Here is a 115017-nt window from a genome sequence, read left to right on the forward strand (position 1 = left end):
GCCCGCGCATCCTCGACCACAGGACGAGCGGCAGTATGAGGGCAACCACGGACAGGACGATGGTCGTGTAGAGGAACGGAGTCCCGGTGAGGCTCATGTCCCCATAGAGGGGAATTACCGGCTCCGGGTTACGGACGTGTCCGGACACTTACCTAGAAATTGCCGGAACCTCACCCGGCCGAGTGGATCCCTTACCCGCCGATCACACCGCGCCGACCCGCATCCGGCCGGAAAAGCTACCGCTTAGTAATTTCCTGTTGTACTGTTCACGCATGCCAGAAGCAGCTTCCACGCGAGCCGTGATCGGCGACAGCGAGTTCGACCGAGACACCGCCGTCACCCGGCGCGCGCCCGGGGTCTACGACATCGACCTCTCGGCCGGCTGGACCATCATCAACGCCGTCAACGGCGGCTATCTGCTGGCCGTCCTCGGCCGGGCCCTCGCGGACACACTGCCCCATCCGGACCCGTTCACCATCTCGGCGCACTACCTGACCGCGTCCCAGCCGGGCCCGGCCGTGATCCGCACGGACACCGTCCGCACCGGCCGCACCCTCTCCACCGGCCAGGCCTCGCTCTTCCAGTACGACGACGAAGGCAACGAGGTCGAGCGCATCCGCGTCCTCGCCTCCTACGGTGACCTCGCCACCCTGCCCGACGACGTCCGTACCACGGCGACCCCGCCCGCCATCCCGCCCATGGACCAGTGCTTCGGCCCCGAGGACGGCCCTGCCCCGGTCGACGGCAGCTCCGCCATCACCGACCGCCTGATGCTCAAGCTGGACCCGGCGACCCTGGGCTGGGCCCTCGGCGCCCCCTCCGGCAAGGGCGAGATGCGCTCCTGGTTCGGCCTCGCGGACGGCCGTGACGCCGACCCCCTCGCCCTGCTCCTCGCGGTCGACGCGCTGCCGCCCACCGCCTTCGAGATCGGCCTCAAGGGCTGGGTCCCCACTGTCGAACTCACCGTCCACGTCCGCCACCGCCCCGCCCCGGGCCCGCTGCGTGTCTCCATCACCACCCGCAACCTGGCCGGCGGTTTCCTGGAGGAGGACGCCGAGGTCTGGGACGGCGCGGACCGACTGGTCGCCCAGTCACGGCAGTTGGCCAGGGTTCGCCTGGGCTGACGTACCTGCCCGTGACCCCGTTCTGTCACGGACGTGTACCAGCGAGTAAAGCGCGGACGGCCAGGAAGACGCAGGTCAGGGCGGCGACTTGAGCCGCCCTTTACCCGAATCACAGGCCGGGGACAGTGCGGGCTCAAGTACGCCCTAAGCGCCGTTGGTTGAGTGCCACGCCTCAGGACTCCCTCATCCTTTATGGAGCTGTCTCTCATGAAGCGTGTACGTCTCGTCCCCGCGGTCGCCCTGCTCGCCGTGTCTCCGCTGCTGCTGACCGCGTGCGGCTCGGGCGACTCGTCGTCGTCCTCCGGCAGCGCCAACTCCGGCCAGTCGCAGTCCTGTCAGGCGCCGTCGAGCATGCCGACCGGCAACGCCACCGGGGCCCCTTCCGGCGCCCCGTCCGGCGCCCCTACGGGCAACGCCACCGCCCAGCCGACCGGCACCCCCACCGGCATGCCGAGCGGCGGCCCCGGCGCCGGCACCGGCGGTCAGGGCGGCCCCGGGGGCGGCCAGGGCGGCGGCGGTTGCGGCGGCGGCCAGGGCGGTCCCGGCGCGGGCGGTGCGGCCCCCAGCGGCGCTCCGACCCAGCAGGCCACGAAGAGCTGACGCCGGACGCCGTACGACAGGGGCGGTACGTCCGACGACCGGACGACCGCCCCTTCGTGTTGCCCGCGGACCCGAAACGCACGCCCGGTCCAGGAGACTCGCTGGTCGGGGTCGTGGACGGGACGCCACACGGGGGCGGAGGGGCCGTGCTGGCGCAGGTCGGCCAGCGGGCCGCGAGGACGGGCACGTCGTAGGGGAAGCGGGACGGGGCGGGCAGGCCGATGCGGACTAATCCAGCCAGTGCTGGCGTCCGAGGCTGATCAGCCGCATCTGGCGGGCGGCGACCCGGGTGACGCGCTGCTGCTCCGTCTCCGAGGGCTCCGGCGACTCCAGGGTCTCCAGGAACAGGGACGCCGTCATGAGCATCTGGTCCACATAGAGGTGGGCGAGCATCAGCAGGTCGTCGTCGTTCCAGCCCGCCGCCTCGGGGTCCTTGGCCAGCTCGGTCCTGACCTCCTCGGCGAACCGGGCCAGTTGGTCCCGGATGGCCTCGCGCACCGGCTGCACCCCGCCGTGCCGTTCCCGGGCGATGAACCGCACATGCGCCGGGTGCGCGGCCACATGGTCGGCGATCAGCCGCACGGCACGGTCGATGCGTTCCGGGCCGGGTGTGGAGACCGTCGTGCGGACCATGGGGTGCAGGCTGCCCAGCGCCTCGTCGACGAGGGCGACGCCCAGATCGGCGGTGGAGCGGAAGTGCCGGTAGAAGGCGGTCGGGGCGACGCCGACGGCCCGGGTGACCTCGCGCAGCCCAAGGCTGCTCAGGCTCTGCTCCTCCAGTAGCCCCAGTGCCGCGTCCAGGAAGGCCTGGCGGGTCTTCTGCTTCTGGGCCTGCCGGATGCCGAGAGTGTGACTCATGTCATCCAGTTAACAACTGTTCTCCGGAATTGAAAAGCCGTGCGGGTTGCTAGACTCGAAGTCAGTGAACAACTGTTACTACAACCGTTCACCCAAACTTAACGGAGGGGGGATCGAATCCCATGCTGTTCCTCGTCGCCGCACTCATGCTGCTCGGCGTGGTGCTGGGCACCGTGGCCCACGCGCCGCTCGACGTCACCGCAGGACTCGCCGCCGTGATCGTCGTCTGGCTGGCCGTCTTCGCGCTCCGCGAGCGCCTCGCCCGCCGTCGCCGCACCTCGGCCAACTGACCGTCCACCACGACTTCCAGGAGCTGAGCATGCTGCACCTCACCGCCCCGGCCACCACCACCCGCCCCCAGCCCCGCACCCGCGACGCCGACGGCATGGCCGTCGCGTCCTTCATCCTGGGCCTCCTCGGCCTCCTTGTCCTGAACCTGTTCCTGGGCCCGATCGCGATCGTCCTGGCGCTGGTGTCCCTGTGGCGCGGCACAAGCCGCAAGGGCCGCGCATACCTGGGCCTGGCCCTGGGCGTGGCGGACCTGGCGGTCCTCGGCATCGCGATGGAGGTCTCGAACACGGTGTCCTGGAGTCTGTGAGCAGGGCTCGGGACAGGCGTGTCCCAAGGGGGCGCGGGACTGTTCTGGGTATGCGGCTACCGCCGCGTGGTCGCGACCGACCCGCACGGCCCGCAGCGACCCACCGGCCCGAGCCGAGCGCGGCGCCCCTCGGTCCTACGGCGGAGCCACCCCCGTAGAATCGACTCACCATGGCCTACCTCGACCACGCAGCCACGACCCCGATGCTCCCGGAGGCGGTAGAAACTCTCACCGCCACCCTCGGTATCACCGGCAACGCGTCCTCCCTGCACGCCTCCGGCCGCAAGGCCCGTCGCACGGTCGAGGAATCCAGGGAGACCCTCGCGGAAGCGCTCGGCGCCCGCCCCAGCGAGGTCGTCTTCACCTCCGGCGGCACCGAGGCCGACAACCTCGCGGTCAAGGGCCTCTACTGGTCCCGCCGCGACGCCGACCCCACCCGCACCCGCGTCCTGTCCAGCCCCGTCGAACACCACGCGGTCCTCGACGCGGTCCACTGGCTCGGCGAACACGAGGGCGCGACGGTGGAGTACCTCCCCGTCGACGCCTATGGCCGGGTCCACCCCGAGGCGCTGCGCGAGGCCATCGCCCGCAACCCCGACGACGTGGCCCTCGCCACGGTCATGTGGGCCAACAACGAGATCGGCACGGTCCTGCCGGTCCGTGAACTCGCCGACGTGGCAAGCGAGTTCGGCATCCCCCTGCACGCCGACGCGGTCCAGGCCGTCGGCCAGACCCCGGTGGACTTCGCCGCCTCCGGCCTCGCCGCCATGACCGTCTCCGGCCACAAGGTCGGCGGCCCGTACGGCATCGGCGCGCTGCTCCTCGGCCGTGAGTACACCCCCGTACCGGTCCTGCACGGCGGCGGCCAGGAGCGGCACGTCCGCTCCGGCACCCTCGACGTCCCGGCGATCGCCTCCTTCGCGGTCGCGGCGAACCTCGCCGTCGAGCGCCGCGAGTGGTTCGCCCGCGAGATCGGCGCCCTGCGCGACCAGTTGATCGACGCCGTGCGTACGGCCGTACCGGACGCGATCCTCGGCGGCGACCCGGTGGACCGCCTCCCGGCCAACGCGCACTTCACCTTCCCCGGCTGCGAGGGCGACTCGCTGCTCCTGCTGCTCGACGCCCAGGGCGTCGAGTGCTCGACGGGCTCCGCGTGTACGGCCGGGGTGGCCCAGCCGAGTCACGTCCTGCTGGCCACCGGGACCGACCCGGACCTGGCCCGCGGCACCCTCCGTTTCTCGCTCGGCCACACCTCCACCCAGGCCGACGTCGAGGCGGTCGCGAAGGTGATCGGCCCGGCGGTGGAGCGCGCCCGGGCCGCCGGACTGAGCTGATCCCGGCCACGGCGGCGGTGGTCCGCGACACGCGGAATCAACCCCAAGTCGCTTCCAGAGGACGCAAGTTCCCTGCCTCGGCGCAGAGCCCCGAACCCGTTCCCTCCGATTCCCGTTCCGCTTCCGGCGGACTGCCGGCCGCGGGCCTCACCTCCGCGGACACCGCGACCGCCCCGGAGTCAGGCCTGTCCGACGCGCCGAACAAGCCCCATGTAACGGTCCCAGTCCCAGTGCTTCCCCGGGTCGGTGTGATCCGTCCCCGGCACCTCCACATGACCGATCACATGCTCCCGGTCCATGGGCATGCCGTACCGCCGGCATATCGCGGCCGTCAGCCGCGCCGACGCCGCGTACATCGCGTCGGTGAAGTCCTCCGGGCGGTCCACGAAGCCCTCGTGCTCGATGCCGACACTGCGCTCGTTGTACGACCGGTTGCCCGCGTGGAACGCCACGTCCAGCTCGCGGATCAGCTGCGTGATCCGCGCGTCCCTGCGCACGATGTAGTGCGCCGCCGCCCCGTGCGCCGGATCCTGGAAGGCCTTCACCACGCTCGCGTAACCGCCCTGGGTGACATGGACGACCACCCGGTCGATCGGGTAGTCGTCCGGCCGGTCCGCCGTGCGGTAGTTCGCCGGGGACGCCGCCGCCCAGCGCGCGCCCCTGAAATCCACCGCACCCGCCACCCGGGACCTGCGCACACCGGGCAGCCGCCAGTACAGCCGCGCCAGCTCGTCCCTGGTCAGCACCGCCGTGCCCACGGCCGCCGCCGCCCCGCCGACCAGCAGCGCCCGCCGCCCGATCCGCCGGTCCCGATCACCAGTCGTCGCCCCCATGTGATCCCCAACGGATACTCGCGGGCCCCGGTTCCCGCGTCCCTTTACTCTGGAGGGGTTATGACTGACACCTCGCAGCGCACCCGCCCCCTCCGCGTCCTCGCCGCCATGTCGGGCGGCGTGGACTCCGCCGTCGCCGCCGCCCGCGCCGCCGAAGCGGGCCACGACGTCACCGGCGTCCATCTCGCGCTCTCCGCGAATCCCCAATCCTTCCGTACCGGCGCGCGGGGCTGTTGCACCATCGAGGACTCGCGCGACGCCCGCCGCGCCGCCGACGTCATCGGCATCCCGTTCTACGTCTGGGACCTCGCCGACCGCTTCCGCGAGGACGTCGTCGAGGACTTCGTCGCCGAGTACGAGGCGGGGCGCACCCCCAACCCGTGCCTGCGCTGCAACGAGAAGATCAAGTTCGCGGCCCTGCTGGACAAGGCGCTCGCCCTGGGCTTCGACGCGGTCTGCACCGGCCACTACGCGAAGATCGTGACGCTCCCCGACGGCTCCCGCGAACTGCACCGCGCCTCCGACATGGCGAAGGACCAGTCGTACGTCCTCGGCGTCCTGGACGAGCAGCAGCTCGCGCACGCGCTCTTCCCGCTCGGCGACACGCTCACGACCAAGGGCGAGATCCGCGCCGAGGCCGAGCGCCGGGGCCTCGCGGTCGCGAAGAAGCCCGACTCGCACGACATCTGCTTCATCGCCGACGGCGACACCCAGGGCTTCCTGGCCCAGCGGCTCGGCAGGGCCGAGGGCGACATCGTCGACGAGTCCGGCGCGAAGCTCGGCACCCACGAGGGGGCGTACGGCTTCACCATCGGCCAGCGCAAGGGGCTGCGGATCGGCACCCCCGCCGCCGACGGCAAGCCGCGCTACGTCCTCGACATCTCACCCGTGGACAACACGGTCACGGTCGGCCCGGCCGCCGCCCTCGATGTCACCGGCCTCACCGCGATCAAGCCCCGCTGGTGCGGCACCGCCCCCACCGGCCCGGGCGTCTACACCGCCCAGCTCCGCGCCCACGGCGGCGAGACCGAGGTGAGCGCGGAACTGGTCGACGGCACCCTGCGCGTCACGTTCACCGAGCCGGTCCGGGGCGTCGCCCCCGGCCAGGCGATCGTCCTGTACGACGGCACACGCGTCGTCGGCTCGGCGACCATCGCTACCACGGCTCGCCGGGAAGCTGCCACAGCCTGATCATCGAGAACTCGCAGGAGCTGGCACGGCCCGACCACCCGGCATAGGCTGGCCCCGCGGAAGGCCCGCACAGTGTGAGCCGGCGGCGGGACCTCCCCGCCCCTTCGGGAGGTGGACGGTGCTCCTGCGCTTTCGAGTGGCGAATCACCGCTCGATCCGGGACGAGGCCGAGCTGACACTTGTCGCTGCAGCAAGCAGCGCTGACAGTTCCGACGGCATCGCGCGGGACAGCGGGATCGCTCAGGACGGTGGCGGGCACGTGCCGGTGCTGCCCGTGGCCGGGATCTTCGGTGCGAACGCTTCCGGCAAGAGCAACCTGCTCAGCGCGTTCCACGCCATGCGGGAGGCGGTACGCACCTCCTTCGCGGACTGGGCCAAGTATCCCGGGGTGCCTCACCGGCAGCCCTTCAAGCTGGATGCCGCCAGCGCCGAGGAGACCACCCTCTTCGAGGTCGACCTGGTCCTTGGCGCCCGCACCCCCGTCCGTTACACGTACGGCTTCGAACTCTCCGACGACCGGGTCGAGGCCGAATGGCTGCACGCCTACCCGGGCGGCATCCGGCAGGTCTGGTTCGACAGGGAGGCGGACCGCCCGGCGGAGGACGGCGACGAGTACCTCTTCGAGAGCCCGGCCTTCACCGGCCGCCGCGACGACCTGGTTGCGCTCACCCGGCCGAACGCCCTCTTCCTCTCCACGGCGGCCACCCTCAACGACCCTCAACTGTCCGCCCTGCACCGCTGGTTCCTGAACAACCTGTGGCTGATGACCCCGGGCGCGGACATCAGCCACCGTGCCGACTGGACCAAGCGCCGCCTCACCGAACTCCACGACGACACCAGCTACCGCGAACGACTCGTCCAGCTCCTGGCCGCCGCCGACCTGGGCGTCACCGGCTTCGACCTCGACGCGGACACCGGCGCGGTCTCCCTTCGGCACCGGACGGAGGGGGCGCAAGCGGTGGCCCTCGACTTCTTCACCGAGGAAAGCTTCGGTACGCACGCGTGGTTCGCTTTCCTCGGCCCGATGCTCGCCGTCCTCGACAACGGGACGACGCTGCTGGTGGACGAGCTCGACTCCAGTCTCCACCCCACGCTGGCCGCCGAGGTCGTGCGTCTCTTCCAGGACCGCAAGGCCAACACCAAGGGCGCCCAGCTGGTCTTCACCACCCATGACGCCACGCTGCTCGGCAACGCCGTACTCGACCGTCCGCTCCGGCGCGACCAGGTATGGCTGACCGCCAAGACGAAGTCCGGCGCGAGTGAGCTGTATCCGCTGGTCGCCGCCCATCCGGAGGAGGGCGAGGACCTGGAGCGGGGCTATTTGCGTGGCCGGTACGGAGGGGTGCCCCGGGTGACCCCGGGCGAGATCGCCCGCGAGGTGTCCTGGCTGGAGGAGAAGGCGGCAGCGACGGCGTGAGCGAACGGGGTGGGCGCGGAGCATGAGCAGCAGGCGCAGATCGAAGAAGGACGCGGCGAGCACGGTGATGCCGCCGCAGGCGCCTCCGTCGCAGTACTCACGTCGCGAGCGGGTGCTTTACGTGGGGTGTGAGGGCGAGGTGACCGAGTACGACTACCTGCGGTACCTCAACAAGGAGTTCGGGAGTGGGGACAGCGAGACCGGCCGACCGCCCTTCACCATCAAGCCGGTCCGCAAGGCCGACGGCCTGATCCCGTCCCGTACCGTAAAGGCGGTGGTCGAGGCCGCTCAGGGGGAGGACGAGACCTGGGTGCTCTTCGACCGAGACAGCCACCATGACATCCCCGAGGCGTTCGAGGCCGCTGCGGACTCGGACACCGAGGTCTGCTTCTCCCACCCCTCGTTCGAGCTGTGGTTGTTGCTGCACTTCCAGCAGTTCGGCGGTGCCCAGGGCGCGGCGAAGAACACGCACGTCCTGGAGAAGCTGCGCAAGGCCGACCCCGCATACAAGCGGTTCGACAAGCCCGACAAGGGGCTGAGCGATGCCCGCACCAAGGCGCTGAAAGGCAAGGAGAAGACGGCGGTGCAGCACGCGCGAGCCCTGGTCGGTCAGTGTGAGCACGGTTCGTGCAAGCCCGCCAACGCCACGTTCGAGGAGCCGAAGTACGGTCGCTCGGCGAAGGAGCGGGCCGCCCGCTCCGGACATGCCAAGAACTGCGACGTCCTGAACCGGGACCCCTCCACCGACGTGTGGCGGCTCCTGGTCAGTCTGGGCATCGTGAAGGTCTGAGCGGCGGCCCTGATCCCTGGTCGTACCGCTCCGAATGTCCGGTTCCGGACGGGTTACCTCCTTCACCCGCGGGCCGTCTAATCTTCCGTAGCACCTCCATTTCCGTACGAAGGATCCGCGCGTGGCCAGAATCACCCTGCCCGAGCTCGAACGCCATCTCTTCTCGGCCGCCGATATCCTGCGCGGCCGGATGGATGCTTCCGAGTACCGCGACTTCATCTTCGGGATGCTCTTCCTGAAGCGGGCCTCGGACGAGTTCGAGCCGGAGTGGAAGCGGGTGTATGAGGAACGGCTCGCGCAGACCGTTGGTGACGAGGCGAAGGCGTTGGCCAAGGCGAACAATCCGGGCGCCTATCCGCGCGTCTTCTATGTGCCGCCGCGAGCGCGCTGGTGGCGTGGACCGCACCACGACCCGGAGACGCCGCAGAGCCCGGCGCCCGGCATCATGGCCTTGACCGAGAAGGTCGGCCAGGGCCTGGACGAGGCTTTGGTGGCGCTGCAGGAGGGCAATGACCTGCTCGCGGGCATCGCCTCGCACATCAGCTTCAACGAGGTGGTCGGCACCAAGCCGCGCTTCACCGATCCCGAACTCCGTTCACTGGTCCGGCACTTCAGCCTCTACCGGCTGCGCAACGAGGACTTCGAGTTCCCCGACATGCTGGGTGCGGCCTACGAGTACCTTCTCGGCCGGTTCGCGGACTCGGCCGGCCAGCGCGGCGGCGAGTTCTACACGCCGCGTTCGGTGGTGCGGATGATGGTGCGCCTGGTCGACCCGCAGCCCGGGGAGTCGGTGTACGACCCGTGCGCGGGCTCCGGCGGCATGCTGATCGCGGCCCGCGAGCACGTCGAGGAACACGGCGGTGACCCGGAGGAACTGTCGGTCAACGGACAGGACAAGAACGGCCCGTCCTGGTCCATGGCCAGCATGAACATGGTCCTGCACGGCATCCACACCTTCGACCTCCAGCACGGCGACACGCTCGCCGAGCCACTCCACCTCGACGAGAACGGGCGGCTGCGCAAGTTCTCGGCGATCTTGTCCAACCCTCCGTTCTCGCTCCCGTACGACGAGGACGCCGTCGCAAAGGCCGACGAGGACCACGGCAAGCGGATGCACTGGGGCTGGACGCCTGGGAGCGGCAAGAAGGCCGACCTGATGTTCGTCCAGCACATGGTGTCGGTCCTCGAGGAGGACGGCGGACGAGCGGCCGTCGTCATGCCGTACGGGGTGCTCTTCCGGGGCGGCAAGGAACGCGACATCCGCATCGGGATGCTCCGCGCGGACTGCGTCGAGGCCGTCATCGGCCTCGGCCCGAACCTGTTCTACGGCGCGGGCGTCCCGGCCTGCATCCTGATCCTGCGGCCCCCGCACGGAAAGCGTGATCCGAAGCGGCTGAACAAGGTCCTCTTCATCAACGCCGACCGGGACTTCACGCCCGGCCGCAACCAGAACGAACTCGGCCCCGAACACATCGAGAAGATCGTGACGGTCTTCCGCGAATGGCGTCTCATCGACGGCTACTCGCGCGAGGTACACCGCGACGAACTCCTCGCCCCCGACGCGAAGGGCGTTCCCGAGGCGAACTTCAACATCCGCCGCTGGGTCGACAATTCACCGCCCGCGGAGCCGCAGGATGTACGGGCGCATCTGTACGGGGGCGTGCCGGTCGCCGAAGTCGCCGCCAAGGAGAAGCTGTTCAAGGCGTACGGAGTCGACGCCGGTTCGCTGTTCGCACGCCGGGACGGAGACACGGATACGGATACAGGCTCAGGTGCCTACTACGACTTCCTACCGGAGGGCACGGAGGCGACGGCCGCCCGTATTCCGCGACTGACGTACGCGCGGGAGGCGGAGCTGCGCGAGACGTACGACGAGTGGTGGTCGAAGAGCTCCGGTCTCTTCGCGCAGCTCGCGGCGGACCGGAAGCTCATGGATCTGCGCGGCGGGCTTCTTGACGGGTTCACGGCCGCGGTCGGCGGGGCCGGGGTCCTCGACGAGTTCACGACCGTCGGCATCATCGCCGCGTGGTGGACGGAGAACCGCTACGACATGAAGGCCCTCGCGGCCGGCGGCTTCGAGCGGGTCCTGGAGGGCTGGGTCGACTCCGTCGAGGCGATCGTCGACCCGGCGGTCCCGGGTGGTGGCGCGGACGACGCGAAGCGCTCGTCGGTCTCTCCGGCGGAGCGGCGCCGGGCCCTTGACCAACCGGTGGTACGGGAGTTGATCCCGGAGTTTCTGGAGGCGGTCAAGGCGGCGGACGTGGCGGTCGCGGAGGCGGAGGCTGCCGCGAAGACGGCGGCTGAGGCGAGGTCGGCGGTGGTGGATGCGGGTACGGACACGGACGACGAGTCCGACTCCGGTGAACCGGCGGAGCCCGTCTCCCCGGAGCAACTCGCCGCCCTCGAAAAGGCGTTGGCGGCAGCCAAGAAGGCCCTGACGGCGGCGCGCAAGAAGCGCAAGGCGCTCGACGACCGTTTCCTGCCAGACCTGAAGGCGGCCGCGGACCTGAAGAAGGCCGAGGAGGGCGGCCCGGAGAGCGTCGTCCTAGCGGTCCTCCGCCGCGACCTGTCCGACCGCCTGAACGTGGCGTTGGCGGCGGGCCGCCGCGAGATCGTCGCTTCTTTCCGACGCTGGGTCGAGAAGTACGAGGTGTCGCTGACGGACCTGGAGAAGCGGGCGGAGTCCACGTCTCGCAGGATGACTATCGAGTTGGGAGGGCTCGAATATGTCTGAGCGGGACTTGCTGCCACCGAGGCTGAGCGGCGTTGCTGTGCCTCTTTCGAGAGTTGCGGCGATTGCATCCGGGATCACCTTGGGACCGAGCCGAGTCCCAGCCAGGCGGCCGACAGGCTATCTCAGAGTTGCCAATGTGCGACAGGGAAGCATCGATGTTGGCGATCTCGCCAAGCTGGAAGAACAGCCTCAGGACCGCCCAAGGTATGAAGTGCGCCCCAGAGACGTGCTCCTCGTCGAAGGGCATGCGAATCCGCACCAGATTGGGCGATGTGCGATTGTTCCTCCGGAGCACGCGGGGTTGCTCTACCAGAACCACCTGTTTCGCCTTCGTTTTGATGGGGCAGTACCAGAATTTGCCCAGATGTGGCTCAACTCGCAGTACGTACGGAAATATTGGCTAAGTAGGTGCGCAACGAGCTCCGGGTTGTACACCATCAATTCGCGGCTGCTCGGGGATGTTCCATTCCCTATGCTGTCGATTCAGGAACAGGAAGGGGTTGTCGGCATCAACTCGGCAGTGGGGCAACGAATCGCCGCGTTGGAGCGTGTGCTGGACAAGGTGCAGATCGCTGAATCTGCCCTTGCGGCCGATGCGTTGCGCCAAGTCGGTGCAGCTGGTCTGTGTCTCGACTCGGTCGCCACCGTTGCGGCCGGTGTCACGCTCGGCTCGGAACCAGTGGGCGACGGAACCGTCGAGTTGCCCTACCTTCGCGTTGCGAACGTGCTCGATGGGCGAATCGACACCACTGACGTCAAGACGGTCCGTATCGTGAAGACGCAGTATGAGCGCTACGCCCTCAGGAAGGGTGACCTGCTACTTACCGAGGGTGGCGATCTCGACAAGCTGGGCCGAGGCGCCGTCTGGGACGGCCGTATTGACGAGTGTCTGCACCAGAACCACGTGTTCCGGGTTCGTTGTGGCGAGCAGATGTTGCCGGACTTCCTCGCGCTGTATACCGCGTCGCCCGAGGGCCGCGCCTACTTCCAGCGTGTGGGTAAGCAGACGACCAACCTTGCGTCGATCAATTCGACCCAGGTGAAGCAGATGCCGGTTCCGGTACCGCCGGTGGAGGAGCAACGGCGTCTACTCGGCCCGGTACATGCGGCTCGGGAGCGGGCCGCCGTGCTGCAACAGCAGATCGCCAAGCTCCGCACGATCCAGCAGGGCGTGATCGAAGACCTGCTCAGCGGTCGGTCCCGAGTGAACCGGACCTGAGGCTTTCTATCAGCGCACCGAATGACGCCCGGCCCGTGACGAACACGCTCGCCGGGCGCTTGCTGTCCCGCACAGCAACTCCTGCCCGCACCGGGGCGACCTCGACGCAGTTGTTGCCACCGGAGTCGGAGTATGAAGACTTCAACCACTGCGGGCCGGGCAACGTGCGACACCCCTTACAGCTCTCTTGCGATCTTGCGGACGAAGTCCCTGGACTTGGTGGGAGTCAACGCCACCTTCTCCGCTATGTCCAGTCGCGTTCGGAAGTTCGCCAGTTGGGTTGGTGAGTCGATGAACACAGGCTCTGCGGGGGAGTCCATATGGACCGTGTCCAGATGGGGATTGGGCGCTTCGGCGTACAGCACGGAGGAGTCCCCGAGCAGGGGGAAGCCGCCTGCTTCGAAAGGAACCACGCGCAGCGTGACATTGGGGCGTTCGCTGGACTCCAGCAGGTGCTGGAGCTGGGCCCTGGCCACATCGCGACCGCCGAGCTGCATGCGCACGGCCGCTTCGTGAATGACACCCGAGTAGGAGATGGGCGAGTCACCGGTCACCACGGTTTGGCGCGCCAGGCGGTGTGCCACGCGCAGCTCGATCTCCAGGCGGGCGAGTGGAGGGAAGAACAACTCGAAGATGGCGCGGGCGTGTTCCTCGGTATGGAATAGGCCGGGCAGGTGCGCGATCTGCACTGTTCGCAAGCCGACGGCGTAATCCTCCAGCGCGGAGACGTCCAGGAAACCAGGCGGGATCTTGCCCCGGTACTCCTCCCACCAGCCGGTCTTGCGACTGCCGGTCAGGTCTGCCAAGGCGTCGACGAGGTCGGCGTCGTCGCATTCGTAGATGCTGGCGAGGCGGTGCAGGCGTTCCTCGCTGATGCCGAAGCGGCCGGCCTCGACGTTCGAGATGACCGTGCGGTCAGTGCCGAGCAGTCCGGCGGCTGTTGGCGCGGACATACCTGCCGCCTCGCGGAGCCGTCGCAGCTCGGTGCCGAACCTGCGTTGAAGGATGGTCGGGGTCTGTCGAGGTGACATGAAGCCTCTCCTTGTGCTCGCGCACAGTGTGCCGAGTCGATGACTCACGGTCTATCAGAATCCAAAGGTTAACTCTTCTGTGTAGCTGAGTAGCAACGTTATGTGATCTCGCGGTACCTTGTTAATCGCGCCTCCCTAGTCCCCGCCGCCCGGCGGAAGCGCACCGGCCTCCCCGCCCTCCGGAAGGCAGGGTCCCGGCAATGCCAACGCCATCCGGTAGTTCGCGACAGGCGCCGTAAAGAACCCGTACCGCACCACGGAGGTAAACTCTCGTGAGCAGCAACGAACAGAGCACTGATCCGAGCAACGAATCGACCCACCCCGTCAGTTACAACGTCAGCTACGGCGACCACCCCGCCCCGATCCCGTTCGCCGCGCCCTGGACGTACGAGATCCACTTCCCCTGCGATCCGCGCGGTCCCCGGGTCGTCCGGGGCGCCGTCCGCGCCGTACTTCACGCCCACGGGGTCGGTGAACTCGTCGACCGGGCCGAGCTGTTGACCTGCGAGCTCGCCACCAACTCGGTGCGGCACACCAAGGGTCCGGTCATCGTCCGGATGCACTGGCTCTGCCCCGTGCTGCGCGTGAGCGTCTGGGACGCGAGTCCGGATCTGCCTCCGTTCGCGCCGGGCCTGGCGATGCCCGATCCCGCCGCTCCCTGCGGCCGGGGGCTGCCGATCATCGAGAGTCTCGCCGACCGGTGGGGTGGCTGCGGCTCCGTCGACGGGCCTAACGGCGGACCGGGCGGCAAGACCATCTGGTTCGAGGTCGCCCTTGGGGGTGATTTCCGGCCACCTTCCCCGGTGCTCGCCGCCTGATCCGCGCGCACCCCGCGCCACGCTCTCCGGCCGCCGATAGAGTTTCGATCACCTGTCCTGCCTACCGGGGGGCGGGGATCGAGGCCGGTGGCCGGGGAGGGCAGGCGCGTGGCGGAGCAGCCGGAGTACGTAAGGACCGAGCGGCCGCTGATCGAGCAGCTGACGGCGATGGGCTGGGCCCATCTCCGGGGCGGCCCCACCGCCGGGCCGGCCACCGCGCCGCAGGCCTCGGACCGTGCGAGCTTCGAGACCGTCGTGTACGCGGACCGGTTCAAGGCCGCCGTGGCCAGGATCAACCCGAGGCCGTCGGACGGGGAACCTTGGCTGAGCGACGCGCAGCTCGACCACCTGCTTGCCCTGGTCCAGGGCACCGCGCCGGGGCAGGGCCCGAAGGAACGCGGCGTCGCGGGGAACCTGGAGGTGACCGATCTCCTGCGCAAGGGCCGCAATGCCCGCACCCTGCCGGGCTGGACGAAGGGCGACCCCGAACACGTACGACTCGTCGACTGGGACGGCGAGTTCGGGGAGCAGCCTGACACTCCCGGCGGCGGCAATGACCTGCTCGTCGTCTCCCAGTTCCGGGTTGAGCGGAAGGACGCCGCTCCCGTCACGCCCGACCTCGTGCTGTTCGTGAACGGGCTGCCCTGGGTGGTGATCGAGTGCAAGGCGCCCGTGGTGTCCGGCCCTCAGGGAGACGTGCGGGCCGCCCTGGACGACGCCGTCGACCAGGTTCTCCGGTACGCCAGCGTCAACTCCCCGTCCGCCGTACCCGAGTTCGTCCGCTTCGCGCAGGTCCTGGTCGGCACCGACCGCGACCACGCCGAGACCGGCACGGTCACCGCAGAACCCCGGCACTTCGCCCCGTGGCGCACGGTCGCGCCCGTGAGTGAGGACCGCGTACGTGAGGAGGTACACAAGCCCGCGTCGGCAGCCCTAACCGACCAGGAGATCCTCGTCGCCGGGATGCTGCGCCCTGCCCATCTCCTCGACCTGGTAAGGGACTTCACCACCCGGCTCGGCAGCGGTCACCGTACGGTCAAACTGGTCGGCCGCCACCAGCAGTTCAAGGCGGTGAAGGCGCTCACGCGAAAGCTGGAGGAGCGGGACCGGAAGGCGGCGGCCGGCGTGGCCGTCAGCCACCGGGGCGGTGTCGTCTGGCACACCCAGGGCTCCGGTAAGAGCCTGACCATGGCGTTCCTCGTCCGGCACCTGCGCAGCCGTCCCGCTCTGAAGTCGCACAAGGTGGTCGTGGTCACCGACCGCATCGACCTGGAGAAGCAGATCCGTGCCAGCCTCGCCGCCACCGAGGAGAAGGTACATCGCGCGCCGGGTGTCAAGCGGGCCAGAAAGTACCTGGAGGTGGACGTCGGGGACGTCGTCCTCGTCACTCTGCAGAAGGCGCAGCGCGACGACACCGCGTACGACGGCCGGGAGGAGTCACTGCCCGACGCCGCCCCCGCCGACGATGACGAGGACGGTGCCGAGGACGAGGGACACGTACAGAACCGGGTGGCCAATCCGCACCACCACGTCGTCGTCCTGATCGACGAGGCCCACCGGGGCCAGGACAAGTGGCAGCACGCCCGCTGGCGAGCCATGCTCCCGCGCGCCGCGTTCGTCGGCTTCACCGGCACGCCGGTGATCGACCGCAACCGCAAACGCAGCGAGGAGATCTTCGGCCCGTACACCGACACGTACACCCTGCGCGACGCCGAACTCGACCGGTCCGTCGTGCCCGTTCGCTACGAGGCGTACGCCGTACCGCTCGAAGTCATCGAACAGGCCGCCCTCGACGCCCGGTTCGACGAGAAGGTGCCGTCCGATCCGAAGCTGCGGGCCGAGGTGCTGCGCAAGTTCGGCCGCCGCAAGGAGATTCTGGAAGCCCCGTCGGTGATCGAGGTCAAGGCCGAGCACATGCTCGACCACTGGGCCCGCACCGCGTTGCCCGACCGCTTCGGGGCACAGATCGCCACCGTCTCCCGGCTCGCCGCCGTCCGCTACCACACAGCGCTGCTCGCCGCCCGCGACCGCCTCGTCGCCCGCCTCGACGCGCTCGACCCGGCCCTGATCGCCGACCCCATGGCCGCGCTCGAAGCCGACGACGAGGAGCGGGCGCTCCTCATGCTCCTGCCGGACCGCGAGGTACTGAGAACGCTCGACGCGGCCGTCGTCGTCTCCCCGGCCAGGCAGGGCGGCAGCGATCCGGAGTCGTGGCGGCCGTGGATCACCAAGAGCCACCAGGACGCGCACATCGAGCGCTTCAAGAAGGGGCTGCCTCCCCGCGACATCACGGCCGACCCGGCATGGAACGTCAGGACGCACGGGCTGCAGCCGTCCGGCGTCGGCACCCCGGCGAGCGGCGGCCAGGTGTGGAACGTCGATCTCGACCTGCCCGCGGACAGCGGACCGCCCGCGCCGCCGGATACTGAGGGCAGTGCACCGCCCGAGACCATGGCCTTCCTGGTGGTCCAGTCGATGCTGCTCACCGGCTTCGACGCACCCGTCGAGCAGGTCCTCTACCTGGACTGCAAGCTGTCCGGCGCGGGACTGCTGCAGGCCGTGGCCCGCACCAACCGGCCCTACCCGGCCAAGAAGTGGGGCCAGGTCGTCGACTACGTCGGCATCGGCCCCGAACTGGCGCGCTCGCTCGCCTCCTACGACCAGGAGCATCTGCGGCATGTGCTGGGCTACCCGAACGTCTCCGTGGACCACCTCCAGCCGGACTACCAGGGGCCGCAGCCCGACGGCCGGAGCCCGGACCGGGACGGACTGCTGCTGAGGTCCGACGCCGCCGCCAAGGCCCTCCTGGAAGACCTCGGGGCGAAGGTCACCCGCTTCCTGGCCGGGCAGAACGTCACCGACCCCGGCGACGAGTCGCAGTGGGAGGACTTCCTCGGCGAACGCCTCGACGACCCGCTGCGGCGCGGCGAGTTCGACGAACGAGTCCGCGACTTCCTGACCGCGCTCAACGCGGTCCTGCCAGACCCTGAGGCACTGAAGTACCGGGGTCTCGCAGGCCAGTTGGGCACGCTGCAGTACATGGCCAGACGCCGCTACCTCGACGGCCGTGAACAGTTCAGCCCGCGCCGCTACGGGGCCAAGGTGCGCCGGCTCATCTCGCAGCACATCGAGACCACCGGGATCCGGCAGCGGATCCCACCCGTCGAACTCACCGACCCGGAGTTCATGGAACGGGTCGACGCGAATGCCGACCCCCGGGCGCGGTGCTCGTACATGACGGGCTCGCTGAAGCTGCGCATCACCGCGAAGATCGGCGGCGACCGGGCAGGTTACCAGCGGTTCAGCGTCCGTCTCGAAGAGATCATCGCGCGGATGCGGGACGACTTCGAGCAGGCCGCCGCCGACCTGAAGCGTCTGGTCGGGGACGTGGCCGCGGCGGAGCGGGAGCCGGAGAACGACGACGCTCTCGACTCCCGGACCGAACGACTAGTCCTCGGACTGCTCCAGCAGCACGCCGAAGAAGCCGGGCGGGAACCCTGGCCGCCGGGCACCGATCTGATCCGGGCGGCCCGCGGTCTTACCAGAGAGATGTCGGTGCTCGTCCGGCGTCCGCAGATACACACACAGGTCGCTGCCCGTAACCGCATGCGCAGCGAACTCTGCGAGCACCTGGAGATCTGGCTCGACATGGACTGGGACGACATCGGCGACCTCGCGAGCCATCTGACAGAGCTGGCCGTGGAGAGGTATGAGTACTTCCTCGCATACCAGCCGCGCGACGAGGCGGACGGCGGGGACACCTGAATCGGTGACCGCTGATGACTGCCAGGCAGGGTGATGTCGATGCCGGATGGTAGGAAGTGCGGGTGAGCACCGTCGTCGAACAGGCCATCGCTGATCTCCCCGTGCCCAGTGGGTGGCGGTGGGATGTAGTCGTGCGGCCACGGCGCCGTACTCTCGGCATCGAGATCGCCGAGGACGGCCGGGTGCTCTTCGCGATTCCCGCGGGCGCGGATCCGAAAGAGATCGCCGACGCGGTGCGCGGCCGGATGCCGCGTCTTGCCGCCGAGGTCCGCCGCCGTCAGGACCTGCGGGCGGCCGAACCGGTCAGGGACCTGATCGGCGGCGAGGGCTTCGCCTACCTGGGCCGCCGGTACCGGCTCAGGCTCACTCCCGACGACGGCAGCAGTCACGTACGACTGCGACAGGGATGGCTGGAGCTGCCCCGATCGCGGTCGGCCGCCGCTGATGCGGGGCCCCTTGTGGAGTGGTACAGCAGCCGCGGGGAGCGCTGGCTCGGTGCCCGGCTGCAGCCGCTGGCGTCACTGGCCGGAGTGCGTGATCTGGCAGGCATCGAGGTGCGGGACCTCGGCCGTCGCTGGGGTGCCTGTTCCCCTGAGGGCGCGATCACGGTGCACTGGGCGGTGATACAGCTGCCGGTCGCCCTGGTGGACCTCGTCCTGATCCATGAGCTCTGCCACCTCAAGTACCCCGGCCACGGAGCGGCTTTCCGCCGGGCCGTCCGGCTCGCGCTACCCGACGCAGACGTGCGCGAACGGCAGTTCGCCCAGGAGGAGCCGCGACTGTGGCGCGGAGCTGTCTCCTCGACAAGGCACTAGGAAGGTGCCCATTGCCCGAACCGGCTGCTGCCCCAGGCCGTCGCGTAGGGGACGGTCTCGATGAGGCGGTAGCCGGTCGAGTCTACGAGCGCGTCGCGGACGGTCGTGCTTTCACCCGTCGGGTTGTCCGGTCGAGCACGATCAGCGTGAAGTGGCGGTCGGCCACGGCCGCCTTGAAGCCCGCCGCGGCCCGCGCGAGGCCGCGCAGAGGCGCGCTAAGAGAAAAACTCCGCCAGCGCCGGCCCGAGCGCCTCCGGGTCCACCATGTGCGACTGGCCCTCCAGCGTCCGGTACGTCCCCCGGGGCGCCGCTTCGGCCACCGCCCGGGCCGCCTCGCGCATCCAGGCGGGACTCGCGCCGCCCCCGAGGGACAGCACGGGCACCGTGATCGAGGCCAGCCGGTCCTGGGGCACCAGGCCGTCGCCCATCACGGCGTTGTCGTACGCGAGGCTGGGCGCGAGCGCCTCCATGCCGGGCCACATGGGGGACTGGCGGGCACCCTGGATCATCTCCTCGGCCAGGCCTGTCAGCCGCAGGAACAGCTCGACCGCGTCCCCGCGCCGGCCGTGCTCCAGCGCCTCGGTGAGGTGGTCGGTGTACTCGGCCCGCTCCTTCGCGCCGCCCTCGTAGACGGCGTACGGCACCTCGTACACGGCCACCTGACGCAGCGGCAGCCCGCTCGCCGCCGCCTCAAGGACCAGCGCGCCGCCCGACGAGTGGCCGTACAGCGCCGCCTCGCCGCCCACCGCCTCGATCAGTGCGGCCAGGTCCTCGACCTCGCGGGCGACCTCGTACGGCTTGGTGTCACCGCTTGCGCCCCGGCTCCTGCGGTCGTAGGGGACGACGGTGAAGCGGTCGGCGAGGGGCACGGCGAACGGCGCCACCGTGGCCCCCGCCGACATCGCCCCGCTCACCAGGATCACCGCGGGGCCGTCACCGGTGCGTTCGTACGCGACGGGGGTCCCGTCGCGCGAAATGGTCTTCTTGTCCATGCCTCAGCAGACTGCCCCAAGGCGCGGAACTAACGGCTCACGACACCTCGACGTCGTAGAAGCAGAGGTGGTCCTTGATCCGGGCGACGTCGGCCTTGGGCTCGGGATACGCCCAGACCAGGTCCGGAGCGTCCGGCAGGGACCAGTAGGAGGCGGTCCCCTTGAAGGGGCAGACGCTGTGCGACTCGGAGGGCGTGAGCAGATCGAGCCGCACGTCGTCGGCGGGGATGTAGTAGCGCGGGGGACAGCCGGTCTCGTGCAGCACGAGGGCCCGGTCGCTCTCGGCGAGAACCAGATCGCCGTGCGTCACGCGCACGTGCCGGTCACTGTCTTCGATGGTGATGGTGTGTCCTGAGGCCATGTAGAGGTGACGCGCATCGGCGCCCACTTGTTCCCGACGCCGGCACCCGCACCCGCCGCCATGCCTACCCTGACCCCATGCGAATCTGCGTCTTCCTCTCCGCCGCCGACCTCGACGACCGCTACACCCGCCCCGCCCGCGACTTCGGCAAACTCATCGGCGAGGGCGGCCACGCCCTGGTGTGGGGAGGGTCCGACACCGGTCTCATGAAGGTCGTCGCGGACGGAGTCGAGGAAGGCGGCGGCAGGCTGATCGGCGTCACCGTCGAGTTCCTCGCGAACAAGGCCCGCCCCGGCGCCGACGAGATGGTGATCGCGTCCGACCTCGCGGAGCGCAAGCGGCTCCTGCTGGAGAAGGCCGACGCCGTGGTGATCATGGTCGGCGGCACCGGCACCCTGGACGAGGCCACCGAGATCCTGGAGCTGAAGAAGCACGGCCGCACCGACAAGCCGGTCGTCCTGCTGAACACCGCCGGTTTCTACGACGGCCTCAAGCAGCAGTTCCGCCGCATGGAGGAGGAGGGCTTCCTGCCCCGGCCCCTGTCCGAGCTGATGTTCTTCGCCGAGGAACCGGCCGCGGCGCTCGCCCACCTGGAGGCGGCCCGGAGCGCCGGCTGATGCGAGCATGGCCCCCATGGCAACTCATGTGATCACCGGTGCCGGTTCCGGCATCGGCGCCGCCGTGGCCCGCCGTCTCCACGCGCGCGGGGACGACCTCGTCCTGCACGCGCGCGACGCCGGCCGCGCGAAGGAACTGGCCGCCGGGTTCCCCGGCGCCCGCACCCTGGTGGGCGACCTGGCGGACCCGGACAAGCTCTCCTGGGCCTTCTCGCACCAGACGCTCCCGGACCGGGTCGACTCGCTGCTGCACATCGCGGGCGTGGTCGACCTGGGCGAGATCGGCGAACTGACCCCGAAGTCCTGGCGCCACCAACTGAACGTCAACCTGGTCGCACCGGCCGAGCTGACCCGCCACTTCCTGCCCCAACTGCGCACCGCCCGCGGCCATGTGCTGTTCGTGAACTCGGGCGCCGGCCTCACCGCCCACGCGGGCTGGTCGGCGTACGCGGCCTCCAAGCACGGCCTGAAGGCCCTCGCCGACTCCCTCCGCCACGAGGAACACGGCAACGGTGTCCGGGTCACCTCGGTCTACCCCGGCCGCACGGCGAGCCCGATGCAGGCAAAGGTCCACCAGCAGGAGGGCAAGGAGTACGACGAGGCGAGGTGGATCGACCCGGAGTCGGTCGCGACCACGATCCTGACGGCCCTGGACCTCCCGAGGGACGCGGAGATCAACGACCTGACGATCCGCCCCGGTATGTGATTCAGCGACTCCGAGAACCCCCGTCGGCCCACCCCGCTTAGGCTCCTCACGTGAACGCAACCCCCTCCTTCGGCCCCGCCACCGGCATCGGCTCCCTCCCCGGCACCGACGCCCGAGAGGCCGCCAAGACCGCGACCGGCAGCTTCGAGGACTTCCCCTTCCTCCCCGAACTGCCCGCGCGCGGCCCCGGCGCCGACATGATCGGCCGTACCGCGGGCCTGCTCGTCGAGCTGTACGCGCGCGTGGAGCCCAGCGGCTGGCGGCTCGGCGACCGGCCGGGCCGGGACACCCGCCGGGCCGTCTCCTGGCTGGGGGAGGACCTGGACGCGCTCGAGGAGTTCACCCAGGGATACGAGGGTCCGCTCAAGGTCCAGGTGGTGGGCCCCTGGACCCTCGCCGCCGCCCTGGAGCTGAGGAACGGCGAGGCTGCCCTCTCCGACCCCGGCGCCTGCCGTGACCTGGCCGCCTCCCTCGGCGAGGGCCTGCGGCTGCATCTGGCGGAGGTCCGGCGCCGTATCCCCGGCGCCCGCACCGTGCTCCAGCTCGACGAGCCGTCGCTCACCGCCGTGCTGCGCGGTCAGGTGAGGTCGGCCAGTGGCTACCGCACCCACCGGGCCGTGGACCGCCAGGTCGTCGAGTCGACGCTGCGGGACGTCATGGGAGTCCACGCCGGCGGCCCGGTGGCCGTCCACTCCTGCGCCCCCGACGTCCCCTTCGCACTGCTGCGCCGTGCCGGGGCCGCCGCCGTCTCCTTCGACTTCTCGCTCCTCACCGAACGTGACGAAGACGCGATCGGCGAGGCCGTGGAGGGCGGTACCCGGCTGTTCGCCGGTGTCGTGCCGGGCACGGACACGGCATTGTCAGACCCTGCCGGTAGCGTCATGGGTGTCAGGACGCTGTGGCGCAGGCTGGGGCTGCAACCAGGGCTTCTCGCGGAGGCCGTGACGGTCACCCCGTCGTGCGGGCTGGCGGGAGCTTCCCCTGCCTACGCCCGGCAGGCGCTCGCCCACTGCGTCCTGGCGGCGAGATCACTCGCGGACAACCCAGAGTAACGGGAGGAACACGGTGGCCGGCGACAAGCAGCAGGCGGAGACGGCGGTGCCCGCCGAGGCACGGGAGCAGCACGCGCGGCTCGCCGAGCAGATCGAGGAGCACCGCTTCCGGTACTACGTGAAGGACGCTCCGGTCATCAGCGACGCGGAGTTCGACAAGCTCCTGAAGTCCCTGGAGGCGCTGGAGGACGAGCACCCCGAGCTGCGCACCCCGGACTCGCCGACCCAGAAGGTCGCGGGCGCGTACGCGACGGAGTTCACGGCGGTCGAGCACCGCGAGCGCATGCTGTCGCTGGACAACACCTTCAACGACGAGGACCTCGCGGCCTGGGCCGAGCGGATCCACCGGGAACTGGGCGACCAGGAGTACCACTTCCTGTGCGAACTGAAGGTCGACGGCCTCGCCGTCAACCTCACCTACGAGCGCGGCCGGCTCACCCGCGCGGCGACCCGCGGCGACGGCCGCACCGGCGAGGACATCACCCCCAACGTCCGTACGATCGCCGAGATCCCGGACCGGCTGCACGGCGACAAGGTGCCTGACCTGGTCGAGATCCGCGGCGAGGTCTACTTCCCGATGGAGAAGTTCGCCGAGCTCAACGAGCGCCTGGTCGCGGCCGGTGACAAGCCGTTCGCCAACCCGCGCAACGCGGCGGCCGGTTCGCTGCGCCAGAAGGACCCGCGGGTCACCGCCTCCCGCCCGCTGCACATGGTCGTCCACGGCATCGGCGCCCTGACGGGCTTCGAGGGCATGACCCGGCTCTCCCAGGCGTACGACCTGCTGAAGACCTGGGGGCTGCCCACCTCCCCGCACAACCGGGTGGTCGACGACCTCGACGGCGTACGGGAGTTCATCGCCTACTACGGCGAGAACCGGCACTCCGTGGAGCACGAGATCGACGGGGTCGTCGTCAAGCTCGACGAGATCCGCCTCCAGGGGCGGCTCGGCTCCACCGCGCGGGCGCCGCGCTGGGCGATCGCCTACAAGTACGCGCCGGAAGAGGTCAACACCAAGCTCATCGACATCAAGGTCGGTGTCGGCCGCACCGGGCGGGTCACGCCGTACGCGCAGGTCGAGCCGGTCACGGTGGCGGGCAGCGAGGTGGAGTTCGCGACCCTGCACAACCAGGAGGTCGTCAAGGCCAAGGGCGTGCTGATCGGCGACACCGTGGTGCTGCGCAAGGCCGGTGACGTCATCCCGGAGATCCTCGGCCCGGTCGTCGACCTGCGGGACGGCAGCGAGCGGGAGTTCGTGATGCCGGCCGAGTGCCCCGAGTGCGGGACGCCGCTGCGGGCCATGAAGGAGGGCGACATCGACCTCCGCTGCCCCAACGCCCGTACCTGCCCGGCCCAGTTGAGAGAGCGGGTCTCCTATCTCGCGGGGCGTGAGTGCCTGGACATCGAGCACTTCGGCGCGGTGGCCGCGGCGGCGCTCACCCGGCCGCTGGAGCCGGCCGACCCGCCGCTGATCGACGAGGGCGACCTCTTCGACCTCACGGTGGAGAAGCTGCTGCCCATCAAGGCGTACGTGCTGGACGCGGACAGCGGGCTGCCCAAGCGCGACCCCAGGACGGGCGAGGAGAAGGTCGTCACGGTCTTCGCCAACCAGAAGGGCGAGCCCAAGAAGAACACCCTCGCCCTGCTCCAGAACATCGAGGAGGCGAAGACCCGCCCGCTCGCCCGCTTCCTCAACGGCCTGTCCATCCGGCACGTCGGACCCGTCGCCGCGCAGGCGCTGGCCCGCGAGTTCCGCTCCGTCGAACGCATCGAGCAGGCCACCGAGGAGGAGCTGGCGCACATCGACGGCGTCGGCGGCATCATCGCGACGGCGCTCAAGGAGTGGTTCGCCGAGGAGTGGCACCGCGAGATCATCCGAAAGTGGAAGGCCGCTGGAGTTCCGCTGGAGGACGAGTCCACCGGCGAGAACGAGGGCCCGCGTCCGCTGGAAGGCCTCACCGTGGTCGTGACCGGAACCCTGGAGCACTACACCCGGGACGGCGCCAAGGACGCACTGCAGAGCCGCGGAGCCAAGGTGACCGGCTCGGTGTCGAAGAAAACGTCGTTCGTGGTCGTGGGTGACAACCCCGGATCGAAGTATGACAAGGCGATGCAGTTGAAGGTTCCGGTTCTGAACGAGGACGGATTTGTCGTCCTTTTGGAGCAAGGACCGGACGCGGCGGCCGAAGTCGCCCTTCCAACCGGGGAGTAGCGGTTGAAGGCCACCCGTTCGGCGCATATCAGATGCATACGGGTGGCCGGGGCGCAATCGGGCGACCGTCGACGACCGCTGCCCGTGGAAGCCTTCTGCGGCCTACTGTTGAGATGTGCACCTGCCGTGCCCAGCTGCGGTCGGGGCATTCCCGTGCTCTCGCAGGGCACGGACCGCATGGCGTGGGCACCGCCGGCTGTGAGAGGGACGGGAATGGAACCGACCGAGAGCGCCGCCCCGGACGCGCGGCTGCCGCTGCGCCGCCGGGCGGGCGCGTGGCGGGGGACTCGGCGGACGGTGCGGGGCGACCGGCGCGTCGGTATGCCGGTGGTGAGCGCCGCGGTGGACGCGCGCGACCCGCTGCCGCTGGCCGCCGTCGAGCCGCGGCCCGACCTGCCCGGCCACGAGCACGAACGGCACCTGACCTGGCCCGCGCTGCCCGCCGGAGTCGTCGCGGCCGCCGCGTTCGCCCTGGGCGCCGGCTTCTACCGCGCCTTCACCGAAAGCCACGCCCTCTTCCCGTCCGGCACCGTCGGCTGGTCGCTGGCCGTGCTGACCGGAATCATCGTCGGCCACCTGGTGCTGCTCGGCCGCGCCCGCTGGTGGGGCGGCACCGGCTCCGGCGCCGCCCTCACCCTCGCCGTCCTCCTGCTGTACGGCTGGGTGCCCGCCGGCATGGTCAGCCTCACCGTCGTCGTCCTGGTCGGCATAGCCAGGCGCCACCGCTGGCGGCAGGGCGTCCTGCACGGCGCGGTGGACATCCTCGGCATCGGCGCCGGCGCGCTGGTGCTCGGCCTGTGCGGGCGGGTCCCGACCGTCGAGTCGCCCTGGACCCCGGGCAGTTGGAGCGTCGCCACCGCCCCCGAGGTCGTCCTCGTCGCGGTGGCCTATCTCGCGGTCACCCGCGCCCTGCTCTGGTACCTGCACGCACCGCGCGGCGGCGGAGTGCCCACCGTCGCCCGCACCGCCCTGATGCGCCAGGGACTGGTCGCGGTCGCACTGCTCGGCATCGCCCCGCTGGTCTGCGTGGTCGCCGTCGCCCAGCCGCTGCTGCTCCCGCTGTTCTCCATCCCGCTGGTCGCCCTGGACTCCACCCTGTGGATAGCCCGGGCCCGCGCGGAGGAGCAACTGCGCGACCCGCTGACCGGACTGCCCAACCGGCAGTGGCTGCTGGAGCGGATCTGGACCGCCCTCGATGACGCCGAACGCATCGGCGCCCGCTCCGCCCTGATGCTGATCGACCTCGACCGATTCCGTTCGGTCAATGACACGCTCGGTCATCTCGCCGGTGACCGGCTGCTGGTGCAGATAGCCGACCGGCTGCGGGCCGCGCTGCCGCGCGGTGCGGAGGCGGCCCGGCTCGGCGGTGACGAGTTCGCGGTGTTACTCCCGGTCGCCGACTCCACGACGTCCGCGACCCGCGTCGCCCGGGGCCTGGTCTCGGCCCTCTCCTCCCCGCTCGACCTCGACGGACTCACCCTCGTCCTGGAGGCCAGCGCGGGCGTCGCCGTCTTCCCCGACCACGCGCTGGACGCGGAGGGGCTGCTGCGCCGGGCGGACGTGGCGATGTACCAGGCGAAGCGGGACCGTACGGGCGTCGAGGTGTACGAGTCCAAGCGGGACTCCAACACCCCGGACCGGCTGGGGCTGCTGGGCGATCTGCGCCGCGCCCTGGACGCCCACGAGGTGCAGTTGCACTACCAGCCGAAGGTGCGCTTCGACGGGCAGGTGGCCGGTCTTGAGGCGTTGGTGCGGTGGGTGCACCCCGAGCGCGGCAAGGTGCCGCCGGACGAGTTCATAGCGATCGCCGAGTCGTCCGGCCTGATGCCCCATCTGACGGAGTACGTCCTGGACACCGCGCTCGGTCAGGTGGCCAAGTGGCGGGCGCAGGGGCTGCGGGTGCCGGTGGCGGTGAACGTCTCGCCGCGTGACGTCCACACGCCGGGCTTCGCGGGCTCGGTGGCCGCGCGGCTGGCGCGGCACGGCGTCCCGGCGGGAGCGCTCCAACTGGAGATAACCGAGCATGTGCTCCTTGAGGACCCGCAGCGGGCCGCCGACACCCTCGCGGGTCTGACCGGCCACGGCGTGAAGATGTCGCTGGACGACTTCGGTACGGGCTACTCGTCCCTGGTGCATCTTCGGCGGCTGCCGGTGAGCGAGCTGAAGATCGACCGGTCCTTCGTGGCCCGGCTGGCCATCGACAACGAGGACGCGGAGATCGTGCGCTGCACGGTCGACCTCGCGCATTCGCTGGGGCTGCTGGTCGTCGCGGAGGGCGTGGAGGACGACGAGACGTGGGAGCGGCTTCGGGACCTCGGGTGTGACGCCGTGCAGGGGTGGCTGGTCGCCGCAGCGATGCCGCCGGAGGAGGCGACGGCGTGGCTGTTGGCGCGGGGGTCGCGGGGGTGGCAGCGGCCGCGAGCGGCGTTGCCGGCCGCCGAGTAGCCACCTGCCGTGGGAGTGCGGTGGTGTCGGGACTGCGGGTGCGTTGTGGCTGGTCGCGCAGTTCCCCGCGCCCCTTGGGGGGCGCTGGGGTCACGGCCTCATGAAGTGGGCCACCAGTAGTGCCAGTCGTTCCTGGTGTGCGTGCTCCGGCAAGCGGCCGCTGCGCATCAGCGTGACCAAGCCGTGCAGGACCGCCCAGAACGTCTCCGTCAGGAGGCCGGGGTCGTCGCCGGCCAGGCCGATCGGCTCCACCGCAAGCAGTAGCTCCGCGAACGCGGCCTGCAGGGCCTCCGGGGCCTCGGGGGTCGCGAACGGGAGGTTCACGGTGTGCGTGAACATCACGTCGTACAGCGCGGGGCGTCGGCGGGCGAACGACGTGTACGTCTCGGCCACCGCCGCCAGTGCCCCCCTCACGTCCTTCGCGGCCTCGCGCGCCGCCCGTAGCTCCGTCGCCAGCTCCGCGCAGCCCTGGATCGCCACCGCCGCCATGATCGCGTCCTTGCCCTTGAAGTGGCTGTAGAGCACCGGCTGGCTGTACTCGATCTCGGCGGCCAGGCGCCGGGTCGTCACCGCGTCCCAGCCCTCCGCCTCCGCGAGTTCCCGCGCGGCCGTGACGATCAGCTGCTCCCGCTCTGCCCGCTCGCGCTCCCGGCGCGTCCGAATCGACATGTCCTGATTCTAGCATCGCTAGCCAATCTGCCGATGCTCTGCTAGCGTCGCTTTCAGTCCTAGCGTTGCTAGAAACCACTCAGGGGGCCGTCATGACCATCACCGCCTACACGCTCGCCGTCGTACTCGACCTGTTCATCCTCTTCATCGGGGCCCGGTTCCTGCTCCAGCCCAAGCCGTCCGCCGTCGGCTACGGCGTCCCCGCCGACCCGAACGGCGACGCCTCCGCCTACCTCGCGATCAAGGGCCTCAGGGACGGCACCTTCGGCGTCATCGGCTTCGCCCTGCTCGCGTTCGCCGGCGCCCGTGCCGAGGCCTGGTTCATGCTCTGTGTGGCACTCGTGCCGCTGTTCGACACGGTGATAGTGCTGCGCCACGGCGGGACGAAGGCGGTCGCGTACGGGATCCACTTCGCCACCGCGATCGTTGTGCTGATCAGCGCGGTGCTGCTGTTCCTCGTCTGAACGGCACGCCTATCAACAGGGGGCTTGGAAATGTCGTTGTTCGCACCGAAGTTCGATGAGTCCGTGATCGTGAGGGAGACCGACGCCGAGGTGGCCGGCGCTGACCCGACCCGGATCGAGCTGCTCGCCGACAGCAGCGCCACCGGCGGCGCGCTGTCCACCGTGCGGGTCACCCTCGGTGAGGGCGGCGACGGAGCCCGGCCGCATCTGCACCGCAACTCCGCCGAGATGTTCTATCTGCTCGCCGGCGCCGCCGAACTGCTCTCCGGCGACGACGTCGTCACCGCCGAGCGCGGCGACCTGGTCGTCATCCCGGCCGGCCGGCCGCACGCCTTCGCCGCCGTCCCCGGCAGCACCGCGGACATCCTGATCGTCATCACACCGGGCGTGGAGCGCTTCGAGTACTTCCGCCACCTCCAGCGCATCCGTATCGGCGAGGCCACGCCGGAGAGCATCCTCGAAGTGCAGGAGCGGTACGACACCCACTTCCTGCAGAGCACCGCCTGGGAGAAGCGACGCCGAGGATCCGGGCCCGGGGGAAACCGTTTCACGGTCACCGGGCCCGGCCCCATAGGATTGCTCCAAACCACACGCACTCACCCCAGAGGATCGCTGCATGCCTGGCATCACGCGCGAGGAGGTCGCCCACCTCGCCCGGCTGGCGCGTCTGGAGCTGAAGCCCGAAGAACTCGACCACTTCGCGGGACAGCTGGACGACATCATCGGCGCGGTCGCCCGCGTCAGTGAGGTCGCCGACCAAGACGTACCGCCGACCTCGCACCCGCTGCCGCTGACGAACGTCATGCGCGCGGACGAGGTCCGTCCCTCGCTCACCCCCGCCCAGGCGCTCTCCGGCGCCCCGGCCCAGGAGCAGCAGCGTTTCAAGGTGCCGCAGATCCTGGGGGAGGACTGATCCCGATGACCGACATCATCAAGCTCACCGCCGCCGAGACCGCCGCGAGGATCGCCTCCGGCGAGCTCACGGCCGTCGAGGTCACCGAGGCCCACCTCGCCCGGATCGAGGCCGTCGACGAGAAGGTGCACGCCTTCCTGCACGTCGACCGCGAGGGGGCCCTCGCCCAGGCGCGTGCTGTCGACGAGAAGAAGGCCAGGGGCGAGAAGCTCGGGCCGCTCGCCGGTGTACCGCTCGCGCTCAAGGACATCTTCACCACCGAGGGCGTTCCGACGACCGTCGGCTCGAAGATCCTGGAAGGCTGGATCCCGCCGTACGACGCCACCCTCACCAAGCGGCTGAAGGCCGCTGACGTGGTCATTCTCGGCAAGACCAACATGGACGAGTTCGCCATGGGGTCGAGCACGGAGAACAGCGCCTACGGGCCCACCGGCAACCCCTGGGACCTCACCAAGATCCCCGGCGGCTCCGGCGGCGGCTCCTCCGCCGCCCTCGCCTCCTTCCAGGCACCGCTCGCCATCGGCACCGACACCGGCGGGTCCATCCGCCAGCCGGCCTCCGTCACCGGCACGGTCGGTGTGAAGCCGACGTACGGGGCGGTCTCGCGGTACGGCATGGTCGCGTTCTCCAGCTCGCTGGACCAGGGCGGCCCCTGCGCCCGTACGGTCCTGGACGCCGCCCTCCTCCACGAGGTGATCGCCGGGCACGACCCGATGGACTCCACCTCCATCGACGCGCCCGTCCCGCCGGTCGTCGAGGCCGCCCGCAACGGCAGCGTGCAGGGCATGCGCGTCGGCGTCGTCAAGCAGTTCCGCGGCGAGGGCTACCAGCCCGGTGTCATCCAGCGCTTCGACGAGTCCGTCGAACTGCTGAAGGAACTGGGCGCCGAGATCGTCGAGCTGGACTGCCCGTCCTTCGACCTGGCGCTCTCCGCGTACTACCTGATCGCGCCGAGCGAGTGTTCGAGCAACCTCGCCCGCTTCGACGGCCTGCGCTACGGCCTGCGGACCGGCGACGACGGGACGCACTCCGCGGAGGAGGTCACCTCCCTCACCCGTGAGGCGGGCTTCGGCCCGGAGGTGAAGCGCCGCATCATGCTCGGCACCTACGCCCTGTCGAGCGGGTACTACGACGCCTACTACGGCTCCGCGCAGAAGGTCCGCACGCTCATCACGCGTGACTTCGAGAAGGCCTTCGAGCAGGTGGACGTGATCGTGTCGCCCACGACTCCCACCACCGCCTTCGCGATCGGCGAGCGCGCCGACGACCCGATGGCGATGTACCTCGCCGACCTGTGCACCATCCCGACCAACCTGGCGGGCAACGCGGCCATGTCGCTGCCCTGCGGTCTCGCCCCGGAGGACAACCTCCCGGTGGGCCTGCAGATCATCGCGCCGGCGCTCAAGGACGACCGCCTTTACAAGGTCGGAGCCGCTGTCGAGGCCGCCTTCGTGGAAAAGTGGGGGCACCCGCTGCTTGAGGAGGCACCGTCGCTGTGAGCAACGCACTGTCGAAGGCCAAGGGCTTCAAGAAGTCGAAGTCCGGTACGTACCTGTCCATGGCCACCACCGTGTTCGGCGCGGTCGGTGTCGCCAAGCAGATCAAGAAGGCCCGCGCCGAGCACGACACGCTCCGGCTGATCGACGCCGGGGTGTCCGCCGTCGCCATCGTCACCGGCCTCGCCATCCTCTACCGCGAGCTGAAGCGGCTGGGCGACGACGACGTCCTGCTGGGCTGAGAGGGAAGTTTCACCGTGACCACCACGACCGAACTGGTGTCGTACGAGGACGCGCTGGCGTCCTACGACCCCGTCATGGGCCTTGAGGTCCATGTCGAACTCGGCACCAGGACCAAGATGTTCTGCGGCTGTTCGACCGAGCTGGGCGCCGAGCCCAACTCGCAGACCTGCCCGACCTGCCTCGGCATGCCCGGCGCCCTCCCCGTCGTCAACGCGACCGGCGTCGAGTCCGCGATCAAGATCGGTCTCGCGCTGAACTGCGAGATCGCCGAGTGGTGCCGTTTCGCCCGGAAGAACTACTTCTATCCGGACATGCCGAAGAACTTCCAGACCTCCCAGTACGACGAGCCGATCGCCTTCAACGGCTACCTCGACGTACAGCTGGAGGACGGCGAGTCCTTCCGCGTGGAGATCGAACGCGCCCACATGGAGGAGGACACCGGCAAGTCCACCCACGTGGGCGGCGCGACCGGCCGTATCCACGGCGCCTCGCACTCGCTGCTCGACTACAACCGGGCCGGCATCCCCCTCATCGAGATCGTCACCAAGCCGATCGAGGGCGCCGGCGAGCGCGCTCCCGAGGTCGCACGGGCGTACGTCCGTGAGCTGCGCGAGGTCATCCGGGCGCTCGGCGTCTCGGAAGCCCGCATGGAGATGGGGCAGATGCGCTGCGACGTGAACCTGTCGCTGCGCCCGCACGGCCGCGCCAAGTTCGGCACCCGCTCCGAGACGAAGAACGTCAACTCGCTGCGGTCCGTGGAGCGTGCGGCCCGCTTCGAGATCATGCGGCACGCGGCCGTGCTGAGCGGCGGCGGCACCATCATCCAGGAGACCCGGCACTTCCACGAGGACACCGGCTCCACGACCTCCGGCCGGGTGAAGGAGGAGGCCGAGGACTACCGGTACTTCCCGGAGCCGGACCTCGTCCCGGTCGCCCCGTCCCGCGAGTGGGTCGAGGAGATCCGCACCGCGCTGCCGGAGATGCCGCTGGCCCGCCGCAACCGGCTGCTCGCCGAGTGGGGTATCTCGGCGGTGGAGATGCAGGCGATCACCAACGCCGCCGCGCTGGACCCGATCGTCGCCACCATCGACGCCGGTGCCGACGCGGCCTCCGCCCGCAAGTGGTGGATGGGCGAACTGGCGCGCAGCGCCAACGAGTCGGGCAAGGCGCTGGACGAGCTGGCGATCACCCCGGCGCAGGTCGCCCGGGTCACCGAACTGGTCAACTCCGGTGACCTGAACGACAAGCTGGCCCGCCAGGTCATCGAGGGCGTCCTCGCGGGCGAGGGCACCCCGGACGAGGTCGTCGAGAAGCGGGGTCTGAAGGTCGTCTCCGACGACTCGGCGCTCGGTACGGCGGTCGACGAGGCCATCGCCGGCAACCAGGGCATCGCCGACAAGATCCGCGGCGGCAAGGTGGCCGCGGCCGGCGCCCTGGTCGGCGCGGTCATGAAGGCGACCCGCGGCCAGGCCGACGCGGCCCGCGTCAAGGAGCTGATCCTGGAGAAGCTGGGCGTCAGCGAGGGCTGAGCAGCAGCACGCGGTACGGCCCCGGAGGCAGCGCCTCCGGGGCCGTACGCCTGTCCGCGGCGCGCGACCAGCCGCACGAATCCCAGGGCGCGGCCCTCGTCGGCGCACAGCGTCTCGGCGACCACCTCGCCCCACAGCAGCCAGTCCCACCAGCCGTCCGGCTACCGGTCGGCGGCCGCGACCTCGACCGCGCCGCTGCGCGTCCAGTGGCGGCGCCACCAGCTCGCCGAGCGGAAGCACCAGGGCTCGAGGTGCTCGGGCGGCTCGACCCCCTCGGGTTCCTCCCGCAGCGCCGGTACGACGACGGCGTCCCGCTCGGTGGTGTAGCCGATCAAGGCACCGGAATTCGCAGGCCGGGGGCGGTGACTCCGCCGAACCAGGCGTTCAACTCCCCTCAGCAGGGTGCCTCGTGGAAGGCCGTCTCCGGGAGAGCGCCAGGGGCCTCGTACCGGAACACTTAACGCTTGATCCCCTACACCAGGACGCGGGACACGGCCGGTACGACCACACCGATCCGGCCGCCGGGCCGACATGCACGGCCCGCACCCGGTCGGCGAACCCGGCCTCGGATGAACGGGCTCCCTGTGATCTTCGTAGTGGAAGGCGATGAACTGGAGCTCATTCGAACCGTCGAACAATGCCGGCCAACGGAAGCCGGCAGTTGTGGACGTCCTTCGCGGCAGGTTTCCTCAGGTGCGGGTACTACGCTCGCCCGCCATGACCGGACACGCGGAATCCGATATCGAACCCGAGACGACCGAGGTGGAGTCCGCGGACGACGAGGATCCCTACGAGGACGCCCGTCGGGCCCGCTGGACCGCCACCGTGACCGGGGCCCTGCTGACCCTGATGGGCCTGACCGCCTCCCTGATGAGACTGGGCGGCGGCGTACCCGCGCTGGTGCCGACCGCTTATGCCGTCGGCTCCGCCGTGTGTGTGGCCGCGGGGGCGCTCGGCGCCCGGGGCCGTACCCGCAGAGCCCTTTGGCTGATGATCCTGGGGGTCATGGTCATGGCGCTGGGAGACCAGTTCGACTGACCGGCACCGACTCGCCCGGGTGCCGTGCCGTCCATGAGAGGCTCGACGCGCCGGCCGAAGACGTGGTGGAACTGGAGAAGCACGATGTACGCGATATCCCTGGGTGACGACGGCGCCGAACTGCGTCCGCTGGAGCCCTGGCACGCCGAGGAGTTCCTGGCCCACCTGGAGCGCGGGCGGGGGTTCATCGGACGGTTCATCCCCTTCGGCTCCAGGGAGACGGACGTGCCCTCCGCGCGGGCGCTGCTCCAGCGGTACGCCGACATGCGCGCCGCCGACACCGGCTCCCTGCACGGCCTGTGGCTCAAGGGCACGCTCGTCGGCGGTGTGCTCTTCCTGAACTTCGACGCGGAACAGGGCAACTGCGAGGTCGGCTGCTGGCTGGAGCCGGCCGGAACCGGGCGCGGACTCGTCACGCGCGCGATGCGGGTACTGATCGACTTCGCGGTCGAGCGGCGCGGTATCCACCGCGTCGAGTGGGTCGCCGCCTCGGGCAACGAACCCAGCCTGAACGTGGCCCGGCGGCTGGGGATGACCCGCGATGGCGTACGCCGTGAGGCGCACCCCTATGGTGGCCTGAGGCACGACCTGGAGGTGTGGTCGATCCTCGCCCCGGAATGGCGTGAAGCACGCGCGCGTGCCGTACAGAACGATCATTAAGAGACCTCTCAGACAGGATCCGTACGGTGCCGGACATGGGAACCAAGACAGCTGACGAGACCGGTGCCGAGACGGGTACCGAGGCCACGACCGACGAGGAGAAGGTGAGCGTCACCAAGACCGCCGACGACGCGACGGAGTCCAAGCCCGAGCCGGAGGCCGAGGCCGCCGGGACCGAGGCCAGGGACGGCACGGACACCGACGTCGACGCGGAGAACGCTGAGGAGCTGGAGGACGACGCCGTCCTTGCCGAGGCCGAGGCCGAGGCCGAGAGCCCCTCGGGCGTCGGCCAGGGCGCCGCGGCCCTCGTCTCCGTCGTGCTCGGCCTGGTCTCCCTCACCGGTGGCTGGATCGGTACGGTGGCCGCCGCCCGCGAGACCCTCATCGGCCAGCTCCGGACCTCGTCGTCCGCGAGCGTCGCCACGCAGGTCAAGGAGGTCTACGGCGACGCCTGGCAGACCACCGCGCTGTGGGCCGGCGCGTTCGCGCTGGCGGCCCTGATCACCGGCGTCGTGGTGCTCGCCCGGCCCGCCTTCGGTGCCCCCGGCAAGCCGCAGGCGCCGTGGATCAAGTCGGTCGCCTGGGCGGGTGTCGCGCTCGCTGTCATCGGCCTGCTGCTCGCCGTCCTCAAGTACTCCGACGCGCTCCTCGGGCTGCCCTCGACCAGCTGAGACGGCCCAGGTCAGAAGGGGCCTTAGGCCGTCCGTAAGCACCTTATGGACGACCTGAGGCCCCTTACGCGTGTCCGGGGTCCGGCGGGCGTCCGAAGATGCGGAACTCTCCCGATGTGGCGCACCCCCCTGGGAGACGAAGGTGGAGGCATCGCAAGAAGCGAGGCCCAACCACCGTCTCTCACAAGGGAAACCGCCATGTTCGCCTTCGAACTGCACGAGATCCGTTCCGCCGAACTGCGCCGGCAGGCCGAGGACGCCCGTCTCGTCCGCGAGGCCGTCCGCTCCCGCCGGGCCGCCCGCCGCGAGGCGGCGGCCCGCCGTGCCGCGGTGCCGGAGGAAGTCCATACCGGTCGCCGCAGCCGACGTCGGCTCCCGGGCACCGCGTGACCAGGTGGCCGGGCGGCGGCGACCGCCCGGCGACCGAGGGCCCGGCGACCGAGGACGCCGAGGACGCGCAGGCCGGTGGCCGTAGGGGGGTCGGCCACCGGTCTGCAGGACTGCCGTCGGCTCGTACGCCGTCAGGTCATATGAGTCGTACGACAAGCGCATCGGTGCTGTGGAAAACCGCTGCCGTCCGATCGGAGCCGCGTGCGATGCTCTGGCCTGTGGAAACCAGGTCCGTGAGTCCCGTGTTCGTAGGCCGCAGCGACGAGCTGGGGTCACTGAACGAGGCGCTGGCCCGTGCCGAGGCCGCCGAGCCGCAGGCGCTGCTGCTCGGCGGTGAGGCCGGCGTCGGCAAGACCCGGCTGGTCGAGGAGTTCGCCACGGCCGCCTGCCGCCGGGGCGCGGTCGTCGCGCTCGGCGGCTGCGTGGAGATCGGCGCCGACGGGCTGCCGTTCGCCCCCTTCTCCACCGCGCTGCGGGCGCTGCGGGCCGCGTTGCCGGAGGAACTGGCCGCGGCCGCCGCCGGGCAGGAGGACGAGCTGGCCCGGCTGCTTCCGGAGCTCGGCGAGGCCTCCTTCAGCCGGCACGACGAGCAGGGCATGGCCCGCCTCTTCGAGCTCACGGCGCGGCTCCTTGAGCGGGTCACCGCCGAGCGCACGGTGGTGGTCGCCCTGGAGGACCTGCACTGGGCCGACGCCTCCACCCGCCACCTCCTCTCCTATCTGCTGCGCACCCTGCGCACCGGCCGGCTCGTCGTCCTCGCCACCTACCGTTCCGATGACATCCACCGCCGCCACCCGCTGCGCCCGCTCCTTGCCGAACTCGACCGGCTGCGCACCGTCCGCCGTATCGAACTCGCCCGTTTCAACCGGGAGGAGGTCGGCCGCCAGATCGCCGGCATCCTCGCCGCCGAACCCGACCCCGCCCAGGTCGACGAGATCTTCGAGCGCTCCGACGGCAACGCCTTCTTCGTCGAGGAACTCGCGGTCGCCACCACCGAAGGCTGCCGCACCGGGCTGACCGACTCGCTGCGCGATCTGCTCCTCGTGCGGGTCGAGGCGTTGCCCGAGAGCGCCCAGCGGGTCGCCCGGATCGTCGCCGAGGGCGGCTCCACCGTCGAGTACCAGCTGTTGGCCGCCGTCGCCCAGCTCGCCGAGGACGACCTCATCGAGGCGCTGCGGGCCGCCGTCGGCGCCAACATCCTCACCGCCACGCCCGGCGGCGACGGCTACCGGTTCCGGCACTCCCTGGTCCGCGAGGCCGTCGCCGACGACCTGCTCCCCGGCGAACGCTCCCGGCTCAACCGGCGCTACGCCGAGGCCCTGGAGTCCGACCCGGGGCTGGTGCCGGCCGACGCGCGCGTGACCCGCCTGGCCAGCTACTGGTACCAGGCCCACGACCCGGCCAAGGCCCTGCCCGCCGTCCTCGACGCCTCCGTGGTGGCCCGCCGCAGGCACGCCTACAGCGAGCAACTGCGGCTCCTGGAGCGGGCGATGGAGCTGTGGGACCCCGCCCCCGAGGAGATCCGCGCCGCCCTGCGCCCCGTCGACTACACCGACGTCTACCCTCCCTGCGGCTGCGACCCGGCCACCACACCCCTGCGCTATCTCGACCTGATGGCGGAGGCGGCGGTCGCGGGCCGCTTCTGCGGGGAACGCGAACGCGCCCTGAAGATCACCAAGAAGGCGCTGCGGATGGTCGAGGACGAGGGGGATCCCCTGCGTGCGGCCTGGTTCTGGGTGCAGCGCTCCCGGCTGGTCCAGGACCTGGCCCGGGGCGACGGCTGGCAGGAGCTCGGCACGGCCCAGGACCTGGTGCGCGGCCTGCCGCCCTCGGAGGTGCATGCCGACGTGCTGGCCAACGTCGCCAACTGGTCCATGCTCCACGAACCCGGCCCCGAGGCCTTCGCCGCCGCCGAACGGGCCGTGGAGTACGCGCGGATGGTGGGCGCCCGGGAGATCGAGCTCAACGCGCGCATCACCCTGGGCTGCCTCATGGTCGACGCGGGTGATGTGGACAACGGGATGGAGGAGCTGCACCGGGTCAAGGACACCGCCCTGCGGGAGGGCGTGGCACTTGTCGCGGGGCGGGCCTACGTGAACCTGCCCGCCGGGCTGGACTCGGTCGGCCGCTCCGGGGAGGCGGTGCCCCTCCTGCGGGAGGGCCTCGCCTTCGCCCGCCGGTACGGCATGCTGGACTCCGAGGTGTGGATCTGGGGCAACCTCTCCGACTCGCTGTACGCGCTCGGCCAGTGGGACGAGGCCGCGGCAGCCGCGGCGGGCGCCCTCGGCTCCGCGGCCAGCGCCAAACCCCGGGGCGCCGGCGCCCTGCGCCTCGCCCATATCGCCCTCGCCCGGGGAGACGCCGCCGAGGCCGCCCGCCAACTGGCCATAGCCCGCGAGCACTTCGGCACCCACGATCCGATGCCCCAGGCGCTGCTCCCCGTCGCCCGGATCGCCATCGGCGTCGCCGCCGTGGAGGGCCGGCTCCTCGACGCCCGCGCCGAGCTGGACCGCGCCCTGGAATTCGGCTTCCCGCCCGGCACCCAGCGCTACGGCTGGCCCCTGCTGCTGGCCGCCGCCACTGCCGAGGCCGACGCCCGCGCCCTGCCCGCGGCGGCCGAGGGCCGAGCCGAGGTCCTCGACCGGCTCACCGAGGCCGTCCGCAAGCTCACCACCGGTGCGCCCCTCTGGCTGGCGTACGAACGCTGGACCCGCGCCGAACTGCACCGTGCCCGGGGCACCGACACCGCCGCGATCTGGTCGGACGTGGTCACCGACTTCGAGTGCCTGGACCGCCCCTACGATCTCGCCCGGGTCCGCCGCCGCCTCGCCCAGGTCCTGCTCGCAGAGGCGTCCGGCGACGACGACCGCGACCGTGCGACCGAACTGCTCCGGCTGGCCGGGGCCGTCGCCGACCACCTGGGCGCCCGCCCGCTCGCCGAGGCCGTCGCCCTGCTCGCCCAGCGTGCCCGCCTCAGCCTCACCACCGGTACCCCTCGCCGGGCCCTGGACGCCGCCGAGAGCCTCGGTCTCACCAGCCGCGAGCGGGACGTCCTGCGCCTGGTCTCGGCGGGCCGGACCAACCGCCAGATAGCCGAGGAGCTCTTCATCTCCCCGAAGACCGCGAGCGTCCACGTCTCCAACATCCTGGGCAAGCTCGGCGTCTCCGGGAGGGGCGAGGCGGCGGCGGTGGCCCACCGCCTGGAGATGTTCCCGCCCGACCGCACCGACCGCACCGACCGAAGTGCCACCGCCGGTCAGCGCACCTGAAGCTCCAGGATCCGGTCGTCGCCCGGCTTCGGCTTCCCACGCCCGTCCGTGTTGCTGGTCACCAGCCACAGCTTGTCGCCGCCCGCCGCCACGACCGTGCGCAGCCGGCCGTACTCGCCCTTGAGGAAGGCCTGGGGCTCGGCGGCCGCGACGGTGCCCTTGAGCGGGATGCGCCACAGGCGCCGGCCCTTGAGGCCGGCCATCCAGATCACGCCGTTCACATAGGCGATGCCGCTGGGAGAGGCGTCGTCGGTGTGCCACTGGGCGATCGGGTTCACGTACTTGGCGTCGGAGGACCTGCCCTCCGCGTTCGGCCAGCCGTAGTCGCCGCCGGGCTTGATGGCGTTCAGCTCGTCCCAGGTGTCCTGGCCGAACTCCGAGGCGAACAGTCGCTGGTCGTCGTCCCAGGCCAGGCCCTGCACATTGCGGTGGCCGTAGGTGTAGACGGGGGAGTCGGGGAAGGGGTTGCCGGGGGCCGGTTCGCCCTCCGGGGTGAGCCGAAGGATCTTGCCGCCGAGGGAGGCCTTGTCCTGGGCGAGGCCCCGCTGCCCGCTCTCGCCGGTGCCGGCGTAGAGCATGCCGTCGGGTCCGAAGGCGATCCGGCCGCCGTTGTGGATGAGCCCCTTGGGGATGCCCTTGAAGATCGTGTCGGGGGCGCCCAACTGCTCCCCGGCCGGCTTGCCCTGGTCCCAGAGCATGCGCACGATGCGGTTGTCGGAGGCCGACGTGAAGTACGCGTAGATCATGTGGTCCGAGGCGAAGTCGGGGGAGAGGGCGATCCCCAGCAGACCGCCCTCTCCGGCCGCGGACACCCCGGACACCGTGCCCAGCTCGGTCTTCTTCCCGGTCTTCTCGTCGACCTTGCTGATCGTCCCGTCGTCGCGGTCGGAGACGAGCAGCCCGGACCCGTCCGGCAGCGGCGCGAGCCCCCACGGGGACTTCAGGCCCTCGGCGACCGTGCGCAGCACCTTCACCGAGCCCTTCGCGGGCGCGGCCGACTCGCTCGCCCCGGCGGACGCGGAGGAACCGGCCGACGTACTCCCGGCCCAGGGTGGCGTGGGCACATCCCCACCACCGCCTCCGCCGGAGGAACACCCCGCCGCCAGCAGGAGTCCGGCCGCGGCCAACACGGCGGGCACAGCTCGACGTTGCACGATCATGGTCCCTTCGACAGGGGCAAGCGGCTCCTTCGACCGTAGCCCGGCGGTCGGGTGCCTGTCCGGCGGATCATGGTGCGGGATCTGCACGGGACCTGCGCGACCAGCCACAGCGCCGCCGCACCGAACCGACGACCGATCGTCAGGCCCTAGTCCCAAGACCCCTGCGCAGCAGGCAGCCGCCCCAACTCCGCCAGATCCTCCGCGCTCAGCCGTACGTCCACCGCGCCCGCGTTCTCCGCCGCCCACCGCCCCCGCTTCGTCCCGGGCACCGGAACCACATGCCGCCCCCGCGAGAGCACCCACGCCAGCGCCACCTGGGCGGCGGTGACCTCCTCGCCGTGCCGCCGGGCAATGCGCCGAAGCCCCGCCACGATCGGCTGGTTGGCCGCCATCATCTCCGCCGTGAAGCGAGGGTGCCGCGCCCGCACATCGTCGGGTTCGAAACCCTCTCCCGGTGTGAGCGTGCCGGTGAGGAAGCCGTTGCCCAGCGGCATCGCCGCGAGGAAACCCACGCCCCGCGCCTCGCACCACGGCAGCAGCGCCTCCAGCGCCTCCGGCGACCACACCGACAGCTCCGCCTGTACCGCGCTCACCGGGAAAACCTGCTGCACCCGCTGCAGCTGGCGCAGGGTCGCGTCGTGCAGCCGCGCGCCGGACCTGCGCCCCCCGCGCGCCCCCAGGGCGCACAGCCCCAGGGCGCGCACCTTCCCCGCCTGCACCAGCTCTGCCATCGCGCCCCAGGTCTCCTCGACGGGGACCTCGGGGTCCGCACGGTGCAGTTGGTAGAGGTCGATGACGTCGGTCTGGAGCCGGCGCAGCGACGCGTCGCAGGCACGCTTCACATAGCCGGGCCGGCCGTTCGCCACGATGTGCTTGTCGCCGACCAGCAGGCCCACCTTGGTCGACACGAAGGCCTCCGCGCGCCGCTCCTTGAGCACCCGCCCCAGTAGCAGCTCATTGGTGAACGGGCCGTACATGTCCGCGGTGTCCAGCAGCGTCACGCCCAGGTCCAGCGCCCGGTGCACCGCCCTCACCGATTCGTCACCGCGCTGCCGCGACGCGCTGTAGGCCCAGCTCATCGGCATGCACCCGAGTCCGACGGCCCCCACCGCGAGCGCCCCCGCGCCGATCGTCCTGCGCTCCACCAGCCCGTGAACCTCCTTCTAGAGCCCCCAACCTAACCTCTGCGCCCACACGTCCCTGACATAGCCTCCTGACCATGACCTCTGACGTGTGGCTCCCCATCCCGCCGGCCGAGTTCACGGGACTTCCCGACGGGCTCGACTACCTCTTCTGGGACGGGGACCAGGACTTCCCCGGTGACCCCGCCGACTGTGCCGTGTATGTCGTCCCCTACATGAAGCGGCAGAACGTGAAGGTGCGGCCGCTGGAGCGGATGCGGAACGTCCGGCTCATCCAGACCCTCACCGCCGGCGTCGACGACATGATCGCGGCCCTGGACCTCATCGCCCCCGGGGTGGCGCTGTGCAACGCGCGCGGGGTGCACGAGGCGAGCACCGCCGAACTCGCGCTCACCCTGACCCTGGCGTCCCTGCGCGGTGTCCCGGGGTTCGTGCGCGCCCAGCAGCAGGAGCACTGGGAGAGCGGCTTCCACCCCGCCCTCGCCGACAAGTCCGTCCTCATCGTCGGTTACGGCGCCATCGGCTCGGCCATCGAGGACCGGCTCGTGCCGTTCGAGGTTGCGCGGGTGGCGCGCGTCGCGCGCTCCGGGCGCGCCTCGGCGCGCGGTCCCGTGCATCCGCTCACCGAACTGCCGCAACTGCTTCCGGAAGCCGATGTCGTCATCCTCTCTACGCCCCTCACGGACACCACGCGTGGCCTGGTCAACGCGGAGTTCCTCGCGCGGATGAAGGACGGCGCACTGCTCGTGAACGTCGCGCGCGGGCCCGTCGTGGACACCAAGGCGCTCCTCGCCGAGCTGGAGAGCGGTCGCCTCACCGCCGCCCTGGACGTCACCGATCCCGAGCCGCTGCCGGCCGGACATCCCTTGTGGCAGGCGCCCGGAGTGCTGATCAGCCCCCACGTCGGCGGCCCCACCTCGGCCTTCCGGCCGCGCGCCAAGCGCGTCGTCACCGAGCAGCTGAACCGCTTCGTGAACCGGGAGCCGCTGCGGAACGTGATCCTTACGACGGGATCCACCGACAACTGACAGTCCCGGCAACACGCGTGTAACCCGCTTCCGGTACGGTCCGCGACCTTCCGGGCGCGGTGCGTACGCGCATCGCTCCTGCTCGTCACGGAGCGTAGAGAAGCTATGTCCCTGAGTGACGAGACTGGTGTATCGTCCCGACAGGGGCTGCGCCGTGCACCGTTCGGCGCCGGGGATGGACATTTCAGATTTGTGAGGGGGGCGACGGGCGATGCACGGCCTATGGACGAACGATCCGACGCGGCGGAGCCGCCGGCGGCGACCCTGGCGCACAGCTGCGCGCAGACGCGGCCATCACACCAGCCATCACCACCACCGCAGGCACAGCGGACGCAGGAGGCACGCTCACCCAGCGCACCGGGACCCGAGGGACCCGGGAGCGGTGCGGACCGGGAGGGTCCGGTGACAGCGCCGACGCCTGTGACGACCACCCGCCCCGGAGCGCTGCGGGCACAGCCTCCGGCGGGACTGCCGCACTACCGGCCGCCGATCACCGGCGGCGGGACCGGCGTGGTCCGCCAACTCGTCCTGGCCCTGATCTGCGCGGGATACGCCGTCGGTTCCGCGTTCGACTGGGGCTCGAACCAAGTCGCCCTGTTCATGGGTGACTTCGGTCTGACCGCGGCCGCCGGCACGGCCGCCGTGTCCTGCTTCTGCTACGCCCGCTCCCCGCGGGTCCGCTTTCGACCCGCCTGGCTGCTGTTCGCCCTCTCCTCGGCGATGGCGGCCCTGGGCAACGCGGTCTGGGGGTGGTACGAGGTCGTGCTGCACAGGCCCGTGCCCAGCCCCAGCTACGCCGACCTGTTCTTCCTGTGCTTCGCGCCGCCCGCCATCGTCGGTCTGCTGGTGCTGGCCAAGCGGCCGATGACCAAGGCCGGCTGGATCTGCCTGGCGCTGGACGCCTGGCTGATCGGCGGCTCGCTGCTCACCCTGTCGTGGAGCCTCGCGCTCGCCCAGGCCGCCCGGCTCGACGGGCCCAGCGTCGCGCACACCGCGCTCTCGCTGGCGTACCCGCTGCTGGACATCGCCCTGGTCAGCATGGTGCTCGCGCTGCACTTCCGGCGCTCGCCGGGCAACCGCACCGCGGTGAACACCGCGATCGGCGCGCTCGCCCTGACCGTGATGTGCGACGCCCTGTTCACCTCGCCGCTGCTGCACAGCAGTTACCACTCCGGTCAGCTGCTGGACGCGGGCTGGTTCGCCGGCTCGCTGCTGCTCGCATACGCGCCCTGGGCCGCGCCCCGGCAGCAGGGCGCCCCGGAGCCCGAGGGGCACACGCGAGTGGTCCACGAGCACGTGCCCGGCGGCCGGGCCCCGGCGCCGAAGAAGGCGCCCGTGCCCACCCCGGGGGGCGACCACCTCCGGTACCCGGCGGGCCGCCCCCTGTCCGGCTCCTTGGCCGCGCTCACCCCGTATCTGGCCGCCGCCGTGTGCACCCTGGGCATCCTGTACAACGTGCTCAACGGCCGCAGCCCGGACCACGTCGTCCTGATCACCGCCGGCTGTGTGGTCCTCGCGCTCGTCGTACGCCAGGGCATCATGCTGCTCGACAACATCACCCTCACCCAGGAACTGGCGCATCAGGAGAACCACTTCCGCTCCCTGGTGCAGGGCTCCAGCGACGTCATCATGATCGCCGCGCCCAACGGCATCCTCCGGTACGTCTCCCCGGCCGCCGCCGGGGTCTACGGACGGCCCGCCGAGGACCTGGTGGGCTCGGAACTGGCCAACCTCATCCACCCGGAGGACCTCGGCTGTGTGGTGCACGAGGTGCGCCGCTTCCTCGCCGCCAGCCCCCTGGAGGAAGCCACCACCCGTATCGAGTGCCGTTTCCGGTCCGGTGACGGCGGCTGGCTCAATGTCGAGTCCACCGTCAACCGGCACCACGGCGGCCTCATCTTCAACAGCCGGGACGTGACCGAAAGAGTGCGCCTGCAGGCGCAGCTCCAGCACAACGCCGAGCACGACCCGCTCACCGACCTGCCCAACCGCGCCCTGTTCACCCGGCGGGTGCAGCAGGCCCTGTCCGGCCGCCGTTCCTCCGACCGGGGCCCCGCCCTGCGGAACACGGCCGTGCTCTTCATCGACCTGGACGGCTTCAAGGCCGTCAACGACACGATCGGGCACCAGGCCGGGGACGATCTGCTCGTCCATGCCGCACGCAGACTCCAGGACGCGGTCCGCCAGGGCGACACCGCCTCCCGCCTTGGCGGCGACGAGTTCGCGGCGCTGATCGTCGGTGACGGCACCCGTGACCGCAGTGCCAGAGAGCGGCACATCCTGGAGCTCGCCGACCGCCTCAGGGTGACCCTCTCGCAGCCGTACGCCATTGACGGCAACGATGTCCGTGTCAACGCGTCCATCGGTGTCGCCTTCGCCGAACCGGGCCTGGGCGCCGGGGAGTTGCTGCGCAATGCCGACCTGGCGATGTACCGCGCCAAGTCGGCGGGAAAGGGCCGCGTCGAGCTGTACAAGCCACAGATGCAGCAGGACGTCGTACGCAAGGCGGAACTGGCCACCCGGCTGCGGGCCGCCCTGCACGACGGCGAGTTCGCGCTGCTGCACCAGCCGGTGGTGTGCCTGGAGAGCGGCCGGATCGACTCGGTCTCCGCACAGGCGCGCTGGCGCTCCTCGCAGGGGGTGCTGTTCACTCCGGCCGAGTTCCTTCGGGTCGCGGAGGACAGCGACAAGACATCCGAGCTGGACCGCTGGATCCTCCAGGAGGCGGTCGAACAGGCCGCCGAGCGGGCGGCCAACGGGCTCGTGGTGCCGGTCGCGGTCCGGACGTGTGCCCGGCGGCTGCTCGACCGGTCATCGCCGCTCGGCTCCGTGGAGGCCCTGCTCACCCGGCACGGCCTGCCGTCGGGGGCGCTGGTCCTGGAGCTGTCCGACACCGACCCCAGGGTTCCGCTGGACGAGCTGGAGCGGCGCCTGACCGCGCTCAGCCGGCACGGGGTCCGGATCGCACTGGACGGCTTCGGCAGCGGCTACGCGGCGATCACCGCCCTCCGGAAGCTCCCCGTGGACATGCTCAAGCTCGACCGCAGTCTGGTCGAGGGGGTCGTCGAGTCACCCCGGCTGCACAAGATCACCAGCGGGCTGCTGCGGATCGCCGGCGATCTCGGACTCCAGTCGGTGGCCGAGGGCGTGGACCTGCCCGAACAGGTCACGGCGCTGCGCGCGATGGGGTGCACCCATGGGATGGGCATGGCCTTCTCCGGCCCGGTGGACGAGTACCGGCTGCGCCGGGCCCTCGGTTCCGGCCACTATCCGGTTCCGCACGCACCGGCCGAGCCGGCCTTCGCGGGCGGTGGCGGTGGGGTGTACACCAGTGGTGTGCCCGCGGTGCTCGGAGGCGGCAGTGCCCTACGCTCACATAATGAGACTCCCGTCCCACCCACTTGACACGTGGTGCGCGTCAGAGGGAGGGTCAGTTCCATGCGCACCCGAATTCTCGTACTTGGACAGCGCGTCGGCTGAGCTGGGACCCACCGGAGAAGGATCCGGAACCCCCAGCGACCACACCGGCGCGCTCCCCTCGCTTGCCTTTTGGCACGAGGGGTTTTTTGTTGCACCAGCACCAGACGTACGGCGGCAGAAACCCGTACGAACCTCGCAAAAACCCTCAGCATCGAGAAGAGAATGCCGATGACCGAGCAGGCCACCGGGGCCCACCATCCGCAGCCGCGGCCCCGTTCCGGAGGACAGCAGCCCCCGACCGTCGAGCACGTCACGGGTGCGAAGTCCCTCATCCGCTCCCTCGAGGAGGTCGGCGCTGACACGGTATTCGGCATCCCCGGCGGCGCGATCCTGCCGGCCTACGACCCGCTGATGGACTCCACCCGGGTGCGCCACGTCCTGTGCCGGCACGAGCAGGGCGCCGGTCACGCGGCCACCGGCTACGCGCAGGCCACCGGCAAGGTCGGTGTCTGCATGGCCACCTCGGGCCCCGGCGCCACCAACCTGGTGACGCCGATCGCGGACGCGCACATGGACTCGGTGCCGCTCGTGGCGATCACCGGGCAGGTCGCGTCCTCCTCGATCGGCACGGACGCCTTCCAGGAGGCGGACATCGTCGGCATCACCATGCCGATCACCAAGCACAACTTCCTGGTCACCAAGGCCGAGGACATCCCGCGGATCATCGCCCAGGCATTCCACATCGCCTCCACCGGCCGCCCCGGACCGGTCCTGGTCGACATCGCCAAGGACGCCCTCCAGGCGAAGACCACCTTCTCCTGGCCGCCGGTCATGGACCTGCCCGGCTACCGTCCGGTGACCAAGCCGCACGCCAAGCAGATCCGCGAGGGTGCCAAGCTGATCACCCAGGCGAAGCGGCCCGTCCTCTACGTCGGCGGCGGTGTCATCAAGGCCGGCGCCACCGCCGAGCTGAAGGTCCTCGCCGAACTCACCGGAGCGCCCGTCACCACCACCCTGATGGCGCTCGGCGCATTCCCCGACAGCCACCCGCTGCACGTGGGGATGCCGGGCATGCACGGTGCGGTCACCGCCGTCACCGCGCTGCAGAAGGCCGACCTGATCGTCGCCCTCGGCACCCGCTTCGACGACCGTGTCACCGGCAAGCTGGACAGCTTCGCCCCGCACGCCAAGATCGTCCACGCCGACATCGACCCCGCGGAGATCGGCAAGAACCGCGCCGCCGACGTGCCGATCGTCGGCGACGCCCGCGAGGTCATCGCCGACCTGATCCAGGCGGTGCAGAAGGAGCACAGCGAGGGCCACCAGGGCGACTACACCGCCTGGTGGAAGGACCTCAACCGGTGGCGCGAGACCTACCCGCTGGGCTACGACCAGCCGGAGAACGGTTCGCTCTCCCCGCAGCAGGTCATCGAGCGCATCGGACAGCTCGCCCCGGAGGGCACGATCTTCGCGGCGGGCGTCGGCCAGCACCAGATGTGGGCCGCGCACTACGTGCAGTACGAGAAGCCCGCCACCTGGCTGAACTCCGGCGGCGCCGGAACCATGGGCTACGCGGTCCCGGCCGCCATGGGCGCCAAGGCCGGCGCGCCCGGCAGCACCGTCTGGGCGATCGACGGCGACGGCTGCTTCCAGATGACCAATCAGGAACTGACCACCTGCGCCCTGAACAACATCCCGATCAAGGTCGGCATCATCAACAACGGCGCCCTCGGGATGGTCCGCCAGTGGCAGACCCTCTTCTACAACCAGCGGTACTCCAACACCGTGCTGCACTCCGGGCCCGACGACGTCAACCCGGACGCCCGCGGCACCCGCGTCCCCGACTTCGTGAAGCTGTCGGAGGCCATGGGCTGCTACGCGATCCGCTGCGAGTCCCCGGACGACCTCGACAAGGTCATCGAAGAGGCGAACTCCATCAACGACCGCCCGGTCGTCGTGGACTTCATCGTCCACGAGGACGCGATGGTGTGGCCGATGGTCGCCGCCGGCACCTCCAACGACGAGATCATGGCCGCCCGGGACGTTCGCCCCGACTTCGGCGACAACGAAGACGACTGAGCGAGAGAGACGTAAAAGACCATGTCCAAGCACACGCTCTCCGTTCTGGTGGAGAACAAGCCGGGCATCCTCGCCCGGATCGCCGCGCTGTTCTCCCGCCGGGGCTTCAACATCGACTCGCTCGCCGTCGGTGTCACCGAGCACCCCGACATCTCCCGCATCACGATCGTGGTGAGTGTCGACGCCCTGCCCCTGGAGCAGGTCACCAAGCAGCTCAACAAGCTCGTCGAGGTGCTGAAGATCGTCGAACTGGAGCCGGGTGCGGCCGTTCAGCGTGAACTCGTTCTGGTGAAGGTGCGCGCGGACAACGAGACGCGTTCCCAGATCGTCGAGATCGTCCAGCTGTTCCGCGCCAAGACCGTCGACGTCTCCCCGGAGGCCGTCACCATCGAGGCCACCGGCAGCAGCGAGAAGCTGACCGCCATGCTCAAGATGCTGGAGCCGTTCGGCATCAAGGAGCTGGTGCAGTCCGGCACGATCGCGATCGGCCGTGGCGCCCGTTCGATCACCGACCGTTCGCTGCGCGCACTCGACCGTTCTGCGTAAGGCTGGAACCGGGCGGCCGACGGCCGTCGGCCGCCCGGATACCGAGACCCCGAGACTTCCCTTCCGCCCTCCGTCATACGGTGGGACGCACCAACCGCACCCCAAGGAGAGAACCCAAAGTGGCCGAGCTGTTCTACGACGCCGACGCCGACCTGTCCATCATCCAGGGCCGCAAGGTCGCGGTCATCGGCTACGGCAGTCAGGGCCACGCCCACGCCCTGTCGCTGCGTGACTCCGGTGTCGACGTGCGGGTCGGTCTGCACGAGGGCTCCAAGTCCAAGGCGAAGGCCGAGGAGCAGGGCCTGCGTGTGGTGACCCCGGCCGAGGCCGCCGCCGAGGCCGACGTCATCATGATCCTCGTCCCGGACCCGATCCAGGCCCAGGTCTACGAGGAGCACATCGCCCCGAACCTGAACGACGGCGACGCCCTGTTCTTCGGCCACGGCCTGAACATCCGCTACGGCTTCATCAAGCCCCCGGCCGGCGTCGACGTCTGCATGGTCGCCCCGAAGGGCCCGGGCCACCTGGTGCGCCGTCAGTACGAGGAGGGCCGCGGCGTTCCCTGCATCGTGGCCGTCGAGCAGGACGCCACCGGAGGCGGCTTCGCGCTGGCCCTGTCGTACGCGAAGGGCATCGGCGGCACCCGCGCCGGCGTCATCAAGACGACCTTCACCGAGGAGACCGAGACCGACCTGTTCGGTGAGCAGGCCGTCCTCTGCGGTGGCACCTCCGCCCTGGTCAAGGCCGGTTTCGAGACCCTGGTCGAGGCCGGCTACCAGCCGGAGATCGCCTACTTCGAGTGCCTGCACGAGCTGAAGCTGATCGTGGACCTCATGTACGAGGGCGGCCTGGAGAAGATGCGCTGGTCCGTCTCCGAGACCGCCGAGTGGGGCGACTACGTCACCGGCCCGCGGATCATCACCGACGCCACCAAGGCCGAGATGAAGCAGGTCCTCGCCGAGATCCAGGACGGCACCTTCGCCCGTAACTGGATGGACGAGTACCACGGCGGTCTGAAGAAGTACAACGAGTACAAGAAGCAGGACTCCGAGCACCTGCTGGAGACCACCGGCAAGCAGCTGCGCAAGCTGATGTCGTGGGTGAACGAAGAGGCGTGAGCCCCGGGTGACGGGGCCGGAGCGGAATGGTCCGGCCCCTTGTCCGCCCCGTCGAATCTCGGACGGGTGATCCTTCCGCAGAGGCGCAGGACGACCACCATCACGCCACTAGACTGCCGTACTACATACGCGTCAGGCCCACAGCGTCGTGCGTCTCCACGCGCCAGTACCCTCCACCGCCAGCGGCCGTCGGGACGGCCGTCCGCATTGGACATGTGAGGACTCACGTGAGCTCGAAACCTGTCGTACTCATCGCTGAAGAGCTGTCGCCCGCCACCGTCGACGCGCTGGGCCCGGACTTCGAGATCCGGCACACCAACGGAGCAGACCGAGCCGAGCTGCTCCCGGCCATCGCCGACGTGGACGCGATCCTGATCCGCTCGGCCACCAAGGTCGACGCCGAGGCCATCGCCGCGGCGAAGAAGCTGAAGGTCGTCGCACGAGCCGGCGTCGGCCTGGACAACGTCGACGTCTCCGCCGCCACCAAGGCCGGCGTGATGGTCGTCAACGCGCCGACCTCCAACATCGTGACCGCCGCCGAACTCGCCTGCGGCCTGCTGATCTCCACCGCCCGCCACATTCCGCAGGCGAACTCCGCGCTCAAGAACGGCGAGTGGAAGCGCAGCAAGTACACGGGTGTCGAGCTCGCCGAGAAGACCCTCGGTGTCGTCGGCCTGGGCCGTATCGGTGCCCTGGTCGCACAGCGCATGTCCGCCTTCGGCATGAAGGTCGTCGCCTACGACCCCTACATCCAGCCCGCTCGCGCCGCGCAGATGGGCGTGAAGGTCCTGTCGCTGGACGAACTCCTCGAGGTCGCCGACTTCATCACCGTGCACCTGCCGAAGACCCCGGAGACGGTCGGCCTGATCGGCGACGAGGCGCTGCGCAAGGTCAAGCCGTCCGTGCGCATCGTCAACGCGGCCCGCGGTGGCATCGTCGACGAGGAGGCGCTGTACGCGGCGCTCAAGGAGGGCCGGGTGGCCGGCGCCGGCCTCGACGTGTACTCGAAGGAGCCGTGCACCGACTCGCCGCTCTTCGAGCTCGACCAGGTCGTCTGCACCCCGCACCTCGGTGCCTCCACCGACGAGGCCCAGGAGAAGGCGGGCATCGCCGTCGCCAAGTCCGTCCGCCTCGCCCTCGCCGGTGAGCTGGTCCCGGACGCGGTGAACGTCCAGGGCGGGGTCATCGCCGAGGACGTCAAGCCGGGCCTGCCGCTCGCCGAGCGCCTCGGCCGTATCTTCACCGCGCTCGCCGGTGAGGTCGCGGTCCGCCTCGACGTCGAGGTCTACGGCGAGATCACCCAGCACGACGTGAAGGTGCTGGAGCTGTCCGCGCTCAAGGGTGTCTTCGAGGACGTCGTCGCCGAGACCGTCTCCTATGTGAACGCCCCGCTGTTCGCGCAGGAGCGCGGTGTCGAGGTCCGCCTCACCACCAGCTCGGAGTCGGCCGACCACCGCAACGTGGTGACCGTGCGCGGCACCCTCGGCAGCGGCGAGGAGGTCTCGGTCTCCGGCACGCTGGCCGGCCCGAAGAACATCCAGAAGATCGTCGCGGTCGGCGACTTCGACGTCGACCTCGCGATCGCCGACCACCTGCTGGTGCTGCGCTACGAGGACCGGCCGGGCGTCGTCGGCACCGTCGGCCGCATCCTCGGCGAGGCGGGCATCAACATCGCCGGTATGCAGGTCTCCCGGTCGATCGCGGGCGGCGAGGCGCTGGCCGTCCTGACCGTCGACGACACGGTGACCTCCGGTGTGCTGGCCGAGGTCGAGGCGGAGATCGGGGCGACGTCGGCCCGGTCGGTGAACCTCGTCTGACGACAACTGCCGCAAACGCCGGGTGGGCTGACGCAGGTCAGCCCACCCGGCGTTCGTGCGTCCGCCTACCTGCCGATCCTCCGCAGCGTCACCCCCGCCCCCACCGCCGCCACCACCAGCAGCACCGCCCCCGCGATCGCCGCCCCCTGCATCCCGCTGGTGAACGCCTCCCGTGCGGTCCGCAGCAGGGCCTCTCCCGTGGCCCCCGGCAGTCGGCTCGCCGTGGCCAGCGCGCCGCCCAGCGTCTCGCGGGCCTCCGCCGGAGCCGTGGCCGGCATCTCGTGGCGGTAGACCGCCGTACCGATCGACCCCAGGACGGCCATACCGAGCGCCCCGCCGAACTCCGCGCCGGTCTCCAGCAGCGAGGAGGCCGTGCCCGCCCGTTCCACCGGCGCACTGGTCATCGCGAGGTCGGTCAGCTGGGACATGATCGCGACCATCCCGCAGGCCAGCACACCGGCCCCGGCCAGCACCAGCCACAGTGAGTCGGTGCCGACGAGGGCGAGCAGCGCGAACCCGGCCGCCATGGCCGTGAAGCCGCCGGCGACGACAAGGCCCCGGTCGACGCCCCGCTGGACCAGCTGCGCCGTGACCGGACCGGCGACCCCGATGAAGACGGAGGGCAGCAGACTCCACAGCGCCGCCTCCAGTGGGCTCTTGCCGAGCACCGCCTGCAGATACTGCGTGGTGAAGATCGCCGAACCCATCATGGCGAGCGACGCGACGAGGTTCAGGACCAGCGCCGGGGTGAAGCCGTGGCCGGTCAGCAGGGCCGGCGGGATCAGCGGGGAGGCGCTGGTGCGCTGGCGGTGGACGAACAGCGCCGCGAAGAGCAGGCCGACGGTGATCGAGACGACGTACAGCGGGTGCCAGCCCTCGGAGGGGATCTCCTTCACGCCGTAGATCACGGGGAGCACGGCGGCCATCGAGAGCGGAACGCTCAGCCAGTCGAAGCGGCCGGGGGAGGGGTTCCTGGACTCCGGGAGCAGGAACGGGCCGAGCACCAGCAGCAGCGCCATCGCGGGCAGGTTGACCAGGAAGACCGAACCCCACCAGAAGTGCTCCACGAGGATCCCGCTCATCACCGAGCCCAGCGCGATCCCGCCCGTCATCACGCCGGACCACAGGCCGATCGCCTTCGCGCGCTGGCCGGGGTCGGTGAACATCGTGCGCAGCAGGGCCATCGTCGACGGCATCAGGGTCGCGCCGCCGATGCCGAGGACCGCGCGGGCGGCGATCAGGGTCCCGGCGCTGTCCGCGTACGCGGCGAGCAGCGAGGCGCCGCCGAAGGCCGCGGCGCCGATCAGCAGCAGGCGCCGGCGACCGACGCGGTCGCCCAGCGCGCCCATCGTCATCAGCAGACCGGCCAGGACGAAGCCGTAGATGTCCAGGATCCACAGCTGCTGGGTGCCGCTCGGCCGGAGGTCGGCGCCGATCGCCGGGAGGGCGAAGTAGAGGACCGAGACGTCCATCGAGACAAGGAGCAGCGGAAGCATCAGCACGCCGAGCGCGGTCCATTCGCGGCGCCCTGCAAGGGAGTTGGTCTCACGTGTGGTCGTGGTCGTGCCCGTCGTGTTTGTCACGCCAAGGAATGTACGGGCGTCTTACACGCTTGTCTAGAACGCTTGTGTAATTCGTGTGTCTAGGACGGTTGTATGGATTCCGGGTAGGGTGGTCCGCATGGGACACCGTGAGGATCTGCTGGAAGGCGCCAAGCGCTGCCTGCTGGAGAAGGGGTTCGCGCGGACGACGGCGCGCGACATCGTCAGGGAGTCGGGGACCAACCTCGCCTCGATCGGCTACCACTACGGCTCCAAGGACGCGCTGCTCGCGCAGGCCTACATCGCCCTGGTGGAGGAGATGTCCTTCGAGGGCGGCGACGGCGGGCTCACCGGGGCGCCCGGCTCGCTGGAGCGGTTCCGTGAGGTGTGGTCGAACATCGTCGACAGCATGCGCGGGCCCGGCTCGATGTGGCGGCTCAGCGTGGAGATCGTGACGATGGGCGATCAGATGCCGGAAGTACGCGACCAGTTGGCGCGCGCCCAGCGGGAGGGCGGGCGGGGGCTGACCTCCCTGCTGATGGGCGTCCCCGAGGAGGAGGTCTCCGACGAGACCGCCGACACCCTCGGCCGCTTCTACATGACCCTGATGTCGGGCCTGATCTCGCAGTGGACCTTCGACCCGAAGACGGCCCCCGACGGCGACGCGCTCACCGAGGGCCTGCGCCAGATCGTCGAGGCCGCCACTCGGACCTGACTTGCGGTCAGCCGAGGAGGTGGGTGATCACCGCGCGAGCCGGGAATCGGAGATGGTCACCGAACAGTGGCGAGCGCTCCACGGTGACGCTGACGCCGCGCGTGTCGGGGAAGATCCAGACGGGGTTCTCCGGTGTGGGCCCGCACAGCCCGTCCGGGAGCCCGAACGTGTCGTCGGCGACGCCGCCCGCTGCCGTACCGCTCGTCGAACAGCTCCCTGCCCTCCGGGACGATGCCCGTCCTGTGCAGGTGGTCCGAGAGCCGGCCGCTCCTGAAGGACAGTTCGGCACGGCCGTTCCGGGTGCAGCAGCGGACGTCGGAGGCGTCGGTGGGGATCGGCGTACCACCGGCGGTGATCGCTTCCGGCAGTCGCTGGTCACTTCCGGAGCACGCCCGGTCGTCGCCGAAGGGGTGGAACAGCTCGTCCCGCAGTAGCCAGACGGTCCCGCCGACCAGGACCGCGGGGACGATCAGTGCGGCTGCCAGGCAGCTCAGCCGACGGCGTGGTTCCGGGGCGAACGGTCACGTTCTCCGCGTCCGCCGCGTTCTCCGGGGGCGCGAACTCCCCGGCGTCCGGACCGGTTCTCGCTGCATCGGCCATTCCTGTTCCCCCATGACGAAGGCGCCGGGGAAGGGCAAGGGCCGCAAGCAGGCGGCTACAGCCGCGCGCCCTTCAACGCCATGTGCAGCAGCAGCCGGGCCTCCCCGTCGTCCAGGTCGAGGCCGGTGAGCTGTTCGACACGGGACAGGCGGTAGTACAGGGTCTGCCGGTGGATGCCGAGGGCGGCGGCCGTGCGGCCCGCCTGGCCCGCGCAGTCCAGATACGCCTCGGCGGTAAGGGCCAGTTCCCGGTGGGCCGGGGTGAGCAGGACGGCCACCGCCGGATCGTGCGCGGCCTCCGGCGGCAGCGCGGTCAGCAGGCGGTACGGGCCGATGTGCGCCCACTCGGCGACCGGTCCGAACCGGGGCTCGGCCAGTGCGGCGCGGGTGGCCGCGGCGGCCTCCTGCCAGACCGTGGCCAGCTCGGCAAGGCCGGCCCGGGCCTCGCCCACCCCCGCGGCGCAGCCCGGTGCCGCCGCACCCGTGAACCCCGCTGCGACGGCGGCGGCCGTGCGCGCCCCGGCCCCGCGCGCCGACGCCGACCGGGCCGGCCGTGCCTCCTCCGCCTCCTTGAGCAGCCGGGTGGCGGCAGTCAGGGCGGGGGTGGCCGCGTCCGTGCTGCGCAGCCGGACCAGGACGGCGAGGCTGTGGCCCGTCGCCCCCCACGGCAGCGTGCACAGGGCGGTCGCGTGCGGGACCGTGCGCGGGGACGGGGCGTCGTCCGGGTCGGCGGACGGCCAGGGGGCGACACAGACCATGGTGTGCGGACCGTCCGCGCGGGCGCCGAGGGCGGTACGGAGTTCGGCCACCGCCATGTCCCGCTGCCAGCCGCGCTCCGCGACCAGCACCGCCCGCAGCTCCCGGCTCAGCCCCGCCCCCGCCTGCGCCTCGTCCGCGAGCAGCGCGCCGATCCGCCCCGCCACCCCCATGGCGGCGGCCAGCTGGGCGTCCGTCGGACCCGGATCGTCGTCCAGCAGCCAGACATAGCCGAGGACGACACCCCGATGGCGTACCGGCAGACAGATCCTTCCCCGGTACACGCCCGCCTCCGGCGTCGGCGGGATACGGACCGGTCCGGTGGCCCGGGTGATGCCGAATCCCTCGAACCAGGAGCGGACCGCCGCCGTGGAGCGCCGGGTCAGGATCGAGCGGGTCCTGACCGGGTCCAGCGCCGACGGATCGAGGTCGCCCTCACTGTCGTACGCCCCGAAGACGATCAGCTCGAAGTCGCGGTTCTCCAGGGTCGCCGGGACGCCCAGCAGCTCGGAGATCTCGTCGATCAGCTCCTGGTAGTCACCCTTGAATTCCGACGTCACCCGGGCATTCTCCCGCAATTCACGGAGGCCTTCATACATCTGTCTGAGATCTGTGGCACGGATGCGTGACAGCTGTCGATGGCCCACGATCGGAGAGATCCCTAACTTTCACGGTGGTTCTCCGTGCCGTATCCACATCGTCGGATCGCGGCCGTTCTGGCATGTGTTGTGGAGGTGCCCCGTGCTGGGTCCCGTGATTCTCGCCGCGTCGCGCAGCGACCGGATGCGACGCCTCGTCTCGGCTGCGCCGGTGACGAAGCAGGTCGTCGACCGCTTCATCCCCGGTGAGTCGGTCGACGACATCGTCCCGATCATCGAGGAGCTCACCGGCCGCGGCCTGGAGCTGACCATGGACGTCGTCGGCGAGGACATCACCACCCCGGAGCAGGCAACCGCCGCCCGGGACGCCTACCTGGCACTCGTCGAGCGTCTGAAGGACCTCGGTCTCGGCGAGCGCGTCGAGATGTCGGTGAAGCTGTCCATGTTCGGACAGGCGTTGGACGGCGGTCACGAGCTCGCGCTCGCGAACGTCCGCCCTGTCGTCGAGGCCGCCGCCGCCATCGGTACGACCGTCACCCTCGACGCCGAGGACCACACCACCCTCGACTCGATGTTCGCCATCCACGAGGAGCTGCGTAGGGAGTTCCCGCAGACCGGCTGCGTCATCCAGGCCTACCTCTTCCGCACCGAGGCCGACGCCCGCCGCCTCGCCGAGGCCGGCAGCCGCGTCCGCCTGGTCAAGGGCGCCTACAAGGAGCCTGCCGAGGTCGCCTACCAGCAGAAGCACGAGATCGACAAGGCGTACGTGCGGATCCTCAGGACTCTCATGGAGGGCGAGGGGTACCCGATGGTCGGCTCCCACGACCCGCGCCTCATCTCCATAGCCCAGGAACTCGCCCGCCGCGCCGGGCGCAAGCTCGACGAGTACGAGTTCCAGATGCTCTACGGCATCCGCAGCGACGAGCACCTGCGGCTGGCCGCGGAGGGCCACCGGATGCGCGTCTACACCGCCTACGGCACCGACTGGTACGGCTACTTCATGCGCCGTCTCGCCGAGAAGCCCGCGAACCTGCGGTTTTTCGCGCGCTCGATGGTCAGCAAGGGGTGATGCGCTGGATGAGCCACGGCTATCGGTCGCCGAGGAGTTTCGGAGGCCAACAGCCGCAGCCCTGCGGCCGGCTGAGCCGGACCCAGACCCGTGGAAAGGAGTGACGGATCTCGTGACTCCGCCCCCGAAGGGGCTTCTCACGGCTCGCCACAACGAGTCCGTGACGGTCAAGCCCTGACCGCTGCTCACCATACGCAACCGCTTCAGCCCCCTTGAGCCGAAGCCAGGGAATCACCCGGAAGAGGTAACCCATGGACGCTGTGACCCAGGTCCCCACCCCCGTCAACGAGCCGGTGCACGGCTACGCCCCCGGCTCGCCCGAGCGCGCCCGTCTGGAGGCCAAGCTCAAGGAGCTGGCCGAGAACCCGATCGAGCTGCCGATGACCATCGGCGGCGAGAAGCGGCTCGGCGGCGGCGAGCCCTTCCAGGTGGTCCAGCCGCACAACCACAAGGCCGTCATCGGCACCGGCCGGCACGCCACCCAGCAGGACGCCCGGGACGCCGTCGACGCCGCCCTCGCCGCCGCGCCCGCCTGGCGCGCGATGTCCTTCGACGACCGCGCGGCGATCATCCTGCGCGCCGCCGAGCTGCTCTCCGGCCCCTGGCGCGAGACCATCGCCGCCTCCACCATGCTCGGCCAGTCCAAGACCGCCCAGCAGGCCGAGATCGACTCGCCCTGCGAGCTGATCGACTTCTGGCGGTTCAACGTCCACTACGCCCGCCAGATCCTCGCCGAGCAGCCCCCGGCCAACTCCCCGGGCGTCTGGAACCGTATGGACCACCGCCCGCTGGAGGGCTTCGTCTACGCGATCACGCCGTTCAACTTCAGCGCGATCGCGGGCAACCTGCCCACCGCTCCCGCGCTGATGGGCAACGTGGTGGTCTGGAAGCCGTCCCCGACGCAGACCCACGCGGCCGTCCTGCTGATGCAGCTGCTGGAGGAGGCCGGGCTGCCCAAGGGCGTCATCAACCTCGTCACCGGTGACGGCATCGAGGTGTCGAAGGTCGCCCTGGAGCACCGCGACCTCGCCGGCATCCACTTCACCGGCTCCACCAAGACCTTCCAGCACCTGTGGAAGACCGTCGGCAACAACATCGAGAAGTACCGCACCTACCCGCGCCTGGTCGGCGAGACCGGCGGCAAGGACTTCCTCGTCGCCCACCCGTCGGCCGACCGCGCGGTGCTGAAGACCGCCCTGACCCGGGGTGCCTTCGAGTACCAGGGCCAGAAGTGCTCCGCGACCTCCCGCGCCTACATCCCCGCGTCCATCTGGAACTCCGGCTTCCGCGAGGAGTTCGCCGCCGAGGTCGACTACCTGACCATGGGTGACGTCACCGACCTGACGAACTTCATCGGCGCCGTGATCGACGAGCGTGCCTTCGCCAAGAACAAGGCCGCGATCGACCGCGCGAAGACCGACCCGGCCTGCGAGATCGTCGCGGGCGGCTCCTACGACGACTCGGTCGGCTACTTCGTCCGCCCGACGGTCGTCGTGTGCAGTGACCCGGAGAACGAGGTCTTCCGCACGGAGTACTTCGGCCCGTTCCTCGCCGTGCACGTCTACGAGGACGACCAGTACGACGAGATGCTGACCCAGATGGAGTCGGTGTCCGACTACGCGCTCACCGGCTCGGTCATCGCCAACGACCGTGGGGCGGCGGCGTACACGATGGAGAAGCTGCGCTACGCGGCCGGCAACTTCTACATCAACGACAAGTCGACCGGTGCCGTCGTCGGCCAGCAGCCCTTCGGCGGCGGCCGCGCCTCCGGCACCAACGACAAGGCCGGCGCCCCGCAGAACCTGCTGCGCTGGACGCTGACCCGCGCGATCAAGGAGACCCTGGTCGCGCCGACCGACTACACCTACCCGCACATGGGCTGACCCACAGCCCGCCCGTGCTCGGGCCGGGAAGCCTGACCCCCACGAGCAGGCTTCCCGGCCCGTTCCCAGTCAACGTCAGCAGCGGAATGGGCTCGTTCGCCGCCACCCATGACCCGGAGCGCGTCGAGTCTCTGTCGTCTCCCCCCTCTACACCGCCTCGAAGGCGGCCCTCACCATGCTCACCACCCAGTGGCCAAGGCCTTCAAGGACATCCGCGTCAACGCGGCCGACCCCGGCTACGCGGCGAGCGACCTCAACGCCCACAGCGGCCCGCAGACCGTCACCGGGGGCACCGACGCGATCGCCCGCCTTGCGACCGAGCCCTCCGACGCCGGAACGGGTCGCTTGATCGACCGTCACGGCTCCCTCGACCGGTAGTCCGTACGACACTTGGGCCATGTCTCTTCGCGTCGCCCACACCGCCGACCTCGCCCGCGCCGACCTGCGCGCCGCCCGCGCTCTCCTCTACGAGGCGTTCGGCGGGGACGTCGCCGACTCCGACTGGGAGCACGGCCTGGGCGGGATGCACGCCCTCGTCCACGACGAGGGCGGGCTCGCTGCCCATGGCTCGGTCGTCATGCGCCGAGCCCGGTACCAGGGCCGCTGGCTGCGGGTCGGCTACGTCGAGGCCGTCGCCGTACGCCCCGACGCCCGCCGCAGAGGCCTGGGCGGGCAGGTGATGGCGGCCCTGGAGCGGATCATCGACCGGGCATACGACCTCGGGGCGCTCGGAGCGAGCGACGACGGCGCCCGGCTGTACACCGCCCGGGGCTGGCAGCGCTGGTCCGGCAGGGTCTGCGCGCTGTCCCCGGACAAGGGGATCGTGCGCCTGGCGGAGGAGGAGGGATGTGTGTTCGTGCGGCCCGGCCTCGCCGGAGATGTCCTCGACCCCGCCCACGAACTGCTCTTCGACTGGCGCGACGGCGACGTCATGTAACCCGTTCGCCCCTCCGGGACCACCCGCCCCGACCGTCGAACCTCCAGCTCACAGCCGTGTGAGCCGCTACGCCGTCTCAGATAGTAGGAAGTCCGAGTAATTGTGCAGACAGGAGCGGGCCGCTCGCTTACTTTTGTAGGAGCCGAACGTCTCGCTCGATCAAGCGAATGGCGGTCGTGAGCGTGCCCCCTGCAGGCAACCCCTGCGGCACCGCTCCCCGCCCCTTCCGGCGTCTCGTAACCCCCATTTCGTTACTCCATGTACGTCGAAGGAGTCGATTCCCATGGCCGAGACGACCGTCCGCCGCCGTGTCCGCCACGTGTCCCGGACCAGCGAGTCCGAGCGCAAGAACGCCGCCGCCGCCCTCCAGCGCGCCCTCGACCGCCGCGACAACGGCGGCGAGACCGGCCACTGAGCCCACCCGGGAACGCCGGTAGCACGTGTAACACCCTAGAAGCGGGAGCCGCACCCGCACGGGGTACGGCGCGGCCGGGACAGCCGCGCCGTACCCCAGGACCGGGCCCCGGCGCGCCGGTGTCAGCCGCCGCGCCGTATCTCGAAGTGGTCGACCCGCGCACCGCTCCGGGCCGGCGCGGACACCCTCAGCCGCGGGGTGGTACCCGCCTCCGCCTCGACCCTGAGGAAGGAGAAGCCGGTGTACCGCACCCGCGACCACTCCACCGTCTCCGCCACGTTGCGCTGCCCCTTGGCCCACACGATCCCGTCCCGCGTCGGGTCGGCCGAGCCGCCGACCGGGACCGCGCGGCCGACCGCACCGCCCTTCACCGAACGGCTTCCGGACCGCGAACGGCACCTGCCAGGAGATCCGCATCCGCGTCCTCGGGTCGGCGCCGAAGGCGAGATGGCGGCCGAACGGCACCACGGCCGCACCGCGGATCGCCGAGGTGGCCGGTGCCGCGCTCGCCGGCCCACTCGCGCAGCCGATCACCAGGCTGCCGGCCGCCGTCGTGCCCGCCACCCCGCCCGCCGTCACCAGCGTGCGGCGGCTCACCAGCCGGGTGGGCAGGTACTCGTACTGCTCGGCCATGCTCATCCTGGCGGCGAGCCGCGGCGGAACGCCGAAGTCGGGGATGGCCATCTCCATGCCGGGACCATGCCCAGCGCAGGTCAACACCGGGCCCACGTACGGGTGAACGCCGGGCGACGGGACGACCCGCGATGTCCGGATGGCGGACACCGCGTGTCATCCCATGGGACGAGGAGTAGGGTGCCGACATGTCTCGCAGCATCGATCTCGCAGTGATCCCCGGTGACGGCATCGGGCAGGAAGTCGTGGCCGAAGGCCTCAAGGTCCTCTCCGCCGTCCTCCCGGAGGACGTGAAGCTGGAGACCAAGGAGTACGACTTCGGCGCCCAGCGTTACCACGCCACCGGTGAGACCCTCACCGACGCCGACCTCGACGCGCTGAAGACGCACGACGTCATCCTGCTGGGCGCGATCGGCGACCCGAGCGTCCCCTCCGGGGTCCTGGAGCGCGGCTTCCTGCTCAAGCTCCGCTTCGCCTTCGACCACCACGTCAACCTGCGTCCGTCGAAGCTCCTCCCGGGTGTCGCCACCCCGCTGGCCGGCGAGCCGCAGATCGACTTCGTCGTGGTCCGCGAGGGCACCGAGGGCCCGTACACCGGCAACGGCGGCACCATCCGCAAGGGCACCGAGCACGAGGTCGCCACCGAGGTGTCCGTCAACACGGCCTTCGGTGTGGAGCGTGTCGTCCGGGACGCCTTCGCCCGCGCCCAGGCCCGTCCGCGCAAGAAGCTCACGCTGGTCCACAAGAACAACGTGCTGACCTTCGCCGGACACCTGTGGACGAACATCTTCAACAAGGTCGCCCAGGAGTTCCCCGAGGTCACCACGGACTACATCCACGTGGACGCGGCCACCATCTACCTGGTGACCGATCCGGGCCGGTTCGACGTCATCGTCACCGACAACCTGTTCGGCGACATCATCACCGACCTCGCCGCGGCCGTCTCCGGCGGCATCGGCGTCGCGGCGAGCGGCAACATCAACCCCTCCCGCGAGTTCCCCTCGATGTTCGAGCCGGTCCACGGTTCCGCGCCCGACATCGCCGGCCAGGGCAAGGCCGACCCCACCGCCACGGTCCTGTCCGTCGCCCTGCTGCTGCGCCACCTCGGCTACGACGCCGAGGCCGCCCGGATCGAGGAGGCCGTCACCGCGGACCTCACCGAGCGCCAGGGCAAGCCCGCCCGCTCCACCTCGGAGATCGGCGACGCGCTCGCCGTACGAGTAGCCGGCTGACCCGCCGCGCTGCCGATTGACTTCGAAGCCGCCGGGTCGCACACGCGCCCGGCGGCTTCCCCATGCCTGCCGCCGGGTGCCACCATCAACCCCGGGTCCGCATTCACCCCGATTCCTTCCCGCCCGACCCCCCGCGAGATAATCGAACGCGGAGCCGCGGTACGAGGGAATGCTCGGACGTCCTACCACTGGACACCGGCGTACGGGCGTGAGCGCGGCCCATCACTACAACCGGTGCTGCATCTCCCGGGGGACAACCCCCGGACCCCCGGCCGAAAGACCGGAGCCGCCGGCCACAGCCTGGAAGCGAAGGACACCTACTCATGACGACGCCCACGATCGAGCTCAAGCCGTCCGCGCACCCGCTCGCCGCCGCCGAGCGCGAGGCGATCCTGGCCAGCCCCGGATTCGGCCGCCACTTCACCGACCACATGGTGACGATCAAGTGGACCGAGGGCCGTGGCTGGCACGACGGCCAGCTCGTTCCGTACGCGCCGATCCCCCTCGACCCGGCCACCAACGTCCTGCACTACGCCCAGGAGATCTTCGAGGGCCTGAAGGCCTACCGCCGCCCCGACGGCTCGGTCGCCACCTTCCGCCCCGACCAGAACGCCAAGCGCTTCCAGCGGTCCGCCCGTCGGCTCGCCATGCCCGAGCTGCCGGTGGAGACCTTCATCGAGGCCTGTGACGTCCTGGTCCAGCAGGACAAGGACTGGGTCCCGGCCCACGGTGGCGAGGAATCCCTCTACCTGCGCCCCTTCATGATCGCCACCGAGGTCGGCCTGGGCGTCAAGCCGGCCAACGAGTACCTCTTCCTGGTCATCGCCTCCCCGGCCGGCGCCTACTTCCCCGGCGGGGTCAAGCCGGTCTCCATCTGGGCCTCCGAGGACCGGGTCCGCGCCGTCCCCGGCGGCATGGGCGACGCCAAGACCGGCGGCAACTACGCGGCCTCCCTGCTCGCCCAGGCCGAGGCCGCCGCCCAGGGCTGCGACCAGGTCTGCTACCTCGACGCGGTCGAGCACAAGTGGGTCGAGGAACTCGGCGGCATGAACCTGTACTTCGTGTACGGGGACAAGATCATCACGCCGACCCTCACCGGCTCGATCCTCGAAGGCGTCACCCGCGACTCCCTCCTCACCGTCGCCCGTGACCTCGGCTACGAGTCCGAGGAGGCCCGCGTCTCCATCGAGCAGTGGCAGCGCGACTCGGAGAACGGCACCCTCACCGAGGTCTTCGCCTGCGGCACGGCCGCCGTGATCACCCCGGTCGGCACGGTCAAGCGCACCGGCGCCGAGTGGCGGCAGTCGGACGGCGAGCCCGGCGAGGTGACCATGAAGCTCCGCGAGGCCCTTCTCGACATCCAGCGCGGCAAGGTGGCGGACAAGCACGGCTGGATGCACCAGCTCGGCTGACCGGTCTTCGGCCGTCCGTTCGACGCGTATCGCCTCCCCCGTACGGGTATCTCCTCAGTCCACACGGGGGAGGGGGCACGCGTGAGCGGACGGTCGCCGATGCCACGGCTGCGCTGGCTGATGCGGACCTTACGGACACCGCGCCGGCCGCAGAGCCTCACCGTGCTCGGGCTGCTCACCGCCGTCGCCGCCCTGCTGCTGTGGCGGGCCTCGACGATGGACAACTACGGGCAGAACCTCGCGCTCAACCTCGGCACCGACATCGTCGGCGTGGTCGTCACCGTGTTCGTCATCGGCCCGCTGATATCCCGGGCCCAGGAGGGCCGCGTCCGCGAGCACACCCGGCTCGACTACGAGTGGTTCGCCTCCCAGGTGTACGGCTCGACGTCCAACGTGAAGGTCCTCGACACCTTCTCCAACCTGTTCGGCCCGCAGTTCTCCGAGCGCCTCTTCCGGGGTGTCAGAGCCGCCACCGCGAGCGGCGCCCGCGTCCAGATCCTGCTCCTGGACCCCGACTCCCTCGCCGCCATCCTGCGCGGGCGCGAACTGGGCGAGCAGAGCGCCGACATCCGCCGCGACATCATGCGCAACCTGCGCACCCTGGACGCGTTCGTCCGGCGCCTGGACGACACCTCCCGGCATCTGCTGGAGGTACGGCTGTGCTCGACCTCCCCCGGAGTCACCCTCTACCGCTGGGACGAGCGCTGTCTGGTCTCCTTCCTCACCGTCGGCCGGCTCTCCGGCGAGGGCGTCCAGCTGGAGGTCGCGGTCCGCTCCCCACTGGGCACCTTCGTGGAGCAGCGCTTCGACGAGCTGTGGCAGCAGGGCAAGCCGATGGAACGGTTCACCCGCCTCCCCGTCACCCTCGTCGACGCCACCGACGGGCGGCGGGAGTTCGTCTGCCGCTTCGTCTTCCTCGACGACCGCCTGTATGTCGCCGCGCCCGACCTCGTCACGTATCTGGCCCGCCGCCGGCTGGACCAACTCAGCGCGTACAGCGAGTCACTGACCGGGGCCGGGGCACACGAGGTGATCGTGGTGGACGACGAGAGCGAGCTGCATCGACGGCTCATCCACCACTTCGGGGAGAAGTACGATGCGCACGCGGCCGCCTTCGTGGAGTTGCGGCCGTCCACGGTCCTGGTCACGGAATAGAGGGCCCCGCCACACATGTGTTCAGCGCACCACCCCCGTTTCCGCGCCTTCACGCCCCGCGACCTGGACGGTCTGCTGCGGCGCGTCTCCCTGACGGACGATCAGCGGCTGGCGCTGCGGGCGGTCTCCTCGGTCCTGCCGTTCCGTACGAACGCCTATGTCGTCGACGAGTTGATCGACTGGTCGGCGGTGCCCGAGGACCCGGTCTTCCGGCTGACCTTCCCGCAGTCCGGGATGCTGCCCGGGCCCGACGTCCGCCGGATGGCCGGCCTGCTGGCCCGTGAGGCGCCCAGGGCCGAGGTCCAGCGTGCCGCCCACGAGATCCGGATGCGGCTCAACCCGCACCCCTCGGGCCAGCTCGACGCCAACGTCCCCGTGCACGAGGGGCGGCGGCTGACCGGCCTCCAGCACAAGTACCCGGAGACCGTGCTGGTCTTCCCGCGCCAGGGCCAGACCTGCCACGCCTACTGCACCTACTGCTTCCGCTGGGCCCAGTTCGTCGGCGAGGCCGATCTGCGCATCGCCACCGACGACATCGCGGCCACGTCCGCCTATCTGCGCGCCCACCCCGAGGTGAGCAGCGCCCTGATCACGGGCGGTGACCCGCTGGTCATGAGCACGGAGGTCCTGCGCCGCTACGTCGAACCCCTTCTGGAGATCGACACGATCCGCTCGATCCGCATCGGCACCAAGTCGCTCGCCTTCTGGCCGTACCGCTTCACCACCGACCGCGACGCCGACGACCTGCTCCGCCTCTTCGAACAGGTGGTGGCGAGCGGCCGGCACCTCGCGCTGATGGCCCACTTCACACATCCGCAGGAGCTCCGCCCGCCCGTCGTACGGGAGGCGATGCGCCGGGTCCGTGACACCGGTGCCGTGATCCGCTGTCAGGGGCCGCTGGTGGCCGGGATCAACGACAGCGCGGACGCCTGGGCCGAGCTGTGGGAGGAGACGACCACGCTGGGCGCGGTGCCGTACTACCAGTTCGTGGAGCGGGACACCGGACCCCAGGGCTACTTCGGCGTCCCGCTGGCGCACGGCCACGCCGTCTTCCGGGACGCCTACGCCCGTGTCTCCGGCCTCGCCCGCACCGTCCGCGGCCCGGTGATGTCGGCGATGCCCGGCAAGGTCTGCGTGGACGGCGTCGCCGAGGTGGCCGGCGAGAAGGTCTTCGTCCTGCACCTGATCCAGGCACGCGACCCCGACCTGGTGGACCGGCCGTTCTTCGCCGCGTACGACGAGGGTGCGACCTGGTTCACGGACCTCAAACCGGCGTTCGGGGCGAGCCGGTTCCTGCCGGGGCTCGAGCCGGGCTGACCGGTGCGGGTCGACCGGGGTGACCGCCCTACCGGGGGCTGTGCCCCCAGACCCCCGCTTCGGCCTGAACGGCCTCGTCCTCGATCGCCGGACCGGCTGCACGGGCAGGGCTCTGGCCGAATGGGGCCCGGGGTTGCAGCAGCAGGTACACCACGCCGCCCACCAACCCCGAGAGCAGGAAGCTGCAGTCCACCCCGCCCGTCAGCGACAGCAGCGGCCCCTCGTACGACGGCAGGGACACCGCCAGCAGGCCGACTCCCGCCCCCAGGGTCCAGGAGACCGTGGCCCGGATGTTCCAGCCGGCCCGGTACCAGTAGATCCCGCCGTGCGAGCGGCGGTTGAAGACCTGGAGGGCGTCCGCGTCGTAGACCCCGCGGCAGCGGCGGAAGCCGATGAGGGTGATGACCGCCCACGGGGTGCCGATGGCGGTGAGCAGGAGGACGAAGGACGTCATCGCGGACTGTGCGTTCCAGGCGTAGTGGCCGACGAAGACGCAGGCCGTGGCGACGATCGCGACCGTGTAGGTGGCGCGGGCGCGGGACGCGCGGGGCAGGATCGCGTCCAGGTCCAGGCCCATCGAGTACAGCATCAGTCCCGCGTTGCCGACCGAGCCCGCCGAGGCGGAGAGCAGGAGGGGGACCAGGTACCAGGCGGGGGAGGCCGACACCAGCGGGCCCGCGTACTCCGTCGCCGCCCGCGCCGCGTACGCGGTGAACGTGCCGAACAGCTGCGGCACCAGCAGGCCCAGGACCAGGCCCAGCCAGGTCGCGTGCAGGACCCGGCGGGAGGTGTGGCGGGCGGGGGAGATGTAGCGGGTGTAGTCGCCGAGGAGGGTGATGAAGGCGACCGGACCCGACAGGCCGGCCGCGACCGCCGCCAGACACCACGTCGGCCAGAAGCCGCCCAGCAGATAGCCGCCCGCCTCCGGCAGGGGGGAGGTGGTGAAGTGCGGGGCGTACGCGAAGATCCCGAGGACCAGCAGGGCGGTCATGCCGACGGCGAGCACCCGGGACATGGCGAGCAGCACGCGATAGCCGTAGACCGCGCCCGCCACCGTCGCCGCCGCGAGCACCGCGTAGACCAGGGCGTACGACACCCCGTCCGCCGGCAGCCCGAACAGCCGCCCCAGCACGCTCACCATCACATCGCCGCCGATCCACACGGTCAGCGCGGTGTAGCCGAGGGCCAGCAGCAGGCCCACCACCGAGCCGACCAGCCGCCCGCGCACCCCGAACTGGGCGCCGGAGGAGGTGGAGAGGTTGGTGCCGGTGCGCAGCGAGACCAGGGCCAGCGGGGCCGTGAACACCGTGCCGGCCACGGTGCCCGCCACCACCGCGCTCACCGACGCCCACCAGCCGAGCCCGAAGGACGGCGGCAGCCAGCCGAAGATGATCACGCCGAGGCAGAGATTGGAGCCCAGCAGGATCGAGACCAGGTCCTTGGGTCCGCTGGTGCGTTCCTCGTCAGGGATGGTGTCGACTCCGCGCTGTTCTATCGGCATGGCTGGTCTCCTTCGACGGCCGCCGGGGGGTACTGAGGCGAGTTAGAGCGACGTTCAATGTCTGTGACCTGGCGGCCGATGTCAATGGTTCCCTTCTCGCAATCCGCCGTTTAGAGTGATGCTCTAAATCCAGGAAGGCAAGGAGGTGCCGGGACGTGAGACTGACCCCCACGGAACGTGACCGGCTGCTGCTCTTCGGAGCCGCCGAGCTGGCCCGCGCCCGCCGCGCCCGGGGCCTCAGGCTCAACGTGCCGGAGGCCACCGCACTGATCGCGGACACCGTCTGTGAGGCCGCCCGGGACGGCAGGAGGCTCGCCGAGGCCATCGAGGCGGCCCGTTCGGTGCTCGGCCCGGCCGATGTGCTGCCCGGCGTCGCCGACGTCGTCACCGAGGTGCATGTCGAGGCCGTCTTCGACGACGGCTCCCGGCTCGCGGTCGTCACCGACCCGATCGGCGGCGGGCTCGGGGAAGGGGCGCCGGGCGCGCTGCTTCCGGGGCCCGAGCACACCGACCCGGAGGCGGTCGTACGGCTCGGCGTGACCAACACCGCGAGCGTCCCCGTCTCCGTCACCTCGCACTTCCACTTCTTCGAGGCCAACCCGCGCCTCGACTTCGACCGCACCGCCGCCTACGGCATGCGCCTCGCCGTCCCCGCCGGCTCCTCGGTCCGTTTCGGGCCGGGGGAGTCGCTGGAGGTCGGCCTGGTCCCGATCGGCGGCGCCCGCGTCGCCATCGGCTTCGCCGGGCTGGTCGACGGGCCGCTGGACGCACCCGGCGCCCGCGAGGAGGCGCTGCGCCGCGCGGCCGCCTGCGGCTACCTGGGCGTTCACGACATCCGCGACGAGGAGGCAGACCGATGAGCCGTCCCGGAGGCCACCCGGCCGAGGCCCGCCGCCTCACCCCCTACGAGTACGCGGCCACCCACGGCCCCCGCGCCGGCGACCGTGTCCGCCTCGGGGACTCGGGGCTGGTGATCCGTGTCGAGGGCGACTCCCAGCGGTACGGCGACGAGTTCCTGGCCGGCTTCGGCAAGACCGCCCGCGACGGACTGCATCTGAAGGCCGCCGCCGTCCGGGACACCTGTGACGTCGTCGTCAGCAATGTCGTCGTCATCGACGCCGTGCAGGGCATCCGGAAGGTGTCCATCGGCATCCGCGAGGGGCGGATCTGCTCGGTCGGGCGGGCGGGGAACCCCGACACCCTCGACGGGGTCGACGTCGTGGTCGGCACCGGTACCTCGATCGTGTCCGGCGAGGGGCTGATCGCCACCGCCGGGGCCGTCGACACCCATGTCCATCTGCTGTCGCCGCGCATCATGGAGGCCTCGCTGGCCTCCGGCGTCACCACGATCATCGGGCAGGAGTTCGGGCCGGTGTGGGGCGTCGGCGTCAACTCGCCCTGGGCGCTGAAGCACGCGTTCAACGCCTTCGACGCCTGGCCGGTCAACATCGGCTTCCTGGGGCGGGGTTCGTCCTCGCACCAGGCGCCGCTGGTCGAGGCGCTGGCCGAGGGCGGCGCGAGCGGCTTCAAGGTGCACGAGGACATGGGCGCCCACACCCGGGCTCTGGACACCGCCCTGCGCGTCGCCGAGGAACACGACGTCCAGGTCGCCCTGCACAGCGACGGGCTGAACGAGTGCCTGTCGGTCGAGGACACCCTGAGGGTGCTGGAGGGCCGCACCATCCACGCCTTCCACATCGAGGGCTGCGGCGGCGGACACGTACCCAACGTGCTGAAGATGGCCGGTGTCCCCAACGTCATCGGCTCCTCCACCAACCCCACCCTGCCGTTCGGCCGGGACGCGGTCGCCGAGCACTACGGGATGATCGTCTCCGTCCACGACCTCAAGACCGACCTGCCCGGCGACGCCGCCATGGCCCGCGACCGCATCCGCGCCGGGACCATGGGCGCCGAGGACGTGCTGCACGACCTGGGCGCGATCGGCATCACCTCCTCCGACGCGCAGGGCATGGGCCGGGCCGGGGAGACCGTCCGCCGTACCTTCGCCATGGCCGGGAAGATGAAGGCCGAGCTCGGCGCCCCGGAGGACGGCCACGACAACGAGCGCGTGCTGCGGTACATGGCGAAGCTCACCATCAACCCCGCGATCGCCCACGGGCTCGCGCACGAGGTCGGCTCGATCGAGGTCGGCAAGCTGGCCGATATCGTGCTGTGGTCGCCCGAGTACTTCGGGGCCAAGCCGCAGCTCGTCCTCAAGTCCGGCTTCCCGGCGTACGGCGTGACCGGCGACCCGAACGCGGCCACCGACACCTGCGAACCCCTCGTCCTGGGCCCGCAGTTCGGGGCCCACGGCGCGACCCCCGCCGACATCTCGGTGGCCTTCGTCGCACAGGCCGCGCTGGACCAGGGCAACGACACGATGCCCACCCGGCGCCGCCGGGTCGCCGTCCGCGGCACCCGTGGCATCGGCCCGGCCGACCTGCGGCTCAACTCCCGTACCGGAGCGGTCGATGTCGACCAGCGCACCGGGCTGGTCACCCTCGACGGCGAACCGCTGCGCTCGGAGCCCGCCGACTCCGTCTCCCTCAACCGCCTTTACTTCCTCTGAGGATCTCCCCTATGAGCACTCCCGCCTCCGACGGCTTCCGGATGCCCGCCGAGTGGACCCCGCACGAGCGCACCTGGATGGCGTGGCCGGGCCCCAACCCCACCTTCGAAGACCCGGACGACCTCCGCGCCTCCCGGGCGGCCTGGGCCTCGGTGGCCCGCGCGGTCCGGCGCTTCGAACCGGTGACGGTGGTGTGCGGCCCCGGTCAGTCGGCGGCCGCGCAGGCGCTGCTCGGCCCGGGCGTCGACACCGTCGAGCGCGAACTGGACGACGCCTGGATGCGGGACATCGGGCCCACGTTCCTGACCGACGGGCGGGAACTGGCCGCCGTGGACTGGACGTTCAACGGCTGGGGTGCCCAGCACTGGGCCCGCTGGGAGCACGACGCGAAGATCGCCGCGTATGTCTCGGACCTCGCGGGCGCGAAGACGTACGCCTCGAAGCTGGTGAACGAGGGCGGTGCGATCCACGTCGACGGCGAGGGGACCGTCCTGCTGACGGAGACCGTGCAGCTCGGGTCCGAGCGCAACCCCGGCTGGAGCCGTGCGGAGGTCGAGGCGGAGATCCACGGGATGCTCGGCACCCGCAAGGCGATCTGGCTGCCGCGCGGACTCACCGGCGACTACCCGCCCTACGGCTTCGGCACCCTCGGCCATGTCGACATCGTCGCCGCCTTCGCCCGCCCGGGCGTGGTCGTCGCCCACCACCAGCCGGACCCGGCGCACCCCGACCACGAGCTGACCCGGGAGGTCATCGGTCTGCTCAGGTCCCAGACCGACGCACGCGGCCGCACCCTGGAGGTCGTCGAGGTCCCGGCCCCGACCGTCCTGGAGGCCGACGGCCACTGGGCCGACTACTCCTACATCAACCACTACCTCTGCAACGGCGGGGTCGTGCTCTGCGGCTTCGACGACCCGCGCGACGAGATGGCGGCGGGGATCTTCCGCCGTCTCTTCCCGGAGCGGACAGTGACGCTGGTGGACGCCCGTACGATCTTCTCCGGCGGTGGCGGTATCCACTGCGTCACACAGCAGCAGCCGAAGATCTAGTACGACGAGGAGCAGCACATGGCCGGTGGGCGCAGACAGGCCCCGCCCCGCGAGGACGTGCTCGCCGCCGCCATGGACATGATCGCCGACCGCGGGCTGGAGAAACTCACCATGGCCGCGCTCGGCCACGAGGTCGGGATGAGCAGCGGCCATCTCCTCTACTACTTCCGCTCCAAGGACGAACTGCTCCTGCAGACCCTGGAGTGGAGCGAGGGCCGGCTGGGCGCCGAGCGCGGCCGGCTGCTCACCCGTCGCGGCACCGCCCGTGAGCGCCTCGACGCCTATGTCGACCTGTACGTCCCCGACGGCCACCGCGACCCGCACTGGACGCTCTGGCTGGAGGTCTGGAACCGCTCGCAGAACGCCGACGAGGCCGCCCGCGACCGCCAGGCCGCCATCGAGGGCGCCTGGCACCGCGACCTGGTGGCGCTGCTCGCGGAGGGCATCTCGCGGGGCGAGTTCCGGCCGGTCGACCCCGACCGCTTCGCCGCACGTCTGCGCGCCCTGCTCGACGGCTTCTCCATCCATGTGGCGATCGGGCTGCGCGGCACGGACCGGGCGCAGGTTCTCGGCCATGTACGCGAGTTCCTGGCAGCGGATCTTCTCGTAGACGCGTGACCCGTAAGGAACAGGTCGTCTTCGTAAGGCATTTGCGGTAAAGGAATCTCGTGTTCCCCCGCGGGGCAGGAACGGCCCATGGGACGACAACACTGGAAGAAGATCTGGGTCGGTTCGGCGGGCAACATGGTCGAGTGGTTCGACTGGTTCGTGTACGCGAGCTTCGCCACCTACTTCGCCGGGGCGTTCTTCCCGAGCGGGAATCCCACCGCGCAGCTGATGAACACCGCCGGGATCTTCGCCGTCGGGTTCTTCATGCGCCCGGTGGGCGGCTGGCTCCTCGGCCGGGTCGGCGACCGCAGGGGCCGCAAAGCCGCCCTGACGCTCACCGTCACCCTCATGTCGGTGTCCGCGATCCTCATCGCCGTCGCCCCGACCTACGACGCCGCCGGCTACGGCGGAGCCTTCGTGCTGCTCGTCGCCCGCCTGCTGCAAGGCCTGTCGGTGGGCGGCGAGTACGCGGCCAGCGCCACCTACCTCACCGAGGCCTCCGACCCGCGCCGGCGCGGCTTCGCCTCCAGCTTCCAGTACGTGTCGATGACCGCGGGCCAGATCGCCGGCCTCGGCCTGCTGATCGTCCTTCAGCACACCCTCTCCGACGCCGCGCTGCACGACTACGGCTGGCGAATCCCGTTCGTCGTCGGCGCGCTCGGTGCCGCCGTGGTCTTCTATCTGCGCCGGACCATGCTGGAGACCGAGGTCTACGAGGAGGACACCTCGCGCGCGGCCGAGCGCGGCACCCTGCGCGCGCTGTGGCAGCACCGGCGGGAGGCGTTCCTGGTCATGGCGCTGACGATGGGCGGCACGGTGGCCTACTACACGTACACCACCTATCTGACGAAGTACCTCTCCAACTCCGCGGGCCTGTCCAAGGAGACCGCGACCCTGGTCTCCTTCACCGCGCTGACCGTCTTCGCCTGCCTCCAGCCCCTCGCCGGCGCCCTCTCCGACCGCATCGGCCGCCGCCCCCTCCTGATCACCTTCGCGGTCGGCTCCACCGTCCTCACCGTGCCGATCCTGACCCTCCTCAAACACGCGAACGGTTACTGGCCCGCCCTCGGCCTCTCCCTCCTCGCCCTCGTCGTGGTCACCGGCTACACCTCGATCAACGCCTGTGTGAAGGCCGAGCTCTTCCCGACCGGCGTCCGCGCCCTGGGCGTGGCCCTGCCCTACGCCCTCGCCAACGCCCTGTTCGGCGGGACGGCGGAATACGTCGCCCTGTGGTTCAAGAACGCCGGGATCGAGTCCGGCTTCTACTGGTACGTGGCGGGCTGTGCCGCCGTATCGCTTGTGGTGTACGTCACCATGCGGGAGACGAAGGACCTGGATCTGGCACGGACGAGGTCTCAGGAGGCGCCCACCGTGACGACCGCATCCTGAGACGGTCGGTGAGCCGGGGGCGGGTTGTGCCAGACTTCCCCCGTGCTCTCGTTCGCCATGATTATTGGCAGCAGGCGCGCCGGTCCGCAGTGACCACCACGTACGACCAGGTACGGGTGGCCATCGTCGTCCTCGACCCGCGCGCAGACCTCTCGCACCCGCGAGGGGTTTTTTCGTTTTCCGGCCCACCTTCAGCCGGAAGGCGGGCGCGAGGGACCATGGAGGCACGGTGGAGCCGGTCATTCCGGTACGACCGAGATTCGACATCAGGAGCCTTGAGACCATGACCGAGACGGCAACCAACGAGCTGGACGACTCGTTCCACGTCTTCGACACCACGCTGCGCGACGGCGCACAGCGCGAGGGCATCAACCTCACCGTCGCGGACAAGCTGGCCATCGCACGGCACCTGGACGACTTCGGCGTGGGCTTCATCGAGGGCGGCTGGCCCGGCGCCAACCCCCGGGACACCGAGTTCTTCGCCCGCGCCCGGCAGGAGATCGACTTCAGGCACGCCCAGCTGGTCGCCTTCGGCGCCACCCGCCGGGCCGGTACCAAGGCCGCCGATGACCCCCAGGTCAAGGCCCTGCTCGACTCCGGCGCCCCCGTGATCACCCTGGTCGCCAAGTCCCACGACCGCCATGTCGAACTGGCGCTGCGCACCACCCTCGACGAGAACCTCGAGATGGTCCGCGACACGGTGTCCTTCCTGAAGGACCAGGGCCGCCGCGTCTTCGTCGACTGCGAGCACTTCTTCGACGGCTACCGCGCCAACCCCGAGTACGCGAAGGCGGTCGTGCGGGCGGCGTCGGAGGCGGGCGCGGACGTGGTCGTCCTGTGCGACACCAACGGCGGCATGCTGCCGGCCCAGGTGCAGGCGGTCGTCTCGACGGTCCTGGCGGACACGGGCGCCCGGCTCGGCATCCACGCCCAGGACGACACCGGCTGCGCGGTCGCCAACACCCTCGCCGCCGTCGACGCGGGCGCGACCCACGTCCAGTGCACGGCCAACGGCTACGGCGAACGCGTCGGCAACGCCAACCTGTTCCCGGTGGTCGCCGCCCTGGAGCTGAAGTACGGCAAGAAGGTCCTGCCGGACGGCCGCCTGCGCGAGATGACCCGCATCTCCCACGCCATCGCCGAGGTCGTCAACCTCACGCCCTCCACCCACCAGCCCTACGTCGGCGTCTCGGCCTTCGCCCACAAGGCGGGCCTGCACGCCTCCGCGATCAAGGTCGACCCGGACCTCTACCAGCACATCGACCCCGAGCTGGTCGGCAACACCATGCGCATGCTGGTCTCCGACATGGCCGGCCGCGCCTCGGTGGAACTCAAGGGCAAGGAACTCGGCATCGACCTCGGCGGCGACCGCGAGCTGGTCGGCCGGGTGGTGGAGCGGGTGAAGGAGTACGAACTCAAGGGCTACACCTTCGAGGCCGCCGACGCCTCCTTCGAACTCCTCCTGCGCGCAGAGGTCGAGGGCAGGCCGCGCTCCTACTTCCGCGTCGAGTCCTGGCGGGCCATCGTCGAGGACCGCCCCGACGGCACCCACGCCAACGAGGCCACGGTCAAGCTCTGGGCCAAGAGCGAGCGCATCGTCGCCACGGCGGAGGGCAACGGCCCGGTCAACGCCCTCGACCGGGCCCTGCGCGTCGCCCTCGAGAAGATCTACCCCCAGCTGGCCAAGCTCGACCTGGTCGACTACAAGGTCCGCATCCTGGAGGGCAAGCACGGCACGCAGTCGACGACCCGCGTCCTGATCTCCACGTCCGACGGCACGGGCGAATGGTCGACGGTGGGCGTGGCCGAGAACGTCATCGCGGCATCCTGGCAGGCCCTGGAGGACGCGTACACATACGGCCTGCTGCGGGCGGGCGTGGAACCGGCGGAGTAGCCGTCCATGAGGCTGGGGGCTGCGCACGCAGCCCCCAGCCTCGTTCCCCCTACTGCAGATGCCACTTCTGGTTGGCGGCGCCCGTGCACGTCCAGATCTGCGCCCGCGCCCCGTTCGCCGACGAGTTGTCCGTGACGTCCAGGCACTTGTTCGCCGCCGCGTTCACGACATCGCCGGTGGTGGAGTTGTACGACCACTGTTGCGCGCCGGTTCCGTTGCAGTCGTACAACTGGACCTTCGCCCCGTCCGCCGTCGAGGCCGAGGTCACGTCCAGGCACTTGCCGAGCGCGCGGACCGAGCCGTCGGACTGCACGGTCCACTGCTGGGCGGTGCTGCCGTTGCAGTCGTAGAGCTGGACGGCCGTGCCGTTCGTGCTCGAACCGCCTGCCACGTCAAGGCACTTGCCCGCCAGCCCGACGAACGCCCCGGTCTGGCTGCCCCCGCCGGACTGCGTGCCGGACCAGGTGAAGGTCGCCGAGGTCTTGCCCGGCAGCGAGTAAGTGGCGTGCTGTGAGCCCCAGTTGATGGTGACGGTCTTGGCGGCGGACGAGTCGTTGTAGGCGATCAGCGCCTTGGAGCCGTCCGGGTTGCGCCAGGCCACGTTCGGGACCGCGGTGGACGCCGTCGAGGCGATCCGCTGGGCGCCCGGCCGGACGAACTTCGTCAGGTGGCCCATCGTGTAGTACTCCACCGTGTAGTCGACGGTCCCGCTCGCGCCGTCCCCGTTGTGCACGGTGACCAGCCCGGTGCAGGTGCCGCAACCGCCGTTGTGCGGGCCCATGTTCTGGTCCACGGCCAGCGACCACTTGGTCACCGACTTCGCCCAGTTACGGGTGTAGTCGATGATGTTGTTCATGTCCTCGCGCTGCTGGTTGGCGATCCAGGTGCCACCGGAGTGCTCGGTGCCGAAGGCGTCCAGCGTGGGGTACTGGTTGTGCACGGTGGTCTGCTTGCCGACGTCCCCGCCGTAGCCGTGCCAGGCGATCCCGCCGAAGTTGGGGTGGTTGCGGATCGCCGGGTCGTCGACGCTCGCCGCCGCGTAGGAGTCGTAGACGTCCCAGTTCCAGTCGTGGGCCAGCACCTTGGTGGACAGCCCGGCAGCCTGGAGCTTCGGCAGCAGTTCGCTCTTGAGGAAGTACTGCAGGCCCGAGGCGTTCCAGCTCATCGACGGATAGCCGGAGCAGCAGGTCGGTTCGTTCTGCGGGGTGACGTACGAGACCTTGACGCCCTGTGCCTGGTAGGCCTGGAGGTACTTCACGAAGTACGAGGCGTACGCCCCGTAGTCCTCCGACTTCAGCCAGCCCCCGTTGAGCGAGCCGCTGTCCTTCATCCAGGCCGGCGCGGTCCACGGCGAGGCCATCACCGTCAGGGACGGGTTCAGCTGGAGCGCCTGCTTGGTGAGCGGGACGACGTCCGCGAGGTCGTGGGAGATGGAGAAGCTCGTGAGGTTCGGGTCGGTCTGTCCGGCGGGTATGTCGTCGTACGTGTAGCCGTACCGGGCCAGGTCCGAGGCGCCCATCGGATTGCGCAGGAACGACAGCCCGATGCCGTCCGTGGGCGAGAACAGCTTCTTCATGGTGGCGTCCCGGGTGGCCTGGGACAGCGCCCCGCTGCTGTTCATCAGCCAGGCCGCGGTGTCGGTGAAGGACGCGCCGCCGCCGGTGAAGGTCTGGTAGCGGGTGTTCTCGTCGACGGTGATGTTCTCGCCGCTGCCGCCGCTCCCGGTCTGGAAGGCGAACGGCGTCTGCGCCTGGAGCCCGCGGGTGACATGGCGCCCGCCGGAGTCGTCGGTGGTGGTGAGATACGCGGTGACCTGCTCACCGGCCGCGTGCGCGGACGGTACGACGGCGGTGAGGCCGGCCACGGTGAGCAGTCCGGCCAGGAGCAGCCGGACCGTGTGGGGGGTGTTTCTCATGGACACATCGCCCTTCCTGACGGGACGTCTTGACGGGTGTGCGAGCCCTTAGTTAACTCACGGCGTGATCTAAGTCATGAGTGAACTGTGAGAGCCCTGAGTGAACCAGAGAGCCGAGGGAAGGTCCATGCCAAGAACCGCCCTGCTCGTCTCCACCGCCCTACTCGCAGCCCTGATGCCCCTGTCGGCAGCCCGGGCCGCCGACGACCCCGCCCCAACTCCCGTCGACCGCTTCGAGGGTGAGGTCCCCTTCGCCTCCCAGCCTGCCGAGGGCATCTTCACCTGGGGAGGCGACAGCGATGACCCGCCCGCCCTCCAGCTCGCTGCCCGCGCCGACGCCCCCGAGGGCGCCAAGGTCCTCTCCGGGACGTACGACATCAGCGGTTACGGCGGCTTCACCCACGACTTCGCCGCCACCGAGCCCGCCCACGACTGGTCCGCCCACAAGGGCATCCGCTTCTGGTGGGACGGCCAGGACAACGGCAAGAAGATCGCCTTCGAGATCAAGGACGGCGGTGCCAACGGCGAGGCCTCCGAGCTGTGGACGACGTCCTTCACCGACGACTTCACCGGCTGGAAGCAGATCGAGATCCCCTTCGCGGACTTCGTGTACCGGACCGACTACCAGCCGGTCGGCGGTATCGACCACGTCCTCGGCCTGACCCAGATGTGGGGCTACGCGCTCACCCTCCCCGTCGGGCTCAAGGGCCGGTTCGCCATGGACGACGTGGAGTTGTACGGCAAGGCCGACCAGTCCCTGCGCGCCTCCGTCACCACGGACGCGGCCGTCTACCCCGTCCAGGAGGGCCGCACGGCCTCCGTGAAGGTCTCCGTCGGCACCACAGGATCCGCCCCGCTCGACGAGCCCGTGACCGTCGCCTACGAGACGGCCACGACTGGCACCGCGGCCCCCGGCAAGGACTACACCCCGGTCTCCGGCACCCTCACCTTCCCGGCGGGCACGACCTCCGGGGCCACGCAGACCATCAAGGTGCCCACGCTCAAGCACCGTTCCGCCGAATCCGCGGAGACCATCCCGCTGAAGCTCACCGTCACCGGCGCCAAGGCCCCCGCCGAGACCCCGCAGGTCGTCATCGACGCGCACGGACTGCCGTACCTGGACAGCAGGTTGCCCGTGAAGAAGCGGGTCGCCGACCTCCTCTCCCGGATGTCCCTGACGGAGAAGGCCGGCCAGATGACCCAGGCCGAGCGCGGTGCCGTGGGCAACGGTGCCGATGTCGCCGCCTACGACCTCGGCTCGCTGCTCTCCGGCGGCGGCTCGACGCCCACGCCCAACACCGCCGAGGCCTGGGCGAAGATGATCGACGGCTTCCAACTGCGCGCGCAGGCGACGCGGTTCCAGATCCCGCTGATCTACGGCGTGGACGCGGTGCACGGCCACAACAACCTGGCCGGAGCCACGATCATGCCGCACAACATCGGCATCGGCGCGACCCGCGATCCCGGGCTCGCCGAGGAGACCGGTGCGGTGACGGCCGCCGAGGTCCGCGCCACCGGCATCCCCTGGGACTTCGCCCCCTGCCTCTGCGTCACCCGTGACGAGCGCTGGGGCCGCTCCTACGAGTCCTTCGGCGAGGACCCGGCCCTGGTGAAGTCCATGGAGACCATGATCCAGGGACTCCAGGGACGGGCGGACGGCCGTGACCTGAAGGACGACGACAAGGTCCTGGCCACCGCCAAGCACTTCGTCGGCGACGGCGGCACCGAGTACGGCTCGTCCACGACCGGGTCGTACACTATCGACCAGGGCGTCACCAAGGTCACCCGGCAGCAGCTGGAGGCGATCCACCTGGCGCCGTACCAGACCGCCGTGGACCGGGGCATCGGCACGGTCATGCCCTCGTACTCCTCCCTCGACATCCTCGGTGACGGCCAGGGCCCGGTGAAGATACACGCCCGCGCCGACATGATCAACGGGGTGCTCAAGGGCCGGATGGGCTTCGACGGCTTCGTGATCAGCGACTGGAACGCCATCGACCAGCTCCCCGGCGACTACGCGTCCCACGTCCGCACGGCGGTCAACGCGGGCGTCGACATGATGATGGTCCCCTACAGCTACCAGGACTTCAGCTCCACCCTGATCGACGAGGTGAAGGCCGGCCGCGTCAGCGAGCAGCGCGTCGACGACGCGGTGTCCCGCATCCTCACCCAGAAGTTCAAGCTGGGCCTCTTCGAGCACCCGTACGCCGACACCAGCGGCGCTTCGAAGATCGGCTCCACCGGGCACCGGGCGGTGGCCCGGCAGGCGGCCGCGGAGTCGCAGGTACTGCTGAAGAACGACAGCGGGGTCCTGCCCCTGAAGAAGTCGCAGAAGGTGTACGTCGCCGGGTCCAACGCCGACGACCTGGGCAACCAGACCGGCGGCTGGACCATCACCTGGCAGGGCCAGTCCGGCACCCACACCACCGGCACCACCATCCTCCAGGGCATGAAGAACGCCGGGGGAGACGTCACCTACTCGAAGGATGCCTCGGCGCCGACGAGCGGTTACGACGTGGGGGTGGTCGTCGTCGGCGAGACCCCGTACGCCGAGGGCGTCGGAGACGTCGGCAACGGCAACGATCTCGCGCTGACCCCCGCCGACCAGGCTGCCGTGGACAAGGTGTGCGCGGCCATGAAGTGCGCGGTGCTGATCGTCTCCGGGCGCCCGCAGCTGATCGGCGACCGGCTCGGTGAGATCGACGCCCTGGTGGCGTCCTGGCTGCCGGGCACCGAGGGCGACGGCGTGGCCGACGTGCTCTACGGCAAGCGGGCCTTCACCGGTCAGCTCCCGGTCACCTGGCCGAAGTCCGAGGTGCAGCTGCCGATCAACGTGGGAGACGCGTCGTACGACCCGCAGTACCCGTACGGCTGGGGTCTGACGACCCTGGCCAAGGCCCCCAAGGGCGGCGAGGCCACGCTGAAGGGGCTCGGCGCGGCGGCCAGGGCCGCCGAACGGGTGGGTGCCGACCAGGCCGGCCGGAAACTGGTGGCCAAGGCTCGGCTGCTGGTCCAGGCGAAGATCGGCCAGGACATCACGTCGGCCGTGTCGAAGCCCTTCGCCGACGCGGACCATCTGCTGCTGTCCGGCAAGTACGGAGCGGCGGTGGAGAAGCTGACGGAGGCATACGAAGCAGCATAGGAAATGACTGGTTATGGGAGGCTTCGGGTAAGTTCCGAAACATGAAGGCCGTGCTACGGACCCGGACCCGAAGCCTCCCAGGCCTGCTGCTGGCCTTGGTGGTGATCGCCCTGACGGTGCTCGCCCCGCGGGCCACGGCGGCCACCGGTGTCTCGACGATCGCCGACGCCCTTCGCAAGAGCCCGGTGTACGTCGACCCGGCGGCCGCCACCCAGCTGTCCACGGCCCAGGCCGACACCCTGGCCCGCCAGATCAAGGACGCGAACAAACCCCTGTTCATCGCCGTCCTGCCGGCCGGCTACCCCACCCGGAACCTCTTCACGGACCTGCGCACCGCCACCGGCATCACCGGCCTGTACGCCGTCCGGCTCGGCGACCGCTTCGACGCCCGCGCCGACTCCTCGGTGCTGCCCCGGACGGCCGTGCGGAACCTGGTCACCAGCGTCCAGGGCGAGACCGCGAGCAACCAGCTGACCGACTTCACCGACCGCGCCCTGACCAACATGGGCGGCAAGGCGCCCTCGACCTGGGGCGGCGGCAGCGCGCACGGCTCCGGGGTCTCGAGTACGGCACTGATCACGATCGGAGCGGTGGTCGTGGCCGGCGGGGCGGGCGCGTACACCCTGGTCCGCCGCAATCGCCGACGCCACGAGGAGGAGCAGCGGGCCGCCCTGGACCGGCTCCGGGTGGTCGTGGACGAGGACATCACCGCCTTCGGCGAGGAACTGGACCGTCTCGACTTCCACCCGGCCGAGCCGGGCGCCGACAACGCCATGCGCGCGGACTACGAGCGCGCGCTGAACGCCTACGACCAGGCGAAGCAGTCCATGGCCGACGCGCGCAGACCGGAGGACGTGCGCACGGTCACCCAGGCCCTGGAGGACGGCCGCTTCTCGCTGGCCCAGCTCGCCGCCCGCCGCGAGCACCGCCCGCTCCCGGAACGCCGGCCGCCGTGCTTCTTCGACCCGCGGCACGGCCCGTCGGTCACGGACGCCACCTGGACCCCGCCCGGCGGCTCGCCCCGCGAGGTCCCGGTCTGCGCGGCGGACGCCACGAGGCTGGCCGACGGCCGCGACCCGGTGATGCGCGAGGTCGACACCGACCACGGCCGCCGCCCCTACTGGGACGCGGGCCCGGCCTACGGCCCCTGGGCGGGCGGCTACTTCGGCGGCGGCCTCCTGCCCGGCCTTCTCATCGGCACGGCCCTGGGCGGCTGGATGTCCGCCCCCGCCTACGCGGCCGACTACGGCACCGGATACGGAGACTTCGGCGCCGGCGGCTACCAGGGCGGCGACCTGTCCGGCGCGGACTTCGACCCCGGGGACTTCGGCGACTTCGGTGGCGGCGGGGACTTCGGCGGCGGGGGCGGCGACAGCGGCGACTTCGGCGGAGGTTTCTGACCTACTCCGGATCCCCCAGCCGCTCCATCACTGAGGCCGCGAGGGACAGCACCCCGCGCTCGGTCTCGCTCAACGCCCCGAACGCCTCGGCCAGCCAGGCGTCCCGCTGGGCCATGTCGGCCTCCAGCGCCCGCCGCCCCGCCTCGGTCAGGCTCAGCACCGACTGCCGCCGGTCGGACGCGTCCGGTGCCCGGCCGACCAGCCCCTCCGCCTCCAGCTCCGCGAAGACCCGGGTCAGCGACTGGGGACACTGCCGCTCGGCGACCGCGATCTCGCCGGGCGTGGACGGCCCGTGCCGGTACAGACGGCCGAGCACCGACAGCTGATTGGGACTGAGACTCCCGGCCCCGCGCTCCTGCCGCAGCCGACGGTTGAGCCGGACGACAGCACGACGGATACGGGCGGCTTCGACGAGGTGCTCCATACTAGAGATCGTAAGCGATAACTTACTATTCACTGCTTGTCGGTCACCGTACTCTCGGCCTGTGATCGCCAAACTCATACGCAACGCGTACGAAGCAGGACTGACGATGACGGCCGTGCTGCTCTGCTGGGCCGCCGCCCTGGCGCTGGAGGGGGCCGCCGGACTGCACACCGATGTGCTGGTCCTCGCGGTCGCCCTGACCCTGACCCTCGCCGCCACCCAGCGCACCGCCGGCACCCGCCGCCGTCTGATGTCGCTGGTGGTGCTGCCCCTGACCGCAACCGCCTCGATCTTCGTCGGTCGACTGCTCGCCTCGCACTACACGGCGGGCGCAGCCGCCTACACGGCCGGGATGACACTGGCCATCTGGATCCGCCGGTACGGCCCGGTCGGCACCAAGGCGGGCACGCTGCTGGCCCTCCCTTTGGTGGCCCTGCTGGTGGTCCCCGGCCCCGCACTGCCCGCCGAGGCGCAGAGCGGACTGGTCACCTGGGGCTGGTCGGCGCTGATCGGGGTGATCGCGTGCTGCTCGGTCTGGCTGGTGCAGGCCCTGGGCGACCGCTACGGCCCCTGGCGCGCGGAGCCGGTCCCCGACCCGCCCCCACGCCGCTCCCGCCTCCACCCGCGCCCCAGCACCCGCATGGCTCTCCAGATGGCGGCGGCCATCGCAGCCGCCTTCACCCTCGGCCACCTCCTCTTCGACGGCCACTGGCCCTGGGCCGTGCTGACCGCGTACGTCGCCGCGAGCGGCAACCGCGGCCGAACCGACGTACTGCGCAAGGGGGTAGAACGCCTGGCTGGTGCCTGCATAGGCACCCTCCTGGCGACGGCGGTAGCGGAGGCGGGCGTCACCGGCCACACGGCGGTGGCCCTGATGTTCGCCGTCCTGACGGTCGCCCTTTGGCTGCGCCCCCTCAACTACGCCTACTGGGCGGCCGGCGTGACCACGGCCCTCTCCCTGCTCCTCGGCTACTTCGGCCAGAACGCGGAATCCCTGCTACCGACCCGCCTGGCGGCCATCGCGGTGGGCGCGGCCCTCTCCGTGGCGTCGGCGTGGTGGCTGCTGCCGGTACCGCGCAGGAGGACTGGGGCACGGCCTGATGTACGGCCGAGCGAGGCTTAGGACACCGTCTTAGAACGTTCAAAGGAAGGAGATGTCAGCCCACGTCCGTCTGGCCTCCGGCCCGACTGCGGACGGGAGTGCCTAGGCTGTCACCGCGACCGAAGGGCGGTGCCATGGACGAGGACTCCCTGACCAGAGCCGCGATCGAGGAGCATTGGCGGGCCTCGGAACGCGGGGACACCGAAGCCGAGCACGCCATCTACGCCCCGGACGCGATCCTGGACTACCCGCAGTCAGGCGAGCGGTTCCGGGGCCGCGCGATGATTGCGGCGCAACGCGGCGGACACCCGGCCGACCGGCACTTCACCGTCCAGCGGATCACCGGTCACGCGAATCTGTGGGTGAGCGAATGCGTCATCACCTACGACGGTGTGCCCTCGTTCTCGGTGAGCATCATGGAATTCGCCGACCTGCACGTGGTGCACGAGACCCAGTACTTCGCCGATCCCTTCGACCCACCGGCCTGGCGGGCCGCGAGTTCCTAGTCAGGCGGCGGTCATGTGGCCGTATGCCCGAGGAAGGCGGTCCAGGCGGTGGGGGAGACGGTGAGGGTGGAGCCATCGGCGTTCTTGGAGTCTCATGGTGACACTCGTCTCATGGATCCGGAACCCCAACACCCCCACACCCGCGAGGCGTTCTACCGCCGGGACCGCAGATCCGTCGGCGTGGCCCGCGACTTCACGCGCACGGCCCTGGCTGACCGGGAGGTCGGCCCGCGCGCGGACGACGTACTGCTCTGCGTGAGCGAACTGACCACCGACGCCGTGCTCCACGGCGTACCCCCGGGCCGCGGCTTCCGCCTCCGGCTGACCCTGCACCCCGACGGAGTCCTCCGCACCGAGGTCCACGACAGCGGCCCGGGCGAGCTCCGCTACCGCGACATGTCACCGGAGTCGGAACACGGCCGGGGCCTGCTGCTGGGCAGCCTGCTCGCGGACAAGTGGGGAGTGGAAGAGCGTGGCCCCGGCAAGATCGTGTGGTGTGAATTCGGAGTGCCCGAGTGATCTCGGCCTGGCGTGCCTCTGCGAAGGTGAGTAGGCCAGGTGGCCGTCCTAGACTTGGGGGCCTGGGGGCCCCACCCCAGGAGGACGCGATGGTGCGGCACACCAGGCTGGCCGGGGAGTCCGAGAAGTATCTCGGTGCCCGCGAGGAGCTGCGGCTGGCCGAGATCGAGCTGATGCGGCGCCGGGAGGAGGTCGCGGCGCTGCGGCGGGCGCTCCCGCAGGGAGCGGCCGTCGACGACTACGTCTTTCTCGAAGGGCCCGGCGACCTCGACGCCGGTGACACACCGGTTCGCGAGGTCGCGTTGAGCGAGTTGTTCACCGGTCCCGAACGGCCGCTGATCGTCTACCACTTCATGTACGGCAAGCTTCAGACCAGCGCCTGTCCGATGTGCACGATGTGGATCGACGGGTACAACGGCATCGCCCACCACATGGCCAGGAACGCGGACTTCGTCATCGCCGCGGCGGCCGACCCGCCCACTCTCCGGAAGTACGCCCGCGACCGCGGCTGGCACCGGTTGCGGCTGCTCAGCTGTGGTGACAGCACGTTCAAGTACGACCTGGGGAGCGAGGACGAGGACGGCGCGCAGGACTCCACGGTCTCCGTCTTCACCCGCGACGGCGACGACACGGTCCGGCACACCTACTCGGCCCATCCGCGTGTGGCCGAGGACATCCAGGAGCGCGGTATCGACCTGCTGACGCCCGTCTGGCACCTTCTCGACCTCACCCCGCGGGGGCGCGGCGACTGGTACCCGACCATCGACTACTAGAACACACGCCAGACCCCGGAGTCGGGCGAGCGCCCGCCCTCAGGGGAGTGGGGGACGGGCGCTCAGCGGGCGTGGGCGGCCTGGATGGTGCGGGCGGTGTCGGCGGTCCGACGCCGCGGGCTCACGCGTTCTTGATCGCGGAGATGTCGAAGTTCAGCTTGATCTTGTCGGAGACAAGGACGCCACCGGTCTCCAGCGCGGCGTTCCAGGTCACGCCCCAGTCGGAGCGCTTGATCTCGGCCTTGCCCTCGAAGCCGACGCGATCGTTGCCGAACGGGTCCTTGGCCGCGCCGTTGAACTCCAGGTCGATGGTGACCGGCTTGGTGACACCGAGGATCGTGAGGTCGCCGGTGATGCGGTAGTCGTCGCCGCCGAGGGCCTCCGCCTTGGTGGAGCGGAAGGTCATCGTCGGGAACTCGTCCGTCTTGAAGAAGTCCGCCGACTTCAGGTGACCGTCACGGTCGGGGCTGCCCGTGGTGATGCTGTCCATCGTGATGTCGAGGGAGGCAGTGGACTTCGACGGGTCCGCGCCGTTCAGGTGCAGCGAGCCCTCGAACTGCCGGAAGCTGCCCTTGACGTTGGTGACCATCGCGTGGCGGGCCACGAAACCGAGCGTGGTGTGCGCCGGGTCGATCGTGTAGTCGCCGGTCAGCGTGGCCGTGTCGGCGGTGGCGCCGGCGGTGGTGGTGGTGGTGTTGTCGTTCTTGCGGCCGAAGATGCCCATGATGTGCTCCTTTGGGGACGGGTCGCGGCCTCGGAGCGGTGGATGCCGAAGGCGCGGACCGTTGATGTTTAATGTTCAACGAACTCAACAGGCCTCACCGTAGTCCTATTCCGTACAACTTTCAACTTCATCTGTTCGCGTGTCGCCGTCATCACGGAACGTAACGGATCGCGACGCGGCGGAGGAGTGTGGCCAGGGTGCGGTTAGGCTCGGAAGAGGGGCCCCTTTCACCCGGGGGTGGGATGGGCGACCCATGAATGTGAGGCGCGTCTCAGGGTATGCCTTTGTGGCACCCCTACAACGGCGCAGCCCTCTGAGCAGTCGGAACGGCTGCATGCTCTTCTGGTTCTGTTCAGTGGTTCCAGGAAAACGCGTCGGAGACTGTACGGAGTCGACGTCTCGCAATCCTTGGTGTCCTTCGTAAGGTCACTACATGACCGTTTTGGAAGAGACGACGGGTGAGCCCACCGGCGAGCCGACGGACGCGCGCGGGCGGGTCGCCGAGCTGCACGAGATCCGTGCGGCGGCCGTGGCGGGGCCCAGCGAGAAGGCGACCGAGGCACAGCGCGCCAAGGGCAAGCTGACGGCCCGGGAGCGTATCGAGCTGCTCCTGGACCCGGGTTCCTTCCAGGAGGTCGAGCAGCTGCGCCGGCACCGCGCGGTCGGCTTCGGCCTGGAGGCAAAGAAGCCCTACACCGACGGCGTCATCACCGGCTGGGGCACGGTCGAGGGCCGTACGGTCTTCGTCTACGCCCATGACTTCCGGATCTTCGGCGGCGCGCTGGGCGAGGCCCACGCCACCAAGATCCACAAGATCATGGACATGGCCATCGCGGCCGGCGCCCCCCTGGTCTCCCTGAACGACGGCGCCGGCGCCCGTATCCAGGAGGGCGTCTCCGCCCTCGCCGGCTACGGCGGCATCTTCCAGCGCAACACCAAGGCGTCCGGCGTCATCCCGCAGATCTCCGTGATGCTCGGCCCCTGCGCGGGCGGCGCGGCCTACAGCCCCGCTCTCACCGACTTCGTCTTCATGGTCCGCGAGACCTCGCAGATGTTCATCACCGGCCCGGACGTCGTCAAGGCGGTCACCGGCGAGGAGATCACCCAGAACGGCCTCGGCGGCGCCGACGTGCACGCGGAGACCTCCGGTGTCTGCCACTTCGCGTACGACGACGAGGAGACCTGCATCGCGGAGGTCCGCTACCTCCTCTCGCTCCTCCCGCAGAACAACCGCGAGAACCCGCCGCGCGTCGACTCCACGGACCCCGTCGACCGCCGCAGCGACGTCCTCCTGGACCTGGTCCCGGCCGACGGCAACCGGCCGTACGACATGACCAAGGTGATCGAGGAGATCGTCGACGACGGCGAGTACCTGGAGGTCCACGAGCGCTGGGCGCGGAACATCATCTGCGCGCTGGCCCGGATCGACGGCCAGGTCGTGGGCATCATCGCCAACCAGCCGCAGGTACTGGCGGGCGTCCTGGACATCGAGGCGAGTGAAAAAGCTGCGCGCTTTGTCCAGATGTGTGACGCTTTCAATGTTCCGATCGTCACCTTCCTGGACGTACCGGGCTTCCTCCCCGGTGTCGACCAGGAACACGGCGGGATCATCCGCCACGGCGCGAAGCTCCTCTACGCCTACTGCAACGCGACCGTGCCCCGGATCTCACTGATCCTGCGCAAGGCGTACGGAGGTGCCTACATCGTCATGGACTCCCAGTCGATCGGTGCCGACCTGACCTACGCCTGGCCGACGAACGAGATCGCGGTCATGGGCGCGGAGGGTGCGGCCAACGTGATCTTCCGTCGGCAGATCGCCGCGGCCGAGGACCCCGAGGCCATGCGACAGAAGATGGTCAAGGAGTACAAGGCCGAGCTCATGCACCCCTACTACGCGGCCGAGCGCGGCCTGGTCGACGACGTCATCGACCCGGCCGAGACCCGCGAGGTGCTCGCCAGGTCGCTGGCGATGCTGCACACCAAGCACGCCGACCTGCCGTCGCGTAAGCACGGCAACCCCCCGCAGTAATCCTGCGGAAACCTCTCTCACGGAGACTGAATCCATGAACGTCCCTGACATTCGCGTGGAGAAGGGCAACGCCGACCCGGAGGAAGTCGCCGCCATAACGGCGGTCCTCCTGGCCCGCGCGGCCGCCCGGCCGACCGCCGACACCGAGCAGACCCACCGAGGCCGCGCCAAGGCCGGCTGGCGCCGCCTGGAGCGCGAGAACGGCTTCCGCGCCCCGCACAGCTGGCACGGCTAGGCTGCGCCGCCCGGCCGACATGGCCGACAGTACGTACGCAGAAGGGCCCCTCTGCTTCAGAGGGGCCCTTCTCCGTGTGTGCCAGGGGCTGTCGGGCCGGTTCGGTTGCGGCCGGAAAAAGAAGTGAGCTGCCGCCGTGGCGAAAAGTTCGGGCCCCTTCAAAAGAAGGGGCCCAGCAACGCGCCCCTTCAGGGGCGCGGGGAACTGCGCGACAAGCCACGAACACCCGCAGTCGGCGGACGGCCGGCCGTGGCAGCCCGGTCGCCGGAACTACCGCAGCCGAGCCATCAGAGCGTGCTCCACGAGAGTGATCAGCGCCGACTTCGCATCTGCACGATGCCTCGCGTCCGTCGTGATGATCGGGGTGTCCGGGCCGATCTGGAGCGCCTCACGGACCTCTTCCGGGTTGTACGGCTGGTTGCCGTCGAAGCCGTTGAGGGCGATGACGAAGGGGAGACCCGAGTTCTCGAAGTAGTCGACCGCGGGGAAGCAGTCGGCGAGCCGGCGGGTGTCCACCAGGACGATGGCGCCGATGGCACCGCGTACCAGGTCGTCCCACATGAACCAGAAGCGGTCCTGGCCCGGCGTACCGAACAGGTACAGGATCAGGTCCTGGTCCAGGGTGATACGGCCGAAGTCCATGGCGACCGTGGTGGTCGTCTTGTCCCCGGTGTGGGTGAGGTCGTCGATGCCGGCAGACGCGGACGTCATCACGGCCTCTGTGCGCAGCGGGTTGATCTCCGAGACGGCGCCGACGAACGTGGTCTTGCCCACGCCGAAGCCGCCCGCCACCACGATCTTCGCGGACGTGGTGGAGCGGGAAGGCCCTCCGCTAGAGCTTGCGAAGTCCACTGAGCACCCTTTCGAGCAAAGTCACGTCTGGCTGGCCACCGGCGTTCTCGTCGCCGCCGGGCTGATGGATGGCGACCAGGCCCGCCTCCGCCAAGTCGGCGACGAGGATCCTGGCCACGCCGAGAGGGATCGACAGGAGGGCCGAGACTTCGGCCACCGACTTGATCTCCCGGCAGAGGTTGCAGATCCGCTGATGCTCGGGCAACTGGCCCTGCATCTGGTGCGGCTGCGCGGTGGTGTGCACCAGCGCCTCGATGGCGAGCTGGTACCGCGGGCGGGTCCGGCCACCGGTCATGGCGTACGGACGCACCAACGGGTTGTTCGACGCCCCGGCGGGCGCGGGCTCGGGACGACGCTGCGGCTGCACCGGCTGGATGCGCGGCGTCGGCGGCTGGTCGTACGGCGACGGACCGGGGCCCTGCGGTGCGTACGGCTGCCGGTGGCTGGGGGCGGAGGGGAAGTTGTACCGGTTCGCGGAACCGTCGCCCTGGCCCTGCGCAGGACCGTACGACCAGTTGCCGTTATTCGAACCGCCTGGGGGTGTTGCCACTTTCTCTCCTCCTCCGACCGTGCCGGGCACCGATCCCTATGGAGCCGCGTCCCGAAACCTTACGGCCCCGGGACGCGAAAACGCACCGTCTGACTATCAGTTGAGAAGGCTTCCCTGGAGTTCCGCACGCAGATCCGGGGTAAGAACCGTGCCCGCGCGGTCCACCAAAAGGGCCATCTCATACCCAATCAGGCCGATGTCGGCCTCCGGGTGGGCCAGGACCGCCAGCGACGAACCATCGGATACGGACATGATGAACAGGAACCCCCGCTCCATCTCCACAACCGTCTGATTCACGCTGCCTCCCTCGAAGATTCGGGAGGCGCCTGCCGTCAGGGACGTCAGACCGGATGCGACGGCCGCGAGCTGGTCGGCGCGGTCGCGGGGGAAGCCTTCGGACATCGCCAGAAGGAGTCCGTCGGCGGAGACCACCACCGTGTGGGACACCCCCGGGGTGTTGTCCACGAAGTTGGTGATCAACCAGTTCAGGTTCTGTGCCGCCTGGCTCATCGGGCTCACACTAACGCTCCTGGTTGTAGGTGCTGTCAGGACCGAAGCCCTGGCCGTTCGTTTCACTGCCTGCGTTGCGTCCGCGCTGGACGCCCCTGCGCAGGTTGCTCAGCCTGCCCCGGACGTCCTCCGGGGCGCGGGAGACCTGTGGGCCTCCCTGAGGGGTGTTCTCGGCGGCGCCCTCGACCAGGTTGGCCTTGGGTACCCGCCTCGGCAGGCCGGAGGAGGTGACCCCGCCCGCCTTGGGCCTGCGCAGCTGCGAGGCCTGCTGCCAGCGCTCGTCGTTCGCCGAACGCCAGCTGCTGTCGCCGTTGGACTCCGGAGCCGAGGCCCCCGGAGTCGCCGGAGCCGAAGCCGCGGCCGGAGCCTGCTGCACGGGACCCGCGCCGTTGGGGCCGCCCGTGCCGCCGGATCCCCGGCGGGGCAGCCCTGCGTTGGTCAGCTGGTGGCCGGCGGAGGGGGCCGCTCCCGGACGGTCGAAGCCTACGCGGTTCCGCTCGTCCACGTCACTGGCCTGCGCCGACCCCGCTTCCGGAGGGTACTGGGCCGGGTAACCGTTCTGGTAGCCGTCCTGCTGCTGCCCCTGCTGCCCCTGCTGCCCCTGCTGCCCCTGCTGCGGCCAGTCGTCCTGGTAGGGCTGCTCCCCGAACGCCGGGAACGAGTCGGAGGCGGCGGCGGGCGCGGCCGTGGGCTCTTCCTGGGCCGGTTCCGGATAAGTGGGCTCCGGGTAGCCGCCGTTGGTGGCGAAGGCGTCCGGCGAGAACGTGTCGTTCTGCGGCAGGCCGCCGTTCGGCGCGTAGTACTGCTCGTCGTACGCGCTCTGCGACTGCTCCTGGTACTGCTGCCCGGCGTCGAAGCCCGTGGGCTGCTCCTGGAAGCCCGTACCGCTGGTGTCGTAGCCCTGCCGGCCCCTGTCGAACTCGTCGACGTACGCCGGGATCTCCGCGGTCTCCTGCGGGTTCTGTGTGCCCTGCGGGGGCTGTGCCTGGGCCTCCAGGGCCGCACGGCGCTCCTCGCGCATCAGGGAGCGGCCGACGGGGTCCAGTTCGCGGATGTCGTCGGGGATCTCCGTGTAGCGGCTGTCGTCGAAGCCCAGCTCGGCCGCCGTACGCATCGGCTGGAGCGGCTGCTGCTGCTGGCTGAAGTTCTCAACCTGGAACTGCTGCTCCGGGATGATCTGCGAGACGGTGAACTCCTCGCGCTCCAGCGGTTGTTCGCCACCGCCACCGTGGGTGATGGCGTCCGGCAGCATGACCAGCGAGGTGGTGCCTGCCTGCTCGCCCGAGGGGCGGAGCTGGACCCGGATGCCGTGCCGGTCGGAGAGCCGGCCGACCACGAAGAGGCCCATGCGCTGGGAGATCGCGGCGTCCACGGTCGGCGGGTTGGCCAGCTTGTGGTTGATGTCCGCGAAGTCCTCGGCGGTGAGGCCGATGCCCTTGTCGTGGATCTCGATCATGATGCGGCCGTCGGGGAGACGGGTCGCGGTGACACGGACCTTGGTCTGCGGGGAGGAGAACGTCGTCGCGTTCTCCAGGAGCTCGGCAAGCAGGTGGACCAGGTCGGTGACCGCGCGGCCGTGGATCTCGGCCTCCGGGACGCCGGAGAGCTCGACGCGCTCGTACTGCTCCACCTCGGAGGAGGCGGCGCGCAACACGTCGACCAGCGGGACCGGCTGGTCCCAGCGGCGACCGGGCTCCTCGCCGGCGAGGACCAGGAGGTTCTCGCCGTTGCGGCGCATACGGGTCGCGAGGTGGTCCAGCCGGAAGAGGTTCTCCAGCTGGTCCGGGTCGGCCTCGTTGTTCTCCAGGTCGGTGATCAGGGTCAGCTGGCCCTCGATCAGCGACTGGTTGCGGCGCGACAGGTTGGTGAAGATCGCGTTGATGTTGCCCCGCAGCAGCGCCTGCTCGGCGGCGAGCCGGACGGCCTCGCGGTGGACCTGGTCGAAGGCGCGGGCGACTTCGCCGATCTCGTCGGTCGAGGTGATCGGGATCGGCGCCACCCGGGTGTCGACCCGGCCGGGGTCGGTGCGGGAGAGCTGGTCGACCAGCATCGGCAGACGCTGCTCGGCGATACCGAAGGCGGCGTTGCGCAGCTGGCGCATCGACCGGGACATCTGGCGGGCCACCATGCCGGCCAGGATGAACGCGGCGAGCAGCGCGACCACGACCGCGGCACCGGTGATGAACGCTGAGGTCTTGGCGTCGTCGGCGATGCCGGAGGCCTCGCTCACCGCCTTGTCGGCCATGTCCGACTCGATCTGGCGGTAGGCGTTGTACTTGAGCGTGTTGACCGTCCACCAGTTCTCGGCCGTGATGCCCTTGGCGGCCAGCCCCTGACGGGTGGCGGTGTCGGTGTTCTCCAGCGTCGCGAGCGCCGTGACCATCGTCGTGGGGTTGGACGGTGGGGCCACGTAGTTCGGGTCCTTGGCCTTGGCCTGCTGCACCAGCGCCGCGCCGTCGGTCTTGATCTTCTTCTGGAGGTCGGTCAGCTTCTGCGCGTCCGCCTCGGTGCCACCGCCGATGTACTCCTCGACGGCGATGCCTTCGAGATAGGCGTACGAGGAGAGGGCGACCCGCTGGCTGGCCAGGTTGCCGGCGTCCGGGCCGGGCTTGATCAGCAGGTGCATGCCGATCGAGCGCTCCAGCGACAGGGCCGCCTTGGTGAGTGAGATGGCGTAGACGGTACGGCCGTAGGAGGTGATGTTTCCGGTGCCCAGACCGAGCTCGTTGGCGAACTCCATCAGGGGGTGCGCGACCCCTATGTAGCCCTCTTCCGTCTGCACACCGGTGAGCTTGGTGGTGTACGCGGCGGCGCGCAGGTTAGTGAGGGTGGGCTCGGCCTCGCGGAACAGCTTGAGGCGGCGCTCCAGGCCGGCCTTGTGCGGCATGTTCTGCGCGGCGGCGTCGAAGGCGTCGGCGGCCTTGTCCGTCTGGGCGCGCGCGTCGGAGACCGTCTTCTTGTCGGCGGCGTTCTGCAGCGAGCCCTTGAGCAGGGGCGCCGCGGTGACGTCACGCTCCTCGTAGAGGGCGTCGGCGTAGGAGAGGGCGGCGCGGACCAGGCGTGCGGTGTTCTCCGCGTCCTGGGCCTCCTGCCAGGTGTCGATGGAGCTCTTCACCTGGAAGCCGCCCATGACCAGGCCGACGACCACGGGTATGAGCAGAATCGCGTTCAGCCTGGTGGGCACTCGCCAGTTGCGCGGGGAGAAACGGCCGCCGCTCTTCGCGGGCGCGGCCGGTGGTTCCGCGGCTGGCACAGGGGTGGGCGCCGCAGCGCGCGGCGGCGGGGTGAAGTTGCCCCGTGCCGACGGCTCGGGACCGTTCTTGCTTCGCCTCACTCGACCAACAACCTCTCGGCGGCGGGCACCTATCGTTGTGCCGCAGTCTCTCAGAGCCCGGTGTGTCATCGACCACTACTGAGTACGTCTTTGACTATTGGGCAGTTCAGGCATTCCAGCACGGGGGCCTACGCACTTCCAAACAGCGGAAAGCGGGGGAGTGCGGTCTTGTAAGGCCCAGATAAAACGGTCATAAAGAACGAGCCCCGCCAAAAGGCGGGGCTGATGTGAGCGCAGCGGTACCGCGTGACCGCGACGCGTGGCGATATCACCGGATTCCTCTGCCGAAACGTTATGAACACCGGAGCCGACCGTGTCAAAGGCCACAGCCGACTCCGGTTTCGGTACGACAACTGCCGTACATGACGAACGACTTGGGTGCTACCGCAGCCGTGCCATGAGAGCGTGCTCCACCAGCGTGATCAGCGCACTCTTGGCGTCGGCGCGGTGCCGGGCGTCCGTCGTGATGATCGGCGCGTCCGGGCCGATCTGCAGGGCCTCACGCACCTCTTCGGGCGTGTAGGGCTGATGCCCGTCGAAGCCGTTGAGCGCTATGACGAACGGCAGACCGCTGTTCTCGAAGTAGTCGACCGCGGGGAAGCAGTCGGCGAGCCGGCGGGTGTCCACCAGGACGACGGCGCCGATCGCGCCGCGTACCAGGTCGTCCCACATGAACCAGAAGCGGTCCTGGCCCGGCGTACCGAACAGGTACAGGATCAGGTCCTGGTCCAGGGTGATACGGCCGAAGTCCATGGCCACCGTGGTGGTGGTCTTGTCCCCGGTGTGGGTGAGGTCGTCGATGCCCGCCGAGGCGGACGTCATCACGGCCTCCGTGCGCAGCGGGTTGATCTCGGAGACCGCTCCCACGAACGTGGTCTTGCCGACGCCGAAGCCGCCCGCCACCACGATCTTCGCGGAGGTGGTGGCCCGACCTCCGTCAGAGCTTGCGAAGTCCACTGAGCACCCTTTCGAGCAGCGTCACGTCAGGTGCGCCACCGTTGTTCTCGTCGCCGCCCGGCTGGTGGATGGCGACCAGGCCGGCCTCGGCGAGGTCGGCCACCAGGATCCGGGCCACACCGAGCGGCATGGCGAGCAGCGCCGAGACCTCGGCCACCGACTTCACCTCGCGGCACAGGTGGCAGATGCGCTGGTGCTCCGGGAGCAGCCCCATGAGCGCTGCCGGGTCGGCCGTCGTGCTGATCAGCGCCTCGATGGCGAGCTGGTAGCGCGGCCGGGTCCGGCCGCCGGTCATCGCGTAAGGACGTACCAGCGGCTGGTCGCCCTCATCGCCGTACGGCTCCGCGTACGGATCATGAGAGGCGGTGGGCGGGGTCATCGTTCCTCCGGGCGGGACAGCAAGTCGGTCAGTCGTGCCGTCGGACGTGGCCGGTGGGGGGATTGTGGCGGCCGGACGGTGATTTGGTGAGGCGGGTTGGATCCGGGCGGTCAGTGGAGCAGACTGCCTTGCAGTTCGGCGCGCAGGTCGGGCGTGAGCACCGCGCCCGCGCGGTCGACCAGAAGCGCCATCTCGTAGCCGACGAGGCCGATGTCGCACTCGGGGTGGGCCAGGACCGCGAGGGACGACCCGTCCGAGACGGACATCAGGAAGAGAAAGCCGCGTTCCATCTCGACGACCGTCTGCGCCACGTCGCCGCCCTCGAAGATCCGGGAAGCCCCGGCCGTCAGCGAGGTGAGCCCGGATGCGACGGCCGCCAGCTGGTCGGCACGGTCACGGGGGAAGCCTTCGGACATCGCCAGAAGGAGTCCGTCGGCGGACACGACGACGGTGTGGGACACACCGGGGGTGTTGTCCACGAAGTTGGTGATCAACCAGTTCAGATTCTGTGCCGCCTGGCTCATCGGACTCAACTAACGCTCCTGCTGGTGAGTGGGGCTCGGGAAGCTGCCGGTCTGCGGGCCGGTGCCGGCCTGCCGTCCCTGCGCGATACCCCGACGGAGATTCGTCAGCCGGCCGCGGACGTCATCAGGCGCACGCGAGACCTGCGGACCGGTGTGGTGCTGTTGCTGCTGAGCCGTGCCCGGGACGAGGTTCGCCCGGGGTACCCGGCGCGGCAGACCGGAGGTGGTGACACCGCCCGCCGCCGGCTGCCGTACACGCTCCGCCTGCCGGACGAGGTCGTCGTTCGGGGAGGTGCGCCAGGCTGCCTGGGCGGGACGCTGGGGGGCCGCGGCGGCCGGGGCCGGCGGCTGAGCGGGGACCGGCGGGATCGGCGCGGAGCCGTTTCCGTTTCCGTGGCCGTTGCTCTGCTGCTGCTGCTGTTCCTGCTGGCCGCCGTGGAACCAGTTGGTCTCCAGCGTGTCGTACAGCGGGGTACGACCGTCACCGGGACCGGTGGCCGGCGGCAACGCCTCGGGCTCCTGACGGGCCGGCGGACGCTGCTGAGTGCCGAAGTCCATACCGCGGCCGTTGGTCTGCGGACGTTCGAACTGGCCCGTGTTGTGCTGGCCGTTGCCGATCTGCCCGTTGCCCGCGAAGCCGTTCTGGTGGCCGGGCAGGGAGTGCTGCCCGGTGGAACCGCCGTCGTAGGACGGGGCGGCGAACTGGCCGGTGGAGCCGTTGTCGTAGCCCTGCGGGGCGGCGAACTGGCCGGTGTTCTGGGGGCCGCCCTGCGGCCCGGTCGGCCCGCCGAAGACATCGGAGCGGACGAACTGCCCGGAGTCCTGCTGGCCGTTCACGTTGGGGCGCTGGAACGAGCCCGTGTCCTGCGGTCCGTTCGCACCGGGGCGCGGGAAGGAGCCCGTGTCCTGCGGTCCGTTCGCGCCCGGGCGGGGGAACGAGCCGGTGTCCTGCGGGCCGTTCATGCCGGGGCGGGGGAAGGAACCCGTGTCCTGCGGGCCGTGCGCGCCGGGGCGGGGGTACGAGCTGTTCTGCGAGCCGTTCGGCAGGTTGAAGTCCGGGCGCGGGAACTCGCCGGTGGACGACGGCCCCTGCGGGATCGCCGGCATCTGCGAGGTGGCGTCCAGGCCCTGCCGGTCGTCGATGCGGGGCATCGGCGCGGTGTGGGCCGGGTCCTGCTCGTCGTGGCCGCGCGGGGTGTCCAGCGAGGCACGGGAGAGCGGCGGCTGGGCGTTGTCGTCGCTCCAGCTGGGCCTGCCCTGCTGCGGGTTGGCGCCGGGCAGCTCGGCCCGCGGACCACCGCGCGGCGGCAGTTGGGGCTGACGGCCCTGGTCGGAGGGGGCGGCGGAGCGCTGCGGCGGGACCGGACCCCGGTTGCCGAAGGCGTCCTGACCGCCGAAGGCACCGGCACCGCCGGTGGGCCGGCCCTGCGGGGGAGCCGCCGGACCCTGCTGGCCGCGTGCACCGCCCGGCGCACCGGGACGGCCGCCGTTCGGACCCGCGCCGGGCAGCGCGGCCCGGGGACCCTGGCCCGCGCCGACTTGGCCGCGCGGAGCGGCACCGGCGCCGAGCAGCCCGCCGGAGGGGCCGCCGGAACCGAGGGCGCCACCGCGCGCGCCGGCCGCGGCGGCACCGCCGCCGAGGGCCGGGGCGGGGGCACCCGCGCCGAGCGAACCACCGGTACCGCCCTGGCCGCCGCCGCCCCGCCGGGCCGCGGCCGCACCGGCCGCCGCCTGCGCGGCGGCCGGACCGCCGGACTGCGCCGGGGCGCCGGGCTTGCCGGGAGCGGGCTTCTTGCCGCCCTGGGCGACATCGACGGGGAGCATGACCAGCGCGGTCGTACCACCGGAGTCGGACGGGCGCAGCTGGATGCGGATGCCGTGCCGCTGCGACAGACGACCGACCACGAACAGACCCATGCGGCGGGAGACCGAGACGTCCACGGTGGGCGGCGAGGCGAGCCGCTCGTTGATCGCCGCGAGGTCCTCGGGGGAGAGGCCGATACCGGTGTCGTGGATCTCGATCAGCACCCGGCCGTCGGGCAGGGCGTGACCGGTGACCTTGACCTTGGTCTGCGGCGAGGAGAACGAGGTCGCGTTCTCGAGCAGCTCGGCGAGCAGGTGCACGAGGTCGTTGACCACACGGCCGGCCACTTCGGTGGTCGGTACGGCGGCCAGCTCGATGCGCTCGTACTGCTCCACCTCGGACGCGGCGGCGCGGAGCACGTCGACCAGCGGGACCGGGCGGGTCCAGCGGCGGCCGGGCTCCTCACCGGCGAGGACGAGGAGGTTCTCACCGTTACGGCGCATACGTGTCGCGAGGTGGTCGAGCTTGAAGAGGGAGGACAGCTGGTCCGGGTCGGCCTCGCGGGACTCCAGTTCGGAGATGAGCGAGAGCTGACGCTGGATGAGGCCCTGGGAGCGGCGCGAGAGGTTGGTGAACATCGCGTTGACGTTGCCCCGGAGGAGGGCCTGCTCGGCGGCGAGGCGGACCGCCTCGCGGTGCACGTCGTCGAAGGCCGCGGCCACCTGGCCGATCTCGTCCCGGGAGTGGACACCGACCGACTCCACGGACGTGTCGACGTCCTGCGGGTCGGACTCGGACAGCTGCTTGACCAGCTCGGGCAGCCGGTCCTGGGCGACCTTGGTGGCGGTCTCCTGGAGGCGGCGCAGCGAGCGGATCATGGAGCGGGCCACGATGAAGGCGCCGACCAGCGACACACCGAGGACGAGCAGGATCAGCGCACCGGAGATGATCGCTTCCTGCTCGGAGGAGGACCGCAGCTCGCGGGCCTTCTGCTCCATGTCCTCGAGCAGCGTGTGCTCGATCTTCTGCATCTGGTCGATCTTGGTCGAGCTGTCGTCGGTCCAGTCGCGGTATGAGCGCTTGCTGAGCTCGTTCAGACCGTTCTGGGCGCCGAGCGCACGCTTGGCGTAGGTGTTCGCGGACTCGATCGTCGGGTTGTTCTCGTCGATCGGCTTGAGCAGTTCGGCCGCGTTGCCGGTGTAGATCTTGCGGAAGATCGTCAGCTCGGAGGTCTCGCTCGCCTGGGCCGACTCGCCGTAGAGGCGGTCGTTCTCGGAGAGGTTGCCGAGGCTCGTGTTGTTTGCGGGCAGGGCCGCGGCGATGACGGCTCGCTGCACGGACGCGTACTCCTTGGCGGTGGAGAACGCCGCCAGGGCGCGGGTGCGCTGGATCATCTCCGGGTTGCTGGAGGCCTGCGCCATGTCCTGCGAGAGGTCGATCAGCTGGGTGATCAGCCGGTGGTAGGCCTCGACCGTCTGGGTCGAGTTCTCCTTCTGCTGATAGGCGTCCTTGCGGATCTTCGCCAGGTCGTCCAGCTGGCCGGCCAGACCGACGAGGCTGTCGCGGACGCCCTGGAGCTGACCGTTCTTGCTCGCGGTGTCGATCTCCTCGGAGGCGTTGAGGAAGTTCTCGCGGGCGCGGTCGGTCGTCTCGTCGAGGCCCTTGACCGTGATGCTGCTGGTCGACTGACCGTGCGCCAGCGGACCCGCCGACCGGTCGCGCTCGTCCTGGAGGGCCTGGGCCAGCTCGGTGGCCTGCTTGGTCATGTCCGTCAGCAGCTTCATGTTGTCGAGCTGCTGGATGTTGTCGAGTGACTGGTTGATGCGCACCGCGCCCAGCGAGGTCGCCGCCACCACGGGGAGCGCGAGCAGCGACACCAGGCGCGTGGAGATGCGCCAGTTGCGCAGGGCTATGCGCGAGCCGGGGTTGGACGGGCCCTTGGCGGGCTTGATCGCGGGCGCCGGTGCGGCGGTCGGCTGGGGGCCCGAAGACCCCGCGGACCCCGAAGACGCGGACACGGCGGGGCGCCCGGAGCGCTCACCGCCGTCACCACCGCCGGCCGGGGCCGGGCCCGGGTTCTGGGCGTGCTGGGGCGAGGAACCGCGGTCGGTCCCGCCGTGCGCCTCCGGCTCCGCCGGAGCGCTGCCATCCCTCTTGAAACGTCCCTGCACTAGCGTCGCAACCTCTGGACCAGGCGCCCCTCCGGTGAACGGAGAGACACGGTGTCGGCGTTGTACGGGGGAGCGCCCTGAATACGCGCCCCCTGTTGGTCGTGAGTGTGACCGGCGCTGGTCCCCCTGTCTCGCCGCCACCCGGCGCTGCGTTGCGCCCCCTGCGCGCCGGCTCGATCCTGCGGCGGTTCCGTGGAATTCCAGCACAGTGCCGGATCTCCAACAAGGGCCGTGGACCGAGCTGTGACCTCCGTGACAGCGTGTGAGTGACACGTTACGAGGTGTCGAAGTCGATCGCGTACATAACGGGCGTATCCCTGCCAGTCGTAGGCGCCTGCGGGGTGTCCCAGTCGCCATGATCAGGAGCGGAATGACATCTTCAGTTCGTCAATGTCCGTTTCGTTGCGGTGAGTTATCGGTCCGGAATGACTGTTTTGCCCGTGACTTCGTGAGCAAACTCACACGTCGATCACAGCTACTTGGCGGCTTCGGCCGGGAATTCGATGTTTAGCCTGGCGCTTTACAAGAGGGAAGTCTCTGCCAACCCATAGATGACGGGGTCAACTACAACCGTGAAGACGACGATGATGTTCCGCAACATAGCCAACCCCCGGCGCACCACCCTCGCCCACCTCAAGGACGCCGAGGAACTGCAGACCCCCGAACTCCCCGAGCACTCCCTCGACCTCCCCGCCCAGACCGCCAACCCGCGGCGCACCATCCTCATGGAGATCCCGGCCACGACCTCGGTCGCCGAGTAGCGGGCAGCGGGTAGTACGGGTCACGGCCGCCGTTCACTCACCCACCCGGTCACCGGGTGGTTTTCACGGCGGCCACCCCTTACCGCGCTAGCCTGGAGTGTCAGACTCCAGCCGGCTCAGTGAGGGGCGCAAGGATCCCGTGCGCATCGCCAGGTTCTCCATCGACGGGAACGTCGCCTTCGGCGCCGTCGAGGGCGACAAGCAGGACGAACTCGTCCTCGACATCATCAAGGGCATTCCGTTCACGGACTTCGAGCTCTCCGGCACGAAGGTCCCGCTGAGCAAGGTACGGCTGCTCCCGCCGGTGCTCCCCAACAAGGTCGTCGCCTACGGCCGTAACTACGCGGAGCACGCGAGGGAGCTGGGCAACGAGGTCCCGGACGCCCCCTTCGCCTTCTTCAAGCCGTCCACCTCGGTGATCGGCCCCGGCGACGCCATCCAGTACCCCTCGTTCTCCCAGGACCTCCACCACGAGGCCGAACTGGCCGTGGTCATCGGCCGTATGTGCCGCGAGGTCCCGCGCGAGCGCGTCCAGGACGTCGTCCTCGGCTACACCTGCGCCAACGACGTCACGGCCCGCGACGTCCAGAAGCGCGAGAAGCAGTGGGCCCGGGCCAAGGGCTTCGACACCTCCTGCCCGCTCGGCCCCTGGGTGGAGACGGACCTGGACCTCTCCACCGCCTCCGACCTGACGATCCAGCTCACGGTCAACGGCGAACAGCGCCAGCTGGGCCGTACGAGCGAGATGATCCACCCCATCGCGGACCTGATCGTCAACATCACCGAGGCCATGACGCTGCTCCCCGGCGACGTGATCCTCACCGGCACCCCGGCAGGGGTCGGCCCCCTCAACGTCGGCGACGAGGTCGCCGTCACCATCGAAGGCATCGGCACTCTCACCAACAAGGTTGTCAAGCGTGGCTAGCGCACCCGACTCCCCCGTCCGCGTCCGTTTCTGCCCCTCGCCCACCGGTAACCCCCATGTGGGCCTCGTCCGCACCGCCCTGTTCAACTGGGCGTTCGCGCGGCACCACCAGGGCACCCTGGTCTTCCGCATCGAGGACACCGACGCGGCCCGCGACTCCGAGGAGTCGTACCAGCAGCTGCTCGACGCGATGCGCTGGCTGGGCTTCGACTGGGACGAGGGCCCCCAGGTCGGCGGCCCGCACGCGCCGTACCGCCAGTCGCAGCGCATGGACATCTACCGGGATGTCGCGCAGAAGCTCCTGGACGCCGGCCACGCCTACCACTGCTACTGCTCCCAGGAGGAGCTGGACACCCGCCGCGAGGCCGCCCGCGCGGCCGGCAGGCCGTCCGGCTACGACGGCCACTGCCGCGACCTCACCGCCGAGCAGGTCGAGGAGTACAAGGCCCAGGGCCGCACCCCGATCGTCCGCTTCCGGATGCCCGACGAGACGATCACCTTCACCGACCTGGTCCGCGGCGAGCTGACCTTCACCCCGGAGAACGTCCCGGACTACGGCATCGTCCGCGCGAACGGCGCTCCGCTGTACACGCTCGTCAACCCGGTCGACGACGCCCTGATGGAGATCACCCACGTCCTGCGCGGCGAGGACCTGCTCTCCTCCACCCCCCGGCAGATCGCCCTCTACAAGGCGCTGACCGAACTCGGTATCGCCAAGCAGACCCCGGCCTTCGGCCACCTTCCCTACGTCATGGGCGAGGGCAACAAGAAGCTCTCCAAGCGCGACCCGGAGTCCTCGCTCAACCTCTACCGCGAGCGCGGCTTCCTCCCCGAGGGCCTGCTCAACTACCTCTCCCTGCTCGGCTGGTCGTTCTCGGCGGACCAGGACATCTTCTCGATCGAGGAGATGGTGGCCGCCTTCGACATCTCCGACGTGAACCCCAACCCGGCCCGCTTCGACCTGAAGAAGTGCGAGGCGATCAACGCCGACCACATCCGCCTGCTGGATGTGAAGGACTTCACGGAGCGCTGCGCCCCCTGGCTGAAGGCTCCCTTCGCCCCCTGGGCCCCGGAGGACTTCGACGAGTCCAAGTGGCACGCGATCGCCCCGCACGCCCAGACCCGTCTGAAGGTCCTGTCGGAGATCACCGACAACGTCGACTTCCTGTTCCTGCCCGAGCCGGTCGTCGACGAGGCGTCGTGGGCGAAGGCGATGAAGGAGGGCTCCGACGCCCTGCTGGCCACGGCCCGGGAGAAGCTGGAGGCGGCCGACTGGGCGTCTCCCGAGTCCCTGAAGGAGGCGGTCCTGGCCGCAGGTGAGGCCCATGGCCTCAAGCTCGGCAAGGCCCAGGCCCCGGTCCGGGTCGCCGTCACCGGCCGCACGGTCGGCCTGCCGCTCTTCGAGTCCCTGGAGATCCTGGGCAAGGAGAAGACGCTGGCGAGGATCGACGCGGCCCTGGCGAAGCTGGCCGCGTAGGGCACCCGCGCGTGAGGGGCGGTTCCGGTTCACTCCGGGACCGCCCCGTCGTCGTACCGACCGGGTACCGTCGGCGGTATGACGATCAGGGCCGTGGTCTGGGACGTGGACGACACTCTCTTCGACTACACGAGTGCCGACCGCGAGGGCATGCGGACGCATCTGGCGGCCGAGGGGCTGCTCGCGGGCTGGGGGAGCGCGGAGGCGGCGCTGCTGCGGTGGCGGGAGATCACCGCCCAGCAGTGGGCGCGGTTCTCGGCGGGTGAGCTCTCCTTCGAGGACCAGCGCCGCGACCGGGTGCGGGTGTTCCTGGAGGCGGAGCTGACCGACGCCGAGGCCGACGACTGGTTCCGGCGTTACCTGACGCACTACGAGGCCGTCTGGGCCCTCTTCCCGGACGTCCTGCCCGCCCTGGACGCCCTCGCGGCCGGCTACCGGCACGCCGTGCTGTCCAACTCCAGCCTGCACGTCCAGGACCGCAAGCTGCGCACGCTGGGCGTGTACGACCGCTTCGAGGCCGTCCTCTGCGCCGCCGAACTGGGTGTCTCCAAGCCCGCGGCCGGCGCCTTCCTGGCGGCCTGCGCCGCGCTGGAACTAGCCCCGCACGAGGTCGCGTACGTCGGCGACCACCCCGAGATCGACGGGCTCGGCGCCGCCGACGCCGGGTTGCTGTCGGTGTGGATCGACCGCTGCGGACCGCCCGACGGACCGGCCACCAGGGCCGACGCACCCGTCGGACCGCACCGGATCGCCTCCCTCGCCGAACTGCCCGCGATCCTCCGCGCTGATACCCGTTTTGGAGCCCCGTCCACCTTCAGGTAATGTTCTTCCTGCGCCGCCGGGGAGCGGGCCGAAAGGCCGGAACCGGAGGCGCAAAGCTAGAACAAGATCCCCTCAGGGGCTTGCGTTCCAGTGGCCTATGGTGTAATTGGCAGCACGACTGATTCTGGTTCAGTTAGTCTTGGTTCGAGTCCAGGTAGGCCAGCTCGCAGAGCTCATCTGCACGCGCGGATCACATCCGCAAGCCCCCGTTGTGTAGCGGCCTAGCACGCTGCCCTCTCAAGGCAGTAGCGCCGGTTCGAATCCGGTCGGGGGTACGGTGATCGAAGGATCGCTAGGGCCCCCGTTGTGTAGCGGCCTAGCACGCCGCCCTCTCAAGGCGGTAGCGCCGGTTCGAATCCGGTCGGGGGTACGAACTGGTCTAAACCACATTGGTCTATGGTGTAATTGGCAGCACGACTGATTCTGGTTCAGTTAGTCTTGGTTCGAGTCCAGGTAGACCAGCTCGGATCTGCGGAAACGTAAGATCCACGCCCCCGTTGTGTAGCGGCCTAGCACGCCGCCCTCTCAAGGCGGTAGCGCCGGTTCGAATCCGGTCGGGGGTACAGAGAGAAGAGCCAGGCCCCTCACTTCGGTGAGGGGCCTTTCTCGTACTGCCGTTTGTCCACGGCTCACTCGAAGCCGTAGCGGCGGGCCGTCTCCTCCTCCTGGGCCAGCCGGTGCAGCGCCTGGAGCATCGGCTCCACCAGGACCGCGCTGGCCACCGCGGCCTCCACCTTCTCCTCCTCGGACGGATGCGTCTCCAGGAAGTCCAGGTCGGCGATCGCCGCCTGATGCATCAACTTCGCGTGTGACACGAGGAGTTCGGCGTCCCAGTCGTAACCGAGCCGGCGGAACGCGGCCACCGCGACCACCAGCCGGCGGTACGAGGGGGAGATGGTCGTGAGCTGCTTGGCGTTCTCCCAGCCGAGCACGTCCAGCAGTGCGCCGACCTCCCGGTGTGCGCTCTGGACGAACTCGTCGTCCTCGTCCGGCTCCGGGAGTTGCGGCAGCGCCCACAGCGCGGCGCCCACCCTGATCGTGCGGCCCAGCGAGCCGTCGTCGACATGCCCGAGCACCTCGCGGACCGTCGCGACGGGGATCCGGCCGACCTGGATCATCGCGCGGACCAGGCGGAGCCGGCGCAGATGCTCCTCGTCGTACTCCGCGGTCGTGGCGTTGACCTGGCGGCCGGGCGGCAACAGCCCTTCGCGCAGGTAGTACTTGATCGTCGCGGCGGACACACCGCTGCGCCTGCTCAGCTGGGCAAGCCGCATGTCTTGCGCGCCTCCTTGGTAAGTGCCACTATCCAAGCATCGCAACGAAGGATAGTGCCGCTATCCGATGACATTCCGGGGGGTGCTGTCATGGTCGCGAGGTTCGCGAAGCCGATTCCGGGCCGTACGACCGCGGCTCGCGAGGGCGACGCGGTGGTCCTGCTGATCGGCATGCGCATCAACCACTTCTGGGCGGTCCACCAGTGGTACCCGGTCGGGCTCTCGATGTTCCGCATGCTGCGGGAGCTCGAACGGGACCCCGGCCGGGGGCTGCTGTGGCGCATCCTGCTGACGGCTTCGCCGCGCACGTACTACGTCGTCCAGTACTGGGAGTCGAAGGAGAAGCTGTACGCGTACGCGAGCTCGCCCGACCTGTTCCACCACAGGGTGTGGGGGATCGTGAACCGCAAGGAGCGCGCGGGCAAGCTCCACGGGCACGTGGGGCTGTGGCACGAGGCGTATGTGGCGCCGGAGGGCTCGTACGAGTCGATCTACTTCGACATGCCGGAGTTCGGTCTGGGCCGAGCGACGGGCGTGGTGCCGGTGGAGCAGCGGGGCCGCTACGCAAAGGACCGGTTCGCTCACCGATCGGCGTGAGTACAGCGCCCCTAGGGGCCTGTCCGGCGGATCAAGTCGCTGGAAATCAACGGCGCCTCATCAGCGCCGGTGGGCGTGCCAGGCACTGCGTCTGCGGCATGATCCGCCGGACAGGCCCGCGGTGTCTCCGGTCCCCTCGGGGACGGCCGCCGCGGCGTTGAGGCCGGCCTCTCCCTGTCCGGACGGAGTTTCGTGCTCAGCCCGTGCGGCGCAGTGCCTCCGACAGGCGGCCCGCCGCGTCGATGACCGCCTGGGCGTGCATGCGCCCGGGGTGGCGGGTCAGCCGCTCGATCGGTCCGGAAACGGACACCGCCGCCACCACGCGGTTGGAAGGTCCCCGCACCGGCGCCGACACCGACGCGACGCCCGGCTCGCGCTCGCCGATGGACTGGGCCCAGCCGCGGCGGCGGACACCCGACAGGGCCGTGGCCGTGAAGCGGGCGCCCTGGAGGCCGCGGTGCAGGCGCTCCGGCTCCTCCCAGGCCATCAGGATCTGCGCCGAGGAACCCGCCTTCATCGTGAGCGTCGAGCCGACCGGGACGGTGTCCCGAAGACCGGACAGGCGTTCCGCCGCGGCCACACAGATCCGCATGTCACCCTGGCGGCGATAGAGCTGCGCGCTCTCGCCGGTGATGTCCCGGAGGTGGGTGAGCACCGGGCCCGCCGTCGCGAGCAGACGGTCCTCGCCCGCCGCCGCGGCCAGTTCCGCGAGTCGCGGGCCGAGAATGAAACGGCCCTGCATGTCGCGTGCCACCATGCGGTGGTGTTCCAGGGCCACGGCCAGGCGGTGAGCCGTGGGCCGTGCCAGTCCGGTGGCCCCGACCAGACCCGCGAGGGTGGCCGGACCGGACTCCAGAGCGCTCAGGACAAGGGCCGCCTTGTCCAGAACGCCGACGCCGCTACTGTTGTCCATGCAACGATACTCACGTCTCACTCTGTGAAACGCAAGTTCAATTTTCGATGGAACGCGCCACTCTGGATAGACACAGTGGCCCGCGGACCAACGGGCCCGGCGGCGGACGCCCGGAACCACGACTTCAGGGGCCCGGAGAACGGGCAGCCGCTACCTCAAGATCTCTAGTTGGGCCGGTGCACGTCTGCCGGCCGGAGGGAAAGCGATGGGTAGGACACTCGCGGAGAAGGTCTGGGACGACCATGTCGTCCGGCGCGCCGAGGGCGAGCCCGACCTCCTCTTCATCGATCTGCACCTGCTGCACGAGGTGACCAGCCCGCAGGCCTTCGACGGACTGCGCAAGAACGGCCGCCAGGTGCGCCGCCTCGACCTCACCATCGCGACCGAGGACCACAACACCCCCACCCTCGACATCGACAAGCCCATCGCGGACCCGGTCTCCCGGATCCAGCTGGAGACGCTGCGCAAGAACTGCGCCGAGTTCGGCGTCCGGCTGCACCCGCTCGGCGACGTCGAGCAGGGTGTCGTGCACGTGGTCGGCCCGCAGCTGGGTCTGACCCAGCCCGGCACCACCGTCGTCTGCGGTGACTCGCACACCTCCACGCACGGCGCCTTCGGCGCGCTCGCGTTCGGCATCGGCACCTCCCAGGTGGAGCATGTGCTGGCCACCCAGACGCTGCCGCTGGCCCGCCCGAAGACCATGGCCATCACGGTCGACGGCGAGCTGCCCGAGGGCGTCACCGCCAAGGACCTGATCCTGGCGATCATCGCCAAGATCGGTACCGGCGGCGGCCAGGGCTACATCCTGGAGTACCGCGGCTCCGCCATCGAGAAGCTCTCGATGGAGGCCCGCATGACCATCTGCAACATGTCGATCGAGGCCGGCGCCCGCGCGGGCATGATCGCCCCCGACGAGACCACCTTCGCGTACATCAAGGGCCGTGCCCACGCCCCCGAGGGCGCCGACTGGGACGCGGCGGTCGAGTACTGGAAGACCCTGCGGACGGACGAGGACGCGGTCTTCGACGCCGAGGTGCACATCGACGCCGCCGCCCTCTCGCCGTTCGTCACCTGGGGCACCAACCCGGGTCAGGGCGCACCGCTTTCGGCACACGTCCCCGACCCGGCTTCGTACGAAGACGCTTCGGAGCGCCTCGCCGCCGAAAAGGCCCTGGAGTACATGGGGTTGGAGGCCGGCCAGGCACTGCGCTCCATCAAGGTGGACACCGTCTTCGTAGGCTCCTGCACCAACGGCCGTATCGAGGACCTGCGCGCCGCCGCCGACATCGTCGAGGGCCGCAAAGTCGCCGACGGCGTACGGATGCTGGTCGTCCCCGGCTCCGCGCGGGTCGGTCTGCAGGCCGTCTCCGAGGGCCTGGACGTCGTCTTCAAGGACGCCGGCGCCGAATGGCGGCACGCGGGCTGCTCGATGTGCCTGGGCATGAACCCCGACCAGCTGGCCCCGGGCGAGCGCTCCGCGTCCACCTCCAACCGCAACTTCGAGGGCCGGCAGGGCAAGGGGGGCCGTACCCACCTGGTGTCGCCGCAGGTCGCGGCCGCCACGGCCGTCCTGGGCCACCTGGCCTCGCCCGCCGACCTGTCCGACGCCGACGTTCGTACGCCCGCTGGAGTCTGATCAGCCATGGAAGCATTCACCACGCACACCGGCCGGGCCGTCCCGCTGCGCCGCTCCAACGTCGACACCGACCAGATCATCCCTGCTCACTGGCTCAAGAAGGTCACCAGGGACGGTTTCGAGGACGGGCTGTTCGAGGCCTGGCGCAAAGATCCCGAGTTCGTGCTCAACCGGCCCGAGCGGCAGGGGGCGACCGTGCTGGTCGCCGGCCCCGACTTCGGCACCGGCTCCTCCCGTGAGCACGCCGTCTGGGCACTGCAGAACTACGGCTTCAAGACCGTCATCTCGTCCCGCTTCGCCGACATCTTCCGGGGCAACTCGCTGAAGAACGGCCTGCTCACGGTGGTTCTGGAGCAGAAGACCGTGGACGCGCTCCAGGAGCTCACGGAGAAGGACCCGCAGGCCGAGATCACGGTCGACCTCCAGGCCCGCGAGGTGCGCGCCGAGGGCATCACCGCCTCCTTCGAGCTGGACGAGAACTCCCGCTGGCGGCTGCTGAACGGGCTGGACGACATCTCCATCACCCTCCAGAACGAGGCCGACATCTCCGCGTACGAGGCCAAGCGGCCGTCGTACAAGCCGCGGACGCTCCAGGCCTGATCCGGAGCCCGCTTCCGGCCTGATCGACCACATCTGAATACGGCTGGTTTCAGCCACCGCCACACCCCGCCTGTACCCCCGATCGCCACGATTGGGGGTACAGCCATGTCTGCACCCGAACGGGCGCTCGCGTTGTCGCAGCTCTTGCCAACTTCCCACGTTAGGACGGATGTTGGATGGGTACGTGAGTGCTGTGTCCGTGCCTTCCGCAAGTGCCCGGAAGGCCATTTGAGGCGGCAGTTGCCCCCTGCGCAGGCGACAACTCGCCCCAGATGGCACAATCTGTGCATGGAACACGACGGCCAACTCCAGCTCTATGCGGCGGTCGCGGGCCAACTGAAGGAAGCGCACACAAGAGTGCGCGCACTGCAAGTCCCGGAGGGCGTACGGATGGCGCTGACCCGGAAGCTGCTGGTCATTACGGCCGCGGCCAAACACGACCTCGCCGACGCGGCAAGGCGGCTGGAACGGTTCAACACGGACCTCGAAGCGGGCCGATTCCCCGAAGAGGAACGCTGACTGGACCGTCCTGGACGACCGAGTCCGTTGCGGCACAAGGGTGATAAGCCCGTTTCGTGTTTGATTTGCGGTATATATCTGCCTAACGTGCGAAAAAGCTTGAACACTTTCGTTCTGGCGATGTCTCCGAAGGGGAAGACGTGAACAAGGCGCAGCTCGTAGAAGCGATTGCCGACAAGATGGGCGGCCGACAGCAGGCCGCCGAAGCGGTCGATGCGGTTCTGGACGCCATCGTCCGCGCGACCGTCGCGGGGGACCGGGTCTCGGTCACGGGCTTCGGCTCCTTCGAGAAGGTGGACCGTCCGGCCCGTTACGCCCGCAATCCCCAGACGGGCGAGCGGGTTCGGGTCAAGAAGACCTCCGTGCCGCGCTTCCGTGCCGGTCAGGGCTTCAAGGACCTGGTGAGCGGCTCGAAGAAACTCCCGCGGGGCGGCGAGGTCGCGGTCAAGAAGGCGCCCAAGGGCAGCCTGACCGGCGGTGCTTCGGCGACGGTCAAGAAGGCGGCGGCGAAGAAGAGCACCGCCAAGAAGGCGACCGCGGCGGCGAAGAAGACCACCGCGAAGAAGACGACGGCGAAGAAGACGACCGCCACCGCCAAGAAGACCTCGGCGACGGCGAAGAAGACCACCGCCAAGAAGACCTCGGCGACGGCGAAGAAGGCGGCCGCCAAGAAGGCTCCGGCCCAGAAGGCCACCGCCAAGAAGGCGCCGGCCAAGAAGTCGACGGCTCGCAAGGCCACCGCGAAGAAGACCGCCGCTCGCTGAGAAGCGGGGGCGTCGGGGTACTCACGCGACGGGCCGGACTCCTGAGGGAGTCCGGCCCGCGGTGTGTCCTGGGTGAATTTCTGAGACGGTTGAGTTCAAAGTGACCGCTGGTGGGGGCTTGTCGCGCAGTTTTCGCGCCCCTTGCAGGGCGCCTGACCCTCAGAACGTCTGCAGGGTCACCAGGGTGACGCGGAGATCGTCTCCGGTCCCCTCCGTCTCGATGCGTACCCGTTGCCCGGGGCGCAGCAGCCGTAGGCCCCCCGCCTCGAAAGCCGCCCCGTCGAAAGGCACCGGAGTCCCGTCGTCCAGGAGTACCTGGCCGCTTCTGCTGTCGGGGTCGTACGTGTATGCGGTCGCCTGCATGACGGCAGCCTACTGGTCCGGGATCAGCAGGCGGGCTGCCACCGCCGCCGTCCGCGGGCCCACGCCCAGGGCCAGTGCCGTTCGCAGGTCCGCGCCGGTGTCCACGTCCTGGCGTACCGACTCCACGCCGGCCAGTCGCAGTTCCGCGGCGCCCGAGGCGGTGTGGCGGGCGCGGGAATCCGGGCCGAATGCGGGCGCCAATTCATTGCCGGGGGACGCGGCCAGCAGGGTGGTGCCGATTGCCGCCGCGTCCGGGAGAAAAGCACGCTGGAATTCCGCGGCCGCGTCGAGCACCCGGGACAATTCCAGCGGACGCAACGCCGGCAGGTCCGCGTTCAGGGCCGCCACCGCGCTTTCCGGACGCGATGCGCGTACGACCGCCGCGCCGTGCCGCAGAGCGGCGTTCAGGCCGCTTTGGGGCGTGTCCGGGACGATGCGCGCGCCCAGCGCCGAAAGCTCGCGTCCGGCCAGCGTGTCGTCCGTGACGACCGCCACATCCTTCACCGCCAGGCAGGCCAGGGCCGCGGCCACCGTGTCCTGGGCGAAGGCGAGGGCCAGTCCCGGACGCAAACCGTCCGTCGCGGTGTCCGCGAGCCTGCTCTTGGCTCGCGCCAAGGGCTTGAGGGGTATCACCAAGGTCCACTGCACCGACGTACCGTCCCTCCCTTGTTGCCTCATTGTCACCCGGGCCCCGAGGCGCGCGCGGCAGCGAGGCGTACGGTGTTCCTCGACAGACCGGCGGACCGGGGACACACTTCTCCCGGCCCCCTCTCCGGGAGAAGAAGTCCCGGAGACCGGGAAGAAGTCCTAGAGGAAGGTGTGCGCGTGCCCCGCCGGAGAATCGGCTTCTGGTACCGCTTCGCTGCGGTGCTGTGCAAACCGCCGCTGGTGGTCATGATCAAGCGGGACTGGCGCGGAATGGAGAACATTCCGGCCGAGGGCGGATTTATCACCGCGGTGAACCACAATTCCCACATCGACCCCTTCGCCTACGCCCACTATCAGTACAACACCGGGCGCGTTCCGCGATTCCTGGCGAAGAGCGGGCTTTTCAAGAAGGGATTCGTCGGCGCCGCCATGCGGGGCACCGGCCAGATCCCCGTCTACCGCGAGTCCACCGACGCGCTCAGCGCCTTCCGGGCCGCGATCGACGCCGTGGAACGCGGCGAGTGCGTCGCCTTCTACCCTGAGGGAACGATCACCCGCGACCCCGACCAGTGGCCCATGACCGCCAAGACCGGCGCCGCCCGGGTCGCGCTGCAGACCAAGTGCCCGGTGATCCCGGTCGCCCAGTGGGGCGCCAACGAACTGCTGCCGCCGTACGCGAAGAAGCCCAGGCTGCTGCCCCGCAAGACCCACCACGTCCTGGCCGGCCCGCCGGTCGACCTCTCGCGCTTCTACGACAAGGACATGACCCAGGACGTCCTGAAGGAGGCGACCGAGGTCATCATGGCCGCCATCACCCGCCAGCTGGAGGAGATCCGCGGCGAGAAGGCCCCCGAGACCCCCTACGATCCACGCCAGGTGCGGATCGAGCAGCGGCGCCGGACGCGTGCGCAGAGCGGTCTGGAAGAGGAGAGCGGCAAGTGAGCAAGCCTGCCAAGGCGGCGGTCTTCAGCGCGGGTTCGTGGGGTACGGCCTTCGGGATGGTGCTCGCCGACGCCGGGTGCGAGGTCACCCTGTGGGCGCGGCGGGCGGAGGTGGCCGAGGCCGTCAACTCCGGCCGTACCAACCCCGACTACCTGCCCGGCGTGGAACTCCCCGAGAACCTGCGGGCCACGACCGACCCCGCCGAGGCCGCGGCCGGCGCCGACTTCACGTTCCTGTCGGTGCCGTCCCAGACCATGCGGGCCAATCTCGCCGACTGGACGCCGCTGCTCGCGCCCGGCACGGTCCTCGTCTCCCTCATGAAGGGTGTCGAACTCGGCACCGCCATGCGGATGAGCGAGGTCATCGAGGACGTCACCAAGGTCGGCCAGGACCGCATCGCCGTCGTCACCGGCCCCAACCTCGCCCGCGAGATCGCCGCCCGGATGCCGGCCGCCGCCGTGGTCGCCTGCACCGACGAGACGGTCGCCCAGCGCCTCCAGACCGCCTGCCACACCCCGTACTTCCGGCCGTACACCGAGACCGACGTGGTCGGGTGCGAACTGGGCGGTGCCGTGAAGAACGTCATCGGCCTCGCCGTGGGCATCGCGGACGGCATGGGCCTCGGCGACAACGCCAAGGGCTCGCTCATCACGCGCGGCCTCGCGGAGACCGCGCGGCTCGGCATGGCGCTCGGCGCCGACCCGCTGACCTTCTCCGGTCTCGCCGGCCTCGGCGACCTGGTGGCCACCTGTTCCTCGCCGCTGTCCCGCAACCACACCTTCGGCACCAACCTCGGCAAGGGCATGACCCTGGAGGAGACCATCGCGGTCACCCGGCAGACCGCCGAGGGCGTCAAGTCCTGCGAGTCCGTGGCCGATCTGGCCCGCCGGCACGGCGTGGAGATGCCGATCACCGAGACGGTGGTCGACATCGTGCACGAGGGCAAGCCGCCCGTGGTCGCCCTCAAGGAGCTCATGTCGCGCAGCGCGAAGCCCGAGCGACGCTGAGCGAACGCGCCCCGCGGACGCTGTCTCGGGGCCCTACCACCGGGTACTCTCAACGCGATATGAGCACCGAGAACCTCCCCCAGAGCCCTGAGCAGCCCGCTCGCAAGCCGCGTGTGGCCGTCGTGTTCGGCGGTCGCAGCTCCGAGCACGGGATCTCCATGGTCACCGCCGGAGCCGTCCTGAGCGCCATCGACCGGACGAAGTACGACGTCCTGCCGATCGGCATCACGAGGGAAGGCCGCTGGGTGCTCACGGCCGACGAACCCGAACGCATGGCGATCAGCGAGCGCCGTACGCCCGAGGTCGGCGACCTCGCCGAGTCCACCGAGGGCGGCGTGGTGCTCTCCGTCGACCCGGCCAACCGCGAGGTCGTCTACAGCGAGCCCGGCTCCGTGCCCAAGGCGCTCGGCGAGGTCGACGTCGTCTTCCCGATGCTGCACGGCCCCTACGGCGAGGACGGCACCCTCCAGGGCCTCCTGGAACTCTCCGGCGTCCCGTACGTCGGCTCCGGTGTGCTCGCCTCGGCCGTCGGCCAGGACAAGGAGTACATGAAGCGGGTGTTCACCTCCTTCGGGCTCAAGGTCGGCCCGTACCTGGTGATCCGTCCCCGCGAGTGGAAGCAGGACGAGTCCGCCGCCCGCAAGAAGATCGTCGACTTCGCGGGCGAGCACGGCTGGCCGCTGTTCGTGAAGCCCGCGCGGGCCGGCTCGTCGATCGGCATCACCAAGGTCGACGACCTCTCCGGCCTGGACGAGGCGATCGCCACCGCCCAGGTCCACGACCCGAAGATCCTGGTCGAGGCGGCGCTGCGCGGCCGCGAGATCGAGGTCGGCGTCCTGGAGTTCGAGGACGGCCCGCGCGCCTCGGTCCCGGCCGAGATCCCGCCCGCCGCCACGCACGCGTACTACGACTTCGAGGCCAAGTACATCGACTCCACCCCCGGCATCGTCCCGGCCCCGCTGACCCCGCAGGAGACCGCCGAGATCCAGGCGCTCGCGGTGGACGCCTTCGAGGCCGCGTCCTGCGAGGGCCTGGTCCGCGCGGACTTCTTCCTCACCGAGGACGGCGATTTCGTCATCAACGAGATCAACACGATGCCGGGCTTCACCCCGATCTCGATGTATCCCCAGATGTGGCAGGCGACGGGAGTCGCCTACCCCGAGCTGATCGACCGCCTGATCCAGGCGGCGCTGAACCGTTCGACCGGCCTGCGCTGAAGCGCCCCGTCAGGGGCGCGCCTAGTCGGCGATCCCCTCCGGAATCGCCTTCTTGACGGCAGGCGCCAAACTCACCAGTGGCGCCATGCCGTCCCCCGTCCGCTCCTTCGGAATCGTCACCTCCACATACGCCTTCCGGAGCGTCGTCGTGAACCGGAACACCCCGCCGGCCTGCTGCTCCAGCAGCCACCCGACCCCGTTCACCTGCACCCCGTCGGCCTCCGGATCGGCCATCTTCGCAGGCCGTACGACACCGCAGCGCAGTATGATCGCCGGGTCCCCCCAGCCCGCCGTCAGCGCGGACGAGGGCTCGGGGTCACGGCGGGTGAGTCCGTCCACCTTCTTCGGCAGCACCCCGTCGAGGCGGTCGCACAGTCTGGCAACCGTCGCGCCCGGGCTGGGAACCGCCGCCGACGGGGCGTCGTCCGCCGATGAGCAGCCCGCCGCCGCGATCATCAGCACGGCGAGCGCGGGCAGACCGAATGGCCGGTGACGGAAAATGTTCACCGGCCAAGCGTAGACGGGGGCTACAGATGGACGACCGGGCAGGTCAGGGTGCGCGTGATGCCCTCCACTTGCTGGACTCTCGCGACCACGAGGCGGCCGAGTTCGTCGACCGTCTCCGCTTGTGCGCGCACGATGACGTCGTACGGTCCTGTCACATCCTCGGCCTGGATGACTCCAGGGATCTTGCTGATGATCTCGGCGACGGTCGACGCTTTGCCGACCTCCGTCTGGATCAGGATGTACGCCTGTACCACGGAACCTCCAGGGCGGCCACGAGGATCATGTGGGGAAAAGGAACGCCACGGTATCGCGTCGCCGCTCACCGCGGGGAGACCTGCGCGGACAGGGGCTTGCGCGCCACGGTGCAGGCACGACAGAAGTTGACGGTCACCTCGACCGTAACCAGGACGAGAATGACGCGCGAGCGGGCACGGCACGGCAGAGAAGGGGCGTAGGGCAATGAAGGGCACTGTTGGTGAGCTGGGGGAGTTCGGGCTCATCAGGGAGCTCACCTCCCGTCTCACCACCACTCCGGCGGTCCGGGTCGGCCCCGGCGACGACGCCGCGGTGGTCGCCGCCCCCGACCGCAGGGTCGTGGCGAGCACCGACATCCTGCTGGAGGGCCGGCACTTCCGCCGCGACTGGTCCACGGCCTACGACGTGGGCCGTAAGGCGGCGGCACAGAACCTCGCGGACATCGCCGCCATGGGCGCCGTGCCGACCGCGCTGCTGCTCGGCCTGGTCGTCCCCGCCGAACTGCCGGTGACCTGGCCCAGCGAGCTGATGGACGGCATCCGCGACGAGTGCCAGGTGGCCGGCGCCTCGGTGGTCGGCGGCGATGTGGTCCGCGGCGACACGATCATGCTCTCCATCACCGCGCTCGGCGATCTGCGCAACCAGGAGCCGGTCACCCGGGGCGGCGCCCAGCCCGGCGACCTGGTGGCCGTCACGGGCTGGCTGGGCTGGTCGGCGGCCGGCTACGCGGTGCTCTCCCGCGGCTTCCGTTCGCCGCGCGCCTTCGTGGAGGCGCACCGCCGCCCCGAGCCGCCGTACCACGCGGGCCCGGCCGCCGCGGGGCTCGGCGCGACCGCGATGTGCGATGTGAGCGACGGGCTGATCGCCGACCTCGGGCACATCGCGGAGGCCAGCAAGGTGCGGATCGACATCCGCTCCGGTGCGATCGACATCCCGTCCCAGATGAACGACATCGGGCAGGCCGTCGGCGTGGACCCGCTGCAGTGGGTGCTGAGCGGCGGTGAGGACCACGCGATCGTGGCGACCTTCCCGCCGGACGTGAAGCTGCCCGCCCGCTGGAAGGTGATCGGCGAGGTTCTCAACCCGTCCGCGCTGCCCCAGGTGACCGTCGACGGGGCGCCCTGGACCAGCAAGGGCGGCTGGGACCACTTCGGGGACATCGAGTCATGAGCCTCCCGCGCGTGCTGACGGTCGCGGGCTCCGACTCCGGCGGCGGGGCCGGGATCCAGGCCGACCTGAAGACCATGCTGGCGCTCGGCACGCACGGCATGAGCGTGATCACGGCGGTGACCGCGCAGAACTCCGTGGGCGTGCAGGGCGCTTGGGAGCTGCCGGTGGCGGCGGTGCGCGCCCAGTACCACAGCGTCGTCGACGACATCGGCGTGGACGCGGTGAAGACCGGGATGCTCGCCTCGGCCGAACTCGTCGAGACCGTCGCGGAGTTGATCGCCGGGACCGACGCGCCCGTGGTCGTGGACCCGGTGGGCGTCTCCAAGCACGGCGAT

102 protein-coding genes, 5 tRNA genes and 5 pseudogenes (2 of these 112 running past the window's edge) are annotated in these 115017 nt (G+C 70.3%); 78 read left to right on the forward strand and 34 right to left on the reverse strand.

The genetic code is table 11. The features are described 5' to 3' along the window. Positions 1–97: the 5' portion of an alpha/beta hydrolase gene (locus ABTY98_RS03905; RefSeq protein WP_352219277.1), read on the reverse strand. Its footprint begins 1133 nt before the window's first position; only the first 97 of its 1230 coding nucleotides appear in the window; it begins with the start codon at positions 95–97; its stop codon lies beyond the left edge, outside the window. Between the two features lie 175 nt (positions 98–272). Between ABTY98_RS03905 and ABTY98_RS03910 the strand changes: the two genes are divergently transcribed. Further along, positions 273–1124, forward strand: coding sequence for a thioesterase family protein (locus ABTY98_RS03910; RefSeq protein WP_352219278.1), 852 nt, complete (start codon positions 273–275; stop codon positions 1122–1124). Between the two features lie 207 nt (positions 1125–1331). After that, positions 1332–1724 carry a hypothetical protein gene (locus tag ABTY98_RS03915; protein ID WP_352219279.1) on the forward strand — a complete coding sequence of 131 codons (393 nt, stop codon included), beginning with the start codon at positions 1332–1334 and terminating at the stop codon, positions 1722–1724. 228 nt (positions 1725–1952) lie between these two features. On the opposite strand, the gene ABTY98_RS03920 is transcribed toward ABTY98_RS03915, so the two are convergent. Further along, positions 1953–2582, reverse strand: a complete 630-nt coding sequence (locus ABTY98_RS03920; protein WP_352219280.1) for a TetR family transcriptional regulator — start codon at positions 2580–2582, stop codon at positions 1953–1955. A gap of 122 nt (positions 2583–2704) precedes the next feature. Here ABTY98_RS03920 and ABTY98_RS03925 point away from each other — a divergent pair, with 122 nt between their 5' ends. The 3 genes from ABTY98_RS03925 (at position 2705) to ABTY98_RS03935 (ending at position 4514) form a co-directional block, all read left to right on the forward strand. Beyond that, positions 2705–2872, forward strand: coding sequence for a hypothetical protein (locus tag ABTY98_RS03925; RefSeq protein ID WP_352219281.1), 168 nt, complete (start codon positions 2705–2707; stop codon positions 2870–2872). 32 nt (positions 2873–2904) lie between these two features. Further along, entirely contained in the window at positions 2905–3180 is a 276-nt protein-coding gene (locus ABTY98_RS03930; RefSeq protein ID WP_352219557.1) for a DUF4190 domain-containing protein, read from the forward strand. A gap of 170 nt (positions 3181–3350) precedes the next feature. Continuing rightward, the gene (locus ABTY98_RS03935; RefSeq protein ID WP_352219282.1) at positions 3351–4514 is read left to right on the forward strand and encodes a cysteine desulfurase family protein; all 1164 of its coding nucleotides are present in this window, start codon (positions 3351–3353) and stop codon (positions 4512–4514) included. A gap of 179 nt (positions 4515–4693) precedes the next feature. On the opposite strand, the gene ABTY98_RS03940 is transcribed toward ABTY98_RS03935, so the two are convergent. Continuing rightward, positions 4694–5347: an N-acetylmuramoyl-L-alanine amidase gene (locus ABTY98_RS03940; RefSeq protein WP_352219283.1), complete on the reverse strand. Its 654-nt coding sequence runs from the start codon at positions 5345–5347 to the stop codon at positions 4694–4696. A gap of 60 nt (positions 5348–5407) precedes the next feature. On the opposite strand from ABTY98_RS03940, the gene mnmA reads away from it, so the two are divergent. The 5 genes from mnmA (at position 5408) to ABTY98_RS03965 (ending at position 12698) form a co-directional block, all read left to right on the forward strand. Then, on the forward strand, positions 5408–6538 hold the full coding sequence (mnmA, locus tag ABTY98_RS03945) for a tRNA 2-thiouridine(34) synthase MnmA (protein ID WP_352219284.1): 1131 nt from the start codon (positions 5408–5410) through the stop codon (positions 6536–6538). 259 nt (positions 6539–6797) lie between these two features. Beyond that, complete coding sequence (locus ABTY98_RS03950; protein ID WP_352219285.1) at positions 6798–7955, forward strand: AAA family ATPase; 1158 nt, start codon at positions 6798–6800, stop codon at positions 7953–7955. Positions 7956–7977: 22 nt separating this feature from the next. After that, positions 7978–8745: an RloB family protein gene (locus ABTY98_RS03955; protein WP_352219286.1), complete on the forward strand. Its 768-nt coding sequence runs from the start codon at positions 7978–7980 to the stop codon at positions 8743–8745. Positions 8746–8866: 121 nt separating this feature from the next. Next, complete coding sequence (locus ABTY98_RS03960; RefSeq protein ID WP_352219287.1) at positions 8867–11479, forward strand: type I restriction-modification system subunit M; 2613 nt, start codon at positions 8867–8869, stop codon at positions 11477–11479. A 136-nt stretch (positions 11480–11615) separates the two neighbouring features. After that, on the forward strand, positions 11616–12698 hold the full coding sequence (locus ABTY98_RS03965) for a restriction endonuclease subunit S (protein WP_352219288.1): 1083 nt from the start codon (positions 11616–11618) through the stop codon (positions 12696–12698). Here ABTY98_RS03965 and ABTY98_RS03970 read toward each other — a convergent pair. Both ABTY98_RS03970 and ABTY98_RS03975 read right to left on the reverse strand, forming a co-directional pair. Next, positions 12667–12789, reverse strand: a complete 123-nt coding sequence (locus ABTY98_RS03970) for a DUF397 domain-containing protein (RefSeq protein ID WP_352219558.1) — start codon at positions 12787–12789, stop codon at positions 12667–12669. The genes ABTY98_RS03965 and ABTY98_RS03970 overlap by 32 nt on opposite strands. Before the next feature lie 85 nt (positions 12790–12874). Further along, positions 12875–13729 (reverse strand): helix-turn-helix domain-containing protein, encoded by an 855-nt coding sequence (locus ABTY98_RS03975; protein WP_352219289.1) that lies wholly within the window; start codon positions 13727–13729, stop codon positions 12875–12877. 272 nt (positions 13730–14001) lie between these two features. Between ABTY98_RS03975 and ABTY98_RS03980 the strand changes: the two genes are divergently transcribed. From ABTY98_RS03980 to ABTY98_RS03990, 3 genes are all read left to right on the forward strand, one after another. Next, a complete protein-coding gene (locus ABTY98_RS03980) occupies positions 14002–14547 on the forward strand; it encodes an ATP-binding protein (protein ID WP_352219290.1) in 546 nt (181 codons plus the stop codon). A gap of 108 nt (positions 14548–14655) precedes the next feature. Further along, positions 14656–18312: a type I restriction endonuclease subunit R gene (locus ABTY98_RS03985; RefSeq protein ID WP_352219291.1), complete on the forward strand. Its 3657-nt coding sequence runs from the start codon at positions 14656–14658 to the stop codon at positions 18310–18312. A 62-nt stretch (positions 18313–18374) separates the two neighbouring features. Next, the gene (locus ABTY98_RS03990) at positions 18375–19127 is read left to right on the forward strand and encodes a M48 family metallopeptidase (RefSeq protein ID WP_352219292.1); all 753 of its coding nucleotides are present in this window, start codon (positions 18375–18377) and stop codon (positions 19125–19127) included. 215 nt (positions 19128–19342) lie between these two features. Here the strand turns inward: ABTY98_RS03990 and ABTY98_RS03995 are convergent, their stop codons facing one another. Then, entirely contained in the window at positions 19343–20119 is a 777-nt protein-coding gene (locus ABTY98_RS03995) for an alpha/beta fold hydrolase (RefSeq protein ID WP_352219293.1), read from the reverse strand. Positions 20120–20156: 37 nt separating this feature from the next. Beyond that, positions 20157–20480, reverse strand: a complete 324-nt coding sequence (locus ABTY98_RS04000; protein ID WP_352219294.1) for a DUF427 domain-containing protein — start codon at positions 20478–20480, stop codon at positions 20157–20159. Between the two features lie 77 nt (positions 20481–20557). Here ABTY98_RS04000 and ABTY98_RS04005 point away from each other — a divergent pair, with 77 nt between their 5' ends. The 5 genes from ABTY98_RS04005 to ABTY98_RS04025 all read left to right on the forward strand — a co-directional run bounded on the left by ABTY98_RS04005 (position 20558) and on the right by ABTY98_RS04025 (position 27509). After that, positions 20558–21097: an LOG family protein gene (locus tag ABTY98_RS04005; RefSeq protein WP_352219295.1), complete on the forward strand. Its 540-nt coding sequence runs from the start codon at positions 20558–20560 to the stop codon at positions 21095–21097. A gap of 7 nt (positions 21098–21104) precedes the next feature. Beyond that, positions 21105–21803 (forward strand): SDR family oxidoreductase, encoded by a 699-nt coding sequence (locus tag ABTY98_RS04010; protein ID WP_352219296.1) that lies wholly within the window; start codon positions 21105–21107, stop codon positions 21801–21803. A gap of 50 nt (positions 21804–21853) precedes the next feature. After that, on the forward strand, positions 21854–22855 hold the full coding sequence (locus tag ABTY98_RS04015) for a methionine synthase (RefSeq protein WP_352219297.1): 1002 nt from the start codon (positions 21854–21856) through the stop codon (positions 22853–22855). 13 nt (positions 22856–22868) lie between these two features. Continuing rightward, positions 22869–25064, forward strand: coding sequence for an NAD-dependent DNA ligase LigA (ligA, locus tag ABTY98_RS04020; protein WP_352219298.1), 2196 nt, complete (start codon positions 22869–22871; stop codon positions 25062–25064). A gap of 213 nt (positions 25065–25277) precedes the next feature. Beyond that, the gene (locus ABTY98_RS04025; RefSeq protein ID WP_352219299.1) at positions 25278–27509 is read left to right on the forward strand and encodes a putative bifunctional diguanylate cyclase/phosphodiesterase; all 2232 of its coding nucleotides are present in this window, start codon (positions 25278–25280) and stop codon (positions 27507–27509) included. Between the two features lie 90 nt (positions 27510–27599). On the opposite strand, the gene ABTY98_RS04030 is transcribed toward ABTY98_RS04025, so the two are convergent. Further along, positions 27600–28178, reverse strand: coding sequence for a TetR/AcrR family transcriptional regulator (locus tag ABTY98_RS04030; protein WP_352219300.1), 579 nt, complete (start codon positions 28176–28178; stop codon positions 27600–27602). 92 nt (positions 28179–28270) lie between these two features. Here ABTY98_RS04030 and ABTY98_RS04035 point away from each other — a divergent pair, with 92 nt between their 5' ends. From ABTY98_RS04035 to gatB, 6 genes and pseudogenes are all read left to right on the forward strand, one after another. Further along, the gene (locus tag ABTY98_RS04035) at positions 28271–28642 is read left to right on the forward strand and encodes a DUF4267 domain-containing protein (RefSeq protein WP_352219301.1); all 372 of its coding nucleotides are present in this window, start codon (positions 28271–28273) and stop codon (positions 28640–28642) included. A 30-nt stretch (positions 28643–28672) separates the two neighbouring features. Continuing rightward, positions 28673–29161, forward strand: a pseudogene (locus ABTY98_RS04040) (cupin domain-containing protein); the annotation flags it as partial. 97 nt (positions 29162–29258) lie between these two features. Next, a complete protein-coding gene (gene gatC, locus ABTY98_RS04045) occupies positions 29259–29555 on the forward strand; it encodes an Asp-tRNA(Asn)/Glu-tRNA(Gln) amidotransferase subunit GatC (protein ID WP_018544665.1) in 297 nt (98 codons plus the stop codon). Between the two features lie 5 nt (positions 29556–29560). Further along, the gene (gatA, locus tag ABTY98_RS04050) at positions 29561–31054 is read left to right on the forward strand and encodes an Asp-tRNA(Asn)/Glu-tRNA(Gln) amidotransferase subunit GatA (RefSeq protein WP_352219302.1); all 1494 of its coding nucleotides are present in this window, start codon (positions 29561–29563) and stop codon (positions 31052–31054) included. Further along, complete coding sequence (locus ABTY98_RS04055; RefSeq protein ID WP_352219303.1) at positions 31051–31293, forward strand: hypothetical protein; 243 nt, start codon at positions 31051–31053, stop codon at positions 31291–31293. The genes gatA and ABTY98_RS04055 overlap by 4 nt, the downstream gene beginning before the upstream one ends. 15 nt (positions 31294–31308) lie before the next feature. Further along, positions 31309–32823 carry an Asp-tRNA(Asn)/Glu-tRNA(Gln) amidotransferase subunit GatB gene (gene gatB, locus ABTY98_RS04060; RefSeq protein WP_352219304.1) on the forward strand — a complete coding sequence of 505 codons (1515 nt, stop codon included), beginning with the start codon at positions 31309–31311 and terminating at the stop codon, positions 32821–32823. A 56-nt stretch (positions 32824–32879) separates the two neighbouring features. On the opposite strand, the pseudogene ABTY98_RS04065 reads toward gatB, so the two are convergent. Then, positions 32880–33137, reverse strand: a pseudogene (locus ABTY98_RS04065) (SAM-dependent methyltransferase); the annotation flags it as partial. Between the two features lie 403 nt (positions 33138–33540). Here ABTY98_RS04065 and ABTY98_RS04070 point away from each other — a divergent pair. The 5 genes from ABTY98_RS04070 (at position 33541) to ABTY98_RS04090 (ending at position 38851) form a co-directional block, all read left to right on the forward strand. Beyond that, positions 33541–33861 (forward strand): hypothetical protein, encoded by a 321-nt coding sequence (locus ABTY98_RS04070; RefSeq protein WP_352219305.1) that lies wholly within the window; start codon positions 33541–33543, stop codon positions 33859–33861. An 84-nt stretch (positions 33862–33945) separates the two neighbouring features. Continuing rightward, the gene (locus ABTY98_RS04075) at positions 33946–34521 is read left to right on the forward strand and encodes a GNAT family N-acetyltransferase (protein ID WP_352219306.1); all 576 of its coding nucleotides are present in this window, start codon (positions 33946–33948) and stop codon (positions 34519–34521) included. 35 nt (positions 34522–34556) lie between these two features. Then, a complete protein-coding gene (locus ABTY98_RS04080; RefSeq protein WP_352219307.1) occupies positions 34557–35192 on the forward strand; it encodes a hypothetical protein in 636 nt (211 codons plus the stop codon). A 198-nt stretch (positions 35193–35390) separates the two neighbouring features. After that, positions 35391–35582: a hypothetical protein gene (locus ABTY98_RS04085; RefSeq protein WP_352219308.1), complete on the forward strand. Its 192-nt coding sequence runs from the start codon at positions 35391–35393 to the stop codon at positions 35580–35582. Positions 35583–35788: 206 nt separating this feature from the next. Continuing rightward, complete coding sequence (locus tag ABTY98_RS04090) at positions 35789–38851, forward strand: helix-turn-helix transcriptional regulator (RefSeq protein ID WP_352219309.1); 3063 nt, start codon at positions 35789–35791, stop codon at positions 38849–38851. Here ABTY98_RS04090 and ABTY98_RS04095 read toward each other — a convergent pair. Together ABTY98_RS04095 and ABTY98_RS04100 are read right to left on the reverse strand one after the other, a co-directional pair. Further along, a complete protein-coding gene (locus tag ABTY98_RS04095) occupies positions 38839–40011 on the reverse strand; it encodes a PQQ-dependent sugar dehydrogenase (RefSeq protein WP_352219310.1) in 1173 nt (390 codons plus the stop codon). The genes ABTY98_RS04090 and ABTY98_RS04095 overlap by 13 nt on opposite strands. A gap of 146 nt (positions 40012–40157) precedes the next feature. Beyond that, a complete protein-coding gene (locus ABTY98_RS04100) occupies positions 40158–41156 on the reverse strand; it encodes an aldo/keto reductase (RefSeq protein WP_352219311.1) in 999 nt (332 codons plus the stop codon). Positions 41157–41230: 74 nt separating this feature from the next. Between ABTY98_RS04100 and ABTY98_RS04105 the strand changes: the two genes are divergently transcribed. The 6 genes from ABTY98_RS04105 to serA all read left to right on the forward strand — a co-directional run bounded on the left by ABTY98_RS04105 (position 41231) and on the right by serA (position 51161). Continuing rightward, the gene (locus ABTY98_RS04105; protein ID WP_352219312.1) at positions 41231–42181 is read left to right on the forward strand and encodes a 2-hydroxyacid dehydrogenase; all 951 of its coding nucleotides are present in this window, start codon (positions 41231–41233) and stop codon (positions 42179–42181) included. Positions 42182–42583: 402 nt separating this feature from the next. Beyond that, positions 42584–45586 carry a putative bifunctional diguanylate cyclase/phosphodiesterase gene (locus ABTY98_RS04110; RefSeq protein ID WP_352219313.1) on the forward strand — a complete coding sequence of 1001 codons (3003 nt, stop codon included), beginning with the start codon at positions 42584–42586 and terminating at the stop codon, positions 45584–45586. A gap of 243 nt (positions 45587–45829) precedes the next feature. After that, the gene (locus tag ABTY98_RS04115) at positions 45830–47680 is read left to right on the forward strand and encodes an acetolactate synthase large subunit (RefSeq protein ID WP_352219314.1); all 1851 of its coding nucleotides are present in this window, start codon (positions 45830–45832) and stop codon (positions 47678–47680) included. A gap of 21 nt (positions 47681–47701) precedes the next feature. Beyond that, complete coding sequence (gene ilvN, locus ABTY98_RS04120) at positions 47702–48226, forward strand: acetolactate synthase small subunit (RefSeq protein WP_352219315.1); 525 nt, start codon at positions 47702–47704, stop codon at positions 48224–48226. Positions 48227–48345: 119 nt separating this feature from the next. After that, on the forward strand, positions 48346–49344 hold the full coding sequence (gene ilvC / locus ABTY98_RS04125; RefSeq protein ID WP_352219316.1) for a ketol-acid reductoisomerase: 999 nt from the start codon (positions 48346–48348) through the stop codon (positions 49342–49344). Positions 49345–49571: 227 nt separating this feature from the next. Then, entirely contained in the window at positions 49572–51161 is a 1590-nt protein-coding gene (serA, locus tag ABTY98_RS04130; RefSeq protein ID WP_352219317.1) for a phosphoglycerate dehydrogenase, read from the forward strand. A 65-nt stretch (positions 51162–51226) separates the two neighbouring features. On the opposite strand, the gene ABTY98_RS04135 is transcribed toward serA, so the two are convergent. Next, positions 51227–52657, reverse strand: coding sequence for an MFS transporter (locus ABTY98_RS04135; protein WP_352219559.1), 1431 nt, complete (start codon positions 52655–52657; stop codon positions 51227–51229). Positions 52658–52841: 184 nt separating this feature from the next. Between ABTY98_RS04135 and ABTY98_RS04140 the strand changes: the two genes are divergently transcribed. Next, positions 52842–53417, forward strand: a complete 576-nt coding sequence (locus ABTY98_RS04140) for a TetR/AcrR family transcriptional regulator (protein WP_352219318.1) — start codon at positions 52842–52844, stop codon at positions 53415–53417. 655 nt (positions 53418–54072) lie between these two features. On the opposite strand, the gene ABTY98_RS04145 is transcribed toward ABTY98_RS04140, so the two are convergent. Next, the gene (locus ABTY98_RS04145; protein WP_352219319.1) at positions 54073–55371 is read right to left on the reverse strand and encodes a PucR family transcriptional regulator; all 1299 of its coding nucleotides are present in this window, start codon (positions 55369–55371) and stop codon (positions 54073–54075) included. A 142-nt stretch (positions 55372–55513) separates the two neighbouring features. On the opposite strand from ABTY98_RS04145, the gene ABTY98_RS04150 reads away from it, so the two are divergent. The 5 genes and pseudogenes from ABTY98_RS04150 to ABTY98_RS04170 all read left to right on the forward strand — a co-directional run bounded on the left by ABTY98_RS04150 (position 55514) and on the right by ABTY98_RS04170 (position 59675). Next, entirely contained in the window at positions 55514–56440 is a 927-nt protein-coding gene (locus ABTY98_RS04150; protein WP_352219320.1) for a proline dehydrogenase family protein, read from the forward strand. A 251-nt stretch (positions 56441–56691) separates the two neighbouring features. Further along, positions 56692–58323, forward strand: a complete 1632-nt coding sequence (gene pruA / locus ABTY98_RS04155) for an L-glutamate gamma-semialdehyde dehydrogenase (protein WP_352219321.1) — start codon at positions 56692–56694, stop codon at positions 58321–58323. Between the two features lie 59 nt (positions 58324–58382). Further along, positions 58383–58701, forward strand: a pseudogene (locus ABTY98_RS04160) (SDR family NAD(P)-dependent oxidoreductase); the annotation flags it as partial. A 19-nt stretch (positions 58702–58720) separates the two neighbouring features. Continuing rightward, complete coding sequence (locus ABTY98_RS04165) at positions 58721–59260, forward strand: GNAT family N-acetyltransferase (protein WP_352219322.1); 540 nt, start codon at positions 58721–58723, stop codon at positions 59258–59260. 283 nt (positions 59261–59543) lie between these two features. Continuing rightward, a complete protein-coding gene (locus ABTY98_RS04170) occupies positions 59544–59675 on the forward strand; it encodes a hypothetical protein (protein WP_089098576.1) in 132 nt (43 codons plus the stop codon). A 122-nt stretch (positions 59676–59797) separates the two neighbouring features. Here the strand turns inward: ABTY98_RS04170 and ABTY98_RS04175 are convergent, their stop codons facing one another. Then, the gene (locus ABTY98_RS04175; RefSeq protein WP_352219323.1) at positions 59798–60046 is read right to left on the reverse strand and encodes a hypothetical protein; all 249 of its coding nucleotides are present in this window, start codon (positions 60044–60046) and stop codon (positions 59798–59800) included. Position 60047: 1 nt separating this feature from the next. Next, positions 60048–60359: pseudogene (locus ABTY98_RS04180) on the reverse strand (phosphoesterase); the annotation flags it as partial. Between the two features lie 137 nt (positions 60360–60496). Between ABTY98_RS04180 and ABTY98_RS04185 the strand changes: the two are divergent. The 4 genes from ABTY98_RS04185 (at position 60497) to ABTY98_RS04200 (ending at position 65424) form a co-directional block, all read left to right on the forward strand. Beyond that, positions 60497–61540 carry a 3-isopropylmalate dehydrogenase gene (locus ABTY98_RS04185; RefSeq protein WP_352219324.1) on the forward strand — a complete coding sequence of 348 codons (1044 nt, stop codon included), beginning with the start codon at positions 60497–60499 and terminating at the stop codon, positions 61538–61540. Positions 61541–61863: 323 nt separating this feature from the next. Then, a complete protein-coding gene (locus ABTY98_RS04190; protein WP_352219325.1) occupies positions 61864–62952 on the forward strand; it encodes a branched-chain amino acid aminotransferase in 1089 nt (362 codons plus the stop codon). 81 nt (positions 62953–63033) lie between these two features. Further along, positions 63034–64107 (forward strand): hypothetical protein, encoded by a 1074-nt coding sequence (locus ABTY98_RS04195; protein WP_352219326.1) that lies wholly within the window; start codon positions 63034–63036, stop codon positions 64105–64107. A gap of 15 nt (positions 64108–64122) precedes the next feature. Next, positions 64123–65424, forward strand: a complete 1302-nt coding sequence (locus ABTY98_RS04200; protein WP_352219327.1) for a KamA family radical SAM protein — start codon at positions 64123–64125, stop codon at positions 65422–65424. Positions 65425–65452: 28 nt separating this feature from the next. Here ABTY98_RS04200 and ABTY98_RS04205 read toward each other — a convergent pair whose 3' ends face one another. Beyond that, the gene (locus ABTY98_RS04205; RefSeq protein ID WP_352219328.1) at positions 65453–66925 is read right to left on the reverse strand and encodes a cytosine permease; all 1473 of its coding nucleotides are present in this window, start codon (positions 66923–66925) and stop codon (positions 65453–65455) included. A 155-nt stretch (positions 66926–67080) separates the two neighbouring features. Between ABTY98_RS04205 and ureA the strand changes: the two genes are divergently transcribed. The 6 genes from ureA to cimA all read left to right on the forward strand — a co-directional run bounded on the left by ureA (position 67081) and on the right by cimA (position 74435). Beyond that, positions 67081–67785, forward strand: a complete 705-nt coding sequence (gene ureA / locus ABTY98_RS04210; RefSeq protein WP_352219329.1) for an urease subunit gamma — start codon at positions 67081–67083, stop codon at positions 67783–67785. Beyond that, a complete protein-coding gene (locus tag ABTY98_RS04215) occupies positions 67782–69494 on the forward strand; it encodes an urease subunit alpha (RefSeq protein WP_352219330.1) in 1713 nt (570 codons plus the stop codon). Before ureA ends, ABTY98_RS04215 begins: the two co-directional genes overlap by 4 nt. An 11-nt stretch (positions 69495–69505) precedes the next feature. Then, positions 69506–70543: an agmatine deiminase family protein gene (locus ABTY98_RS04220; RefSeq protein ID WP_352219331.1), complete on the forward strand. Its 1038-nt coding sequence runs from the start codon at positions 69506–69508 to the stop codon at positions 70541–70543. Between the two features lie 18 nt (positions 70544–70561). Then, positions 70562–71161, forward strand: coding sequence for a TetR/AcrR family transcriptional regulator (locus tag ABTY98_RS04225; RefSeq protein WP_352219332.1), 600 nt, complete (start codon positions 70562–70564; stop codon positions 71159–71161). 78 nt (positions 71162–71239) lie between these two features. After that, positions 71240–72541 (forward strand): MFS transporter, encoded by a 1302-nt coding sequence (locus tag ABTY98_RS04230; protein WP_352219333.1) that lies wholly within the window; start codon positions 71240–71242, stop codon positions 72539–72541. A 283-nt stretch (positions 72542–72824) separates the two neighbouring features. Continuing rightward, positions 72825–74435 (forward strand): citramalate synthase, encoded by a 1611-nt coding sequence (gene cimA, locus ABTY98_RS04235; protein WP_352219334.1) that lies wholly within the window; start codon positions 72825–72827, stop codon positions 74433–74435. Positions 74436–74484: 49 nt separating this feature from the next. Here cimA and ABTY98_RS04240 read toward each other — a convergent pair whose 3' ends face one another. Further along, positions 74485–76350, reverse strand: a complete 1866-nt coding sequence (locus ABTY98_RS04240; protein WP_352219335.1) for a ricin-type beta-trefoil lectin domain protein — start codon at positions 76348–76350, stop codon at positions 74485–74487. A 127-nt stretch (positions 76351–76477) separates the two neighbouring features. On the opposite strand from ABTY98_RS04240, the gene ABTY98_RS04245 reads away from it, so the two are divergent. Together ABTY98_RS04245 and ABTY98_RS04250 are read left to right on the forward strand one after the other, a co-directional pair. Continuing rightward, positions 76478–79492, forward strand: coding sequence for a glycoside hydrolase family 3 protein (locus ABTY98_RS04245; RefSeq protein WP_352219336.1), 3015 nt, complete (start codon positions 76478–76480; stop codon positions 79490–79492). Positions 79493–79533: 41 nt separating this feature from the next. Beyond that, entirely contained in the window at positions 79534–80892 is a 1359-nt protein-coding gene (locus tag ABTY98_RS04250; protein ID WP_352219337.1) for a hypothetical protein, read from the forward strand. A 1-nt stretch (position 80893) separates the two neighbouring features. Here ABTY98_RS04250 and ABTY98_RS04255 read toward each other — a convergent pair whose 3' ends face one another. Then, a complete protein-coding gene (locus tag ABTY98_RS04255) occupies positions 80894–81316 on the reverse strand; it encodes a MarR family winged helix-turn-helix transcriptional regulator (protein WP_352219338.1) in 423 nt (140 codons plus the stop codon). Between the two features lie 61 nt (positions 81317–81377). On the opposite strand from ABTY98_RS04255, the gene ABTY98_RS04260 reads away from it, so the two are divergent. Beyond that, on the forward strand, positions 81378–82439 hold the full coding sequence (locus ABTY98_RS04260; RefSeq protein ID WP_352219339.1) for an FUSC family protein: 1062 nt from the start codon (positions 81378–81380) through the stop codon (positions 82437–82439). Positions 82440–82552: 113 nt separating this feature from the next. Then, entirely contained in the window at positions 82553–82924 is a 372-nt protein-coding gene (locus tag ABTY98_RS04265; protein ID WP_352219340.1) for a nuclear transport factor 2 family protein, read from the forward strand. Positions 82925–82935: 11 nt separating this feature from the next. Here ABTY98_RS04265 and ABTY98_RS04270 read toward each other — a convergent pair. Then, positions 82936–83010: pseudogene (locus ABTY98_RS04270) on the reverse strand (DUF397 domain-containing protein); the annotation flags it as partial. Between the two features lie 25 nt (positions 83011–83035). On the opposite strand from ABTY98_RS04270, the gene ABTY98_RS04275 reads away from it, so the two are divergent. Beyond that, on the forward strand, positions 83036–83443 hold the full coding sequence (locus ABTY98_RS04275; RefSeq protein WP_352219341.1) for an ATP-binding protein: 408 nt from the start codon (positions 83036–83038) through the stop codon (positions 83441–83443). Positions 83444–83532: 89 nt separating this feature from the next. Continuing rightward, positions 83533–84216, forward strand: a complete 684-nt coding sequence (locus ABTY98_RS04280) for a DUF899 family protein (protein ID WP_352219342.1) — start codon at positions 83533–83535, stop codon at positions 84214–84216. A 121-nt stretch (positions 84217–84337) separates the two neighbouring features. Here the strand turns inward: ABTY98_RS04280 and ABTY98_RS04285 are convergent, their stop codons facing one another. Continuing rightward, positions 84338–84940: a YceI family protein gene (locus ABTY98_RS04285; protein ID WP_352219343.1), complete on the reverse strand. Its 603-nt coding sequence runs from the start codon at positions 84938–84940 to the stop codon at positions 84338–84340. Positions 84941–85373: 433 nt separating this feature from the next. On the opposite strand from ABTY98_RS04285, the gene ABTY98_RS04290 reads away from it, so the two are divergent. Together ABTY98_RS04290 and ABTY98_RS04295 are read left to right on the forward strand one after the other, a co-directional pair. Then, on the forward strand, positions 85374–86969 hold the full coding sequence (locus ABTY98_RS04290) for an acyl-CoA carboxylase subunit beta (protein ID WP_352219344.1): 1596 nt from the start codon (positions 85374–85376) through the stop codon (positions 86967–86969). Between the two features lie 34 nt (positions 86970–87003). Continuing rightward, complete coding sequence (locus ABTY98_RS04295) at positions 87004–87204, forward strand: acyl-CoA carboxylase subunit epsilon (protein ID WP_046729245.1); 201 nt, start codon at positions 87004–87006, stop codon at positions 87202–87204. Positions 87205–87474: 270 nt separating this feature from the next. On the opposite strand, the gene ABTY98_RS04300 is transcribed toward ABTY98_RS04295, so the two are convergent. The 8 genes from ABTY98_RS04300 to ABTY98_RS04335 all read right to left on the reverse strand — a co-directional run bounded on the left by ABTY98_RS04300 (position 87475) and on the right by ABTY98_RS04335 (position 98285). Then, entirely contained in the window at positions 87475–88056 is a 582-nt protein-coding gene (locus ABTY98_RS04300) for a GTP-binding protein (protein ID WP_046729246.1), read from the reverse strand. Continuing rightward, complete coding sequence (locus tag ABTY98_RS04305; RefSeq protein WP_352219345.1) at positions 88037–88606, reverse strand: DUF742 domain-containing protein; 570 nt, start codon at positions 88604–88606, stop codon at positions 88037–88039. The genes ABTY98_RS04300 and ABTY98_RS04305 overlap by 20 nt, the downstream gene beginning before the upstream one ends. 96 nt (positions 88607–88702) lie before the next feature. After that, the gene (locus tag ABTY98_RS04310; protein ID WP_005479603.1) at positions 88703–89116 is read right to left on the reverse strand and encodes a roadblock/LC7 domain-containing protein; all 414 of its coding nucleotides are present in this window, start codon (positions 89114–89116) and stop codon (positions 88703–88705) included. A 10-nt stretch (positions 89117–89126) separates the two neighbouring features. Further along, positions 89127–92450, reverse strand: coding sequence for a nitrate- and nitrite sensing domain-containing protein (locus ABTY98_RS04315; protein WP_352219346.1), 3324 nt, complete (start codon positions 92448–92450; stop codon positions 89127–89129). 381 nt (positions 92451–92831) lie between these two features. After that, the gene (locus tag ABTY98_RS04320) at positions 92832–93407 is read right to left on the reverse strand and encodes a GTP-binding protein (RefSeq protein ID WP_046729249.1); all 576 of its coding nucleotides are present in this window, start codon (positions 93405–93407) and stop codon (positions 92832–92834) included. Continuing rightward, positions 93388–93786, reverse strand: a complete 399-nt coding sequence (locus ABTY98_RS04325) for a DUF742 domain-containing protein (protein WP_019058642.1) — start codon at positions 93784–93786, stop codon at positions 93388–93390. Before ABTY98_RS04325 ends, ABTY98_RS04320 begins: the two co-directional genes overlap by 20 nt. Positions 93787–93896: 110 nt before the next feature. Next, positions 93897–94310 (reverse strand): roadblock/LC7 domain-containing protein, encoded by a 414-nt coding sequence (locus ABTY98_RS04330; protein WP_005479910.1) that lies wholly within the window; start codon positions 94308–94310, stop codon positions 93897–93899. Positions 94311–94319: 9 nt separating this feature from the next. Beyond that, a complete protein-coding gene (locus ABTY98_RS04335) occupies positions 94320–98285 on the reverse strand; it encodes a nitrate- and nitrite sensing domain-containing protein (RefSeq protein ID WP_352219347.1) in 3966 nt (1321 codons plus the stop codon). 572 nt (positions 98286–98857) lie between these two features. On the opposite strand from ABTY98_RS04335, the gene ABTY98_RS04340 reads away from it, so the two are divergent. The 9 genes from ABTY98_RS04340 (at position 98858) to ABTY98_RS04380 (ending at position 102833) form a co-directional block, all read left to right on the forward strand. Continuing rightward, a complete protein-coding gene (locus tag ABTY98_RS04340; protein ID WP_351705292.1) occupies positions 98858–99046 on the forward strand; it encodes a hypothetical protein in 189 nt (62 codons plus the stop codon). Between the two features lie 139 nt (positions 99047–99185). Further along, positions 99186–99971 (forward strand): fumarylacetoacetate hydrolase family protein, encoded by a 786-nt coding sequence (locus tag ABTY98_RS04345; RefSeq protein WP_352219348.1) that lies wholly within the window; start codon positions 99186–99188, stop codon positions 99969–99971. Then, the gene (gene gltX / locus ABTY98_RS04350) at positions 99964–101448 is read left to right on the forward strand and encodes a glutamate--tRNA ligase (RefSeq protein ID WP_352219349.1); all 1485 of its coding nucleotides are present in this window, start codon (positions 99964–99966) and stop codon (positions 101446–101448) included. Before ABTY98_RS04345 ends, gltX begins: the two co-directional genes overlap by 8 nt. A 78-nt stretch (positions 101449–101526) precedes the next feature. Then, entirely contained in the window at positions 101527–102270 is a 744-nt protein-coding gene (locus ABTY98_RS04355; RefSeq protein WP_352219350.1) for an HAD family hydrolase, read from the forward strand. 91 nt (positions 102271–102361) lie between these two features. After that, positions 102362–102433 (forward strand) — tRNA-Gln (locus tag ABTY98_RS04360). 39 nt (positions 102434–102472) lie between these two features. Then, positions 102473–102545: transfer RNA gene (locus ABTY98_RS04365), tRNA-Glu, on the forward strand. Between the two features lie 22 nt (positions 102546–102567). Beyond that, positions 102568–102640 (forward strand) — tRNA-Glu (locus ABTY98_RS04370). A 20-nt stretch (positions 102641–102660) separates the two neighbouring features. Further along, positions 102661–102732, forward strand: a tRNA-Gln gene (locus ABTY98_RS04375). 28 nt (positions 102733–102760) lie between these two features. Beyond that, positions 102761–102833 (forward strand) — tRNA-Glu (locus tag ABTY98_RS04380). Between the two features lie 66 nt (positions 102834–102899). On the opposite strand, the gene ABTY98_RS04385 is transcribed toward ABTY98_RS04380, so the two are convergent. Next, positions 102900–103544 (reverse strand): MerR family transcriptional regulator, encoded by a 645-nt coding sequence (locus tag ABTY98_RS04385; protein ID WP_352219351.1) that lies wholly within the window; start codon positions 103542–103544, stop codon positions 102900–102902. Positions 103545–103634: 90 nt separating this feature from the next. Here ABTY98_RS04385 and ABTY98_RS04390 point away from each other — a divergent pair, with 90 nt between their 5' ends. Next, positions 103635–104141 (forward strand): DUF4188 domain-containing protein, encoded by a 507-nt coding sequence (locus tag ABTY98_RS04390; protein WP_352219352.1) that lies wholly within the window; start codon positions 103635–103637, stop codon positions 104139–104141. 196 nt (positions 104142–104337) lie between these two features. Here ABTY98_RS04390 and ndgR read toward each other — a convergent pair whose 3' ends face one another. Further along, positions 104338–105054 (reverse strand): IclR family transcriptional regulator NdgR, encoded by a 717-nt coding sequence (ndgR, locus tag ABTY98_RS04395; protein WP_003993203.1) that lies wholly within the window; start codon positions 105052–105054, stop codon positions 104338–104340. Positions 105055–105259: 205 nt separating this feature from the next. On the opposite strand from ndgR, the gene leuC reads away from it, so the two are divergent. The 4 genes from leuC (at position 105260) to ABTY98_RS04415 (ending at position 108573) form a co-directional block, all read left to right on the forward strand. Further along, entirely contained in the window at positions 105260–106690 is a 1431-nt protein-coding gene (leuC, locus tag ABTY98_RS04400; protein ID WP_352219353.1) for a 3-isopropylmalate dehydratase large subunit, read from the forward strand. A 6-nt stretch (positions 106691–106696) separates the two neighbouring features. Beyond that, positions 106697–107290 (forward strand): 3-isopropylmalate dehydratase small subunit, encoded by a 594-nt coding sequence (gene leuD / locus ABTY98_RS04405; RefSeq protein ID WP_352219354.1) that lies wholly within the window; start codon positions 106697–106699, stop codon positions 107288–107290. A 288-nt stretch (positions 107291–107578) separates the two neighbouring features. Continuing rightward, positions 107579–107809: an SCO5555 family protein gene (locus ABTY98_RS04410; RefSeq protein ID WP_352219355.1), complete on the forward strand. Its 231-nt coding sequence runs from the start codon at positions 107579–107581 to the stop codon at positions 107807–107809. A 140-nt stretch (positions 107810–107949) separates the two neighbouring features. Further along, complete coding sequence (locus ABTY98_RS04415; RefSeq protein WP_352219356.1) at positions 107950–108573, forward strand: HU family DNA-binding protein; 624 nt, start codon at positions 107950–107952, stop codon at positions 108571–108573. Between the two features lie 159 nt (positions 108574–108732). On the opposite strand, the gene ABTY98_RS04420 is transcribed toward ABTY98_RS04415, so the two are convergent. Both ABTY98_RS04420 and cofC read right to left on the reverse strand, forming a co-directional pair. Then, positions 108733–108936 carry a hypothetical protein gene (locus ABTY98_RS04420; RefSeq protein ID WP_352219357.1) on the reverse strand — a complete coding sequence of 68 codons (204 nt, stop codon included), beginning with the start codon at positions 108934–108936 and terminating at the stop codon, positions 108733–108735. Positions 108937–108945: 9 nt separating this feature from the next. Further along, complete coding sequence (gene cofC / locus ABTY98_RS04425) at positions 108946–109584, reverse strand: 2-phospho-L-lactate guanylyltransferase (protein ID WP_352219358.1); 639 nt, start codon at positions 109582–109584, stop codon at positions 108946–108948. A 177-nt stretch (positions 109585–109761) separates the two neighbouring features. Between cofC and ABTY98_RS04430 the strand changes: the two genes are divergently transcribed. From ABTY98_RS04430 to ABTY98_RS04440, 3 genes are read left to right on the forward strand one after another with little or no spacing between them, the layout of a single operon-like run. Continuing rightward, positions 109762–110526: a lysophospholipid acyltransferase family protein gene (locus tag ABTY98_RS04430; protein WP_352219359.1), complete on the forward strand. Its 765-nt coding sequence runs from the start codon at positions 109762–109764 to the stop codon at positions 110524–110526. Next, entirely contained in the window at positions 110523–111533 is a 1011-nt protein-coding gene (locus ABTY98_RS04435) for an NAD(P)H-dependent glycerol-3-phosphate dehydrogenase (protein ID WP_352219360.1), read from the forward strand. Before ABTY98_RS04430 ends, ABTY98_RS04435 begins: the two co-directional genes overlap by 4 nt. Before the next feature lie 59 nt (positions 111534–111592). Beyond that, positions 111593–112750, forward strand: coding sequence for a D-alanine--D-alanine ligase family protein (locus ABTY98_RS04440; protein WP_352219361.1), 1158 nt, complete (start codon positions 111593–111595; stop codon positions 112748–112750). 21 nt (positions 112751–112771) lie between these two features. On the opposite strand, the gene ABTY98_RS04445 is transcribed toward ABTY98_RS04440, so the two are convergent. Continuing rightward, positions 112772–113257, reverse strand: coding sequence for a DUF3515 domain-containing protein (locus tag ABTY98_RS04445; RefSeq protein ID WP_352219362.1), 486 nt, complete (start codon positions 113255–113257; stop codon positions 112772–112774). A 20-nt stretch (positions 113258–113277) separates the two neighbouring features. After that, a complete protein-coding gene (locus ABTY98_RS04450) occupies positions 113278–113511 on the reverse strand; it encodes an Lrp/AsnC family transcriptional regulator (protein WP_352219363.1) in 234 nt (77 codons plus the stop codon). 205 nt (positions 113512–113716) lie between these two features. Between ABTY98_RS04450 and ABTY98_RS04455 the strand changes: the two genes are divergently transcribed. Continuing rightward, a complete protein-coding gene (locus ABTY98_RS04455; protein WP_352219364.1) occupies positions 113717–114682 on the forward strand; it encodes a thiamine-phosphate kinase in 966 nt (321 codons plus the stop codon). Continuing rightward, positions 114679–115017 carry the 5' portion of a bifunctional hydroxymethylpyrimidine kinase/phosphomethylpyrimidine kinase gene (gene thiD / locus ABTY98_RS04460; RefSeq protein ID WP_352219365.1) on the forward strand. The gene runs 459 nt beyond the window's last position, so the window shows 339 of its 798 coding nt (coding positions 1–339); the start codon lies at positions 114679–114681; the stop codon falls past the right edge of the window. The genes ABTY98_RS04455 and thiD overlap by 4 nt, the downstream gene beginning before the upstream one ends.

Source organism: Streptomyces sp. NPDC096040 (assembly GCF_040303265.1).
Classification (GTDB): Bacteria; Actinomycetota; Actinomycetes; order Streptomycetales; family Streptomycetaceae; genus Streptomyces.

Coding starts and splice junctions, on each gene's coding strand:
- ABTY98_RS04200 (WP_352219327.1), top strand. CDS start 64,123: ATGTGTTCAGCGCACCACCCCCGTTTCCGCGCCTTCACGCCCCGCGAC.
- ABTY98_RS03995 (WP_352219293.1), bottom strand. CDS start 20,119: ATGGACAAGAAGACCATTTCGCGCGACGGGACCCCCGTCGCGTACGAA.
- ilvN (WP_352219315.1), top strand. CDS start 47,702: ATGTCCAAGCACACGCTCTCCGTTCTGGTGGAGAACAAGCCGGGCATC.
- ABTY98_RS04215 (WP_352219330.1), top strand. CDS start 67,782: ATGAGCCGTCCCGGAGGCCACCCGGCCGAGGCCCGCCGCCTCACCCCC.
- ABTY98_RS04440 (WP_352219361.1), top strand. CDS start 111,593: ATGAGCACCGAGAACCTCCCCCAGAGCCCTGAGCAGCCCGCTCGCAAG.
- ABTY98_RS04115 (WP_352219314.1), top strand. CDS start 45,830: ATGACCGAGCAGGCCACCGGGGCCCACCATCCGCAGCCGCGGCCCCGT.
- leuD (WP_352219354.1), top strand. CDS start 106,697: ATGGAAGCATTCACCACGCACACCGGCCGGGCCGTCCCGCTGCGCCGC.
- ABTY98_RS03925 (WP_352219281.1), top strand. CDS start 2,705: ATGCTGTTCCTCGTCGCCGCACTCATGCTGCTCGGCGTGGTGCTGGGC.
- ABTY98_RS04330 (WP_005479910.1), bottom strand. CDS start 94,310: ATGAGCCAGGCGGCACAGAATCTGAACTGGTTGATCACCAACTTCGTG.
- ABTY98_RS04010 (WP_352219296.1), top strand. CDS start 21,105: ATGGCCCCCATGGCAACTCATGTGATCACCGGTGCCGGTTCCGGCATC.
- gatC (WP_018544665.1), top strand. CDS start 29,259: ATGCCTGGCATCACGCGCGAGGAGGTCGCCCACCTCGCCCGGCTGGCG.
- ABTY98_RS03940 (WP_352219283.1), bottom strand. CDS start 5,347: ATGGGGGCGACGACTGGTGATCGGGACCGGCGGATCGGGCGGCGGGCG.
- ABTY98_RS04000 (WP_352219294.1), bottom strand. CDS start 20,480: ATGGCCTCAGGACACACCATCACCATCGAAGACAGTGACCGGCACGTG.
- ABTY98_RS03975 (WP_352219289.1), bottom strand. CDS start 13,729: ATGTCACCTCGACAGACCCCGACCATCCTTCAACGCAGGTTCGGCACC.
- ABTY98_RS04285 (WP_352219343.1), bottom strand. CDS start 84,940: ATGGGCATCTTCGGCCGCAAGAACGACAACACCACCACCACCACCGCC.
- ABTY98_RS04185 (WP_352219324.1), top strand. CDS start 60,497: ATGTCTCGCAGCATCGATCTCGCAGTGATCCCCGGTGACGGCATCGGG.
- ABTY98_RS04230 (WP_352219333.1), top strand. CDS start 71,240: ATGGGACGACAACACTGGAAGAAGATCTGGGTCGGTTCGGCGGGCAAC.
- pruA (WP_352219321.1), top strand. CDS start 56,692: ATGGACGCTGTGACCCAGGTCCCCACCCCCGTCAACGAGCCGGTGCAC.
- ABTY98_RS03955 (WP_352219286.1), top strand. CDS start 7,978: ATGAGCAGCAGGCGCAGATCGAAGAAGGACGCGGCGAGCACGGTGATG.
- ABTY98_RS04455 (WP_352219364.1), top strand. CDS start 113,717: ATGAAGGGCACTGTTGGTGAGCTGGGGGAGTTCGGGCTCATCAGGGAG.
- ABTY98_RS04075 (WP_352219306.1), top strand. CDS start 33,946: ATGTACGCGATATCCCTGGGTGACGACGGCGCCGAACTGCGTCCGCTG.
- ABTY98_RS04390 (WP_352219352.1), top strand. CDS start 103,635: ATGGTCGCGAGGTTCGCGAAGCCGATTCCGGGCCGTACGACCGCGGCT.
- ABTY98_RS04295 (WP_046729245.1), top strand. CDS start 87,004: ATGAACGTCCCTGACATTCGCGTGGAGAAGGGCAACGCCGACCCGGAG.
- ABTY98_RS04165 (WP_352219322.1), top strand. CDS start 58,721: ATGTCTCTTCGCGTCGCCCACACCGCCGACCTCGCCCGCGCCGACCTG.
- ABTY98_RS04085 (WP_352219308.1), top strand. CDS start 35,391: ATGTTCGCCTTCGAACTGCACGAGATCCGTTCCGCCGAACTGCGCCGG.
- mnmA (WP_352219284.1), top strand. CDS start 5,408: ATGACTGACACCTCGCAGCGCACCCGCCCCCTCCGCGTCCTCGCCGCC.
- ABTY98_RS04255 (WP_352219338.1), bottom strand. CDS start 81,316: ATGGAGCACCTCGTCGAAGCCGCCCGTATCCGTCGTGCTGTCGTCCGG.
- ABTY98_RS04135 (WP_352219559.1), bottom strand. CDS start 52,657: ATGCTTCCGCTGCTCCTTGTCTCGATGGACGTCTCGGTCCTCTACTTC.
- ABTY98_RS03920 (WP_352219280.1), bottom strand. CDS start 2,582: ATGAGTCACACTCTCGGCATCCGGCAGGCCCAGAAGCAGAAGACCCGC.
- ndgR (WP_003993203.1), bottom strand. CDS start 105,054: ATGGACAACAGTAGCGGCGTCGGCGTTCTGGACAAGGCGGCCCTTGTC.
- ABTY98_RS04145 (WP_352219319.1), bottom strand. CDS start 55,371: ATGTATGAAGGCCTCCGTGAATTGCGGGAGAATGCCCGGGTGACGTCG.
- ABTY98_RS04280 (WP_352219342.1), top strand. CDS start 83,533: ATGGTGCGGCACACCAGGCTGGCCGGGGAGTCCGAGAAGTATCTCGGT.
- ABTY98_RS03915 (WP_352219279.1), top strand. CDS start 1,332: ATGAAGCGTGTACGTCTCGTCCCCGCGGTCGCCCTGCTCGCCGTGTCT.
- ABTY98_RS04105 (WP_352219312.1), top strand. CDS start 41,231: ATGACCTCTGACGTGTGGCTCCCCATCCCGCCGGCCGAGTTCACGGGA.
- ABTY98_RS04325 (WP_019058642.1), bottom strand. CDS start 93,786: ATGACCCCGCCCACCGCCTCTCATGATCCGTACGCGGAGCCGTACGGC.
- ABTY98_RS04355 (WP_352219350.1), top strand. CDS start 101,527: ATGACGATCAGGGCCGTGGTCTGGGACGTGGACGACACTCTCTTCGAC.
- ABTY98_RS04265 (WP_352219340.1), top strand. CDS start 82,553: ATGGACGAGGACTCCCTGACCAGAGCCGCGATCGAGGAGCATTGGCGG.
- ABTY98_RS04170 (WP_089098576.1), top strand. CDS start 59,544: ATGGCCGAGACGACCGTCCGCCGCCGTGTCCGCCACGTGTCCCGGACC.
- ABTY98_RS04205 (WP_352219328.1), bottom strand. CDS start 66,925: ATGCCGATAGAACAGCGCGGAGTCGACACCATCCCTGACGAGGAACGC.
- ABTY98_RS04275 (WP_352219341.1), top strand. CDS start 83,036: ATGGATCCGGAACCCCAACACCCCCACACCCGCGAGGCGTTCTACCGC.
- ABTY98_RS03935 (WP_352219282.1), top strand. CDS start 3,351: ATGGCCTACCTCGACCACGCAGCCACGACCCCGATGCTCCCGGAGGCG.
- ABTY98_RS04410 (WP_352219355.1), top strand. CDS start 107,579: ATGGAACACGACGGCCAACTCCAGCTCTATGCGGCGGTCGCGGGCCAA.
- gatA (WP_352219302.1), top strand. CDS start 29,561: ATGACCGACATCATCAAGCTCACCGCCGCCGAGACCGCCGCGAGGATC.
- ABTY98_RS04025 (WP_352219299.1), top strand. CDS start 25,278: ATGGAACCGACCGAGAGCGCCGCCCCGGACGCGCGGCTGCCGCTGCGC.
- ABTY98_RS04140 (WP_352219318.1), top strand. CDS start 52,842: ATGGGACACCGTGAGGATCTGCTGGAAGGCGCCAAGCGCTGCCTGCTG.
- ABTY98_RS04090 (WP_352219309.1), top strand. CDS start 35,789: ATGCTCTGGCCTGTGGAAACCAGGTCCGTGAGTCCCGTGTTCGTAGGC.
- ABTY98_RS04005 (WP_352219295.1), top strand. CDS start 20,558: ATGCGAATCTGCGTCTTCCTCTCCGCCGCCGACCTCGACGACCGCTAC.
- ABTY98_RS04095 (WP_352219310.1), bottom strand. CDS start 40,011: ATGATCGTGCAACGTCGAGCTGTGCCCGCCGTGTTGGCCGCGGCCGGA.
- ABTY98_RS04220 (WP_352219331.1), top strand. CDS start 69,506: ATGAGCACTCCCGCCTCCGACGGCTTCCGGATGCCCGCCGAGTGGACC.
- cimA (WP_352219334.1), top strand. CDS start 72,825: ATGACCGAGACGGCAACCAACGAGCTGGACGACTCGTTCCACGTCTTC.
- ABTY98_RS04190 (WP_352219325.1), top strand. CDS start 61,864: ATGACGACGCCCACGATCGAGCTCAAGCCGTCCGCGCACCCGCTCGCC.
- ABTY98_RS03910 (WP_352219278.1), top strand. CDS start 273: ATGCCAGAAGCAGCTTCCACGCGAGCCGTGATCGGCGACAGCGAGTTC.
- ABTY98_RS04030 (WP_352219300.1), bottom strand. CDS start 28,178: ATGTCGATTCGGACGCGCCGGGAGCGCGAGCGGGCAGAGCGGGAGCAG.
- ABTY98_RS04245 (WP_352219336.1), top strand. CDS start 76,478: ATGCCAAGAACCGCCCTGCTCGTCTCCACCGCCCTACTCGCAGCCCTG.
- ABTY98_RS04225 (WP_352219332.1), top strand. CDS start 70,562: ATGGCCGGTGGGCGCAGACAGGCCCCGCCCCGCGAGGACGTGCTCGCC.
- ABTY98_RS04420 (WP_352219357.1), bottom strand. CDS start 108,936: ATGCAGGCGACCGCATACACGTACGACCCCGACAGCAGAAGCGGCCAG.
- leuC (WP_352219353.1), top strand. CDS start 105,260: ATGGGTAGGACACTCGCGGAGAAGGTCTGGGACGACCATGTCGTCCGG.
- ABTY98_RS04310 (WP_005479603.1), bottom strand. CDS start 89,116: ATGAGCCAGGCGGCACAGAACCTGAACTGGTTGATCACCAACTTCGTG.
- ABTY98_RS04385 (WP_352219351.1), bottom strand. CDS start 103,544: ATGCGGCTTGCCCAGCTGAGCAGGCGCAGCGGTGTGTCCGCCGCGACG.
- ABTY98_RS04290 (WP_352219344.1), top strand. CDS start 85,374: ATGACCGTTTTGGAAGAGACGACGGGTGAGCCCACCGGCGAGCCGACG.
- ABTY98_RS04240 (WP_352219335.1), bottom strand. CDS start 76,350: ATGAGAAACACCCCCCACACGGTCCGGCTGCTCCTGGCCGGACTGCTC.
- ABTY98_RS04035 (WP_352219301.1), top strand. CDS start 28,271: ATGACCATCACCGCCTACACGCTCGCCGTCGTACTCGACCTGTTCATC.
- ABTY98_RS04080 (WP_352219307.1), top strand. CDS start 34,557: ATGGGAACCAAGACAGCTGACGAGACCGGTGCCGAGACGGGTACCGAG.
- ABTY98_RS04070 (WP_352219305.1), top strand. CDS start 33,541: ATGACCGGACACGCGGAATCCGATATCGAACCCGAGACGACCGAGGTG.
- ABTY98_RS04250 (WP_352219337.1), top strand. CDS start 79,534: ATGAAGGCCGTGCTACGGACCCGGACCCGAAGCCTCCCAGGCCTGCTG.